Genomic DNA, 115,343 nt, shown 5'->3' on the forward strand with positions numbered 1-115,343 from the left:
CATAGCCGCCCTTGTTGAGCGCCGTGCCCTTGGTTTGGGACTGGGCATTGTTGTCGCCGACGACCCATGTGCCGTTGAGCTGAACGCCACCGCCACCGGCAAGAAAAGCGTTGATCGCGCCGCCGTAATCGAGATCCTTGGTGGTGTAGCCCTTGTCGAAGATCGCCTTGTACATCTCGACGACCTTCTTGGCTTCCGGTGTATTCAGCTTCACGTGCTTCGGATCGGCAAAGAAGTCGGAATTCTGTTGAAAGAGATAGGTGTAGAGATTGCGCGTGTAGAGTGCCGTCTCATTGGCCAGATTCTGAACGAAATAGGGCTTGCCGGTCTTCTGCTTGAACTGTTCGGCCTGGGCGAGCAACTCCTCGGGCGACTTCGGAAGCACCGGCGTGCCGTCGGCATTGACGAGCCCGGCCTGTTTGAAGAGATCCATGTTGATGTGATAGAGCATCGTCCAGCTGTCGATCGGCAGGCCGTAGATCTTGCCGCCTTTGGTGGCACCGTTGCGCGCTGCGTCCGTGAAGGCTTCAGGTGTGACGCCGACGGACTTCAAGAGATCGTCGAGCGGCATCAACAGCCCCTTGGACTGGTAGTCCGACAGCGCGGATTCATGGATGGTGACGATGTCCGGGGCATCGCCCGAAGCGAATTGCGCGGTCAACTGGTCATAGCCCGGCCATTCCACGGTGCTGACGCTGACATGCACATCGGGGTTGTCGGCGTTGAACTTGTTGATCAGCGAGGTGATGATGCCGCATTCACCAACAGCCTTGGTGACATCGGTGTTGGTGCCGAAATCGGCATCGCAGGCACCGAAAAAGCGCTGTACCGTCAGCTCCGTTGCCGCAAAGCCTGGGCTTGCGAGCATCATTACCCCCGCGGAGACCGCGGCAAACAGTATTTTCTTCATTCTCATGTCAGTTCCTCCTACTGAGTTTCCACCACTCCACACTGGATTGGCGTCATGCTTTCCATCGCTGCGGCGCACTCCCCCGCCCTGCAATTCTCATTATCGGACCGCGGCGCCAGAGACGGCGGTGACGATGTATTTCTGGAAAAAGAGGTAGACGATCAGGATCGGCGCGCCGGCGAACACAGCTTGCGCCATCAGGAAGCCGATGCCTTCGGACTGGGCGAAATTCGTCTGTGTCGAAGCCATGCCGACGGTCAGCGTGTACATGTCCTTTCTGGTTGCCGAGATCAGCGGCCACAAATAGTCGTTCCAGGCGCCAAGGAAGGTGAAGATGCCGAGCGTTGCCTGCGCAGGCACGGTGAGCGGCAGCAGCACCTTCCAGAAGGTCCGGAACCGGCTGGCATTGTCCAGCATGGCGGCTTCGTCCAGTTCCTTCGGGATGGCCTTGAAATATTGGGTCATCAGGAAGACGCCGAACGAAGCCGACAGGCCGGGGAGAATGAGCCCGTGATAGGTGTTGTGGAACTTCAATATGCTGAAGATCTGGTGGCGGGCGACGAGCACGGCCTGTTCCGGCACCGCCAGACCGAAGAGCACGATCACGAACAGGATGTTTTTGCCGGGGAAGTTCAGACGTGCAAACCCATAGCCGGCGAGCGACGACAGGACCAGCGTACCGAGTGTCAGCCCGCCCGAGACGATGATGCTGTTGAGCACCCAGAGAAATACCGATGAGGTGCCGATGGTGTTGATGTAGTTCCTGAGTGTGTAGGGTACGCGAAAAACCGAATTCGGATCGGCCATCAACTCGGCATTATCCTTGAGCGACAGACCGATGACCCACAGAACCGGCGCGATCATGGCGATCGAAAGCAGGATGACGAGGGCCAGCAACACGCGGTCGCCAAACGCGCGTCCCTTGATGGAAACGGCTGGGGCGCTCATGCCTGATCCGCCTTGTTGCGTGCGACGAGGTATTGGGCCATGGCCGCGATCAGGATCAGAATGAACAGGACCTCCGATGCCGCGGCACCCATGCCCAGATCCCAACGACGGAACGCGGTGTCATAGATGTAGAGCACGATCGGCTTGGTGAGGTTGTTCGGGCCGCCGCGCGTCATCAGCCAAGCCTGGCCGAACAGCTGAAATTGCAGCACGATCTGGATAATGATCACCAGGATGAAAGTGCGTTTGATCGACGGCAGCGTGATCGAGCGCAGCGTCTGCCAGCGATTGGCATTGTCCAGGGCTGCCGCCTCGTAAACATCCTGCGGGATCTGCTGCAGGGCCGAGAGAAACAGCATCATCGGCAAGCCAATGCACCACCAGACGGTGGCAATGGCGATACCGATCATCGCGAGGCTGGGGTCGGAAATGAAGGCCGGGGCGGTTGCGCCGAACCATCCGTAGATCGTCGACAGAAGGCCGACATTCGGAATGAACACGATGCGCCAGATCAGTGTGACGATCGTGACCGACAGCACCGAGGACGAAAAGAACAAGGTCCGCAGCACTGCGGCAGTGCGCGTGCGCCGGTTGAGGCAAAGCGCGAGGAAAAGGCCGATCAGCGCCAGCGTCGGCACTGTCAGAAGCACGAAGTAGAAGGTGTTCCAGACCGATTGCAGGAAGACCTTGTCGTGAAACAGCCTGACATAGTTGCCGAGACCGACAAAATCTCCGGACGAGAACGTGTCGGCTTTGTGGAAGCTCAGCCACATCCCCCAGAGGAGCGGAAAGATGAGCAGCGTCGTGAAGAAGAACAGGAACGGCGCGACGAAAACGAAGTTCCGCCATTGCGGCGCATAGATGTCGACGCTTGGAGCCCTGACGCTCACGGTTGCCATCGCGGTCTGCGGCATCGTCAGCCGGTCGGCCATATCAAGCCTCCCTCGCGTGCCAGGCGCGGCCGGCCGCGCTGAACAGATGCGACTTCTGGCCGTCGAAGGCGAGCCCTACCTTGTGGCCGACCGCGACGCGGCTGTTGCCGACATCGGAGCCGACGATCTGCTGGCCATCGCCGAGACGAATGTAGATCAAGGTGCGCTCGCCGAGCCGCTCGAGCACATCGACCACGCCATCGGCATTGCCCTGTCCGGGAGGAACGATGCGGACATCTTCCGAACGGATGCCGAAGCTATACTTGTCATCGGCCAACAGGTCGGAAGAAATCGCGGTCCGAACCGAAATACCGTCCGAAAACTTGGCCGTGGCGTTGCCGCTCGATCTGTCGAGTGTCGCATCGATAAAGTTCATCGCTGGGGCACCGACGAAACCGGCGACGAATTTGGTCGCCGGGCGCTCGTAGATTTCCATGGGAGAGCCGATCTGCTCGATCTTACGGTTGTTCATGACGACGATGCGGTCGGCGAGCGTCATGGCCTCGACCTGATCGTGAGTGACGAAGATCATCGTCGATTGCAGGCGCTGGTGAAGCTGGGCAAGTTCGAGGCGAGTGCGGGTTCGCAGCGCCGCATCCAGATTTGAGAGCGGCTCGTCGAACAGGAAAGCCTTCGGCTCTTTCACGATCGCACGACCGATGGCGACACGCTGGCGCTGGCCGCCCGAGAGCTGGCCCGGCTTGCGCTCGAGCAAATGCGGCATTTCGAGGATGCGGGCGGCTTCGTTGATCCGCGCGTCAATAACCTCGCGCGACATGCCGATATTCTCAAGCCCGAAGGCCATGTTGTCGCGTACCGTCATATGCGGATAGAGCGCATAGGACTGGAACACCATGGCAATGCCGCGCTTGCCCGGCGGCAGATGATCGATACGTTCCTTGTTGATGGCGATCTCGCCGCTATCAACAGTTTCGAGGCCTGCGATCATGCGCAAAAGCGTCGATTTCCCGCATCCGGATGGACCGAGAAACACGATGAATTCGCGTGCCTTGATGGAGAGCGACAGATCCTCCAGCACCGACATGGCACCGAAGTGCTTGTTCACATTCCTGATTTCGATATCGGCCGTCACGTCGACGCTCCTCCTCAGCGCATGCACTTTCCGACTACACGCCCGAGGTCAGAGCTTCAGGCGTATCATCTGGTAGGAATAGGCTGGCAGCGACAGGCTCAATCTGCCGTCAGTCATCGAGGCGCCCACTCCCTTCCTGGGGCCGACATTGCCCGGATTCCCGGCTGAATTGACGGCTTTGAGATCGGCGTGCGTCATCATTTGGTGATCAACGATATCAGCCGCGCCGAAACCAGTGATGTCGATCACGGTTTCGATCGACTCGCTCGAATGGCGGTTGACGGCGAAGAAGGTGACATGACCGGTTTTCGTGTCGTGCACGCCGGCCACGTCGACATAGGAAACGTCGCCCGCGACGGCGGATTTGTAGGTCGGGCTGTCCACCTTGAGGTCCAGCGCATTGCCGCGGCCGTAGATCGAAGCATAGAGATAGGGATAGAATATCGTCTGGCGCCATGCCGGGCCGTTGGGAACGGTCATGATCGGTGCGATGACGTTCACCAGTTGCGCCAGGCAGGCGATCTTGACCACATCGGAACGACGGATGAAGGTGTTGAGGATCAAGCCGACCTGCAGCACGTCCTCGAAATTGTAGATGTCCTCGAGCAGCGGCGGCGCAAAGGGCCAGCCGTCATTGCCGCCAAGGATCTTCTTGTCCTGCTCCTTGGAATGGTACCAGACGTTCCATTCGTCGAACGAGATGTAGACCTGCTTGCTTGAGCGCTTCTTGGCCTTGATATAGTCGATGACGCCGGCGACCGAGACGATGTAGTCGTCGAGCTTCTCGCTCATTGCGAGATAGTTCGGCGCGTCATTGGCTTGGTTGTCGAAATACATATGCAGCGAGATGTAGTCGACCTCGTTGTAGGTGTGGTCGAGCACGGTCGCTTCCCATTCGGGATAGGTCGGCATCTTGGCATTAGAAGAGCCGCAGACCACCAGTTCGAGCGACTTGGAGAAGGCGCGCATCGCCTTGGCGGTCTCATGGGCCAAGCGGCCATATTCGTCGGCGGTCTTGTGGCCGATCTGCCAGGGGCCATCCATTTCGTTGCCTAGGCACCACAGCTTGACGTCGAAGGGCTCCTTGCGGCCGTTGGCGATACGCTTGTCGCTCCACTCACTTCCGCCTGGATGATTGGTGTATTCGAGAAAGTTGCGGGCTTCGTCGAGGCCACGCGAACCGAGATTGACGGCAAGCATCATCTCGGTGTTGGCGGATGCGCACCAGTCGGCAAATTCATGCAGGCCGACTTCGTTGCTTTCCGACGTGTGCCAGGCGAGGTCGAGGCGCACCGGGCGCTCTTCCTTGGGGCCGACGCCGTCTTCCCAATTGTAGGCTGAAACGAAATTGCCGCCGGGATAGCGGACGATCGGAACGTTGAGTTCCCTGACCAGATCGATAACGTCTTGACGCATGCCATTGGCATCCGCCGTCGGGTGGTCCGGCTCATAGATGCCGGTGTAAACTGCCCGCCCCAGATGCTCGATAAAGGATCCATACAGCCGCGGATCGATTTCCGAGACAACATAGCGCGGATGCGCCGTTACGGCTGCCTTCATGCATTCCTCCCACGATATCACAAATGATGATTTAAATCACCTTATTCGATATCAAAGGGAAGCAACGCTCATTCGTCAAGTCAAAAACATCCAAATGTCTGACAAAAGAACGGCGGCTTCGATCGTTAATTGAGGCAAGAGGCTGAAATTGCTGCACTATCTTTGAAACCCGATTTGATGATATCAACTGGTTTTGATTCTGAGCAGGATGTCCTGATCGTAATTTCCAAATCCCTTGCCGAAAATATTGATCCCGCCGGGACGCTCGGCGTCGTCCTTGACGCCGATACGGATGCGGATCGAATGATGGCTCTTGAGGTCGAGGACAGCGAGGCTGGTTTCAGAAATCCTGACACCGTCGACATAGGTGCCGTCAGCGGAAATTCGCCAGTTCTTCAGCTTGCCATATTGTGAGCCCTTGAGCTTCCACCAGGAGGGCGTGAAGACGCCGCGCTTGTCGCCGAAATCGCCAGGTGAGGTCCACGTTCCGACATCGATGCCATTGATCGTAAGCGTGATGTCCGAGGGCCAATCGGCGCTGGTGCCAGGCACTTCCGAGGACAGCTCCACCACCACTTCCAGCTCCGTAATCTCGGCATTGGCGAGCTTGGCATTGTTGGGGAACTGGTATTCTACAAAGCCGCGCGTGAACCACAGCAACCCGGCTTTCATGCGGTCCGGATCGAGAAAAGTGTTGGGCACGTCGAGCAGACCGATGATCCCATCCGGCGAACAGAGGCCGCAGGGCGCCGTGACCTCGAAACCGGTGTAAAGCCCAATCGGCATCGACACTTCGATCGCATCGTTCTTGACCGAACGATACTCGCTCTTGAAGACCACGAGCACTTCCTCGGCGGTCGGATAGCAGATTTTCTGGCTGCCCTTCTTCGCCTTCTGGTTCTCCGTGCGGATCAGGCCAGCATCCTCGAGCACCTGGATATTGGTCGAGACCGTCGATTGCGGCAGCGACAGCACGGCGGCGATGTCATTGACATTCATCGGCCCCTTCTCATGCAGCAATTTCAGCATGGAGATGCGTGCCAAAGAGGCCAGCCCCCTGAGGACGGCAATGCCCTCCTCAGGTTCGATCACAAGAAAATTGCGACTCATGGATGTGCCAGCCCTGTGCGAAATCTATATCCGAAATCACCTTGTATATCGGGATAATTGATTTAATCAATGCGTTGCCGGCTCCATGTCACTTCGGGCCGTAGATCCACAGGGCGGAGCCATAGCCGTATCGAGGCGAAAAGGACCCATGTGTCACAGCGAAGCGCGACGCGGCGGAAGTGCTTGATCTTCGAGAAGAACCGCTGGAGGCGGCTGCGTTTGTGGTAGTCCACTTCCGGTTGGATTTGAGCGGAATGTTCGGAGTGTGCACGCCCTAAATATCGATGCGCTGCTCGCTGCCAGGGTCGAACAGGTTGATGCTCGCCGGATCGACGGCAAGGAATATTGGCTCTTTTCGCCGGCCTGCAAACCTCGGTGGCAAGCGTGCGATGATCGACTGCTCGCCAACCTGCACCGTCACCATGGTTTCAGGGCCGGTAGGTTCCACCACATCGATGACCCCCGTGACCGAAGCTTCATCGCGCGCAACTGCCTTTAGTTCTTCAGGCCTTACGCCCAGGATCACCGGGCGGTCGAAATCGACCTGTCGCTTGCCGGCCGGCATTGCGACCGACACGCCGGTCGCTGCGAAACGCACGCCGCTCGGGCTCGAGGCCAGTCGTCCAGGAAGGAAATTCATTGCCGGCGATCCGATGAAACTTGCGACGAAGATGTTGGCGGGCCGTTCATAGATGGTGCGAGGATCGGCCAGTTGCTGGATGTGGCCTCCCTTCATCACCGCCACCTTGGTGCCCAACGTCATTGCCTCGATCTGATCGTGTGTCACATAGACGATGCTCGTGCCGAGACGCTCGTGCAGGCGCTTGATCTCTGTGCGCATTTCCACACGAAGCTTGGCGTCGAGATTGGACAGCGGCTCGTCGAACAGGAACAGCTCGGGGTCGCGCACGATCGCCCGCCCCATTGCAACGCGCTGCCGCTGTCCTCCCGAAAGGTTGGCGGGGCGCCGGTCGAGCAGGTGCGAAATCTGCAGCAGTCGTGCCGCGTCGTCGACGGCACGCTTCCGCTGGGCTGCGTCCACGCCCCGCATTTCCAGTCCGAAGCCGATATTTCTCGCTACCGACATTGTCGGGTAAAGCGCATAGGACTGGAACACCATCGCGATATTGCGGTCCTTGGGTGCAAGGTCGACGACGGAGCGGCCGCCGATCAGGATGTCGCCGCCGGATGTGTCGTCGAGGCCGGCAATCATATTGAGCAAGGTCGACTTGCCACATCCGGACGGCCCGAGCAGAACCAGAAAGCCTCCGTCCTCAAGCTCGATGTCGACCCCGTGAAGGACCTGCACGGAGCCATAGGACTTGCGCACGTCCCTGATGCAAAGTGTCGCCATGCGAATACTCCTAACCCTTGATGGCGCCCGCCGTGAGCCCCTGAACCATGGTTCGCTGGACAATGGTGAAGAGAATGACGACAGGCAGGATGCTGAGAATGCCGCCCGCCGCCAGGACGCCCCATGGAAGCTGGAACTCGCCGACCATCAGCTGCAGGCCCACGGGCCAGGTACGGGACCCCTGCCCTGTCGTCAGCATCAGGGCGAACAGGAACTCGTTCCACGCAGCGATGGCAATGAACACCGAACTTGCGACCAGGCCGTTGCGGGCGAGCGGCATGACGATGCGGACCATGGCACCAAACCTGGTCGAACCATCGATGCGTGCCGCGCTCTCGAGTTCCTTGGGCGCGGAATCGAAGAAACCTTTGAGCATCCACACGAACAGCGGCAGCAGGAAACTCGTATAGGCAAGCGCAAGGCCGAAACGGCTGTCTACAAGACCAACCCCGCGCATGACGACATAAAGGGGAATGATCATCATGACTGCAGGAAACATGCGAACGACAAGATAGCCGAGCATGAGCTGAGTTCGGCCCCGAAACGCGAAGCGGGAAAATGCATAGGCAGCAAGCGTGCCCGTGGCGACGCAGATCGCCACCGTGAGGAAAGTGACGGTGATGCTATTGCCTATCAGGCGCGGGAAACCGGACTGCGTCCAGATCGCCACATAATTGTCGAAGGTAACGCGCCTCGGTATGTACTGCATCGTCTGGGTGACAATGTCGGCCTCATATTTGAGCGATGTCAGCAACATCCAGATCATCGGACCGATGCAGAACATCGACAGGCCCGCGAGGACGAAGTAGGTGGCGATGTTCGCAATCATGCGCCGGCGGCGCTTGCTTTCAATCATCGCCCTCTCCCTTGGTAATCCTGGACAGGCGGATGTATGCCGCCGCGAAGATCATCAGGATCACAAACATCACCACCGACAGCGCCGACGCGTAGCCGAAATTGAAGTCCTTGTAGGCGGTCTGGAAGGCATATAGCGACAGGACCTGCGTGGCATCTCCCGGTCCGCCACCGGTGAGAATGAGGAGCAGATCGGGCGAATTGACCAGACCAATGACGCGCAGGATGACTGCCGCCGCGATGACGGTCTTGAGCATGGGCAAGGTGATCAGCCTGAGCTGCGCCGGGACGCCGGCGCCGTCCACTGCCGCTGCCCTGTAGAGATCTTCGGGAATACTCTTCAGGCCCGCTAGCAGCAGCAAGGCGAAAAACGGAAAACCATGCCAGGCCTCGACGAGGACGGTCGCCGCCAGGGCGGTATTGGGATCCGCGAACCAGGCCTTGTAGGTCTCCAGCACGCCCACGCGGACAAGTAGATCGTTGATGACGCCAAGCCGCGGATCGAGCAGCAAGGCCCACATATGGCCCGCAACGACGTTGGGGAGGAAATAGGGAAGCAGGATAAGCACGGCGAAGATCTTCGTGCCCGGCAAATCCCTGTTGAGGGCTGTCGCGGCGAGAAGGCCAAGCGCCAGTTCCAGCACGATGGCGGCAGTGACCCACACAACTGTATTCTTCAGTGCGATCCAGAAGACCGGGTCGGACCACATTCCCGCATAGTGTTTGAAGCCGACCCAGCCATCCAGCCCGGGACGCGTCAGACGCATATCGCGAAAACTGATGGCCATGCCGTAAAGCGTCGGATAGGCGATCACCAGAAGGATCATGACGAGGCTGGGGAGGAGCAGTAAGTACATCCAATATCGGGTCTCGGACAGTTCGCCGAGGGCCCGCAAAGGCAGATATCTGCTTGAGCTTGACGTCATGTATCTGCGGAGCGAAAGCACCGTCCCGTTGCGTTCAAAGCACGGCTACACGTCGGAGCAGCCGTGCCGGGATATCAGCGAAGGGCCGCATCGAGGCCTTGGATCATCCGGTCCACAGCCTGTTCCGGCGTCGATTGACCCGTGAGCACCGATTGGAAAGCGGGATTGACTACATTCTCGGACCAACCCGCCACTCCAACGAAATTGTTCGGCAGGCGTCCGAACTTCAGCGTTTCGACAGCCGCGTTATAGATTGGATTGCCGGTGATACGCTGATCCTGCAGGGCAGCGGCGGAGGCCGGGAAATATCCCGTGCCCTCGAGCAAGGTCAGCGCAGCATCGGTCTGGCCCCAGAAACTCACCCACTGCCAGGCGGCCTCGATATTGTCTTCCTTCATGATACCGTTGCCGGCGTAGGCGACGCGAGCGACATGCGCCTTCGGACCGGCCGGCATCGGTGCGGTCGAGAACTGCTTGCCCTGCTTCATCGCAGCCGAGATTTCATTCAGCGAACCGGTATGGTGCCACACCATCGCCGTCTGCCCGGTGCGGAAGCCCTCCATGATCTGGCGGTAGCTGTCATTGGGCGCGCTCGGCGGCACAACCTTTTCCTTCAGGAAGAGATCGGAATAGAACGTTATCGCCTCGACCGCCGCCGCCCTGTCGATGGCTGGCTGTCCATCCTTGACAATCGGCGAGCCAAACGCCTCCATGACATCGATGACGTATTTGAAACCGCCGGCGCCGGCGCGCATGCCGAATGCATACCTGCCCTTCGACGGATCGGTGAGCTTGCGGCAGGCACCCAGGAATTCGTCGAATTTCGTGGGTGGCCCGGCCAATCCGGCTTCCTCGAAATAGTCGGCGCGGTAGTACATCCAATCGACGAAGGCAAAGGCGGGAACCGCATAGATAGCGCCGTTGCTGGAAAGCCCGGTCCAGCGATTGTCGGGAAAATTGGCCTTGCCCTGCCATCCATTCACCCGCTCGGTAAGGTCAATCAACCCCTCCATCGCGGTAAGATCGGCGAAGCGCTCGGCGATCACCATGGCGGTATCCGGACGCCCACCGGTCAGCACGGCCGAAGAGACCTTCGCCATGTATTCCGAGTTCGGGATGTTCTCCTGGGTCACCGCCACATCTGCATTCGCCGCCTGAAACGATCCGATAATCTTCATCAGGCTGGCCATTTCCGACTGACTGGTGAAATGGTGCCAGTAACTGATGGCATTCGCGGCACGGGCACCGCCGACGCGCCCTGCCACCGCAAGAGCCGCCGAACCCATGAGAAACTGCCTCTTGTTCAACTGCATGCGCGACCTCCTCGCAGATATCAGATCAGCAATCTGATCGATCAGTTGCAGTTTTTGGGTAGCATCCTTTCCCACGCCGTGCAACCGCGCCGGCGCGCAAACTGGCAAAACGGCTGATGGCTACCGGGCTGTCAGACGAGACCCAGGTTCCGTTGCATCGCAGCCTGGAAATGGGACTGCAGCTTTGCTTCGGCGGCATCCGCATTCCTGGTGCTGCAAGCCTCGAGGATGTCGAGGTGCTCCTTGATCGTCCGGACCATGATAGGCGCGGTGATCTTCCGGTCGAGCCGCAGCAGGCGCAGATAATTGTGCATGCGCCGGTAGGTGCTGTCGATCAGAGGATTGTGCAATGACGCAATGATTGCGCCGTGAAACTCTCCTTCCAGCGCGTCCATCGCCTCCAGTTGTTCCCTTCCGAGGCCATCCCGCTCCACGCTTCTAAGCAGACGGGAATGCCGGATTTCCAAGGCATTCATGACGGTTTCGTCGCCTTGTTCGGCAAAGACGCGGATCGCAGAGCGCTCAATGATGGCGCGAAATTGGTAGGTGGCACGCGTAAGCTCCATGCCGGGCCTGATGAACTGGATGCCGGAGCGCGGGTGGATGATCAGAATCCCTTCCGCCTCCAGAACGCGCAGAGCGTCCCGAAGCGGGGCAACCGGCACGTCGACGATCGCGGACAACTCGTTTTGCGAGACGAAGGCCCCGGCAGGAACGCGTCTGTCGAACAGGCCCTCCAGAATACGCTGATAGGCAATATCGCTCATACGGATGGCTGCCCCCAGACCGGTAGAGACGGTTTTTGCTTTGCCCACCACTTGCGGCACCCCCATTGGTCCGATACTAAGGACGCAATCTGATAGATCAGTTTATCGTTGTAAACGATCAGAAGCCCTTGTGATGAGCCTCTCGCATTTTCGTATAACCCGATTTCAGTTCGCCCGCGACCGGGTAATCGGAGACAGTCAAGTTCGGGTGGACGATGTCAACGTCGCCACGTTGGAACTCGTCTCGGAAAGCGGCGAGGTGGGGCTGGGGTTCATCCAGGCGCTCCTCAATCCTCTACCCGATCAGACGGAGATCGAGACTGTTTTCGAACACGAGGTTTGGCCGACACTCAGGGGACACAAGGCGATCGCGCTGGTTCACCGTGTGAACCGCCCGCGTGGCGGCAACCAGCGGACCTATTCGCTGCCCTTTCACGAGGCGGTTCAGGTGGCGCTTTGGGATCTTGCGGCGAAGGAAGCCGGCCTGCCTCTTCACGTCTTGCTTGGCAGTCGCCGCAGCCGTGTGAAAGCCTACGCCAGCGGCCTCGATTTTCACCTCAACGACGAGGCTTTTGTCTCACTGTTCTCTCACGCGGCATCGCTTGGCTACTCCGCTTTCAAGATCAAAGTCGGCCACCCGGATTTCGACCGCGATCTGCGGCGCCTGGAGCTGTTGAGGACCTGCGTTCCGGCAGGCTCGAAAGTCATGATCGATCCAAACGAGGCGTGGACATCGAAGGAAGCGCTCGTGAAATTGGTCGCGATCCGCGATGCCGGTCACGATCTTCTCTGGGTCGAGGATCCAATCCTGCGTCACGACCACGAAGGATTGAGAACGCTCAGGCATGCCGTGACATGGACCCAGGTCAACAGCGGCGAATATCTGGATCTTCAAGGCAAGCGGCTTCTTCTGGAAGCCCACGCAGCCGACATGCTGAATATCCACGGCCAGGTGACTGACGTCATGCGCATCGGGTGGCTAGCCGCGGAACTTGGAATCCCGGTCAGCATCGGCAACACCTTCCTGGAGGTTGGCGTGCATATGGCGGTCGCGCTTCCCGAGGTCGAATGGCTGGAATATTCGTTCCAGAATTTCGATCATCTGGTGGAGCAGCCCATCGAAATCCGAGACGGCTACGTCTATGCGCCCGATCGACCCGGCCATGGATTGGTGCTTTCCGAAAAAGCACGCGGCGAATGGAGGAGACCGAGGCGACTGGCCCGGTCGGAACTGGGCACAGCGCCCGAAAATCCACGCCTTGTCCCGTGAAGCAGAAGAGAAGCTGAAGGCCAGACTGGGCGGCGGTCAGAAAATCAGAAATCCTGCTGTCGTTCCGTGCAGCCCTCGGAGACTGCGCGGTAGTGGCGACAATCCACCCCAACCGATCGAATTTGCACCCGTCACCATGAGCATTTGATGCCGCACGTCGGTTTATCGACCGGCCAAGGTCAAATCGATCTCGGTAATGTGCCAGCGGCCGAGATTGGAGGTGTAGAGTTTGTTACCCTTGAAGGCGATATTGGTGGGATGCGCCAGCGTGGTTGCCGCCGGATCCTCGATCAGCACTTCGAGCCCCCGATCGTTGCACCAGCAATAGATCCGGCTGGGCTCGTAACATGAAATGAACAGCGATCCGTCCGGAGCGAAGGCTAGGCCATCCGGGACGTTATGTACGCCCTCGATGACGACCTGTTTCGACCCAGCCGCACCGTCGGCAAGGATCGGCACGTAGCTGATACAAGACGCATTGCTTTCCACCACATAAAGCCCGCTCTCCTCCGGCGCCATGGCCATGCCATTGGCGAAGGACATCGCCTCCTGGCACCACAGACGGCCCTCGCCCGTTTTGAGATCGTAGCGGAAGATGCCGGAACGATTGCCCTCGCCGACGCTGTCCGACACGTAGAGCCAGCCCCTCGCCTCGTCGATAATGGGATAATTCGGCACGCGGATGCCGGACGACGCGAAGCGCTCCATGCGCGCTGTCGCGGCATCCCAGCGAAAGATCGCGGCGTGCTTCAGGTCACAGGCGAAGCAGTTCCCCATGCTGTCGAAGGCTATGCCGAGCAGAAAACCGTCCGTGCCGCCCATGCGCTCAACCGAGCCGCCATCGGCGGCCAGCCGCAGGAGGTCGCCGGTTTCGGTGCCGCACCAGATCGACCCGTCACGGTGGACTGCCACGCCCTCCGGGTGCGCGACGCGCGGGCTGGTGAAGATGCCGTCGAAGAAGACGCGCGCGGCGGACATGTCGAGCAATGGTTTTGCCATGGAGCGCTCCTCAGCTTGCGACGTGCGATCTCTGTGCGGCGATGCAGCGCTCGACCATCGCGCGGTCGGCGGCGAGTATCTCGGCGATCAGCGCACCGCGCTCCTTGGCGCTGACAAATTCGAGGCGCCGCAGGCCGAGCGGATCGATGCGATTGCGCAGAACAGCGAGCGCATCGCTGGAAGGCAGCGGGACCTCCCGGCAATCGGCGTCGAAGGTCACCGCAAACCCGGTGGCGTCGCGGATCTGCAGCTGCATGACGCCGGGCATGGTCTCGATGACGATCAATTCCCGGGATATCCGGTCGAGTCGGAAGACGCAGAGATCGGTGAACACCAGCGCCTGGCCGGTGCGATAGCCCATCGGCTCTCGCTCCGCCGGTGTCAGCAGCCCGCGGGCGGAACTGACGATCTCCACCTCGTCCACCAGCGACTGGATCGAATGCCGGGGAATGTAGAGCAAATAGTCGCGGTGCATGTTGGCGACATCGGCCATGCCGCCTTGCCCTGGCAACCGGATCAGGCCACCGCTCGGTTTGCGCAGCGCGATGGTGTTGACGCGGCCACGCCGGTCGACCTGCGCCGCGCCAACGATCTCATGCGTCACGGCACCCGGCTGATAGTAGGTCGAGTAGGTGTCGTCGCCGCCGGCATGCGTCACCGCCGTCTCGCAATCAAGGCTTTCGATCAGCGACAGGATCATCGGGCTCGGCGCTATGTCGAGATGGCCGCAACTCATCGTAGCGATGATCATGTCGGGCGCATGCGTTGCCTTGGCCAACCGGTAGGCGACGTTGGCCAGCGGCGAGACAGCGCCGGCGCTGGCAAAACTCTCATTGTCGAGTTCGGCGGCGATGCGGGCGGCAATGATCTCGCCGATGGATGCTTTCTCCGCATCATGAGCGAGCGCCGGCATTGCGAGGGCCGTTTCGGCGCGAACCTTCGCAGCCCTTTGCAGCGGCTTCGGCACGCCATCGAAAGGTAGTTGGAGACTGTCTGCCAAGGGTGTTTCCCGTGCCGCGAATACCTCCGACAGCGCCTGATAGTCGGTGACATAGAATGGCAGGCAGGACGCCGGCCAGGCGCCGCCCGGTGCCAGCGCTATGGCCGAAACCTGGTTGCGGGTCAGCACACTCTGGCGTCCGTCCTGCCGCAGCGCCCCAACCGGGACGATCTCCTCGACAGTGACCAGCACCTTGCGTGCCGCGCCCGCCATTGCGAAGTCCAGTGCGCGCGGGCCGATGACCTGAACATTGCCGTTTTCATCCGCCCGCTGTGCGTGGACGACGAACGTATCGAGCCTCAGCGGCGGGATGAATCCCATATCTGTTCCGGCGATCGGATCGGGCACGGCTCTCGCGCCCGGCAAACGCGACAGCATGTCCGATCCCTCCGGAAGCTGGAACGGCATGGACGGCAGATTCTGCTGCGCAGCCCGCAGCGCCTGGATCATGGCCAGTGCCGTCCAATCGCGAACCGGTATCGCTCCGCTTTCGGCGGCGGCACGGAACCTCGGCGGCAGGCCGAAAATATCGAGACTGGAGAAGCAAAGGTCGATTTCCGCCACCGCATCCGCTTCGAGCAGCAGCTCGAGCGGCAAGCCGCCCGCCCAGCAAACGTAGTGCAAATCCTTGACGCCCGAGTGGGCTATCGCGCGCAGCAATGCGATCGGCAGCCGAGCGAAATGGTGACCGCCGACGCCAAGCGAGTCACCTCGTCGGACCATCGCGGCCAGCCCTTCGATATCAGTGAAGCGCGGCCGGTTCGACTTGACCAGGGACATTGCGGCACGATCATTCACAGCGCGGACGCCTCGATGCGGTAGCGGGTCACGAACGGCTTTTCGGTTGAGAATTCCAGTGCCGTCGCAACGCCGGATTGGGCGATGGGATTGCCGGCCAGCGCAAGCATCGTGCCTAGCCGCTGGACGGTCAGCGCGCAGGTCTTCACGGTCCAGCCTTCTTTGTCGTGCTCCTGTCGGCGAACTCCTTGACCCGCTGCTGGCCGATCTCGCTGCGATAGAGGTCGCCCAATATGCCGCGCTCCATGGCGAGGCCTGAGGCCAGGTCGCCCGAAACGGCATGCAACGTCAGCGCCTTCAACCCTTCGATCGCGGCGGCTGGCTCGGCGGCAATTATCTCAGCCAATTCCAGCGCGCGCGGCATCAGCCTGTCGACATCGACGACCTCGTTGACTAGGCCGGAACTGACGAATTCGGAGGCCGGCACGATCGCACCGGTCATCAGCAGGAAATTGGCGCGGTTGCGGCCGAGCTTGGCGACGCTGCGTTGCGTGCCGCCACCGCCGGGAACCAGGCCGAGCTTGATCTCCGGCAGACCGAGCTTCGCGAACTGGTTAGCGATCACGATGTCGCAGCACAGCACTAGCTCCATGCCGCCGCCCAAGGCGAAGCCGTTGACCGCCGCGATCACCGGCTTGCGGTTGTTCTCGATCGCCGCGTACATGCGCATGCCGTCAGCCTGGAACGCGTCGAATTCGGCGGCGGTCTGCGCGGCGTATTCCTTGATGTCGGCGCCGGCCATGAAGCCGCGACCTTCGCCGGTCACCACGATCGCTCCCACGCCCGCATCGCTGGACAGCGCCTCGAAGGCGTCGGTGATCTCGCCCTGCATCATCCGGTTCATGGCGTTGAGCTGGTCGGCGCGGCGGAAGGTGACGACCGCGACGCGGCCCAAGGTTTCGACCGTGAGTGTCTGGTAGACGCGCATTGTCAGGCCGCGTCCACGGTCATGTCGCCGGACGCCTCCAATGCTGCGATTTCCTCCTTGGAGAGGCCGAATTCGGCCAGTATCTCGCGGCCATGCTGGCCGACCAACGGCGCCGGCCGCTCGATGGTCGCGGGCGTCTCGCTCATCTTGACCGCGGGCGCCACCACCCGCACCTTGCCGCCGCGCGGATGATCATAGCTGGTGATCATGCCCATGTGCTTGACCTGCGGGTCTTCGGCCGCACGGCGGATATCCTTCACCTCGGCGCACCAGATGTCGGCTGCCAGCAGCCGTGCCAGCAGATCCTGCGTGGCGAATTTCTTCGTCTCCGCATTGACCTTCTCGAACACCTCGTCGCGCTTGTCGAACAGGGTTTTCAGATCGTCATAGACGGCAAGCTGCGGCGCCTCCAGCACCTCGTACAGCGTTTTGAACGGGCTCATGGCGATCGATACGTAGCCGCCGTCCTTCGCCTCGTAGATGCCGAACGGCGCCTGCATACCGGGATGGCCGATGCCGGAATTGGGCCGCACGAAATCCTCGCCGAGATTGAGCACGGCGACATATTCCTGATTGAGATGCGCCAGCAGGCCGGCCAGCAGATTGACCTCGATCTTCTGGCCCTTGCCGGTCTTCTCGCGATAATAAAGCGCCGACAGGATGCCGTAGACCATGTTCATGGCGCCGATCTGGTCGGCGAGCCCGGCGCCGGCCGGAACCGGCGCCTGATCGCCGCGGCCAGTGTTGGCAATCAACCCGGCTAGCCCTTGGATCAGCATGTCCTGGCCGGGGCGCTCGACATAGGGGCCCTCCTCGCCATAGCCCGAACCCGAGCAGTAGATGATGCGCGGATTGATGGCCTTGAAGTCCTCGTAGCCATAGCCGAGCTTGGCCAGCACGCCAGGGCGAAAATTCTGCACCACGACGTCGGCGGTCTTGGCCATCTCCATGAGGATGGCGTGCACCTTGCGGCTCTTCAGGTTGAGCGCGATCGAGCGCTTGTTGCGGTTCCAGGCGAGGAAATTCGGGCTCTCGGAACCGCCCACCCATTTGGCGAAGAAGGTCATGCCACGGAACATGTCGCCGGCGCCGGCACGCTCGACCTTGACGACGTCGGCGCCCATGTCGCCGAGCAGCTGCGTGGCGAACGGCCCCTGCAGCAAATGGCTGAAATCGAGGATGCGGACGCCTTCGAGGGCCTTGTTCATTTCAAATCTCGTTTCGTGTTTTCAAAGCAGTTCGGGAACATAGCGCGGTGCGGCGGTCAGTCCGCCATCCACACGCAAATCGGTGCCGGTGGTGAAGCCCGCGGCATCGGAGGCGAGATAGACGGCGGCTTCGGCCACTTCGGAAGGTTCGCCGATGCGGCCGAGCGGATGCATCTTGACCCAGGCCTTGGCCAAGTTGCCGCCGATCTCCTTGATCAGTCTGTCGTTCATCGGCGTGTTGATGGTGCCCGGCGAGATCGAATTGACGCGGATGTTCACGGGGCCGAACTCGACTGCCATCTGGCGCGTCATCGCCATCACCGCGCCCTTGGCGCCGGCATAGGCGGTCCAGCCATCAAGCCCGATGTGCCCCTGTGCGGAGGCCATGTTGATGATCGAGCCGGACTCCTGCGCGATCATGTGCGGCAGCGCGTATTTGCAGCCGTGAAACACGCTGGTCAGGTTGACCGCGATCAGCCGGTGCCACTGCTCATCGGTCATCTCGTGCACCGGCATGCCGCCAATGGCGATGGCGGCATTGTTGACCAGGATGTCGAGGTGCCCGGTCTTCTTGACGGCGCTGTCGATGAGGCCGGCAATGTCGGCCCCTTGAGAGACGTCGCAATGCACGTAATCGGCCTGACGGCCGGCGGCGCGAAGTGCGGTCGCGAATTCCTCGCCCGCGCCGTCGGCTATGTCGCCGAGGAAAACATGCGCGCCTTCGCGCGCCATCGCTTCAGCGATCGCGTGCCCGATGCCGTCGGCAGCACCGGTGATGACGGCGGTTTTCCCTTCGAGACGGGCCATGTCAGCCTCCATTCGCGCGCCGGCGTTTCGCCTCGTCGAAGGCGACCGCGGCGATGATGATCATGCCGGTGATGACCAGCTGCCATTCGGTCGGCAGGCCGAGCCCGCGCAGGCCGTTGGACAGGAACTGCAGGATCAGCACGCCCAGCGCCATGCCGGTCAGGCTGCCGATGCCGCCGGCAAGGCTGACCCCACCGAGCACTGTCGCGGCAACGACCTGGAATTCGAAATTGAGCCCCGCCGTATGCTGCGCCGAGCCGACGCGCGCGGCGAGAATAATGCCAGCAACCGTTGCCAGCAGTGAGCTGATGATGAAGCAGATGAACTTGACGCGCCGCACATCATAGCCAGCCAGCCGCGCCACTTCCTGATTGCCGCCGACGGCATAGATCTGCCGCCCGAACGGCCGATGCTGCATCATGTAGGCGAAGGCGGCGAGCAGGACGATCGCGATGACAGCCGAATAGGGGATGGTGTTGAACAGGCGCCCATCCGACAGAGCGATGAAGCTGTCGAGGCTGGCATCGTCCGGAATGGCGCGCTGGCCGGTATAGAGATAGACACCGCCGCGCATGATGAACATCGTGCCCAAAGTCACGATCAGCGAGTTGATGCCGGCATAGGCGGTGAGATAGCCGTTCACCACGCCGATGATCAGGCCGAACAGCAGCGCGCCACTGATGCCGAACCACAGCGAGTTGGTGTCGTTCATGATGATGATCAGCGGCAGGGCAATGGTCGCGAGCAGCGAGCCGATCGAGATGTCGACCTCGCCGGAAATGAACACGATGGCACAGCCAATGCCGGCGATCAGCGGCAGCGACGCCTGGCCAAGCACGTTGGTCAAATTGCGCACGGAGAAGAAATTCTCGACCGTGAAAGAAAAGAACGCCAGAACCAGGATGAGGCAGACGAGCAGCGCCAGTTCCTGTCGGGCAATGAGCCGCACCAGCATGGATGGCTGGGCCTTTGCGGAAGCCGTGGCTGCAAAGCTCATCGCATGCTCCCTTCGAGGTGGGGCTGATCGCTTGATGTCATCATCTTACCCGATCGCCGCATTGAGGATCTTCTCCTGTGTAGCTTCCTCGCGCGACATGATCACGGTCAGGCGGCCTTCGCACATCACCGCGATCCGATCCGCAAGACCGAGCAGCTCCGGCATCTCGGACGTCATCATGACCACCGCCAGGCCTTCGCCGGCGAGCCGGTCGATCAGCGCGAAGATTTCCGACTTGGCACCGACATCGATGCCGCGCGTCGGCTCGTCGACGACGATCACTTTCAGGCCCCGCATCAGCCAACGCGCAATGAGCACTTTCTGCTGATTGCCGCCCGACAGGTTCTTCACCTGCTGGAACAGGCTGGGCGTCTTGATGCGGAAACGGTCGACATAGTCCTGCACCGCCTTGTGTTCCTTCGCCTTGTCGACGAACCCCAGGCGGGCGAAAGCACCGAGCGAAGCCAGGCTGGCATTCTGGTAGACAGGCAGTTCGCCCATCAGCCCTTCGCTCTTGCGGTCTTCGGTGAGCAGACCAATGCCGAGCTTGACGCCGGTGCGCGTATCGTGCGGCGCGAGCTGGCTGCCGTCGACGGTGATCGTACCCGCGATGATCGGGTCATAGCCGACGATCGCCTTGGCGAGTTCGGTGCGGCCCGCGCCCATCAAGCCGAAGAAGCCGAGCACCTCGCCGGCTCGCGCCTCGAAGGAGACGTCGGTCAGCTTCTTCGCCGTGCTGAGGTTCTCCACCGACAGCGCGACCTTGCTGCCCGCCGCCCCACGCTGGCGGGGAAACAGATTGTCGATGCGCCGGCCGATCATGTCCTGGATGAGCGTGTCGTTGGTGTGCTCGCCGATCGGCCTGGTCGAGATGTGGCGCCCATCGCGCAGCACGGTCACCGTGTCGGCGATCTCGAAAACCTCGTCGAGCTTGTGGCTGACATAGACCACCGCGATGCCAAGGCTGGCCAGCCGGCGGATGACTGTGAACAGCAGCGAAACCTCGTTCGGCGTCAGCGACGATGTCGGTTCGTCCATCACCACGACGCGGGCTTCATGGGCAAGCGCACGGGCAATCTCGACCATCTGCTGCTGGCTGACCGGCAGCGATCCCGTGCGCGCCGCCGGATCGACATTGAAGCCGATGCGGTTGAATAGCGCGGCGGAATCGGCACGAATCTTCTTCCAGTCGATCGAGCCGGCCCTACCGGTCGGATAGCCTTCCAGGAAGATGTTCTCGGCAACGGTGAATTCGGAGATCAGCGCGATCTCCTGAAACACGACCTTGATGCCTTCCTTCAAGCTGTCGCGCGGCGACTTGATGTCGACCTCGTGCCCGCGCATGCGGATGGTGCCGGCATCTTTGCCGTAGACACCAGCCATGATCTTGATCAGCGTCGACTTGCCGGCGCCGTTCTCGCCCATCAAGGCATGGATTTTGCCGGGCTCCAGGCTGAAGTCGACATTGTCGAGCGCCACGACGCCAGGGAAGCGCTTGTCAATGCCGCGCAGTTCGAGCGCCGGCACGCTGGTGTCGATGGCCGCGCCTTCGCCAGGGTGAAGGAAATCAACGGACATTGGCTTTGTTCCGGATGATGTCGAGATAGGTTGCGAGGATGATAACGATGCCCGGCACCACCATCTGCAGGTCCTGGTTCCAGCCGAGAATGATGATGCCGTTGTCGATCACCTTCAGCACCAGTACGCCGAGCAAGGTGCCGAACAGCGATCCACGGCCGCCGAGCAGGCTGGTGCCCCCGAGGATGACGGCAGCAATGACGGTCAGTTCGAAGCCTCGGCCGGCGGTCGGCTGGCCGGCATTCATCAGCGACGACAGGATCATGCCGGCAACGCCGACGCAGAGCCCGGTGAGAACGAAGGCAAACAGCTTGAGGCGCTCGGACCGAAGGCCGGACAGGCGCACCGCCTTTTCATTGGCGCCAACCGCATAGAGGTAGCGGCCGAGCGTGGTGAAACGCAGCGTCACATAGGCGACCACGAAGATCAGCGCCGCCAGAATGACGGGGACCGGCACCGCGCCGACATAGCCGGCGCCGAGATCGGTGAAGCTCGCTAGATGGTTGTAGTTCTGCACCGCTTCGCGCGTGAACAGATAGACGCCGCCTTGCAGCATCATCATCGTGCCGATGGTGGCGATCAGCGAGTTGACCCGTAGCCTGGTAACGACCAGCCCATTGAACAGGCCGACACCGCCGGCAAAGGCAAGCGCCGCCAGCAAGCCAAGCGTGAGGCTGTGTGTAGAATTGAGCACCGCCATGCCGATGCAGCCGACGAAGGCGAGTGAAGCGCCTACCGACAGATCGACCTCGGCGGTGATGATGAGCATGGTCATGCCCGAGGCTACGATCAGCACCAGCGCGCATTGGCGCAGAATGGCGATGATGTTGGCCTCCGAATAGAATTGCGGCGCCGCAATCGAGATGGCGATGCAGAGCACCGCCAGGATGACACCCAGCACAAGCTGGCTGCTGCCCAGCAGCTGGCCACCGACAAAGCGCTTCGGCGCGGAGGCGTGTGTAAGCTCGCTCATCTCGATCCATTCGGCCGCTATGGTTCAGGCGCCCTTCCCGCATTTCGGGAAGGGCAAAGTCAGCCGGCTTTACTTCTTCAGGTCGGCGGAGGTTTTCATGCACTTTGCCGGCGGCTGCAGTGCGTTGACGGCATCCCATTTGATGGTGCGGGTGGTACCGTCATAATCGTAGAACTTCTTCCAGTCCTCGCCGTTCATCGGCGCGGTCGGGCTGACGATATGCTCCGGCACTTCCTCGTTGTTGAACAGTTTCACCGCGGCATCGATGGCGGTAAAGCCTTCCTTTTCCGGGAACATCGCGGCCTCGATGCGATACGACGGCTCGTTCTGCATCGCGTTGATGAAGGCAAGCCCCTCGCCGCCGGTGCCGACGGTCAACAGGCCATCCTGCGGCTTGCCGGCCGCCTTCCAGGCCTGCAGCCCGCCCAGCGACGACGAGTCGTTGATGCCGTAGATGATGTTGATGTCGGCGTTCTTGGCGAGTGCCGCCGAAGACACTTCGAGAGCGCGGTCGGGATTGCCGCCGCCGTCAAGGTCGTGGACCATGACCGCGTCAGGAATGACGGTCTTCAGCCCGTCCATGAAGCCGTGCGAGCGCAGCACCGTGGCGGAAAGCAGCGGCAGGCCGACATTCATCACCTTGGCAACGCCGCCGAGCTTTTCCTTGGCATATTTGCCGGCCTCGACGCCGGAAAAATAGCCGGTGTCATAGTCGCAGATGGCGACCATCGTGGTCATGCCCTTGACCGGATTGCCCTCGAGCACAACCGGAATGTTGGCGGCTTTGGCCTGGCGCAGCAGCGGTACCACACCTTCTTCGTTCACCGGCGTGATGATCAGCACATCGACGCCCTTGGCGATGAAGTCTTCGGCTGCGGCGACCTGCTTGGATATGTCGAGATTGGCGTCCTGCACCTCGACCTCGATGCCGAGTTCCTTCCCGTGAGCCTTCATGCCTTTGATGACGTTCTGGTACCATTCATGGGTGGCGTAATTGGTGACGTACCCGATGCGCTTGGGCATGTTCTCGGCATCTGCAGCCGATGCGCCAATGGCCAGCACGGCCGCGGATGCAAACAGGATTGACTTGGACCAGTGCATTTTCTTCTCCCAGGTTTATCGCTTTTGTTAATCGCTGAACGGATAGTCCCGCCGTTCCGGGTCGGCACGTAACGAAGAGTTGGATTCCCCCCAGCCGAGCTCCGCCGATATCTTCTCGGCGGCTGCCCGGGTGCGTTCGAAGACGGTCTGCCGGTCGAACCGAGCCGCCTTCTGCGGTAGCAGCGGGACCGTCAGTGCGGCGATGACGGCGCCGGTGTGATCGCGCACCGGCATGGAGATGTTAGTGCAGGCTTCGACGGCCAGCGAGGCACGCATCTCGTAGCCGAGCCTGGCCACCTCGTTCAGCCGTGCCTCGATTTCGGCCCGCGTGCCCTGTCCTTCGCCGGCGGTCACGATGCGATCGACAATGCGGTCGCGCTCGGCCCGGTTCGAATGGGCGAGCAAGACCGCGCCTGAACTGGTTTCAAGGATCGGGAAATGCGACCCCAAGGCGACCGAGTAGCGCATCGGCAGCGGTGAATCGATCTGCAGCACCACCAAGGCGTTCTGCCCTTCCCGCACTACGAGGTGGCAACTCTGATCGGCATTGGCGGTCAGTTCGCGCATCACCGGCAGCGCGCATTCGACCAGCCGGTTTACCGGCGGGTGCATGTGCGCCAGTTCGAACAGCTTCAGCGACAGGCGGAAGCGGTCGGACTGCGTGCGAAAGATATAGCCGCGCTTTTCCAGCAGGAGCAGGATGCGGTAGATTTCGTGAATGGAGCGTCCGAGGCCGGCGGCGATCTCGGTCTGGGTCAGCGTTTCGGCGCTGGCCGCCATGAACTCAAGGACATCGAGCGCCTTGTCTACCGCAGGCACGCGATAGCCGTTGCGGCCGCTTTCGCTGTCGTCGAGCGTCTCGGCAATACTGGCGGCCATCACGCAATGCTCCGTTCCGGTTGCCTGGCTTCGCGGTAGAGGCGATTCACATGGTCGGCTAGTTCGGCCGCCGAAATGTCGCCGGCGATGGCGGCGGCCGCATGCGGCGCGCATTCTCGGAAGAAGCCGATGAAGCCAGGATGCGTCGGACGCAGATAGGACGAGCTGATCGTTGCAAGCGTCGAGTTGAAGAAATTGCCGCAGAGTCGGTTGACCTCGACATCCTTCCAGGCCGCCAGCGATCCCGGCTGTCCGCCCGACTTCACATAGTCGCCGCGCTGGTACTCGGGCGAGCACAGGAACACCGCGTAGTCGATCGCGGCCTGCTTGTGTTTCGACTGGGCACTGACGCCGATACCGGCACCGCCGAGCAAGGCTCCGGCGGAATGCGGCGTCGGCACGTCGGCAAAGCGCAGACATGGCCTGTCGGTCCTGGAGGCATAGTTCACATAGCCGAACGCGAAAGGCACATAGACCACGTCGTCATGCGCGATCATGTGGTCATAGCAGCGTATCGGGTTCCATTTTGCTGAGTTCGGATGCGACAGCGCCGCGAGCTCTCGCAATTGAGTGACGGCCTGCTCGACCATCTCCCTGGCAATGAATTGCTCACCGTTCTCCTGTGGGCGGCCGAGCGTCAGAAGCATGCACATGGTATCCGTCGGGACCGAGGGCAGGCCGAGCCACTTGCCGTTCTTGCGGGCGCGCCGACCAAGCTCGACCACCTCGTCATGTGTGCGCGGCACCAGCCCGTAACGCTCCAGGAGATCCGGGCGATAGGACGCGACCTGACAAGCGGCATCGATGGGCAACGCCCATTGGCGTCCGTTCCTTGCGTAGGAACGCCAGGACGCACCGACCGAATCGCGTTCGAATAAACGAATTTGTTCTGCTGACAGATAGGCGTCGAACGGCACCATCAGCTCATCCTTCGCAATGTCGCCGATGAAGGGGTGGTCGAACACGACCAGATCGTAAGTGCCGAGCACCGGACCGAGAGTACCCTCGCCGAATTCATAGAGGCTGCGGCGGTCCCATTCGATTTCGAGGCCCGGATTGCCTGCGCAATACGGCGCCACGCTGGCGTCAAGCGGACCCCAGCAACGTCGATGATCCCACGCAAGACCGCGCAGTCTTGTCATTTCAGGCAATTCCTCCCTGGAACCGAGCATGCCCGCCCGGCCCGCATTCGTAGCAGCTATTTTCACATAGACAAGTAACTTTTACATATGCAAACTGCGGGTTGTTTCCTGACGGTCAAGCCAGCCCGAACCGCTCGACGGCGCGCATGATGCCACGCAGCTCGGCGAGGCCCTTCAGCCGCCCGATCAGCGAATAGCCGGGATTGATCCTGGTCTTGCCGATATCGTCGGCGAGCAGATGGCCGTGGTCCGGCCGCATCGGAATGCGCCAGTCGGCGCGGCCCTCGTTGCGGCGCCGGGTCTCCTCTTGCATCAGAGCGAGGATGACATGCGCCATGTCGGTGCCGCCCTCGAGATGCTCGGCTTCATAGAACGAGCCGTCATCCTCGATGGTGATGTTGCGCAGATGGACGAAATGGATGCGATCGGCGAATTCCTTGACCATGGCGACGATGTCGTTGTCGGCGCGCGTGCCGTAGGAGCCGGTGCAGAACGTCAGGCCGTTGGCCGGGCTGTCGACGGCGTTGAGGATGAAACGCGCATCCTCGGCGGTCGAAACGATGCGCGGCAGGCCATAGAGCGAGAAGGGCGGGTCGTCGGGATGGATGCACATGCGCACCCCCTCCTCTTCGGCCACCGGAATGATCTCGCGAAGGAACCAGGCAAGGTTGTCGCGCAGCTCTTTCGGTCCGATCGCGTCGTATTCCGCCAGGGCCTCGCGAAAACTGTCCCTGTCGTAGCTGCGCTCCGTCGCCGGCAGGCCGGCGATCAGGTTGCGTTCGATCTGGTCGATCTTCTCCGCGCCCAATTCCTTCAGCCGCGCTTCCGCCTCGGCGATACGGGCCGGCGTATAGCTTGCCGCGCCGTTCCTGCGCTTCAGCACGAACAAATCGTAGGCCGCGAAATCGACCGCGTCGAAACGCAGCGCATAACCCGTCGTCGGAAGCCGATAGGCCAGATCCGTGCGGGTCCAGTCGACCACAGGCATGAAATTGTAGCAGACCGTTGCAATGCCGGCCTTGGCAAGTGCGCGGATGCTGTCGCGATAGAAGCCAGCGTAGCGCTCGCGTTCCGGTGCGCCGATCTTGAAGGAATTGTGCACCGGGATGCTCTCGACAACCGACCAGGTCAGCCCTGCCGCCTCGATGATACGCTTGCGCTCCAGAATGCTCTCGAGCGGCCATGCGCGCCCGTCGTAGATATCATGCAGGGCCGTCACCACGCCTGTCGCGCCTGCCTGCTTGACATGATCGAGTGTTACCGGGTCGTTCGGTCCATACCAACGCCAGCACTGTTCCATGAAGCCTCCTCAATGTCAGGTGGGCGACATTATTGTTGGACCACAGACCTGTCAACACGCTGAATTCTTCTTGAATCAACCCGATGGCGGGATCCTTTTTCGACCTTTCGCCGGGTGCCGATTGATTTCCTATCCGTTTCAGCCTAGCCTTGGTCCAACAAATAAGAAGGAACAACGCCTTGGATCAAGAAGCGGCGGACGATGCCGGGGTTAGCAGTTCGGCCGTCGACCAGACGGTGCGGCAGATCCTCGACCTCATTCGGAACCGCGCCATGTCCGTGGGCGACGTCCTGCCCACGGAACGGGAACTTGGCGAGCTGTTCGGCGCCAGCCGCAACACGATACGCGAGGCGCTGCGCACCATCCGCACGTACGGACTGATCGATCCCAAGCCGCGTGTCGGCGCAGTGCTGGCCGACCGCCAGAATGTCGCTATCCAGAACTTTTTCGCCGCTCAGATGGATATTTCAAGGACCTCTTTTCACGACATACAGGGGTTTCGCCGCATCATCGAGTTGGGCATCGGCGACCATATCGTCCTTAATGCGAGCACCGCCGAACTCGACGCCCTGGACGAAGTCAACGGCCTGATCGAAGCCAGCAAGGATGTCCAGGAAGCCGCGCAGCGCGATTTCGATTTCCACCTGGCGCTGATGAAGCTCGCCGGCAACCGCATGCTGGTGCAGACCTATCAGTTCCTGTCGCCGGTCATCCTGCACATCATGACCGTCGGCAAATCGATCCGGCCGGTGCTGAGCGAAACACGCCAAGCCCATGGCGAGATCATTGCGGCTTTGCGGGCGCGCGACCGCATCGCCTACAGCTACCTGATGAGCCGGCATCTCGATTCCGGCCTGCGCTTCGTCCCCGACGACCTCGAAAACGCCCGCACCTCGCCGGCGCTACCGGACCCTTCCAAGGATTTGCATCATGTCTGACTTTGAGAACAAGGTTGCGCTGATCACCGGCACGACCGGCATCGCGCTCGCCACCGCGAAGCGTCTGGCGCAGGGAGGTGCTGCGATCGTCGCCTGCGGTATCGATGTGGCAGCCAATGCTGCCATGCAGGAAAGCCTCGTCCGAGCCGGAGCGAATGCGCTGGTGCAGACGGTGGACGTTTCCGTTTCCGACCAGGTTCGCGACGCGGTCGCGGCGGGCGTCAAGCGGTTTGGCGGCCTCGACGTCATCGTCAATTCCGCGGCGGTTCATCCCTACGGAACGGCGACGACGACCGACTGGGAGACCTGGAACCGGGCGATGGCGGTCAATGTCGGTTCGATCTATCTGACCGCCCATTTCGGCATCCCGGAAATGATCAAGCGTGGCGGCGGCGCCATCGTCAACGTCGCTTCGGTGCAGGGCTTCGCCTGCCAGCAGGACGTCGCCGCCTATGCCACGACCAAGGGCGCCATCCACACGCTGACGCGATCGCTGGCGCTCGACTACGCGGCGGCAGGCATCCGGGTCAATTCGGTCAGCCCAGGCTCGATCCGTACGCCGATACTCGAGAAGGCCGCACGCGGCGACAATGGCAGCGATGCCGATGTCGAAGAGGCCTACCGGCGCTTTGGCGCGGCCCATCCGCTTGGCCGTATCGGCGAGCCGGAGGAGGTGGCGGAGTTGATCGCCTTCCTGTGCTCGTCGAAGGCCGGCTTCTGCACCGGCGCGGACTACAGAATAGATGGCGGCCTGACCGCCGGCATCGGCGTGAAGTAAGGCCGTGAAGATCGGCCTTGGCCTTTACCGGGAGTCGCTGACCCCTGATAATTTCCGCTTTGCCCGCCAGGCAGGCGCCACCCACATCGTTGCCCACCTCACCAACTATTTTCGCGGCCGCGATCCTTCGCTGTCTGCCGGCAGCGATGCCGAGGGTTGGGGCGATTGCTCAATCGATGAGCTGTGGGATTACGAGGATTTCATCGGTCTGGTGAAGACCGTGCGCGACAACGGTCTCGAGATCGCCGCGATCGAAAATTTCTCGCCGCGTTTCTGGTCGGACGTGCTGCTCGGCGGTCCTGACAGGGCAAAACAGATCGAAGGCTTGAAGCGCCTTGTTCGCGATGCCGGACGTGCCGGTATTCCCTGTATCGGCTACAACTTCTCGATCGCCGGCGTCTGGGGCTGGTCGCGCGGCCCATTCGCTCGGGGCGAGGCGATGTCGGTGGGGCTCGATCTCGCTGCTATCGATCCCGATATGCCCCTCCCCGACGGCGTGGTCTGGAACATGCGCTACCGTGCCGGCCGGCCGAATGCCGAGCCGGTGAAGGTCAGCAGCGACGAGCTTTGGCAGCGGCTCGATGTCTTCCTTCGCGAGATCATACCGGTGGCCGAAGAAGCTGGCATTGTGATGGCGGCGCACCCCGACGATCCGCCGGCCGAAGCGCTGCGTGGCACCGCACGGCTCGTCAACCGGCCGCAGAAATACGACCGGCTGATGGACATCGTGGACTCGCCGTCCAATGGGCTGGAGCTCTGCCTCGGCTCGCTGCAGGAGATGCCCGGCATCGACGATATCTACGGACACGTCAGGCGCTTCGCACGCAGCAAACGCATCGGCTATGTCCACTTCCGCAACGTGCGTGGCAAGGTTCCGAACTATCACGAAACCTTCGTGGACGACGGCGATATCGATATGGCCGAAATCGTCCGTATCCTGCGCGATGAACATTATGACGGCGTGATGATCCCCGACCATACGCCGGAGATGTCCTGCGACGCGCCCTGGCACGCCGGAAAGGCCTTTGCCTTGGGCTACATGCGCGCGCTGATCCAGAACGCTGCGGCGCTGGGGCCTTCTCGGACCGCCCAAGCCAGCATGATCCGGACGAAAGCCTCATGACAAAATCGACGCGCCTCTATGATCCCAACCTGGTGAGATGAACGGCGCGTCCCCACCCTATGTGTTGAGGGCGAACTGATGGCGACCTGAGTGCCCATGGCGCGCTGGTCAACGGCTTCGCTCGCGACCCCGGACGGCGTCCGCCGCTCCGAACCGGAAACGCCGCCAAAAATACCGTCAGCACCCATCCTCAGAATCTCGACACCTATGCGAACGGGCAAGATCAAGCGGCATGAACGCCCTTTGATCGTCCCGCTCGCCGACAGCACGATCTATGAGAAGGAGACCTCCCATAGCCGAGTGAGAGATGAGCACCGGTGCACTGATCTACGGTCCCCGTGCAACTCACCTTGGCCGCTGCGGAATTACACTTGGATCTCACGCAGTTCGCCGAGCCAGCCTTCTGTTCGGCAAAGAGCGCTGGCCGCCATCCGTGAGCTCAAGCGTGCGGTCACGTCGTTCGAATAGCCCCAGGCTTTCCTCAAGCCCGATCACACGCCGCTACAAGGTCGCCGTCGGTCGACCGCTTTTCCGCTTGGCCGAAAAGCACCGACGGATAAGGCGACAATTACGAAATTGGCGACGCTGGAAGGGCCATCCGGGTGTCTCTCCAGCGAGACAGACCGTCTTATTTCGATGACTTATGGCTCGGATTTCGAACGCATACCTTCTGCCAAGAAGGAGAACCTACATGATCCAATCCGCTGATCTCAAGCGCGGGGCTTCCACATCCGAACCGCTTGCCCCCGGCCGAGCCTTACGTCTTCAAGCCTATGGCGGCCGCGAATCCCTGACAGTCGATAGCGTATCCGCGCCCGAGCCGGGTCCGGGCGAGGTCTTGGTGTCGGTCAAGGCCGCCGCGGTAAACGGCATCGACTGGAAAATCCGTGAAGGCTACCTGCGCGAGCGCTTCAAGCTGACCCTGCCCGCGACACTTGGCATCGAAATGGCCGGCGTCGTGCTTCGGACTGGCCCCGGCGTCATGGGCGTGAAGCCCGGGGATCGGGTTATGGCCGCCCTCGGTGGCGTCGGAGCCTACGCCGACCATCTCGTCATCAACGCCGAGAAGCTCGTCCTGACTCCGTCAGCTCTGTCGGACGTTGAGGCAGCGGCCATTCCCGTCGCGGCGATGACAGCCTGGCATGTCATTCAGGCCGCGGATTTCGACCTCTCCGGACGGCGGGTGCTGATCCATGGCGCAGCCGGCGGCGTGGGCGGCTTTGCCGTCCAGTTCGCCAAGGCGGCCGGAGCGACCGTCTTTGCCACGGCCTCGACCAATAGCCTGCCGCATGTCCGGGCCCTCGGCGCGGATGAGGTGATCGACTACCGGCAGCAGAACTTCGAGCTGCTTGCGCGCGACATCGATTTCGTCGTCGACCTCGTCGGCGGTGAGGTCGTGGACCGCTCCTGGGCACTCCTGTCGCCCGACGGCCTTCTCGTAAGCATCGCCGCTACGGACCTCGCCTCGCGTACGCCGCCAGGCCGCCGCGGCGTCTTCTTATCGAACAAGCCCGATACCGCGCGCCTGACCGCGATCGCCCAGCAGGTCGCCGTCGGCGCCCTGCGATCGACGATCGCCGACGTGGTGGGCTTCGATGATTTGGCTTCCGCAATCGAGCGCAATCGCACCGGCCACGCACCCGGCAAGATCGTCGCTGACTTCACCCGCTGATCACCAAGTTTTCAACTTTCAAGGAGTTTATCATGACGACGATCTGGAATCCGGTCCGCGTGGGCCAAATGAACCTGCCCCACCGCCTGGCCTTGGCGCCGATGACCCGCAGCCGAGCCGAGTTCAACGGCGTACCGGGCGAGCACGCCGCTGAATACTACGCCCAGCGCGCCTCGCTGGGCCTGCTGATAACCGAAGGTGTGCAACCCTCGGCCGATGGCCAGGGCTATTTCGCGACGCCGGGGATCCATGCGCCCGAACATGTCGCCGGCTGGCGCAAGGTCACCGATGCGGTTCACGCAAAAGGCGCGAGGATCTTCCTGCAGCTCATGCATGTCGGCCGCATGTCGCACCCGGACAACACGCCGCATCACCGTCAGCCCGTCGCCCCATCGGCCGTCGCGCCGGGTGAGCAGATGTTCACCGCGAGCGGCATGCAGCCCATCCCCAAGCCGCGCGCGCTGACGACCGAGGAAGTCGCCGCCACGGTGCAGGATTTCCGGCGGGCCGCGCGGCTGGCTATCGATGCCGGCGCCGACGGCGTCGAGATTCACGGCGCCAACGGCTATATCGTCCATCAGTTCTTTGCGCCGAACGCCAATCACCGGACCGACGCCTATGGCGGGCCGATCGCTAACCGCATTCGGTTCGCCGTCGAAGTGGCGCAGGCTGTCGCCGATGAGGTCGGCGCCGATCGCACCGCTATCCGCCTTTCGCCAGGCCTGCCATTGGGCGGGCTTGATGAAGGTCCGGAGAGTCATGCGCTCTATCGCGAACTGGTCGCCGCGCTGGCACCGCTGAAGCTGGCCTATCTCCACCTGATGTATGGCGGGGGCGACGAGCTCCTCGCCGACATCCGCCGTGCCTGGCCCACGACCCTGATGGTGCTGCGGCTTGGTCGCACGCGCGAAGCCCTGGACCAGGACATCGTCTCGGGTCAGGCAGACATGACCTCGATCGGCCGTTGGGCTTTGGCCAATCCCGACTTTGTCGAGCGTCTGCGGTTGGGCGCGCCCGTCAACGAGCCCGATCCATCCACCTTCTATGGCGGTGGCGCGGCCGGCTACACGGACTATCCGCGGCTGGCGGGCTGACGCATCGGCTGCTGTGGTTCATCGGACTGCAGCAGCCACCTACTGGCGGTCGTCGCTTGCGTTATCGGATCATGCTGACCATGCGACATGGGTGATGGCGTTGGCCGACAGTAAGGTAATTGTGGCGGCTTCAGATCCGAATGAACGCTGCCAATTCGTCGGGAGTGCCTTTGGGAAACGCTTCCCTCAGATGGTCGAGGAAGGCGGAAACGCGGGCATTCAACAGGCGCCGCGACGGGTAGAGTGTCCACAGGGCCGCATCCGGACCATCTACGTCCCCCCAATGCACCAGCGTGCCGGCGGCCAGATCATGACTCACGAGCGATACCGGCAACCGTGCCGCACCCACGCCCATGACGACCGCATCGCGAACCATGATGAGCGACGACAGGCTGAGCACCGGGGTGAACGCGATCGTCGTCGGCCCCGTGTCCGGTTTGATATTCCACACCGAGAGTCCTCTGTCCGAGCTCCGCACGACAGCCGGAGCGGCGTCTCCGTCTTGCGGTCTCGCCACTTGCGGGCTCGCCACGATCACAAGCCGATCACGCATGAAGACCCGTCCCACCAGGCTTTCATCGGAACGCGGATTGACGCGAATGGCAAGGTCATACCCTTCTTCGACCATGTCGACTGCGCGGTCTTCGGTCGTGACTTCGAGGATAACGTCGGGATATTTGAGCGAGAAGCCTGCCGCCAGCTTACCCATCGCAAGTTGAGAGAAGAGCAACGGTGCACTGATCCGCAAATTTCCACGCGGTTCCCGGTCTCCCGACGCAATCGCTGCGGCCGTCTCCTCCACTTCCGTCAGCAAGCGACTGGTTCGCTCATGCAGGTCCTTTCCCTCCTGCGTGAGCTTAAGGGCACGCGCTCCGCGCTCGAACAAGCGTAGGCCCAGGCTATTCTCCAGTTCCGCGGCGCGCCGCGAGAGCGTCGCCTTGGGGCGCCCTGTGGCGCGCGCGGCTCGCCCGAATCCACCATGACGTGCAACCAGATTGAAGTCAGCTAGGGCGAGCAGGTCCATGTGTTCCACCAGTGAGACAGGGTGTCTACAAATGGCAGCTTCCGGTGCGTTTGTGGACTCCTAAATAAGCGCTAACGATTTGAGACAACCAGGAGTGACGCACATGACTATCCTCGTTACCGGCGCAACCGGAACCGTCGGCCGCAATGTCGTCGAGCAACTCGTCAAGCGCGGCGCTAATGTGCGCGCGCTCGTCCGCGATCCCTCGAAGGCCAATTTGCCAGCCGCCGTTGCCCTCGCCGAAGGCGACCTGCTTGACGTCGATACGCTGCGCACGGCCTTCTCGGGCGTTTCCACCCTGTTCTTGCTCAACGCCGTGGTGCCCGACGAGTTTACCCAGGCGCTGATCGCCCTCAATCTGGCCCGTGAGGCCGGGATCGAGCGGATCGTCTATCTGTCCGTGCTTCACAGCGACATCTACGTGAACGTGCCGCATTTCGCCGGTAAGTTCAGTGTCGAACGCATGCTGGAGCAGCTGGGCTTCAACGCCACCATCCTGCGGCCCGCATACTTCATCAACAACGATTATTCGGTGAAGGACGTGGTGCTCGGTCACGGTGTCTATCCAATGCCGATCGGTGACAAAGGCATCGCGATGGTCGACGCGCGCGATCTCGGCGAGATCGCAGCCATCGAGCTCGTTCGCCGTGCGCAGGCAAGTGAGCCGCTTCCTCTCGAGCGGATCAATGTCGTTGGTCCCGACACGCTGACCGGCACCGATGTCGCCGCCATCTGGTCGGAAGCTCTCGGGCGGACGATCCACTACGGCGGCAAAGACACCGCTGCGTTCGAGCAAAACCTCCGAAATTACGCACCGAGCTGGATGGCGCTCGACATGCGTCTCATGGCCGAGCGCTTCCTTGTGGTTGGTATGGTTCCTGAGGCAGGGGATGTTGATCGCCTGACCGGCATGCTGGGTCGCCCGCTGCGCTCCTATCGCGACTTCGCAGCCGAGATCGCTGCGTCGGCCTGATGAGTGTGCGCCGCGGCGGGCGGCGAGCCGTCCCGCCCCATCGCTCTGCCGCCAGCATGCCGCCCTCGCGCCGGTCACGATACGGCCCGCCATTCGCGGATTGAACGACACCGCATAAAGCGATCGCAGCTCGGCTTCCGACCGGATTACGGCAAGCGTCGCAGGCGACCTGCCTGGCGTCAGTCACGCGATACGGACAGCCCCGAGAGAAGCGGAGCGTGGGCGGCGAGCCTGCGGGATACGAACTCGGTGAAGAGCCGCACGCGCTTCGTCTTGCGTGTCTCCCCCTGCGTGAGAAGCCAGAGCGTCCCATGCATGGGCAGGTCGGTGCCCGGCACCCTCACCAGCAGGGGGTCGGCATCTCCGACGAAGCACGGCAGTTTCGTCATCCCGATCCCTTGCCTTACAGCAACGATCTGCGTCTCGGCGTCCGGGCTCCTGAACGGAACTTCCGTGGTGTGAACTTCTCCCGCGCGCGCCCAGTCCGGAATTCCATGATTGTCTATGACGATCCACCGGATGGGATCAGGCGCACCAGCACGCCACGCGGCCAGTCGATCGCGGGACATGTAGACGCCGCTGAACAGCTCCGGTCCCTTCAGGCCGTGGAGATTGAGCGGCAAGGTCTTGCGGTTGGCGACAATGCGGATCGCGACGTCGGCCTCTCGGTTGGTCAGATTCGCCACCTCGCCGGTCGACGAGATTTCCATCTCGATGTCCGGGTGCAGACGCGCGAAGTCGGCGAGATCCGGCATGAGCAGGTGTGTGGCGAGGAACGGTGGAAGCGTCACCCGCAAAAGCCCGCGCGCGCTCTGGTCGCGACCGAAGACGCGCGTCTCCAGCAAATGCGACGACGCCTCCATCTGGTGCGCGAGATCGAGGACCTCCTCGCCCGCAGCCGTCAGGCGGTAGCCCGAAGGCAGCTTCTCGAACATCTGCGCGCCCAGCCGCTCCTCCAGTTGGGCAATGCGCCGCAGCACGGTCGAGTGATTGACCCCGAGGCGCTCGCCAGCAGCCCGCACCGAGCCTGCGCGCGCGACGGCTAGAAAGTAGCGAACGTCATCCCAGTCGATCATGGTGTAATTCCGCACCGCGCGGTGCGCCTTCCAAAGCCAGTGTCTAACACATCGAACAGCAGTTCGGGCATCCTCATAGCCTATGTCGACGAGTGCGCTCCAATTTTGAACGGCGGACACCGATCGTCGCGGCTGGCGTCAGTCGTCCAGCCGGATCGATTTCGCACCACCGATGTGCGCGCTTCCGCACTCAACAACTGACGCCGGCAGACCCATTTCGAGGTCCTCGGAGGCAGATGCTGTCCCGACACCACGAAAGGAGAAGTCATGGGAAAGCTTGAGGATAAGGTTGCAGTCATCACGGGCGGCGCTACCGGCATCGGACTCGCCGCAGCGAAGCGCTTCATCGAAGAGGGCGCCTTCGTCTTCATCTTCGGTCGCCGGCAGGAAGCGCTCGACGCCGCTGTGGCGGACCTTGGGCCCAATGCCCGGGCGGTGAAGGGCTCGGTCTCCGATGAGGCCGACCTCGACCGGCTCTACGCGGCGGTCAAGGCCGAGCGCGGATCGCTCGACATCGTCTTCGCCAATGCCGGGGCGGGAAGCCCGCTTGCGCTCGGCAAGATCACCTCCGAGCACATTGACGAAACCTTCGACACCAATGTGAAGGGTACGATCTTCACGGTCCAGAAGGCGCTGCCGCTGATGGGCCCGGGCGGTTCGATCATCCTGACCGGATCGAGCGCCGGCACCACGGGCGCCCCGGCATTCACCGCCTACAGTGCGAGCAAGGCGGCAGTGCGCAACCTCGCGCGGACCTGGGCGGAAGACCTGAAGGGCACCGGCATTCGGGTAAACGTGCTGTCGCCCGGGGCGACGGCAACCGAACTCGCTAAGGAAGCGCTAGGCGAGGAGGGCCAGAAGGTCTTCGCCTCGATGACTCCGCTACAGCGCATGGCCGATCCGGCGGAGATCGGAGCGGTGGCCGCCTTTCTCGCGTCGTCGGACAGCAGCTTCATGACCGCCAGCGAAGTCGCCGTCGACGGCGGCCTGGCGCAACTCTGACGCACTGCGCCCGTCCAGGCGCTCCATTCGACCGTTCGGAGCGTCGTACGGCGTGATAAACCCAAGGAGAATAAATATGAGCTACGCAATTATCGGCTTCGGCAATATCGGCCAGGCTCTGGCCAGGGCGTTTGCCCGTAAAAACATAGACGTGACCGTCGCGAGCCGCCGGCCGCCCGAGGCGTTGGCGCCGCAGGTTCGGGCGATTGGACCCACGGTCGTCGCCAAGTCGCTGCGGGAAGCACTTGAGGCCGACACAATCATCTTGGCGGTCCCTTTCGGGGAGCATCGCGAGGTTGCGAAAGCCCTGCCGAACTGGAAAGGCAAGACGGTCATCGACGCAATGAACGCGTTTCCTGTCCCTGAAGAGCTGGACGGCCTCCCGTCCTCCGCATTTGTCGCGAAGGCGTTCACCGGCGCCAAGCTCGTGAAAGGTTTCAATCACCTCGTTGCGGCCACTCTGGCTGCCGATCCGATCGTCGAGGGCGGGCACCGGGTGGTCTTTCTGTCGAGCGACGACGAGGACGCGATCGCTCCCGTAGCGGCCTTGGCCAAACAACTCGGGTTCGCACCCATCAAGCTGGGAAAGCTCAACGAGGGTGGCGCGCTGGTACACGCACGCGGCCGCTCTTGGGGCCAGCTCATCTTCCAGGATTTGTTCAAGAAGGAGCAGTAGTCGATCTAAGACCGTGTGATTTGGCCCGAGAATTGGTCGCGCGCGCGAACTTCTTCGAGCAGCGCGCGACCCAGCTTTACCGGATCCGAGCACACGGAATAAGGACGAAGAGACACGCGATCTATGGGCACGTTGCAGTCAGCCCGGTCGGGTGCCCTCCCTGGCGAACGCCTCGATTAGCGGCGCATACCCGTCGAGATCCGGCTGGCTTTCAAAGCTGTGAACCGCGTTCGTCACTGCCCAGGGTAGCTTCTCGGCGGTGAAAACCTGGACAAACGGCCGATACCAGCCGTGATCGTCGAGCATCGTCGCACGGACGTTGACGAGCCAATCGAGGCCATGCGGGCGCGTGCACACCCAGTTCTTGCAGTGTGGGCAATAGAGCTGCTGGTGGATGCCGTGAAGACCACCACGCGTGAGTTCGCCTTGCGTGATCGTGAAGCCTTCGCTCGGCATTGCAAAACTCAAAGAGTACGCGCTCGCCGTCAGCCTTTGGCAGCCGGTGCAATGACACGCCATGGTCAACAGAGGCGGCTTGGTTATGCGAAAGCGAATCTGACCGCACATGCATCCACCATCCCAGGGTAGCTTCCAGCCTTTCATCGTTGTTCCTTCCAACTCTTGGTCCAAGGCGGCCCGCCGTTTCCCTGTATTTATACGTCACAGAACGACGACCCCATCGCGGTTGTTACGCCGCCCGGCGCCGACCTAAATACGACCGGGAATCCGTTGCGAGAAAAATTCAGTCACCCAGCGCACGCGTGCCGGAACAAGGCGGCGCTTTGGCCAGACAAGATTTATATCCCTGACATCGACTAGAAATTCTTCGAAAAGCGAAATCACGTCCGGATGCTGCAGGTCATCGGCAAGAGAGACTTTGGCGAACATACCGATTCCCATGCCCGCCAGCACAGCAGACCGGATCGTTTCGACACTATTCGATGAAAGATTCCCACGAACCGGCACGCTGAATTCGCCGTCTGGTCCGCAAAACGGCCAATTGGTGGACTCTATAAGCCCATTATAAAGCAAGCAGTTGTGGTTCACGAGTTCGGCAGGGGTCCCGGGCACCCCTCGTTCCTTGAAGTATCGACGGGATCCAACGCACACCAATGGGGTACGAGCTACGCGCGTGACGACCGCGTCTGGTTCGTCGACTGGCCCCACCCTGATCGCCAGATCAATCCGGTCTTCCACCATGTCTCGCATCGAATCCGACAGGATGAGATCCAGCTGAAGGCCGGGGTTGAGCGAGAGAAGGTCGGGGATAAGGGGCAGGATGTGAAGGCGACCAAAGGTGGCGGAAACGGCGATCCTGATTGGGCCGGAAACGTTGAGCGTGCTGCTTGTCAGTTCGCTGTCGGCGTCATCCAACTCCCCGACAAGGAGCTTGGTCCGGTCATAATAGCGTTGCCCTTGGTCCGTGAGGCTCACATTTCGCGTGCTTCTATTGAACAGCAACACCCCCAGCCGCTTCTCCAGCGCGCCGACGGCCTTGCTGACGGCCGGTTGTGAGTCGCCGGTTCTCCGGGCGGCAGCTGTGAACCCGCCTGCTTCAACGACCGCGATAAACGCACTTAATTCCTGAAAGCGGTCCACGTCATTCCTCAGAAGAATGAATATTATGTATTCTTAGCCAATTATGCGGCATCTGAACATTGTCTATATCTCGCACACCACGAGCTAGAGGTGACAAGTCATGAATATCGACTTCCAAGGTCGCAAGGCCATTGTAACGGGCTCCACGGTGGGCATCGGTCGCGCAATTGCCGAGGGACTGGTGCGCGCGGGCGCTTCGGTTGTGATCAACGGCCGCGGCCAGGAGCGCGTCGCCACGGCGGTCCGTGAGATTCGTGAGCTTTTCCCGGGTTGCGATGTGACGGGCGTTGCCGCTGACCTGGAGACTGCCGAGGGGGCCAACGCCTTGTTCGCGCAGGCGCCGGATGCGGATATCCTGGTCAACAATGTGGGTACAGCGCGTCCGAAGACGTTCTTCGAGCTTGCTGACGACGACTGGCTGAGCCTCTTCCAACTCAACGTCATGAGCGGCGTCCGCTCCGCGCGCCACTATGTGCCGAAGATGATAGCGCGTGGCTGGGGACGCGTCGTGTTCATCAGCAGCGAGTCCGCCCTCAACGTCCCAAAAGAGATGATCGACTACGCCATGACCAAAACGGCGCAACTCGCCATCTCCAGGGGGCTCGCGGAAGCGGTTGCCGGGACGGGCGTGACGGTCAACGCGGTCCTCCCTGGTCCAACGAGGTCCGAAATCCTGTCCAATATGATGAACGAGTTGGCGCAGTCGCAAGGCATCACGCAAGATGAGGCGGAGCAGATGTTCTTGAAGACAATGCGTCCGACGACGCTGATCAATCGCCTTGCGACGACCGAAGAAGTCGCAAACATGGTCGTTTATGTCTGCTCAGAGCAGGCGTCAGCGACCAGTGGCGCCGGGTTGAGGGTCGATGGCGGTGTCGTTCGGTCAATCGTCTGAGGGCGCTGTCGGTTACGCCATGGCCAAGGCTAAGCGTGGATGAGTGTCCTCGGATCTTCGTCTAACCTTATCAGTCACAAGTCGCCCGCCGCACACGTAGGATTGATGCTCTACTCGCGAATCTCTGGCCGTCGAGCCGGGCTGCCGGCGGTCACTCCCTCTTCTCCAAGCCATGGGGTTGGCTCACTTCTCGGCGCAGGTGTTCAGTATCGGCGTCATCACCTTCACATGCTCGTCGATCCGCTCGAGCACCTTTGCCGGGATCACGTCGCGCTCAGGTAGACGCAACCAGTGCTCGTTGACGAGTTCGACGGTCTCGACCACTGCCTTCAGGACTGCCGGCTCCGGAAGCCTTGCACGGTTCGCAAATGCCTTCCATCGCGGTGCTGCTAGCGCCTTGAACGAGCGCTCCCCTCCAAGCGAAAGCGCCATGGCGTCGGCGGGAATATATGGCACGGTGGACAGGACGTCGTAGATTGGTGCAAGCGCCGGCTCGTCACCGTTTCTGAGATAGATCAACGACCAGTTCTTCAGGTGCATGTCGCCATTGCCGGTGATGACGGTCAGTGCCAGGCGGCGGACGAATTCGAGAGCCGCCGTAGGCGAGACGGCCGCGCCAAGGGCCGAGGCTATGTCGTGATAAGCGGCGCCCTCATATTTATGCGAGGGATAGACGCCGAAGACCTGAGCGAAATCCTCGATGTGAATCCTCTCGCCCTCAGCGCCGCGATCGAAGCGTTTGACGAGAAGGACCTTGCCCTCTGACAGTGTGTTGAATTCTTCGGGAATATCCTCGAAATCGGACTTCTCGACAAGTTCGCGTTCAGGCACCTCCATGCCGATCGCGGCGGCCAACGCGAGGTTGGCGAATTCATTTTCGGAAATGCCTGGAAACGCCGTCGAAGGGAACTTGGCGATGTATCGGCCTTGCTCGTCGTCCATCGGCAAGGTCAGGCCGCTGCCTTTTCCAGTGTTCTTCATGACCGACAGCTTCATCTGCACGCCGGCAAGTGAGAACCGAGCCTTGGGCTTATCTTTTGAAGCATCCTGCGGGACCGCTATCGAGCCATCACTAGGCAATGCCTGCACGGCCCCTGGCAGATCGGTGCCGAGTGCTGCAAGCAGATCGAAATCATTGCCTGGCCGCACATTGCCTTCGTGGTGCTTTTCCATCGCCTCGCGTAGCTTCTTCTCCGGTAGGAGGTTCGCGAAAAAAGCCGGCAAGGCGCCGGCCAGAGGCTTCGGATTTTTCCGCAATCCTCCCATCGCTGCCCGGAACGACAGGCTGAGAACCGGCAAGCCGCCCGTCGCGCGGTAGGCCTCATCGAAGTTGAACGCATTGAAATCGCCCGGCGTCCTGACGAGTGTGCCGACCTTCAGGGTGTCCAGGAGCACGTCCAGCGACGGGATCGTCTTAGGTGCGTGAAAGACTGGAGCCATGATCGTCATCGTCAGATTGAGGAACAAAGGCGGGCAGGTCGTCATCATCATGCGGGCGCAACAGAGCCTGGACAGCCGGCACCATGACTTGCGGAACCAGCATCATTTCCAGACCGAGCGCGCGAGCGACATTCATGAGCGTCGTCGCACGCGCCGCTGCGGCTCCCTTTTCGATATCGCGATAGCGGGGACGGGATATGCCCGCCAAATCAGCGACCTGCTCCTGTGTCATGGTTGCGGCGAGCCTCGCATGTCTGAGAACCCTCCCGATTTCACGTAGAATTTCCGATTCAGAGGTCATAATTGAAATGATGCCTATACGATCCACAACCATGTGTAATGATCTGCAAAGATATCTCATTCAGTAAACATGTCAACCTTTTATGATCCGTTAACATATCATCTTTAGGAGCTATGGTGCGCAAAGAGATCAATTCCTCACTCGGGACCTGCCTTTGGCTCTCGGTTGATATCGACCTCCGCGCGACCTCACTGGCGACGAGATCGATGCGGCGATCATCGAACGAACCAGTTCATCATCAGCATCGCGGCCTTCAGCACGAAGCTCTCGGCATCACGTGAAACTGCAGCGAAGCGAGTCAGGACCAGTTCGAAGCTCTGGCCGCCTCCCAACAACAACGAGGTCAAATATGATCAAGAAGCTTGATCGAATCGCGTTCTGACGACGTGTCAACAGTCAACGCCGGTCTTGACGAGACGCGAGAACAAAGCGAAAACATCCAGGATGGGTTTGGACAGGTGGCGATCGCCTATGCAAATTGCGAATGACTCGGCGGATCTGTTTCGTCACGTGAGCGCCGAGAAGGCTGCATTCTACCGCTGCATCATGGACGTCTTCGCGGCGGCCAAGCGGCAATACCGCCTGCAGTTGAGGCCCGACGAAGTGCTTGCCGAAGCCCGATGGTCGGCCGGGCCGCCGCGCATCGAGGAAGTGAATACGGCGCTTACCCAGCTTGCAGAATGGGGCAATCTCGAATCACATCCGGATACCGCACGGGTTTCCAGCCTCAGCGACTTTTACCGCGCACGCTTTCTCTACCGGCTCTCGCAGGGCGGCGAGGCGGTGGAATCTGCGTTGGCGGTCTTCGTGCAGACCTTGCAACGTCGCGCCGAACTGCAAACCGTGGCGCTCGAAGATATAGCGAGCCGGCTGCAGGCGCTTCAGGCATTGGCCGGCGCGGTCGAACCCGACGTGGCCAAGATCCACGAAACGCTGCGGGATCTGGTGCGTGTATTCGAAGGCTTGGCCGAGAACGCGCAGGCGTTCATGGCCGGCGTCGCTCGCAGCATCGAGCTGCAGCAAGCCGAGGCGGTGGCGGTTGCAAACTACAAAAAGCGGCTGATCGACTATCTGGAACGTTTCATGGGCGACTTGGTGCGCCGTTCCGACACCATCGCGCGCCTCATCCTGGCTTTGGAACCGGGCGTCGATGCCCTGCTTGGGCAGGTGGCCGAGCGCGAATCGCGCGACGCGGCTCCCGGCGGCGCGCAGGATCAGGCCGAGTCGCGGAACGGCTACCTGCGAGCCTGGCGAGAACGCTGGAAGGGTCTGCGCGGCTGGTTCCTCAGCACCGGCCACGAGCCGCCGCAAGCCGAACTGTTGAGGGCACGGGCGCGGTCCGCCATCCCGCAGCTTCTCGCTGCGATCGCTGCGCTCAACGAGCGGCGCAGCGGCCGCAGCGATCGCTCGGCGGACTTTCGCCTGCTCGCCGGCTGGTTCGCCGCTTGCTCCGACAATAGCGAGGCACACCGGCTTGCGCGAGCCGCCTTCGCTCTTAATCCGGCGCGGCATTTCTCGCTCAACGCCGACGCGGACGCCGAACTGCCGGCCAGCACCTCCTGGGCCGACGCCGCACCGCTCAGGATTCACCCGCGTCTGCGCGAATATGGCGAAGCCACCCCGCGCGGACCGCTGCCGCGCGTGCGCGACCGCGCCGAGGAGCGTGCACTCCTATCGCTCCAGCTCGCAGAGGAATCGCTCCAGGTGGAAGCGGCGCGCAAGCGCCTCGCCACCAGCCGCCCCGCGCGGCTTTCGGATCTAGGAGAGCTCAACATGCATGCCTTCGGCCTGTTCCTGGGCCTGCTCGGGGAGGCGCTGAGTGAACAGGCCGGGCCGGAGACGCCGGTGGAGCGGCGGACGGGCGACGGCTTGTTGCACATCCACCTGAAGCCGCTCGCCCCCGACAGCCGCGCCACGATCGAAACGCCGCGTGGCATCTTTGCCGGGCGCGACCATCTGATCACCATTACACCCTTGCAGGACGGTCGATGAAAGCGGCGAACGGCTCCAACGACAGTCACGGCATCGGCCTGCTGCAGCAGCGCTTCCAGCGCGAGGAGTTTCGCTCCTGCGTGCGCGCCCTTCTGATGACGCCGCTCATGGGTCCGGCGCACGAAGATTTCGCTGGCGTACGCCGCCAGGCCGAAGCATTGCGCGAATGGTTTTCGCGCGAGGCGGGCTGGATACTGCAGGTCGAGCGCGAGGGTGCGCGCCTCTACAAGCGGCCCGGAGATCTCGCCGATGCCATGCGCGGCCTTCCCGGCTACGATCGGCGCCGCTACGTTCTGCTTTGCCTCGCCTGCGCGGTGCTCGAACGCGCCGACCCGCAGATCACCTTGCGCCTGCTGGGAGAGAGGCTGCTGGAACTCGCCGCCGAGCCGGCGCTCGACTTCACCTTCACGCTTGAGGCACAACACGAGCGGCGCGAACTCGTGTCGGTGTGCCGCACCTTGCTGGGCCTCGGGGTGCTGCACCGCGTCGCCGGCGACGAAGAAACATTCGTGCGTGCCGGAGGCGATCAGGCAGATGCGCTCTACGACGTGCAGCGCCGCATGCTCGCCGGCATGCTGGCGGCGGTACGCGGCCCGTCCACCTGGACGCCGGAAGAAGCGCCGGTGACGCTCGAAGCGCGGTTGCGCGCCATGGTCGACGAACATGTCGCGGACAGCGAGGAAGGCCGGCGCACCGCACTGCGCCACCAGCTCGCACGCCGGCTTCTCGACGATCCGGTCGTCTATGTCGAGACATTGGACCCGGAAGCCCGCGCCTACTTCTTCAACCAGCGCGGAGCCATGGCCGCCCGCCTGTGCGATGCAGCCGGCCTGGTGGCGGAGCAGCGCGCCGAAGGTGTGGCGCTGGTCGACGAAGCCGGCCTGCTGACCGATGTGGCGATGCCGGCCGAAGGCACCGACGCCCATGTGACGCTGCTCGTCGCCGAGCATCTGGCCGCGGGCCAAAGGCAGCGGCGAAAGGATGGCGCCTACACGACGCAGGCTCCCGTCCTGCGAGAGCACGACATTGCCGACTTCCTGCATGAGGCTAAAGGCAAGTACGGACGCTACTGGCGCAAATCGGCACGCGAGCCCGGCGCCGAACGCGAGCTTGCGGCAATCGCTATCGATCGGTTGGAAAAGCTGCAACTGGTGGTACGAAAAGGCGGCGCCGTGCACCCGCTGCCGGCGCTCACCCGCTTTGCGCTGGGCGAGGCCGAAATTCGCGAAACCCGCGATGCGCCAGCCCAGGCCACCGGCTCTCTGTTCGGACCGACATGAACGACCGCTTGAACCTGCTCATTTCGCCATTGGGAAAGCCCGCGTTGCCTACACCGACGCGGCAACGCTGGCAGCCTCTGCGGCTGGGTCTGGTCGAGCTCTATCACTATGACAGCGAGGAATTCTGGTTCCGCGACGGCCATCTGCTGCTGCGCGGCAATAACGGCACTGGCAAGTCCAAGGTGCTGTCGCTGACGCTGCCGTTCCTGCTCGACGCGCAGCTCAAACCCTCACGCATCGAGCCCGATGGCGACGCCGGCAAGAGGATGGCCTGGAACCTGCTGATGAACAGCCACGACCGGCGCAACGGCTATGCGTGGATCGAGTTCGGTCGCGTCGCCGAAGACGGCACACCGCATTACCTTTCGCTCGGCGTCGGCCTCTCGGCAACGGCCGCCCGCTCCCAGGTCGACAGTTGGTTCTTCCTGCTGGAAGACGCCGACGGCGCGCCGCGCATTAACCAGGATCTGTGGCTGACGAGCGAGCATCGGATCGTGCTCACCAAGGAGCGCCTGCGCGATGCACTTGAAGGCCGCGGCCAAGTGTTCGACACCGCCGCCAGCTATCGCCGCGCGGTCGACGAGCGCCTGTTCCATCTGGGCGCCAAGCGCTACGACGCGCTGATGGATACGCTGATCCAGCTTCGCCAGCCGCAGCTTTCCAGGAAACCAGACGAAGCCGCGCTGTCGAACGCGCTGACCGAGGCCCTGCCGCCGCTGGCGCCCGAACTGCTCGGCGACGTCGCCGAGGCGCTCGGGCAACTCGAGGAAGACCGCCGTCAGCTCGACGAATATCAGGCGCTGGCCAAGGCGGTCGGCCGCTTCGAGGAGCGTTATCGCGTCTATGCCGGTACGCAGACCCGCAGGCAGGCGCGTCTGCTGCGCCAGGCCCAGACGGAGTTCGACAATGCCAGCCGGGCGCGCGGCGAAGCCCAAGCCCGGTTCGACGAAGCGCAAACGCGGGAGGCGCTCGCCCAGACGGCCCATGACGATTCGGAAATCACCCTGGCGCGCGGGCGGGCGCGGCTCGACGCCTTGCGCTCCGATCCGACGATGCAGGACGCCAATCGTCTCGAAAGCGCCGAGAAGGAGATGGCGGCACGCCGGCAGGCGATGCAGAAAGCCGCGGCGGCGGTCGAGCAGGCAGGCCGGCGGCTGGGACTCAGCGCCGAAGAAACCAGCCGCACCGGTCGGCGCGCCGAACAGGCGGAGCGCGCCTTGGCCGAGCTGCGCCGGCAAAGTGCCGTTCACGCCGACGCGGCAGGCATCGCCGGCCAGCACACCGCAAGCCCGCTTGCCACATTGGAGGCTTCCGCGCTGGTCGAGTTGACGCAGCATGCTTTCGACAGAGCCTGCGACGAGCTTCGCAGCCTTGTTGCCGGCCGGCGTGAGCAGATCGCCCTTCTGCGTCGCCGTCACGGCGAAGTCGCGCAAGCCGAGGCCACCTATATGCGGCGTCGCGAAACCCAGGACGAGCGACAGGTCGAAGCCGAAGAGGCTGCTGAACGTCGCACGCAGGCCGATGCGGAGGTCGAACGTCAAGGCCGGGACCTGATGGAAAGCTGGGATCGCTATTTCATCGGCCTGAAGCAACTGCGAGTCGATCCAGACGCCAAATTCGCGGCCCTGACGACCCTGGCGGAATGGGCCGCGACGCCGCAAGGTGACAATCCCGCCCGGCACCTGCTGCAATCGGCGCATGAAGCGACAAGCTTCGCGCTGACGCAACGTCGCGCGGCGCTCGACGGCCAACGGCAGACGCTGGAGGCGGAACGCGGGAGCCTCGACGACGAACGCCAACGCCTGGAAGCCGGCGACGACATGGCGCCGCCCCTGCCCTATACGCGCGACGCCTCCGTTCGGGGCGCGCGTCAGGGCGCGCCGTTCTGGCAAGTGTTGGATTTTCGCGACACGGTGGCTGCGCCGCAACGCGCCGGCCTCGAAGCCGGCCTCGAAGCCGCCGGCCTGCTCGACGCGTGGATCTCGCCGGACGGCCACCTTCAGTCCGGCGATGATGGCGCGCCGCTATACGACACGCAGGTGCTGGAACGGCGAAAGTCTTCTCCATCGCTTGCCGACTTTCTGGATGTCACCGTGCCGGCCGGCAGTACGGTACCGGCCGATGTCGTCGAGCGCGTGCTGTCCAGCATCGCCTGCGCGGATAACGACCCTGTCGATACCGAGGCCTGGATCGCCGCTGACGGCCGATATCGTCTCGGCGCCCTGACCGGCGCCTGGGGCAAGCCGGCGGCGGTCTATATCGGACACGCAGCCCGCGACGCGGCCCGCACGCGGCGGCTGGCCGAGATTGCCGAGCGCCTGACGCAGCTTTCCGACGAATTGGCAGCGGTGCAGGCCACGGCCGGGCAGATCGTGCTGGACCGCGAGCAGACCGACGAAGAATGGCGCAAGGCGCCCGCCGACGAGGTGCTGCGCAGCGCTCACTTGGCCGCCGCTGCCGGCACCCGCGCCGCGCGCCTCGCCAGTGAAAGGCTTGCCGAAGCGGATATGCGATTCCGCGAGGCCCAACAGGCACTCAAGGCCGTGCGCGAACAGCTCGCGGCGGATGCCGCTGACCTGCGCCTGCCCGGATCGCCCAAGGCGCTGCCCGCCGTCGAAACGGAGGTGGATCATTATCGCGACACGCAGGTCCGGCTCGAGCAAGCCGCCCACGAGCTGCGCCTGGCGCTGCCCGAATGGCAACGGCAATTTGCCCGGGAGAACGAAGCGCGGGACGATCTCCAGCAGCGCGAGCAGGAGTCCGCGGCGGCCCGCGTGGAAGCCGAGGAGGCCCTTGCCCGGCTCGAAGTGCTGCGTGACATGGTCGGCGCCAAGGTCGAGGAGTTGCAGCGGCAGCTCGCCGAAGCACGTGTCGCGGTCGAAGTCGGAGAGGTTGCGCTGAAGCTGGCCGGTGACGCCCTGCGCAAGGCGGGCGAGACGCGGGCGGTGGCGAACCAGCAGGCCGAGACCGCGACCAGCGTCTTGCACGAGCGCGGCGAGGCGCGCGCCCGGGCGATCTCCAAATTGCAGCAGTTTGCCGGCACCGGCCTGCTGTCGGCAGCACTGCCGCGTGTCGAACTGCCGGACATGGGGGCCCAGTGGACGATCGATCCGGCGCTGACCTTGGCCAGGCGGACGGAACAGGAACTGTCGACCCTCAAGGATGACGACGAGGCATGGGCGCGCGTTCAGCGGCAGATCGCCGAGGAATTTACCGAACTGCAGCGCACGCTCGGCGCGCTGGGCCACCAGGCCCGGGCCAACCCCAGCGACTGGGGTTTCAGCGTCGACATCATCTACCAGAATCGGAGCGAACGGCCGGACCGACTCGCCGGCCGACTCGCCGAAGAGATCGCCCAGCGCAGCGAATTGCTGACCGCCAACGAGCGGACCGTTCTTGAGAACCATTTGCAAGCCGAGATCGCCGCTGAAATCCAGCGTCTGCTGCAAGCCGCCGAACGGCAAGTCGATGCCATCAACAGAGAGCTGCACAAGCGCCCCACCTCGACCGGCGTGCGCTATCGCCTGCTGTGGCAGCCGCTGGCCGAGGAGGAAGGTGCGCCGGTGGGCCTCGACGTGGCGCGCAAGCGCCTGCTCAACACCAGCTCGGATCTCTGGTCGGCGGAGGACCGGCGAGTCGTCGGCGCCATGCTGCAGCAGCGCATCTCGGCTGAGCGGGAGCGTGCCGATTCCAGCAGCGGAAAGGACAGCGGCACCCTGCTCGACCAACTTGCCCGCGCGCTGGACTATCGCCACTGGCACCGTTTTCGCGTCGAACGCTGGCAGGAGGGGCATTGGCGCAAGCTTTCCGGACCCGCCTCGAGCGGCGAGCGGGCGCTCGGCCTGACGGTGCCGCTGTTCGCTGCGGTCGCCAGCTTCTACAACCAAGGCAGCTTTGTCCTGGCGCCGCGGCTGATGCTGCTAGACGAAGCCTTTGCCGGCATCGACGACACGGCGCGCGCGCACTGCATGGGGCTGATCCGCGAGTTCGATCTGGACTTCGTCATCACCAGCGAGCGCGAGTGGGCGTGCTATGCCGAACTGCCGGGCGTCGCCATCTGCCAATTGCAGCGGCGCGAAGGCATCGATGCCGTGTTCGTGTCGCGATGGACCTGGGACGGCCGGGAGAAGACATCCGAGGCCGATCCCGATCGCCGATTTGCGCCGACATGAACGACCAGATCGACCCGCGATTGCAACGCCTGCTCGGCGGAGAGCATCTCGCCCCGCTGCGCAAGCGGCTGCGCCAGCGTTTCGAGCGCGCGCCGCTCGACGAGGCCGTAGAATACATTCGCGTCGGCGAGCTCAGCGCGGAGGAACATGCAGCACTGGCCTCGCTGCTCGGGCGCCCGCAGCGCCGTTCCAGGTCCTTGCGGATCGACGTTCGCCGCATCGACGGCGACCTGCGGCGTGCCGGACTCGCCCCTTCCCTGCGCGATGCCCTGGAAAGGCTCGACGGTCCCATCCCTCACCTCGCCAGGGCGCGTCTCCGGCTGCAAACGCTATGGTCGGGCGTCGTCGACGGATGCGGCCACCCCGGTCTGGCCGACCTGCTCAGGGCGCCGGCGGGCATCGGCCTGCTCAAGCGGCTCGCGCGGCAGGAACCGGCAGTGGCGGCGCGGCTCTGCCACCATGCTGAAGAGGTGCTGCGGCATTTGCCGGCAAACGGCGTCACGCGTTCGCAACTCGCCGCCGAGGTGCTAGGCGATGCTCACGCGCTCGACAATGGCCGCGGCACCGCAGCACTCGTGCTGGCAGTCTGGCGCCAGACTGCCGCGCCGGCTCCCGACGAGAATGGCGACATGCCACAGGAGCTAGGGGAGGACGCCGATCTCGAACCGGCCGGCGGCGCGGAGCGGGCGCGCGAGATCTGGGCCAGGGCAGGCGTTCTGGTCAACGAGCTGGCACGCCCAGCCGTGTTCCTGAACCTGCCGACACGCGAAGCCGGAAGTGATCGCAGGCCCTTGGGCGAGCCGGCCTATGCCTCGCTGCGATCGCTGCTTCGTTCGCCGCCCCGATGGGATGCGGCGGGCCGCACCGTTTTCGTATGCGAAAACCCTAACCTTCTCGCCATCGCAGCAGACCAGTGGGGCGCTGGCTGCGCCCCGTTGGTCTGCACCGACGGCATGCCCGCCGCCGCGCAACGATGCCTCCTATCCCAACTTGCGCAGGCGGGGGCACGGCTCCGCTATCACGGCGATTTCGACTGGCCGGGATTGCGTATCGGCAACCACGTCATGCGCGAACATGGCGCGGAGCCGTGGCGCTTTGGCGCCATCGACTATCTTGCCGCCGTCCAGGCTGCGCCGAGCATGGCCCATCCACTCGGAGGGCAGTCGGTCGAAGCGTCATGGGATGCGGCGCTGACGCTCGCCATGCGTGAACACCGCGTGGCCATCGCCGAGGAAGCCGTGGCCACTTCGTTGTTGCAGGATCTCGATGATCGATAAAGCAGGCTTCCTTCACGGAGGCCAAGCGTTGATCAATCGTAGCCTTGCGGGCTGCGAGGTCTGCCTTGTCCGATGGCCGACCACGACGCCGCCTGTCGGGGTCGCCGCCCGGCGGCCACACCTCGCGGGCCCTATCGGGATGCCCGGTCGCAGACCAAAGCAGCGGTTCAAAAGGTGGTGGGCGTTTATGGCGGCCTCGACATTCTCGTCAACAACGCGTTCGACCCTTCCGTCCCTTATTCGTCTGTCCTCGATCTATCCGTGGATCAGCTTCAGCGTAATTTGGACGTCGGCCCGATCGCCTATCTGCGCTTCATGCAAGCGGCATATCCGCATCTTCAGGCAAGTCAGGAAGGCCGCATCATCAACTTCGGCTCGATGGCAGGCGTGATCGGCCTTGTCGGCATGGCGCCCTACAACATGGCGAAGGAAGCCGTGCGCGCTCACCAGAACGGCTGCTCGCGAATGGGCGGGCGACAAGATCACCGTCAACAATGTTCTTCCCGTTGCGGAAACCTGGGGGCCGGAGGCAAACGTCCCCCCGCCGACTAATCCGCTCGGCCGGTATGGCTCGCCGGAGGAGGATATCGCGCCGGTGGTGCTCTTCCTCGCGAGCAAGGATGCGCATTTCCTGACCGGATACACCCTCACGCCCGACGGCGGCTCGATCATCGACAGCGCGCGCTAACCCCGGGAGAACCGGCAAGTCGAAACCAGCGAAATCAGTGGTGCGCGGGTAGACGTTGGGTGGCCTTGCTGGCGCGCTTGCGTAGCTCGCCGATATCCCGTTTCGGCGGCGCGCCGAAGAGGCGGTTATATTCGCGGCTGAATTGCGAAGGGCTTTCGTAGCCTGCCCGCCTGAATGGCGGAAACGATCAAGAGGATAGATCCCATGACCAAACAAATGGATGCCGGAACCACAGTTCCGAGCCTCGCAGTTGATGCCAACCGGCGGCGCCTGCTCAAGGTCACCGCCGCAGGCGTCGCTGCCGTCGGCTTCACATCGCTTCTCAACGTCCCAACAGCAAAGGCGCAAGACATGTCGAACGGTGCTGACAATTTCTTCAAGAGTGATAAGGCGACGCTGGAGAAGGTCACCTTCAAGAGCGCGTACAAGACCGACGTAGTAGGTAATCTTCACGTCGCCAAAGCGCTGAACCGCAACGCCAAGCATCCGGCGATCATCGTCAGCCACCCCATGGGCGCGGTCAAGGAGCAGAGCGCCAATCTCTACGCCGCCAAGATGGCGGAACAGGGCTTCGTCACGATCGCAATCGATCTGCCGTTCTGGGGCGAAAGCCAGGGAGAGCCCCACCAGTCGGTCTCCACGGACTTCTACTCGGAGGCCTACAGCGCCGCCGCCGACTATCTCGGCAAACTCCCCTATGTGGACCGCGAACGGATCGGCGTGATCGGCATCTGCGGCAGCGGCGCGTTCGCGCTGAGCGCCGCCAAGATTGACCCCCGCCTGAAGGCGGTTGCCACGGTCAGCATGTATGACCACGGCACGCTGTATCGGAAGGGTCTGGGCGGCAAGCAGACTCGAGAAGAACTTCAGGCATTCCTTGCGACAGCCGCACGGGAGCGCGTTGCCGAGGCGGATGGCGCGGAAATCGCCTATACGGCGGGCGCGCCAATCGCACTCACCGGCAATGCGATCGGGGACGAGTTCTACGATTTCTACCGCACGCCGCGCGGCGAAGTCACGCCGGCCTATGCGTCGCCCAAGACCAGCACCATGCCGACGGTCGTGACCAACGTGAAGTTCGTCAACTTTTACCCGCTGGAGGACCTCGACACGGTTTCGCCCCGGCCCCTGCTGTTCATCGCCGGCGACCAGGCTCATTCCCGGGAATTCAGCGAGCTGGCGTTCTCCAAGGCCGCCGAGCCGAAGGAGTTGCACTGGGTCAAGGGCGCGGGTCACGTCGATCTTTATGATCGCGTAAACCTCATCCCGTTCGACAAGCTGAAGTCGTTCTTCGATCAGCATCTCGCCGCTTAGTAGAAGCAAACTCTTGCGTGGCCGCAACCGAGACGGCGTTTGGCGTTTGCCACCCAAGAGCTTCGCCGCGACTGTATCGCGCCGATGCTCCGACCAGCTTATCGAAGGTGTCTGAGGGGCGGATCGCCTCATCCTTCGATCGCACGGATACCCTCGGACGGGCAAAAATCATTCCCACTCGATTGTTCAAATAGCTTATAATCTTTTGAAATCATTCAATAATTTATTCTGGCGGCGAGAAAATACCGACGCTGAGGCCGTCAAAAAGTTACGCTTTTGATTTTAAAGGGAAAATCGCCGCGAATTTTTTTTCGAGGTTTCGCCAACTATCCGAGACAATCGGTCGATTTTTTGACCCTCGCGGCATCCGGTTACGCACCCTATCGCCCTCGAAAAGTACCGTCAGTTCGATCGTAACGAGCTTGGAGAGATCCAAGCCGATCGGCAATCATTTTGGTTCACAATCACCCGAGTTTCATAGGCGGAAAGCCAAAAGGCCAAATAGTTTGGCTGATTGGCAGCGTCAATCGGTCCGCTCATGGTGCAGCCGTGACCACTAAGTGCGGTCGCTGGTGACGTCCGCTCCAGGCAACGACACAGCTCACTTTAATGACCGACATGAAGGCGCAAAGCTGCCGTTCAGCAGAAGACAAACGGGATATGGGTTGGGTGGCCGGATCGGCTTCTTGAATCGACTTTGGCGAACTGGCTCGTAACATATTGAAAATAACGATTATGTTAGTCGCTGAGGGTGTGCGACTAGCAAGGAAAATCAACGGTTTAGCGGATGGTTAGCCAACCCATATCCTTCGTATGATCTCGTATGGTCTGGCGACCCCGATAGCAAGGGCACGGATTGAGGATCCGTCACATTCGACGCGTCATCGGCGGCATAAACACGGAAGGTGCGGCATTGCAAATGTGTTGGTCGCGGGGAACCCGCAACCAGCAGAATGGATTGCTGGTTCTACCTCCATTTACACGCCGTTGCTGCCCTTTGCCGCAGTGGGCAGTCCAACCGGTTCCCGACGTTCGATGAGATAGCGTGAGGCCTGTACATGATTTGGCCACCGCAGCGAAGAATCGACCGCAAGCCGATGTGCAGCGAGAAAGCCGTGAAAGCCTACCCGGCGCTCAAAGCCTCCCACTTTTTGGCATCAATCGGGAGCAGGCAGCGGGGGCCGTTGGCGTCAGCCCGACGACGTTCGACCAGATGGTAGCGGACGGGCGTATGAAGCAGCCGCGAATGCCCAGCAAGGAGCGCTATGTCTGGGACGTAGAGGAACTGGCAGAAGCATTCCGGAGTCTGCTCCACCGCAACAGCAAGCTTGACGGGGAGTCCTCCAGCGACAATCCTTGGCATCGCAGATAATGGATGTTGCGAGCGTCGCTGTGAAATTCAATCTCAAAGGCGTCGTTGAAGACCGTGAGCGGCACGGCAACGTCAGGCTCTATTTCCGTGCACCAGCAGAAAAAAGGTGCGTCTGCGCGAGGCACCGGGTTCTCCGGAGTTTCACGAAGAGGTCCGCTTTGCGCAGCAGGGAAGTCCTTATCTCCCGACACATTCCAGCCCCGGCTTTCTTCGCGAAATAGGTGAGGATGAACCCTTGGATTTTGCGCAATCGATGCGCCTCAGCCGCCAGACGGCGAGCACGGTGCAGCTTGAACCGGCTCGGGTTGGTGCAGGCGCGCACGCGCGTGCTGCGCCATCTCGATTTCCTCTCCGAACTGGTACTCGACACGCTGGATTTGGCCGAGGCCAGGCGGGCCTAGAACAGGGGAACCCGGGGACGGCTGCCCGCGATCCAATTGTCAAAGGGCTCAACCATCTCGCCGGGCGCATCTTGGATGAGATGAAGAACCTTGCCAAACCGAAACAGACCAACTTAGAAGGGTAGCTTGCTGGTCAAGGGATTACGGGACAGAAGCAGCGCCCCTATCAGCGCGATCTGAACACTGACGCGCGCGATGCTTCAGCCTGGATGTCTTTTGACGCCGCATTGAAAAGTTGCCAACATGATCGAGTCGACGTCAGCCATCCGATCGGCGCTGCTACCTGATACCGCCGGCAAGGTGGCCCTAGTTCATCTGCGCATTATGCGACCGTGTAATTTTGATCGCGAGATCAGAGAGGACGTTCGAAGGACCTCTTTTCGGCCAATAGGCCGCAATCACCACGCCTTCAAACCAAATCGCGAGCGTTATCAATATGAAACGATCCAAAACTATGTACAAAACGCCCATCAGAAAAATAAACATCGCGACGAACATGAAAACTGGCATCGCGCCTCTTGCAGAGATATCAATAATAACAAAGCACGCAGAAAAAATTGAGACCTGTAACAAAAGATAGACAAGCGCATATTTTACCTGACGGTAAAGAACACTCTTGACAAATACCACGTCTTCACCGGCCGATTCCGCAAACAGGCTAGCAGACCACAGAAAATAGGCAGAGCCGGCATGCCAAGATCGATCGCGAAGCACCATAGCCATGTTGAAATAGGCCTCCAAGAAAGCTCTTTTGTTGCTCGGCTGATTCTTCCCTAGGCTAGATAGATTCCCGTTGAACTCACGGAATGCCTGCTTGTATTCTCCTCTGTCCCTGTGAATCAAGCCAATCTCGTTGCGTACGATAATATTTTGTTGATGAGCGGCGCCTAGCCGATCTTCGCACAGCCGCAAGGCTTCCCTTGTTATTGTCTCGGCTATGGAAAACTGCTCTTGGTCTACTTTCTTGACAGTAAACTCTATCCTATGAAACTGGAGCGTACAAGGAAGAGCCACTTTGCTTTCGGCTGCGTAGCGCAACTGCAGATATTGTCCATACAGGCGGCGCAACATAGCCAACGTAGTCATCGCCTCTATCAACTCCAGAGCACTCGTGGAATTGTCGCGCCTGAGGAAGGTGGTATATCCCTCCAGAAACTCAAAGATAATTTCTATACCATCAACGTTATCGACAATGGATGTCTTACCACGAAGCTCATCTACGTAGCACACTACTAAGCCATAAGTTGATCGGTACTCATCTAGCGCAGCGTTGTTTACAGCCTGTATGCTCTTGTCATGAGTTAGTATTAGCTCCGCAATTTCCTGAGCCGACGCGCCGTTAACGGTGACCCCTGATATGGTTATGTTTTGAGCATTAACATTGTTGAATACAATTCCAGCGACATTGTATGACATCATTCTGACCTTGCGGTTCAGGATTTATCTGCCTTTCGCGCATGGTTCTGAGAGACCCCGGCACGAACATTCTTAATTTCGATGTCGCCGGAGAACGTCCCGCGATTGACCTTAATACCCGTCCCCGAGGCCGCGACGTTCTCCAGGCGCAGGTTAGCGGCCGATATGTCTGCAAGGTCCACGCCAACCGTTGCTCCAGCATCCGGCGCGTGTTGTTGGATCATTTCGATGAGTTTTCGCGCGGCAGCTACCAATTCGATGTCGTTGTCGGCTTTCGCTGCGGCCAACTCTTCCTCAACGCTGGCGCGCCGAGCCTTTGACTCCGGAGCTTTCTCGAGGTGGTCCACCGAAACACTCGGATAGCGAGAGGTAAGGAGGCCTTTCAGTGCCGTATACGCATCTTTGACAAGACCATTGACCACTTCTTTGCCGGCAATCGTGGCTGCGCCCAGCGCCAAACTCAATGCGATTCCCGTAATTGGTTCCAACGTCTGTTCCCCCTTTGGTATCATGAACCGATCCCTGCTGCACAAACTAAAGGACCGTCAGGGTCTGGTGCTGCAGCACGCGATCTGGGCTTCGTCATAGAAGCTGCAAAAGTGCGGCAGCAGTCGCGGCGCGGTTGTCTGGGAGTATATAGACTGCCACCCAAACACCGGAAGAGGTAAGGACGGGTGGCGAGGCGAAAAATTGACCGCAATGACGACGGGCTACTCCAGGAATTTTGGAAATATGAATCTCGGAGATTTCGGGCGAATCCTTGCTACGCGACGAGCCCCGCGAAGGCCTGTCGATCGAGCATTTCCTTCGAGGCGGGGATGTAAAATGGGTCCGACCACGACGAGTCTTCTTTTAAAGCCAAGACGGTGTTGAGTGACTTGCCAGATTTTTTAGCTTCCTCCTCTTTCTGAGCTCGCTGGTAGCGAAACCAGTAGTGTTCGAACATCCGCATAAACTCCGTGGCATAAATGTCCATGATGGCGGTATCGCCACGAACAATCAGACTGTTGGAATCATTGACCCTGGTCGAATTGTTCGAAAAATTGGCGGAGCCAGTAACCAGTATCGGCTCTATCCCAAACGGGTCGGCGGCAATGATCTTGGAATGGATGTGCACGCCAGCATGGTGAAAGCCTTCCGAGTGTTCCAGTAGCCGACCTTGATAGTCGTTCAAGGGTGTGTCCAGCACGGTAGCGACTGCGGCGGCATTGGCGGGATCGCCCTCCATGATTTCAATTTCGCCCTTCGTGCCAAACGACCCTTCTTTGTCGGCCATGAGAAACCGGAGAGTGCCGGGCGCAGCCTGCTTAAGAACCTTGCGAATTTCCGGGTGAAGCGCAAACGGTGCTGACACCAACAAGACTTTGGCCCTCTCGCAGATCTCCGCGTAAAGCTTGATCATGTCGATGCTGCTTTGAGGAGAGAAAATCGGAGTGATCCCGTGCTCGAGCTTGTCGACGCCTGATGGAACCGGCGTAAGCTCCTCCAATGCCGAATGTGATTTCGTCTCCGACAGGTCTTGGGAAAGAAGCTGAAAATAGGCCTCGTATTTCTCGGCGATGGTAGCGTCGTAGATTGCATGTCCAACATTGAGCTGGCCATAGATCCCGCCATCAGTCCAATTTGTCGAGCCGGTCCAAACGGCAATAGGCTGTAGCACACCTCCAGCGTCTTTTCGCAGGAGAACGACGAACTTGTTGTGCATTATTGCTCCCTGGGGATCGGCCTCCCGAGGCCTGGCAAAGGTCATCCTGGAACCTGCGATCGCCGCCTCATTTTTTTCGCGGGTTTTATCCTCGCCCCCTTTGTCGCGGGCATGATAGATCACCTTCACATCAACTCCGCGCTTACTTGCCTGTTCAAGGCCATCCAGAAGGTTTGGCTTCTGAAACTCATATATTGCTGCGTGCATAGCAAACTGTCCGTCGACCGCCTTTGCGAGAAACGCGAGAATTGCCTCCTCCAGCCCTCTGGATAGCCAGACCAGTGCTTCAGGAATTTTGGAGGGATCATTGTCACCGAACTTGCGCACGTAAGCTTCGCTGGCCGCTGCTCCGCGATTAAAAAAAACGGCAGTGTGATCTTCGCGAGAGTTCTCGGCCTTGACTTCGACAATGGCGCCACCAGCGATGATATCGAAAGCACCGGGTTTCTCTGCACCGATGCCCTCATGAAGGATATCTGAAGCTCGCCCATAGCGGGCTACGGCGCGATAACGATACCGTTTGCCTGGCTCGATCGTGTAATCGCCCCATCGAAATTTCTGGAGTGGAGCGCGAGCAGTAGTTATCCACTTCGGGTTCGGATCGGAGGGAAATTGCAGCATGTTTGGGAGCCAGCGGCGATCTCCAGTGCCCAGGTCAGTGCGTTCGATAGAGAAGCCAAGACAATTCTCGCGCTTTGAATCGCTCAGATCCATTGCGAGCAAGGCATTATTGGTACCAGTAATGACGCGTAGGGTTAGACCATCCTTCGACGCTTTTGCACGCATGCCGACCCCCTTTTGCCAATTCAGGATTTGGTGATTAGCGCTTTCCAGAAGATAGCGAATTCACATGAGCGGCGGACCATCGACCCGAAATAAGACCGGGTTATGATCGTGGCTCACCTTGAATATTACAGCTGGATTTTCTGTCATGTGCAAGCATTTTTTGTACCAGTATTTTTCACTCACTTATAATATACACCTCCGTTGATCCGTTGCGCCCTATGGAACCCATTTAATAGTTATTTCTGGCGAAGTTTCCGCACTTTCAGTGGCCGGAACACCAGGCAGCGTAATCTTCTTCAATGCTGTCGCGAGCGGCTCCGACTGCGTCGCGAAGCCAGGCGCCCGACAATAAATCCAGATTGGCGCGAACGGCAGTTGTCTGCGCTGTGCTAGCCGCATGGATCGAGCCCAATTCGAAGCCCATTGCTTCGATAGCCATCAGGTCGAGTTCCTTTCCGGCATTCTCGCCGAGGTCCAGTTTTCGGGAATCCACGGCAATTCGACGAACGATGAATTTCTCCTCTGCTCGCAGAAAAGGGTCTGGCGAACGAAATTCACCCGATGACAGATCGTGGGCCCAAGATTTGTCAGTCGCCAGACCATGAGCCCAATACCAGGCAGACGGCACCGACGCTTTCGCTTCCCGAATGACCTGGCCCCCTTGCCAGTTCGCGATGGCCACGAACCGGGCCTTACCCAGCCCGCCCCCGCCTTTCCTGCGCGACGCAAACCGCTGGATCTGCGCGGTCGCAGGCAAGCTTGATTGAAGAATTCTCCTGGCGTCGGCCGGCGGCTCGACCGTTGGGTACGATTGAACCTCCTCCCAGAATTTCGTGCAGTCCGAATCGGTGCACACCACAAACCGCCGCATCCAAACGGCGCGCTCGTCGACCAGTGTTGGTCGTGGTCCTCGAAGACCGTTGCGATATCCGGTTATGATTGCGTCCGATGTATCGTGGCCGCTGAGCTCGATCCCCGGAGCAAGCTGGACACTCGTTGCCAGTCTCACGAGATCAAACGGATATGGCATGATCGCCGCTTCATCAAAATCATTCACGCCCCAGACCAGACGCGCATCCGCATCACGCCAGGTTCCGAAGTTTTCGGTATGGGTATCGCCAACGCTGAGGACGGACGGCGCATTGGCCAGTTCAGGACAAACCTTCGCGATCTCCCTGGCCCAGCGGAAAAACGTCGCCCTCAAGAACGTGAAAGGATTCTTCCTCATCCGCTCATGCTTGTATTCAAGATCGGTCTCTATGACGTCGCATTGAGTGCGAAGCCATGTTTCGTATGCGCTGTTGCAATCCTGAAAGCTGTTCAACGACCTGACGCCCATGGCTGGCAGTTTTCCTGCCCGCCGGGTTTGCGGGCAGCACTATCTATGTCGATCGGTACCTATACCCAATCTGGTTTCACACCTGGACATCCGGTGCGCCGTATGCAGAACGTGTTCCACAGACCACACCCGGTAGCGGCGGGTTGATAACCGAAAGCCGTTCCGGGCATAGACTTCCGAGGCTGGAAGGGTGACGCCCGAGTTGAAGTGACCGATGATGTATCTGACGGCCTGGAACTTGCTGGCGGCCGAGATGCCCTGCTGCGGATCCGATACGCCGTAACCGATTTCGATCTTGATCTGCTGGCCGTTGATGCCGCCGGCTGCGTTGATGTTGGCGGCCGCCTACTCTGCGCCCTTGTGCAGTTGCGCGCTGAAAGGGGCGTTCGGGCGGTGATGGGGCCGTCGACCCCGTTCAGGATGTCAGCCCACGCACTGCGGCTGAACGTGACAAGCGCGGTCAAGGCGACGTCGGACACGAGTGACCTTCTTTTAGTATTCATCAAGTCTCCTCTCCGCAGAGAACGTTCAACATGCAATTCTTTGGCGCCACGGAGTGCAGATTCAAATCCTCCGGTCCCTGCGAGCTAGATCGAAAAGCCACCATAGTCGGCGACCGCCTCATCGGTATCGTGGTCGAAAGTCAATCGCGAGTCTGCCTTTCCCTGCTTGATATTCCAGCCTTTAAACGTCTTTGACCCGCCCCAGCCGGTAGACATCGCCAGCCATGCATACTGTACTCTCCCGTGACCAGCCAACCACGCACAGGCATTGCCAGAGCCGTACACTCCTATTGAGTAGGCCGGGTGATTTGAACTTATCGCAGAGAATCCATCTTTTACGCCGCGGAAATAATCATTAACGGGTCCAGAAATACCTTCACTGTCACAGTCAAAATCCACGGCAAAATAGATGGGGGTTTCCGATGGCTGCCCGGCTAACATTGCCTGCTTGTAGGCAGAGCTCCCTTCGGCAACACCGGTAGAATGAGAAAAATGCGAAAGATGATCAGAATCGCTTTCCCAAACTGTCACGATTTTTAATCCGGCTCCGGATAGAGCCTGTGCCTCCTTCGCGGTGAGCGGAGCCCACTTGGAGGAAGCTGACCGATAGTACCTCGCAACAAAAGTCTTCCCTGCCGCAGCGATCTGAATCGCCCGCTTGGAACAATCCGTTGCGCAATCGATCCCACTTCCAGCAACCGGTGCGGAAGGGCCCGCGTCACCTTTTCCGTCAGAGGCAGCCACTGCCGCTGCTCTTGGCACCGTCTCCGAAGCATCGAGATGAGCCGCAACTGCTGCCTTGCGTAGCTTTCCAACCGCATTGTTGAGTTTGTCGAGGTAGACAGCCACCGGATCTTGTCCGCTTGCGTTGACAACGGCGAGCAGTGCGGCGGAGGCAGCAGCGACGCGGTCAGCAGCGGCAGCGAGCTCAATTTCATTCACCCGTGCCAGCAGCCCGACAAGGATGTTCGCCGATGCAAGAAGATCAGCTTTTTCTGCATCAGGAGGGCCTGCATCCAATTTCGCCTCTACCACATACATCGCCGAAACGATTGACTGCTGAAGCGCGCTCGGCATGTTGTAATCCTCCTATTGATGATTGAGGGATGCGAAAGCTGCGCGGGCCGCTTTGGCATCGGCAGCAAGATTGCCACTCGCCTCGGCCACAGCTGCCAAGCTGACGGGATTGCTGGGCCGCGAGTAGGCCACGACCATCTGATTAAAATTCGTCTCCAGGCGGTCAACCAGTACGACATAGTTCGCAACCTTGGTTCTTGCTGCGTCCATGTCTGCCTTTCGTTCCGCCCTCGTTCGAGCGCTAACTCCTGGCTGATCCTGGAAAACAAGCGTCTGAAAGATCTGGTCGCTCGCGCTCTTGAGCTCGTCCAGGAGAATGAGCATCGGTTTCCGACCTTCCAATGCCAGCCTTCGAGCTTCTGCATTGCTATGTGCGACCAATAGTTGATTGATGAATGGATCAAGCGCTGTTGCCACAGCAGAAAACTGGGAGAATCGCGCGAGGGCGGCAACGTTTGACGCAATGCTCTGCACCTGCGCCTTCCATTCAGCCACGCTTGAGCCGTCCACAAGAGCAGTCAGCAGCGCTGCATAAGACTGGATGACGCCGAAGGCCAACCGAATTTTTGTCGTATTTGGGCCTTCGCCAATGCTGGCGAAGTAATATGCGTCAACTGGATCAAAATCCGATGCGCCTGATGGGTTTATGGCTGCGTCGCTTTGAAGCTTTATAATTGCCTGTTTTCGTTCGGCGACACTGAGTTCCAATAGAAGCGGGTCAACACCCTTCTCAATTTCGGAAACATTCTGAACAAAGATCTTTGTCTCCTGCTTAGGCACGGATGCACATGCTGTCACCAATATCGACAGCATAAATACCAACAATCCATCCTTTATTCTTGCCCTATTTTTGCGCACCGCGAAAGTCCTTTTTTTTAGAAAATATAAACTTCTAATTCAGCTCGGCGTCGCAAAAGAATTTCTCTTACGTCTTGATCTCCCCTCTTTGGTCTGTCGTTTTGATTTTAACTGTCTGCCTTCGACATCGTTACGACACCGGGCGGCGGCCTGTCGTACGCTGCTCACGGCCCGGTACGAGGATGTCATCAGGCCACCTCCGATCGCTTCTCGGGCTGACGAAGGAATGGAAGCTGGGCTCCGCGCCGGACGAGCAGGGATTTGGTGATGCGAAGTCTCTTGCGGGCGCTCTCAAGTGCCGCCTCATTCACTTCGATATACGCGACGATGTACCACTCGCCGTTTTCTTCCCTTGCCATGCCCATCGGCTCGGCCCGCCATTTGAGGGCGCCATGGTGCGGCATGAAATAGGTTTCCTGGATGCCGCCGACGGCGCTGAGGCCCTCATCGACAGCGTATTCCATCACTGCGCAGCAGAGCTGTGTCAGCGTGCCCCGCAGTCCGGTAGAGCGCCTGTCAGGAACAACGAAAGTGCGTGTCCACTCGGCCCAATCCGGGCGCCTCGGGACCCCTGATTTCTCGCACATGTGGGGAAAGACTTCCGACACCATGTGCGGTTCGCTGGTCGGGATCAGCCGCGCCGACGTTACCACCCGGTCGTCCTCGATACCCAGGAGATACGTCGCAGCATCGGTATCGAACTGGTCCAGTTCGCGACCATCCGGGCTTGGCGGCCGCCACCGCTTCTGGTGGACAAAAAAATCGTGCCGACGGCGCAGAAATTCGTCGAACTCATTTTCATAGAGATGTCTGTTCTGCGCATTGACGACATGAGCCGTAATCATGGCGCGATCCCCCGACCGTTACCGGGGGATAGTTGCAGCCGTCCTAAAGTACGTCACCTGTCCGATCGGACAGTTGACGTACTTTAGGGATGGATCAAACGTCGCCGCACCGCCTCAACAACAGCTTGCGTTGTGGTGCCGACGCCAAACGCTTCCCGAGCCCTTGTGGCGTGCCATTTGACGGTGCGCTCGGCGAGGCCAAGTATCTGGGATGTTTCCGAAGAGGTCTTGCCGGCTGCGGCCCACAAAAGCACCTCCCTTTCCCGATCGGTCAGAAGACCTTCGTCACCTTCACCGTCATTCGACAAAGCCTGGATCGACATGCCAGCGTAAACCGCCATCGTCACCAGTTGCACCTGATGGCGCGGCGAGAGCGTGCAGGACTTCGTGGAAGACGCAAACGACAGCACGGACTGCCAATGGTGAACGCTCAGCATCGGCACGGCGAAACCGCTGCAAATGCCGAACTCCGTCGCTTCGCCCGCAACACGTCGCGAACCTTCCGTGTCGGACCATTTTGCCGGGACATCGGCCCATATAAATGGCTTCAGCGTTTTTGCTGAATAAATGCAAACGCCGTCAACAGCCGCATGCTCGGCTTCGATATAGCGTTCGAACCAGCCCGCCGGCCAGCCATTCAGTTCCACCATCGGCGCAAGCTTCTGCCCGCCAAGAGGAACGCCGCTCAGGATAAGATGTTCAAAGCCAAGGTTTCGTACGGTCTCAAGCAGATCGGCCAGCAGCGGTTCCGGTGCGGTGTGCCTCCTGCAGCGTTCGACAAAGTCGAACACGTCTGAATCGATCATGCCAGAGACCTCCGCCTCTATGCCACGATGGGAGTGCAACCTAATTTAGAAGCGCGGAATATTTTAGTAGAACGTGCGCCGTTTTGCCAGCGGCAAGAAGACTGAATTGCCTCAACTGATGAAATTGTTTTGACCGCAGTGGGCAACGAAAAGCCTGGATGGTTCGCAGATACATTCCCAAGCTTCAGCGCAGGTGCGTGGCAACGACATCGCCTTTGCCCTGGATCTCACCGATGGCCTCGAGGCTGGCGCCGGAATCGCCGGCAATGGCCATGTCTGCGACCATCTGCACGAAGATCACGGAAACGCAGGGTCGTCATCCCGCCGAAGCGAAGCCCGCAAGATCCAGCATCCCTGCGACGCCCACCTCTACACGGAGCGCAACATGATCGAACGCCTCTTCAACAAGCTCAAGCAGTTCCGCTGCGCCAATACACGCCACGACACGCTCCCGGTCAACGAGATGCTGATGTAAGGACCTATCCTTTTGGCAGCACGACTACCTACTCGTGATCTGCTGCCTTCGCCCGCGCCTCTGTCCTGTCGAGTGTGTCAGGTACAAGCCGTTCCGAGAAGCCGGCAAGAAATGACCAGACAAGGAGTTTCGCAAGATCGACAGTCGGGCCCAGGATCGTCAGACCGCTTGGATCCATCAATTTGCTATGCGTGGCAGAAGGGGAAATGGTCGTCTCGGATGCTTGCCAGACGATGTGCTCTCCAACCGAGATGTTCGCTAGATCTGGAAACGCAGATCCACCGATAATGCCACTTCGCAGGAGGAAATAGAAGACGAATGCACCTATCATGCCGTACAGCAGACGAACATATAGCATCCGAGGCTGATACTCGGTCATGACGTCCTCAAACCCGAATGTCTGGATGTTCAACTGGAACCTCATCACTCTGCTGAAATAGGCGCCGAGGATTCCAAACGCAGAAACCATCCCGAGACCGAAAAGCGGGTTGGAGGAGAATAGCTTATAACCTTTTGCAACATCGCCTGGCGCCATGCTGGTTCCGTCAAATTTTAACGAGAAGATGAAGAAGTACAGAAGGAAAGGCAGTATCGAAATCCCCATCACGCACAGCCCGAAACGGAAAAGGCGTGAAGCCGTCTCGCTGCGCAGCCTTCTGTTAAACCGCTGATTGATAAACCATCTCTGTAGATCGTCGAGTAGCGTTGTATACGCGGCACGTTTGCGCCGCATGGCAGCATCGCTTTCGTCCAGTGGATCAAATAATTTGGCGTTGTTCTCGTGCGCCGCCAGGTTCGTCAACTTGCGCGCTCTAGCCAGTTCTATCAGTATGAGGAACTCGGTAGTAAGCTGCGGCTCAAAAAGCACCAGGCCGATCGCCTGCTCGGCGGCGTTTAGCTCGTGCCATTCCTCAGCCCCTGACTTCCAGACCAAAGACTTAGGGAAAAGGCCGTCTATCGCTGCCAAGCTCGCGGGGTCAGTCACATTTGGACGAGTGGCCTCCCAGATCGTCTTAAGCGACAGCCATTCGTGGGCGAGGACCTCGTTCTTCTCGTCGGGCGCTCCGGCCCGAAGCATGCATCCCAGGCTGCGCAAAGATTGAAAGCTCGTTGACATCCGAATACCCCCTGTGATGAGCACCCTTGGGTTGACCCTGCTGGGCACACCCTGCCGTTACCTGTGCTCTGATTTCTTCAGCTGGCGATTGTCGAGACACGGAAAATCAAATCCTGGCGTGCGGCAATCCGTTTTCAGTTGGCTACAATCACGCCGACCCGCTAAACTGAAATGTCAAAATAGAGATCCGTGCACGCGATACCCTCAATTGGCTCTGCTGGTGCTTCGTCGATGCGCACGACACCTACCTTTGCTGTGGCTTTCAGCGCCTCTAGTAGCGCGGGAAGCGGCATGTTGTCCCAGTTTTTGTCTAGCGCCATCTGATGGTCGACCGGGACTGCCGCGACTCGCAGGTTCTTCATCAGGTCGAGGCCTTTCTCACGCAGTGTAGCGTTGTGGCTGCCGTGATGCCCAACCTTGTAAAAAATTGTGCGCGCCAGCAGATCGGGGCCCGCTATCCGTTTCTCGTCCACCGTCCAGAAGAGGTCCTGCCACGAAAGCCAATTGCCCACTTGGGCGTCCGCAACGAACAGAAGCACGTCGCCATCGGCAACAAACTCGATAGCCAGCACCAAGCTTGTGTTGTTCGTGGCGCTGTCGAGTGCCAGCGCTAGTTCCGAGGCGCCATCGAGCCAGGCTGTGTCGATCATGCGCCACGCAGGCGCATCCTCGTTCGGCCCCCAATAGCGCCGGCGAAAGAAGTCCATGCCCGTGGCACTGGCAAATGGGATGGGGCGCAGGCCGTCGAAAGGCGAATTGCAGTCCTCGGCAGAGAGGGCGCTCGCCACGTCAGCGGCCGGCAGATGCGCAGAAACGCCATAGGTCTCGGGGTTTCTCGTCGACGGCAGGGTGCGACGGATCTGCTTTGCATCGGGCGGCGGACCAAGGACATAGAGCCGGACGTCAGGATCGGAAAGATGAACCGGATCGTCAGCTGGGCGGCAATAGCGCACATCGGCCTTCGCCATCGCTATTTTCAGGGCATCCTCGGTCGAATGGCCTCCCGCAGCTCCAAAAAAGCCCACTAGTGCATCGATCTCGGCCGCCCCCTCCGAATTTCCCGCCATGGTCATGGCCGAACCGGCCAGTCTGAGGGCGCTGATGGCCTTCTTGCGCTCATCCTGGAGTTCGTTGGCGAGGCTATCATCCGGATCTTCTGTCCATCCCACCCAGACCTTATCAACCTTGAGCTTGGCAAAAGAGTCAGCGGCCTGGATGAAGCCCGACAGATGGTCCCAGTGCTGGTGTGTCGCCACTAGCAGATCAATGTGCGAATCGGTCTCCTCAAGCACATCGTCCATCACTTGCGTCATGATCTCGCCAGCCTTTTTGGTGCCGAGTATCACCCCGCAATCGATGAGAATCCTGTAGGGGTCGCCATGCTGCCTCGGCAGCGTAACGAGGAAACAGTCTCCGAGACCCTGCCTATACATGCGAATTTTGGCCCGTGCAGCGGTCGGCAATCCGGCCGTGGCGGCACTGAGCTTTGCGGTCGATTTCCCTGCCATGTCGCGCCCCTAGCTCATGCCATGAAGAAAGGCGAACGGCTCCCTTCCCGCCGGTGGCCCACCGAAATAGCAAGCCCGCAGGTTCTCGTTCATGCGGCTGCGATAGTCGCGTTGTGCTGCGATCCGGCCGGCGCCCATTAGTTTCTTGGTAACGACGTAGCGGACCGTAGTGGACTTGAGGTCGATAAGAAGCGTGCAGCCTCCGCGATAGCTGGTGCCATCGGGAATGGCTGGGCGCCAAGTCTGTGTGATCTCGACGACAAGATCGGTCTGGCTTTGTCCGTCTGGTCCGACACGGCGTGCCGGTCGTACCGAATGCACCTCGATGCCACCGATGGTGCCGTCAATTGAGATGCCGTCAGGAAGCGGAATGGTTTTGGGGCCGGTCTCGCGAACGAAACCGAGCGCCGTCAGTTGTTCATCCGAGACGTGCTCGCGGGAAACAAGCCAAGCGTGAAAGATCGCGGCGTTACGTTGCGACGCTTCGTAGGCTGTCTCGCGGTCACCGTCCAAATTCCAGGTGAGTTCCATCTTGCCGAGCACGTTCGCAAGATTGTCAAGGCCCAGCACTGGCGGATCCCATACCAGGTTGGCGGGGGATAAATGGCGAACGCCAGGTGGCAGAATCCCCCGGTCGCGGAAAGCAGCCGCGAACGCCGTGCGGTATCCGCGCGGGTCGTCGGGTACCAGGTCGCGGTCGGCAGTTATGAGCGCCCTCAGGTAGTCTCCGAAGGTGATGTCTACCGGGGGGCAATAATCGAGCGCCCGGATACACATAGCTAAAACCTGCCCGGCAACTTTGCTAGCCTCGTCGGCCATCCGGTCGGCAAGATCGACCGGAATTTCGCCAGGCGGCAGGATACCGGTGCCACTAGTGGCGAGGCGAATCAGGTCGGCTGTGCGTCCCTGATAGATGGAGAGAAAAGCGGCGAAAACCGCCGAAACCAGCACCGAACCGAGCGCGTGCGGCTCCTTGCCTGAATCATAGTCGCTGCGCATGACCTTGGCGGGGTTCCATTTGCCGTGCTTGTCAGTTCTACCGATTGCATCGCGCAACGCCCCATAATTGCCATTCATGGCCTGACCGAACTCTACAGCGAGCTGACTCAGCAGACTTTCCTGCGACAGGTCACCCGCGGTCTTGCGAATCTGATGCTTCAGGGCCTCAGGCAGGTTGAAATGCTGGAACAGCGCGACGATGTCGGCGAACGCCTCATGAAAGGCCAGGACATCCGGATTGGTCGGCTCTCGAAACCGCCGGTGCAGACCATCGAGCAGAGCGTGAGTGGTTTCGTGTGCGATGACATCATGCGACAGCGCTGCGAAGTAGACTCCGTGTGGCAAGCCAAGGCCGGCGCTGTCGCCCGCCGCGGTAAAATAGCCAAGCAGCAGCGCCTTTCGATCTGGACTATAGAATGCGTTCGCGGCGCGGATGGCATGCGGATAAATCCGTAGTCGCTGGATGTAGCTGTCCTTCATACCGTTTGTTTCGCCCGGCTGCGGCGCCCATAGCGCAGAGCGACCCAGCGCCCGCTCGAAACGCTCGATGGTCCGCATGGCGACTGCGTACGTCATCTGCTGGTGAAATTGTGGATCGCCCTCGGAGGGCGTCAGCCCGTCTTGCATCAAAAGGTAAGGATGGTTGAGGTCAATCGGCGCATATGCGCAGCGGCTCGCCGGATCGACATCGACTACTTCGATATATTCGCCCACCGGTCCCGGCAGCAGGTCTTTCTCCCAACGTACATCGATTACTGCGCGATTGATCGCTGCGGTGCCCATATCGGTGGCGAGCGACGGATCGACGGCAAATACCTGCAACCGACGGCGATCTGGCGGCCGGACCACGGGCGCCATTGCCGTATCGAGTCGTTTCCTCGCGATCGCATCGCCGGGCGGCGTTGGATACGTAACTGGAGCAACGAGGGATACCGGTACTGACGTCCTGCCGCCGTTCTTCAGTGCCGTGCAAAGTGCCTTTGAGACACCCGGCTGCGCCATCAACGCGTCGGCAATGTTCAACATGTCCCTCGGCGTCAGCGAACGCGGATCCACGGCGGGATCAGGGAGCAGGACCTCGACCGCGGCGGACTGCGAGAGTTGAAGAGCCTCGAGCTCCAGCATCCGGCGGCCGTGTGGGGGCACGGCGCCGAAGTCACCGCCGGTGAGAACGTCCAGGAACGGGAAATTCGCACTGTCGGACGGCGCCTTGACCAGGTCGGCAGGCCTCGGTGGCGCGATGCCTAATGCCGCAAGGGCCTTGAGTTCGCCGCGTCCTAGCCGAGCGGCATCCGGGCTGCCGGCAGCAGAACGAAACAAGGCCTGCCGCACCGCTTCTGCGCGCATCCAATCTTGGCCATAGGCCGCCAGCCTGGCTGCATTCAACTGTATCCAGAGGGCAGCGGCCGCAGCAATTTGCGGCGTGGCCGATGACGTGCCGTTCCCATCGAAATCGACGATTTCCGGACAGCCACGTCGGGCCCAGGTGGTATTTGGCGTGCAGGCGGCGAGGGCCGTTCCCATCTTGGAGGGCGGTCCGTAATTGCCAGCCATCAGATTTAGCGCGAGGTCGGCGTAGGCCCGGTGGTCCGCCATCACCCCGCAGGCGGCGACGACGCGGCCAAAGCGAGCCGGATAGACGATGTTACGCGTAGGGAAGTTGGCGTAGTTGTTGCCGGCCGCGGTGACGATGAATACGCCTTGCTCATACAGGGCATTGACCGCCTCGGCCCAAGCTTGGGAGGCGAGCCCGCCCATGCTCATAGTGATGATGTGGACGAATGTGGCGGGATTGGCCGACAGGCCGTGCACGTAGTCCAACGCCTGAGCGATGGCGCTGTTGTAGAATAGCAGCACACTGTTGGCAACGCGGATCGGCACCACTTCAACCTCCGGTGCGCCGCCGAGGACAGAGAACGCACCAAACGCCTTGCCCGCGAGCAAGCCAAGTGTGCCGGTGCCGTGGCCTGGATTGGCGAGGCCCCCGCTGGTGCCACGATCGGTAGCGTCATCGGGCAGGTCTGAGTCTACGAAGTTGTGTTGGAGGGCCAGGTTCATATGTGCCGGGAGCGAAAGATGACCAGGGTCGTAGCCTGTATCGAGGTGAGCGACGCGTACCCGGCCGGCAGCTGCCGGGCCCACTTTCGCGAAGGCGTCATCGAACTGCGAAAACGCCCGCTTCCGCAACCAAAAGCTGTCGACATTAGTCGGGTAGGACGTGTCCTGTCTGGTCGCGCTGCTGCAGCCTCCAGCTAGCGCGAGGCCCATGGCCTTTTCGTCCCCGGCTAGCCAACGCTGCTGCAAATCCGGTTCCGCGAACTCAATGCCGCCAGCCAGACCGAACTCATCCGAAAGTAACTGGTGGCAGGCGTCCCACGGATTGTCGCCGCTATCGTCCGAAGACAGAACATGCCATGCGACGCCTGCGGCCATTCCTTGGCCAGTTTGAGATCCAATGTTGCGAAATAGCGGTACGGCCTGGTATTTCCGCTGCGCACGAGTCAGTGTCTGTCCGGCAATCGTGGAGTTCGCCTTAACCAACAGTCGCAGCATTGCCAGCTCCATCCTGTCTGGATACCCTCAATCGCGATCCACAGGTTGGGACGGTCCAGACAGCGGCTGAATCGCAACTGTCAGACTTCGCTCCTAGCTCCACACGACGAAGTCCTTCCCCGCGTAGTTCCGGACCCGCTCCAACGCCTCGAAGCCGTTGGAACTGCCATTGTCATTCGAGTTCCCCTCACAGGTATTGAAGGTTGCATCGCCAGCTTCTGAGACAATGCCCATATGCGACCAGTGCGACGAATTCGCCCGGACGAGAAAGAAACTGCCTGGGCGAATCTTCGCCTTGCCGGCAGTGGTTTTTGCATCCTTTTCGCTCAGAAAGTTTCCTGCAGCCTTGGCACGGTCAACGACTGTATCTACGCCGACGGCACTCTTCATCGGCGCCGCCTGCTTGAGCAGATAACTCGCCTGATACAGCATGAAGAAGCTGAAACCCGCACACCAGAGCCACTCCGGGCCCTCCTCACCATCCATGTACATTCGAACCCAAGGACCACTATTTATGCCGCCGGCTTCGACCGGATGCTGCCGGATATGCTGGTGTGCCACAGCTACCGTTAGCGCTCCGAGCTTGCGATCCACGATATCGACCGGATTTAGTGCCCGGACAAATGGCAGCGTCAGCAAATCGTGCTCTGGTTGCGCGTAACGACCCGTCGTGGTCAAACCGTTTGCCTGCTGGAAGTTCTTCAGCTGCTGTTCAGTTGCCGAACCGAAATTACCGTCGATACGGAGCCCGAAGCCGGCCAAACAGAGGCGCTCCTGAACCCACCTCGCCTGCCTCTTTGGACCGCCAAGCCCGATCGGCGCCGCAAGGTCAAGTTCGACGGCGAGATCGCCCGGCAGATAAGCGCCCGGTGCGAGGCTCTTTGGAGCAGCCATGATTTTCAACCTCTGGTGCGCTATTCGAATTCCCTTGGGCAGTAGAACAAACCGCGGCACTAAGCGCCGCACCGCCGACCGCCGTCACCTAACCGCGGAAGGTATCGCTCAGACCGCGTGTCAGTTTATTCTGTACTCTCGCTGCCGCTTCGCCCTTAGTCACGGCACCATCCCTGTTGCTGTCCAGACCCTTGTTCTGCTGGTACTGGACCGTCGGCACCCTGAACATTACAAAAGCCTCGGCCTTGCCGACCGCTGCCGGCCAGAGGATCGCCATGTACACGTCGGATAACGTCTTGAGCTTGTCTTTTTCCGGCTTAAAATACTGCGCCACGTAGTCGAGTTGACCGACTTCGGTCATCGCTGCAAGTTTGCCGGTAGTTGTGCCCAACCCCTTTGCCGTGCTTGGCATGAACTGGATCAACCCGGTCGCGCCGCTCACTTTGTTGACGGTGTTCGAGCGAAAGCGTTCGCCTGTTTCGAAGGCCATACACGCCATCAAAAAGCTCGCGTCACAGCCCAGCTCATCACAGATCGTGATCACCTTGTCCTTAAATGCGGCGCTGACTTTCTTTCCGAAGGCTATCTCGGTCATGTTCTCTTCTCCCCATTTCGGCCTTTTCAACAAAGGGCAGCTGCGTTCCTCTCCGCACGAGAAGTGAGTGATTGATCCCGAGGATCTTTCGGACACTGGCCAGCGCCGCCTCATTCACTTCGATATACGCGACGATGTACCACTCGCCGTTTTCTTCCCTTGCCATGCCCATCGGCTCGGCCCGCCATTTGAGGGCGCCATGGTGCGGCATGAAATAGGTTTCCTGGATGCCGCCGACGGCGCTGAGGCCCTCATCGACAGCGTATTCCATCACTGCGCAGCAGAGCTGTGTCAGCGTGCCCCGCAGTCCGGTAGAGCGCCTGTCAGGAACAACGAAAGTGCGTGTCCACTCGGCCCAATCCGGGCGCCTCGGGACCCCTGATTTCTCGCACATGTGGGGAAAGACTTCCGACACCATGTGCGGTTCGCTGGTCGGGATCAGCCGCGCCGACGTTACCACCCGGTCGTCCTCGATACCCAGGAGATACGTCGCAGCATCGGTATCGAACTGGTCCAGTTCGCGACCATCCGGGCTTGGCGGCCGCCACCGCTTCTGGTGGACAAAAAAATCGTGCCGACGGCGCAGAAATTCGTCGAACTCATTTTCATAGAGATGTCTGTTCTGCGCATTGACGACATGAGCCGTAATCATGGCGCGATCCCCCGACCGTTACCGGGGGATAGTTGCAGCCGTCCTAAAGTACGTCACCTGTCCGATCGGACAGTTGACGTACTTTAGGGATGGATCAAACGTCGTCGCACCGCCTCAACCACAGCTTGCGTTGTGGTGCCGGCGGCCAGACGTTTTGCCAGCGACAAAGAGGATTTCGCTGAGTTCATTGCCGAAATTTCTTAGCAGCGGTAGGGAATGGCAAAAGGTCTGTCCTTTGTGCTGAACAGCTTTAAACAACAGATGGGTACTTATACCTTCTATATATGGCGATCTTACTCGCATGACTCGGAACATAACTCGAATTCTGGTGACATATGCCTCGCCATGTGGCAATTTGTCCATTATATATATCGGATATTTAGGAGGTATTCGTGGCGGAGCAACCATCAAATGAATCGAGAATGCAGGCCCGGCTGAATGCACTATTGGCAGGCCCTGGGGTGGGGTTGGCCATACTGTATGCAGCCGCAATAGGAGCTTATTTTCTATTTAAAGATCTTCAAACGCGCGACCTGTCTCAGACGAGTTCGCAGATTTTTGCGCTCGGCAGTCTGGCTGTTGTCCTGATTTTGCTTTTTGTGGGCGTTCGCATTGTCAACTCATCTTCAGCCACACAAAAGGACGTCATTCCGGACAAAGACCGAAAGCTCCTAGAAGCGCTTATATCCGATTCAAACGAGAAGGCGATTGATCAATACGTGCGCTTGAGCAGTTTGACAGGTGGAACGGGCCTCGCCACCAAACTGGGACTGACGGGGTTGCCGCTGCTGACAGTCGCGCTGACGCTAATTTTCTGCAGTCTTGAGCTCTACAAGCCCGGCACAGGTTTTATGGACCTAACCAAGCTGACTTTGGGTGCTTTCATTGGGTCGTTTGTCCAAAGAGTTGCGACCTCACAATCGGCCGGTTCGGCAGGTCGAGTGCCGCCCGTTGCGTAAGAAATATTCGGACGCAGCTTCCAGTGATGCGCCTCTTCTTGTCTCCAGCAGCCGCGTCTGTCGCAAAGTTCCTCGTCCTGCAGCGCATGCAGCTTAAGAGGCCTTTGCCCGCGCGCATCCGGGCAGTTCGCCACGACCCTGCTTTCGACCATCGCTCTGCTTGAGAGGCCGGCTTTGCCGGCTATCGAGACATTTTCACTCTTGGGGCTGCCTTTGTTCAAGAATCCGCTTCTCGTAATTCACAACGTATGGATTAGCGGTTGCACACCGATGCCCGAGAGCAGGGCAGGTCCCAACTTTCGCAGAATCCATCCGAAACACGCTAAAATTGCGCGACGCTACAATACCATGGTTCATCAGTTCCGCGCCCGTCGCCTGGCCCGCTCTCGCGCCTCCAAGCGCGAGCAATCTGGAGACCAGAAGCAATTTATCCTTCTGGGATGCCATGAGGACCACGCGGTCCGAGACCCCTAGCGCGCCCGGCAGCAAAGTTCGAAAGACGTCCACGTCTACGTCCGGTGAGGCCAGGATCACTGTCCCCACGCGCCCGACTGGCTTGCCTCGCACCTCGCCTTCCATCTTCAGCCGGTTTAGAGCCTCAAGTACGATCCAATTGCCCATACTGTGCGCCATGAGATCAACAGGGCGTGACAAATGTGAATCCAGAATGCTCTTAAGAAGACTTAAGTAGGCGCCTCGTGCGAATGTAGCACTGTCCTGATCATATGAGTGAGCGAACATACTTCCCTTAGAAGGCCATGAAAAAAGAATGGGAACAATCTTCAAGCATCCGTCCAGATAGAAGTATCCCACCCTAAACGCCGACTCCTGAAAATCCTCATTGAACCCATGCGTGTAGAGAAGAACAGAGCGATTGCGCGCACGTGCCTTAACTTCCTGCAAAAAATCAACCGAATCCTTGTATGTAATGATAGAAGCTATCTTAAAGTCGCTGGTAATGGTACCAAAACTGCGCTTACGTGTCGTCGGAAGATCCAGTCTGACCATCCCATAGGTAAGCCGATCTGACCGCGAGCTATCAAGCAGCACCTCGGGTGCACTCGCCGCGATCCCTCTGTCAGTCACGAAAAACAGATCGACCTGGGCGGTATCAGACTCTGGCAAACACGAAAGATCGGCTACCTTAGGCAGCCCTGCAGCGCATCCAACCGAGCTCAAGACTATCCAGCACAGAAACACAAAGCGCCACATCATGGGCGCACTACCCTGATTGGGCTTGGAGGAGGTGGCCGATTGCATCCAGCACGGGAGTCGCGAGCGCCGGAGCGGCCACAGTCAGAATAGCGGTCACCGAGGCAACTGGGGCGAATACGAGTCCCTGCTTGGCAAGATACTCTTGGCGTTCGGACTGCGTACCCTCAGGTAGGCTGATCTCCGAGAATGCTGATACGTCACGGGTCCAGCTGAAGAAGGGCGGCAAGAAGGCCGCGAGCATGACCCCTGTCGAACTGGCACCCCAATAATTCGCCAGAGAGGTGGCTAGCGGCAGCAGAGCCTTCCGACCATCGCTGGAGAGAAAGTCGAGCTGCCATTGAATCAGCGTTCTTGTAATTACCACTGTCAACACCAGAACCACCGCCACCACAATCATTAGTGCCTTGAAGTCATAGAGTCGCCGACGGAGAACTGGAGCAACCAATTCGTCGGCGGTCGCACGGACGGATAGAACCGACAGCGAAACCAGAACAACTATCGTGGAAAAGATCCCCGCGCCGACGTTCCATTGTATCACTTCGAGAGCAAGTGATCTTACGGACTCCGAAAGAAGGCTCTCCTTTACCAATTCATCGATAATTGGTCTTACGATTATTTCGCGGGTGCCCTCCTCGTGCCTAAGAGCGTACACAATCAGCAATCCAGGAAGCACGCCAAGAAGATATAGGTACACGTTTAACGGAAACTGGGCCCTTCGACTGATGACGATAAACGACAGTATGACCGCGATTATTGCAATGAAGATAAGAAGGGCACTTGGAATCGTAAAATCAAGGCGACCGGAGAGATCCATGGCCCTGGCAGTGAGTTTCATCGCGTCTGCAGAGGCAGTTCCGTCAGGCGGGAAGTAGTCAGGCGACAGCAAAGCATGCGTAATCGTCAAAGGCGGCATGGAAGTTGCAGGCACGAGACTCGTCGCCTGCCCTGTCTCACCTGTTGGAACGTGAGCGAAATCATAGCGCACCAAGGGACGGACGACGGTCTTAAAGATGCCGAAGTAAAAGATTGTCGGCAGGAGGATACAGGCAAAGGCGGGCCAGAAACGAACAATCCAATCCGTTCGGCTTGACACGCGCGTCCGCGCATTGGGCGCGTAGCCAAACAGCTTTGTGGAACTCATGGTCTCCCCCCAGCTGACATTGCCTATGAACAGTGCATCAAAATTGGGCGGTGCGCTAGTAGATTGCCGAACTTCAAGAGTCCTGGTTGAGATTTCCCATGGCCTTGGCGTCGTGCGAGTCTTCGGGATACGTACCGGCATCACCGTCTGCCTCAGTTCGACTGATCGCAAAGCGCCTGCAAGAATCATCGATGACCGAAACAGCCTCCAGAAGCAGGTCTGGCGCGCCCGGATTATGCTGGCGACGGCCGACAAGCCGGCTACCGCAACGATCAACCGTATCGCTGGCGTCAGCAAGACGGCCGTCCGGCACGCCGGCAGGCGAGGTTCATCTCAGGGACATTGCCGGCGCGGATCGCTAGACCAGCAGAAGATGCTCTCGGGCGCGGCGCGGCTGAGCATTGCATAGGCAGTCGTCAAAATACTGGATCAGGGGTTAGCGCGTAAGATCGTCAACTTTCAACCACCCGCTAGGAGCGCACTTGCGAATATGCTAATGTTCGGAGAGCTAGTGGGAGGAACGCATGTCAAGACAATATTTGTCACTCTCTTGCCTGTTTCTCTTAATGTACTCCCTTAGCGCGAGTGCGGAGGACAAGTGTCCGGCTGCAGAGATATTACGACCAGATGTCGTGAAGTATGATACATCTGCCCTGACTTTTCTTGCATATAACCATGCGGTTGATCAGCTGGTTAGGAAGGGGCAATCGACCGGAGTTGGGGTCCGATATGATGGTTTTGATCTTTCTTATAACGATGCACAGAACATCGCCTCCATGTATAGCTCTCGAACCAACACGGTTTTGTCCCAAGACGCTAGTGTTTCTCTCATATCCTCGGAGATTCCGCCGGATAATCGCAAGGCTTTTCTGGATTGCATTAGGGCGGCTTCTAGTGACATTGAAATATTTGTAAAGCCCGGCGCCTTTCAGAAACAGTCTTTCCAAGGAACAATCGAATGGCATCCAACTTATACGGTCGATATCACAGATGCAGAAAAGGATGAGAGGGAGGTAAACATAGTCACCACAAACGGTACAGTCGAGTACGGAGAGCGGCTAAAATTAAGACCAAATCAGAATACTCTCTTTCAAATTGATAGATTGGACCTTGACTTACCTTTCTACATGACCGCCTACATCGATAAGCGGGCGAGCGAACAGTTTGAGTTTCCTGCGCGACCAGAATCAACGATTGCTATAGAATTGAGGACGCTTACTACTGACGTTTTCCGAAGGTCGGGGCACTACGGTCCCGAAGCGGCAGATTGGGGGCCGTTCTGCATTTATCCGCAGAAGGGAGGAATAATGCTGCCATCGACTGCAGTTCCGACGAAGTCTGGTTCAGGATACGATTTTGATCGACGAACTGAAGTTAAGATTTCATCCAGCCGTGCGCTTGAAACGTGCATAATTGTACACTCGGGCGGCGTGCCGGACCGCGTAGAGAAATATGGCCACCAAGTCCAAGGCACTCTCTCAGTTGCCGAGGCCTTTGTTCGGAAACTCAAATATTGACGGAAGCATCGGATTGTCCTGCGCGATCAGCGACAGACCTCCTCAACATCGTGAACGGACTGGAGAAGGACGGCGTTGCCCTTCGGGTCCTCGACCACCAGATCGATACTTCCGATCCAGCAGGCCGCGAGATGCGCAGATGCCGGCCGTGTTTGCTGAGCTCGAGACAGCTATTCGGTCCGAGCAGCAGATGGATTGCTAAGAGACCGTTGTGAAAATCGGCTTGCTGGGGTTTCGTTTGAGGCTGGGTTATGATTCAAGCTTAGATGTGGACAAAGCAGAGCCGTGGCCGGATGGCCCAGATCGCCAAAAAGACCAAGCGCTACCCGTCTGATTTGACGGACGAGGAGTGGGAACAGTTCGCACCGCTGATGCCCAAGCCTGGGCGTGGCGGCCGTCCGCGCGAGGTTGAATCCCGAGAGGTGGTCAACGCCGTGCGCTACCTGGTCCGCTCCGGTTGCGGTTGGCGGATGCTGCCGATCCATTTCGGCGCCTGGCAGACGGTCTACGGCTGGTTCCGCGAGTTGGCTCGGCGCTTTCTGTTCCAGACCATCCACGACGTGGCGCTGATGCTGGATCGCGAGCGAGCCGGGCGCGAGGCCAGTCCCACGGCTGGTGTGATCGACAGCCAGTCGGTCAAGGCTCCGCAAGCTGAAACAAGGGGTTATGACGCCGGCAAGAAGATTGTCGGCCGCAAGCGACACATTGCCGTCGATACGGATGGGCGGCTGTTGATGGTCAATCTCACCACCGCCGACATCTCCGACAGTGCCGGCGCTCAGGCGATCCTGGATGGTATCCGCAAGCGCTGGCCCTGGGTGAAGCATCTGTTCGCCGACGGCGCCTATGACCGGCTGAAGCTCATGGACAAAGCCACCTATCTCGACTTCGTGGTCGAGATCATCCGTCGATCCGACGACCAGAAGGGCTTCCAGGTCCTGCCCCGCCGCTGGGTCGTCGAGCGGACCTTCGGCTGGATGACAAGATGGCGCCGCCTCGTGCGCGACTACGAGCAGCGCATCGACGTCTCGCAAGCCATGATCCTTGTCGCAATGGGCGGCAATCTCATCCGACGAAACGCCCATCCGTGAATTTCAAAACGAACTCTAAGGTCATCGGGCAAGGTTTGGACGCAAGGCAAGGCGACCCGGGAGAGGGTAGCCGAGATCGTCGTCATGCGCGCCGATGGGAAGACCGTGGCCGAGATCATGAGGGTCACCGGGCTGTCCAGGGCGTCGGTCTATCGGGCTCTGGGGCTGGCTGCGGGCCGGATCGGGTGAACAAGTAGGCCTATGAAACCGAATAGGGCTCACACTGGCACTACGAAGCGCCAACGATCCTTCTGGCATGGGCAGCAATCCACTGGGACTACACTAGCACTACCCATTCGAGGTTGCCCAATCCCGCCGGACTAGCGCTGTCCTTCCGGTGCGGGCCGACAATCCCATGGGGACACCACTAGCTCTATCGCAACGTCCCGACACCAAGCTGTCGCTTCGGACGAAACAGGCTCGTACCCTTTCCATGAAGACAGCAGCCGACCGACGTGAGAAGCAGCGCGAGAAAGGCCTCACCATTCATTATGGCCGGTTTGCATGGAAGCGGCCGGGGCAAGCCAAGCGTGACCGGTTCGACCTGGGCCGCAATGCGCTGGCCTGGATTGGACCAAGGTGGGACGCTAACCGTGATTTCGGCTGGTACGATGATGAGAGTGGCGGCCGGCACCTCGACCACCTCTTTTGCTTCGAGCTAATGCGGCTACAAAGACGCCTCGGGTCCAACACTTATCGGGAAGCCTTTAACTGATCGGCTCATACACTTCCGCCGCGACCCCCATTCGGCGAGGAAATCCAGACCCCGTCCCTGTCTTGTATCGGGAACTGATCAAGCGAGGCGTTGCCCCGCAAGAGACCGTGCACGTAGCGCGGGCAGGTCAGCCGGCATGGAGAGCCGACCGGACGATTGCGGCATGGGGTTGTATCGACATCGCGGAACACGACCACGACGGGCTGCGAACGGTGAAGTATCGTCCGTTCCCCAAAGGCATTTAAAGCCGACATAGAGACCACAGGAGGTCTGCTGAGGTTTGGATTGGCATTGTGCAAGCCTGCCTAGCGGCGCTTGGTGGCCTCTATCAAGACTTGATCCCCATCAACGGCACACAGGAAGAGGCGAACGACTTGGACAATTGGTTGCGTGCCTACGGCCCGCTGCGAAAGGTGCGCCGCGCATGTCCCTTGCGTAATCGCCCAACATGCTCGGAGAACCTTGCCCTTCGAAGAGCCGCTTTTGTGTTGTATTGGAATGTGCATGCAGACGGTCGGCCACCATCGCGCAACGTTCGCGAGCAGTAGAATCTCCAACGCCGGCTTTTTAGCGGTCGTTGCAATCTGCGCAGTTTCCCTGCTTACCTTCGCGTTTTTGGTGGCAGAGATGCGCCTCGATCAAATTGCAGAAGTTGACAAGCGTCTCCTGCTCTCGCTGCGGAGCCCGTCTGACCTGTCTAATCCTCTGGGACCGGTTTGGTTCGAGGAGATGGTGCGGGATTTCACGGCGCTCGGCAGTACCGGCGTCCTTGTCTTCGTCACCGCAGCCGGAATTGGTTATATGTCCGTGCAAGGCATGGTAAAGGGTAGTCTTTACCTCCTATTCGTCGCCGCGACAGGCAGAGCATTGGATTTACTTTTGAAATTTTTGGTAGCGCGGCCTCGTCCAAATCTTGTATCACACATGGTTTCCGAGAGCACAACCAGTTTTCCGAGTTCTCATGCGATGATGTCCGCTATTATTTATTTGTCGATCGCAGTAATAGTTTTTTCTGACACCAATGCTAACAGGTTGGCTAAGATGTACTTGTTCGTTGTTGCCACTATACTTACCGGTGTAATTGGCGCGAGCAGGGTGTATCTTGGTGTTCATTGGCCGAGTGATGTGCTGGCGGGATGGGCAGCTGGAGCCTTTTGGGTTACCGTTTGTTGGATTTTGAAGATCCTGGTCCGAGGCTCGGTAAAATGACGGCAGGGACGGTCATGGTCTGGGAGTTCATCCAGTGGCCGGGCTTTCTGAAGGCCGCGCAATCGACGCCTCAGTTCCATTTGAGGTTCGACAGGACGAGATCTCTCATACGGAGGTTGCTTTGATCCCGTACGTCTTAAATACCGGTTCCGCCTAGGGTGTGTCCGCCGCAAGTAGTGGCTCACGCCAACGCAGTTGCCCTGCACTTCATGTACTATAATTTCGTCCGCATTCATGCTTCACTGCGGATGACCCCGGCGATGGCTGCCGGCGTGACCGGCAAGCTTTGGGAAATCGGGGATATCGTCGCGCTGATCGAGGCGAAGGAAGCTGAGAAGCACGCGGTGAGTACAAGAAAGAATAGGCATGCAACCTGAAACCGAATTGCTCAGTCAACTGGGACTATATTTTACCATCATGGTTGTTGTCGTTTCTGTATGCGCGACCATTATTGGAGGAATCGCCTTTTGGAAAACCGAGAAAGGAGGCGCCAAGACGTTTAGCCTACTTGTTCAAAGAGCGTCTGCTATTCAGATGGCGACCGTTGTACTCATCATATTGGGCGCCTGTTCACTTCGCATGTTGAACCTAATTTCATCCGAAGCAGTCGTCTCCATCCTCAGCGGGGTTGCCGGATATGTTCTCGGCGGCGTGTCGCGTTCATCGGCGAAGAATGATGAAGCCGACGAAAATTCAAACTGACCCACTACCAGGGCTTTGCAGTTCTTGTGCTGGCTCACTACCGGTCCTCGTGACGGTTTTCCTTGGTACCTGCTGTACAGGTAGCTGCTGGTCGTCACGACACTCGGGGTGGTCCATTTATGCGATACCCTTGTGGAGGTCCGGTTCTCGAGCTTACGGAATGCGCGCCTGCAACAGTCTGGCCAGGGTTCCCGTGTCAAAGCTTGCCGTTACGGCCATAGTCTCTTCTCCCTCGATCACCAGGGGGCGTCCCAGCGGCACAACACGGAAATGCAGCTGAACCAGCCGCAGCAGCCAGAGCGGATTCATCTCGATGATGCTCGTGTCGATACTACGAGCCAGACCCCATTCCACGATTCCTGAAAGCAGGGCATTGGCGACCGGGCTGAGCATACGGCCGCGCTCACGCCGGCCCGGTTCGACACAGTAACGGGTCCACTCCCAGATGTTGGGACCGGAGGGGCGATCTCCTTCACAAAGCTGCGGAAGCACCTCGGACAGAAGATGCGGCCGCAAAGACGGGAGCATGCGCTGATAGCCGATCACCTGGTCCTGCTCGACGTAAAGCATGTGAACTGCATACGTGTCATCAAAGCGGTCAGTTTCCCTGCCGTCGTCGCTGCGCAGAGCCGACCATCCTTTCTCGTCAACAAAGACCCTGTGGCGAAGCCGGAAAGCCTGTTCCATTTCGAGGCGATAGGCTTGGGCGTTTGCGGATGTGACGATATGGAGCATTGGCCGTCCTCCAGGATTGAGATCGGCCGAATATGGTGGAACTGCCGGCACCCCGGCATCACGTGATCCCGTGAGGCTTTTCAATCTATCAGGGAAAGCCTGAGCGCCTCTGCAACGGCGTGGATGGTGGTGCCCACTCCCAGCCGCTCGCGTACGACGCGCAGGTGGGTATCCACGGTGTTCCTGCTTATTGCCAGACGCTCTGCAATGCCCTCGACCGTAAGGCCCTCTGCCGCCCATCGCAGCACGTCTTTCTGCCTGGTCGACAGGTGGACAGGACGGACTGGCAGTTTGCCGTCGACGAGCGAGATTGCATGGCCCAGCGCAAAGGCAGCTATCAGCTGGAGAACCAGACCATAATCCGCCGGGATGTCGAGGCTCTCCCCGGCTACAGAGAAGCCGACCAGCATCCCTTCTACTGTTCTCAGCGCGACTGTCATCCCGTCCCGGAGCCGAAACTCGGTCGCCTCCGCCATGATCCGGGCACCCGTCGCGCCGGTACCGGAAAGCCTGCAGGCATCTCTCCACAGGAACGGCGGACTGTCACGACAGACAAGTCCTATCGTCGGATCATGGTAGAGATAGCCATTCGAAAAATACCGGACCGACCATTCCTGCGGCCAGGCATCCAGAAGCACATGCGACAGCTGCTCGTTACGGGACGAGCCCGGTTGAGGGATCTGACCGGCCAGCAGGTTTGTTGCTCCGAACCGGCCTGCAAATGCAAGAAGAGACCTGCAGATCTCATCGGGCGAACCGCTCTGGCGGATTCCCTCGAGAACGCTGCAGGTGTCATCGAGCCGTCGCCTCCAGTTGCGGGTGTTTCCGGTGGTCAAAACTGCATTGGGCTGTTCCGGTCTGCGAACCATAGTCCTGTCTGACCTGCGGGCTTCCCCCGGCCAGGCCGCCAGGGTGTTCCGGTCCGGACCGGATCTGTTGCCGCCGATTCGCCCAGGGCCCTTCCCGATGTCGACCTGCTCAGGCCGCTGCAGCGTCCGGCCGGGCGGCGTCGACGGTTTTTCTGTTCCTGACGAGGTCTGAACCCTTTTCGCCAATCATCATGACCGGCCCGTTTGTATTGCCACTGATCAGGACCGGCATGATCGATGAATCAATGACCCGCAGTCCGGCAATCCCCCGCACGCGCAGTTCGGGATCAACGACAGCCATTTCGTCCGTGCCCATCCTGCACGTGCCAACCGGATGATAGTCACAGCAGGCATACTGGCGGACATAGGACATGAGTTCCTCATCCGCCCGGGCAGATGGTCCCGGCAGGCGCTCGGTCTCGATGTGCCTTGCAATCTCGCTCTGGGACAGGACCTCGCGAATGATGCGGATCGACTTCAGTGCCATCTCCCGGTCAAAAGGATCACTGAGGTACCTCGGGTCGACCAGTGGCTCGTCGGAGGGATCGGCCGACTTCAGCCTGACGGACCCGACCGCTCCTCGGGCGCAGGAAAGTCGAATTGACCGTAAAGCCGCGCGCGTCTGGCAGAACTGTCTGCCCGCCTCGAACGACAGTCGCCGGTGCGAGGTGAATCTGCAGATCCGGACGTGAGGCGCCATCTGTCTGGAAGAAACCGCCGCCCTCGACAATTACCGAGGCTGCAGGTCCATTGCGGTAGAGCAGCCAGCGGATGCCATGCAGAAGCGCTCTCGGGTAACGGTCATGGCCGTCATAGCTGACGGGCTGCCTGAGCGTCAGATGCACGTTGGTGCACAGATGGTCCTGAAGGTTGCGGCCAACACCAGGAAGATCGGCAACCGGCCGGATGCCCAGCGCTTCCAGCTCGCCGGCGGGGCCAATGCCCGACAGGAGCAGCAGCCTCGGTGAATTGATGGCGCCGCCAGATACAATGATCTCGCGTTCCGCCTTCAATGTCATGCAGCGCTGGCCATCTGCCAGTTCGACACCCGTTGCCTTTCCATTCTCGACGACGATGCGGGTCACCCTGGCATGGGTCTTCACTGTCAGGTTGGCGCGGTCCGCCACCGGATGAAGGTAGGAGACAGCCGCCGAACGCCTGCGGCCGTCGCGGCAGGTGACCTGATAGAATCCGGCGCCATACATCGTCTCGCCGTTGAAATCGGGATTGTACGGCAGCCCGTACTGCTGGACCGCGCGAACAAACGCCCGGGTCAGCGGATGCGGGCTTATCTGGTCAGAAACCGCAAGAGGTCCACCCAGACCATGATAGCGGTTCGCCAGCCTGTCATTGTCTTCAGACCTGCGGAAATAGGGCAGGACGTCCTCATAGCCCCAGCCTTCGTTCCCGAGGGCCGCCCAGTTGTCATAGTCCTCTTTCTGGCAGCGAATGTAGATCATCGCGTTGATCGAACTGGAGCCGCCAAGCGTCTTGCCCTGCGGATACCAGATCGAACGGTTGTCCAGATGTTCCTGCGGCACGGTGTGGAAGCGCCAGTTGACCCCGGGACCGAACAGTTTGCCTATGCCCCCGGGAATGTGGATCATCGGATTCCAGTCGCGGCTGCCGGCCTCGAGAAGCAGCACCTTTACTTCCGGATCCTCGCTAAGCCTGCTGGCAAGCACACAGCCTGCCGAGCCTGCCCCCACTATGATGTAATCCCACATGCGTTTCCTCCTGCACTACTGCTCCGCCAGTAGCCGCCCGGACCGAGCCTGGCATGCCGCCGGGACCTTCAGCCGGCGTCCCGGGCCAAAGGCCGCTATCGCCCGCGGAAAACGGGCTGCCGCTTCTCGGCAAATGCCCGAAGTCCTTCAGTCCGGTCCTCCATCGCGAAAGCCTCTACCGCGAGTGCGTGTTCGATACGCAGGCCCTCGTCGAGTGGCGTCCGTTCCGCGGCCTGGACCGCACGTTTGGCGAAAGGAGTGATCGCGACCGAGTTGTCGGCAATCGAGCTACCCAGCTGCAGGGCCCGCTCGAGCAGTCCGTCGTCCGGAACCACTTCGCTGACCAGGCCCTTCCGCTCTGCAAGTCCCGCATCGACCATCTCTCCGGTCAGGATCATCTGCATGGCGAAGGACTTGCCCACGACCCTGGGCAGCCGCTGCGTGCCTCCGTCGCCCGGAAATGAACCGATCCTGATTTCGGGGCATGAAAACTTCGCCGTTTCTGCCGCAAGGACGACGTCGCACAGAAGAACAAGCTCCAGCCCGCCGCCCATCGCAAAGCCGTTGACGGCGGCAATCAGCGGCTTCGGGAAACGTTCGACCGCACGCCAGCTGTCCAGACGTTCGGGATCGGCATAGGACGCAAGGCCTCTGGCGAGCATGTCCGATATGTCGGCTCCTGCCGAGAACGCGCGGCCAGCACCCGTGAGGACCACGCAGCCAACGCTGGAATCCTGTTCGGCACCCCGCAGGCAGGCTGCGAGCTCTTTCAGCAGCGCTTTCGACATGACATCCCGTTGAATGGCGCCAGCGTGATCGGTCCGGCGCGATGCCGTCGCCCGGCACGATCATGTGAACATAGGGATGTGGGTCATCGCCGACCCAATGTGTGGAGCACGCGGCGATGCTGATCTTGGCGTCGAGGTGCCTGCGATCGGCCGCGATCGTCAGCATCGCCTCACGGTCAGTTCGTGCCGTTCGATCTGGGAGAGCCCTGATGGGCCGCCATTGGACTTGCCACCCAACAGGCGATCCATCGACCATTGCGAAGTTGGCACATGGATCAATACAGCGCTCAGTTTCGCCGCCGAGAATTGAAGCTGGCCACGCGCGTGTCCTTCGACTGGGATGCGGAGAAACTCACCGATTTTAAAGCGGAAAGAAAATTTCGTTGCGGCTCAGTTGGCGACCATTGCTTGCGTGTCGACACTCCAATGGTGCGTCTTGTCTCCTCAAGCTCGATATCCAGCACCGACAACTGACCCGTGAACTGTTCGAATTCGATTTGATGGGCCGACAACAATGCCAGCATATCTGAGTTCAGCAGGAGGCTGCGGCTCGTGATCTGGCATCCCACTTCCAATATATTTCTTGGCTGCTGTATGCCCCTCGTCTGAAACATCTTTTCGAAGAGATGACGAGCCGGCGATCCATCTCGACTAACAATCCAAGGATATTCAACGGTGTCGCCTATCGAAACGTTTCCGCGCTTACACAGCGGATGGCCGCTACGAGCGACAATGGAAAGCGGAAGCTCGATGAGCCCGACGCAATCAAACTCATCCTCCCGATGCTGATGCCGCAGTGCCCCGACCATGAGATCGATCTCTCCGGTCCGCAACTGTTGTAGCAGATCGTCGTAGGCGCCATCGGCAATGATCACTTCCAAGTTGGGAAAGGATCTCAGCGTCAGCAAAACCGCGTCGGGTATGAGTTGTGCCCGAGCGAAGGGCATCGACCCGATACGGAGCGTCCCGCCACGAGTACCGCACCCAATGGCGATTTCGTCGGTGCCAAGCTCCAGTTCGCGGATCGAAGTCGCGAAACGTGTTCCCGCGTCGGTAAACAGAATTCCTGTGGAAGTCCGATGCATCAGCAGGCACCCGATGGTGAGTTCGAGCGCCCGGATCGTACGCTTGAGCGAAGTTGCGGAAACGCCAAGGGCAGCCGAGCTCGATTCCCACTCCCGGGTTTTTGAAAGAGAGGCGAGCGCAATGAACTGAACAGAGGATATCTGGTAGAAATGATCGGCCGAGAACGAGTCGGGCCTTGCCGACCAATAGCCACGTTCCAGCTCGCCGATTGCTCGATTGACGCGATCGATCAATTTTGACCCGGGCGACGTCGGAAGCATACCTCCTCGATGGCGCACAAAAAGCTCCTCGTCGCACCATTCCTCCACGCATGCGATGGCCTGTGAGACAGCTGGCTGAGTAACGAACAATTCGCATGCCGCCCGGTTGACGCTTTGCAAGCGCGCAACTGCGCTAACGGCCCGCAGATGCCGGATATTGGGCATGCTATTCGCTCTCATCTGCCACCCCATCCTCGGAGGACCGTTCGAACTTCGGTAAGGAGCCCGCTTGGTATCGCCCCGCGTGAGCGCAGGGCGATACCTCGGTGTCGGTGCGCCAAAGCAGGGAGCCGCGGCTGCATGAACGTTGGATCAATCAGGCTTCGCCCGATATGCGTCTGGCAGGATCATGACCTCGTCAGCACGGGTGTAGCCGCCGTCTTTGACTTCCTCGATCAGAACCATCGTGAAAGGGCGTGCCCCTTCGCCGAAATAGCCTACGAAGAGCTCGGTGACGGAATGGGCCAGTTCGGCTTTCTGCTTTCTGTTCAGCGCGGCTTCGGGGAGTTTGATATTTGCAAAGGGCATCGAGAATTCCTTTTGTCATTCGTATATTTGCTTCGACTGATCATTGAAGGATTGCCTGTGACGCCCCCCAAGGTGCGACAGGTTGCGTCAAACCAACGGCTCGTGAGCAAAGCCAGCTGATGTCGCGTGGACGCTGGCTGCCACTTCACTTGTGGCGTCTTGGGTCGGGGCTGTCGACTTCTCCTTCAATGCCTGAATGTGATAGCCGATAAACGCGCGCCGATAATCCAGCCGCCTTTGCATTCACTGTTTAATGGGTGCTAACAATGAGCGCATGGATCACCTTGATAGTATGCGCTTGTTTTTGAGGGTTGTTGATCGTCGTTCGTTCACGATGGCGGCGTCAGACCTCGGAATTCCGCGCTCGACGACAACTGTAGTGATCCGCGAACTTGAGCGGCATCTGAATTGCCGACTCCTCAATCGAACAACGCGCGTCGTTAGTCCGACCGTTGATGGCCAAATATACTATGGACACTGCGTCGCTGTGCTTGCGAGCATAGACGAAGCCGAAGCCAGTTTTCGCAATCCTCAACCGAGCGGTTTGTTACGGATTGACGCCCACGGAATGCTGACCCGCACGTTTCTGCTGCCGAAACTGTCGGAGTTTCTTGCCCGTTATCCGCAGATCGACCTGGACATCGGTCAGGGCGACCGTTTGGTTGACTTGGCGCGTGAGGGAATTGACTGTGCTATTCGTGTCGGCGAGCTAACCGACAGCACGCTGATCAAGCGTCCTCTGGCAAGCATTCCGGAGATCACCTGCGCCAGTCCGGCTTATCTGGCTCGACACGGCACGCCGCAAAGTCCGGATGAGTTGAACTCTCACCAGATGATTGGTTTCATATCCTCACGGACGGGAACCATGATGCCACTCGAGTTTCGGGTCGGCGGCAAGACGATGAAAACAACTCTCCCGAGCCGCGTGACCGTCAATGACTCAGATACATCAGCCGAATTGGCTCGTCTTGGCTTCGGTCTCGTGCAGGCGCCGCTTTATCGCTTCTCAAAAGACCTGGTCAATGGCACGCTGGTGGAGGTGCTAAAGCCGTACAGGCCTACGGAAACCATCGTATCGGCTATCTATCCGCAAGCGCGTCAGACCTCTCCCCGCTTGAGGGTGTTCCTCGATTGGACAAGCAAGGTGTTCAGCAAGATTGGCTAGGCAGATTGCTTGTGAATGCCGCGGCCACACCCTTGCCGGAAATTTCTGAGCCGCAAGCGTCGCTCGCCAGGCCACTGCCCGCCCACAAGCAGGCGAGCGACCGGAGGCGCAGACGAACTGACCAGCAGGGGCGACTTTCGATTCAGGCGTGCATGGCGCCGCACGGGCTCAGAAACACCATTTCATTGTCCATGGCCAAATAGGGCTGCAGGGCAATGAGAAGGGTTCGGATATAGGGCGTCGCGAGATGTGCCAAAAACGCGTCGCGGTTTTTGTAGACTTCGTAGAAGTGGAAGATGCCGGGATTAACAATGTCGCGATTGAGTTGGTAGAACACGCAACCTGGTTCTGCTCGCGTTGGTTCAACGACCGACATCAGCAGCCTTTCAAGGGCGTTCTCCATTCCCTCCACGGCATGCAGCTTGACAATAAGCGCATATCCCTGTGCCCCCCAGGGGGAAGCCTGCGGAAATTGTGAATCAACAACTCTGGTACTCATGCCGTCCTCACTTACTGTGTGTATTTGAGCTAACAATCGTGCTCGTTTCAATCCGTATTTGATCGCTTTGCCGCCCCGGTGAAGGATTTGATAAAAGGTCTCCGAACGAGCCTTTCGCCATGATGCGGACGGTGCAAATGTGTGGTCAATTTCATCTGGAATTGAATTTTCCTCACGCCGGGAAATCAAAGGGCATGGCACATAACAAGTGCCATGCCCTCCAGATCAACGAGCCCACATTTTTTTGTATTGGTCTCTATAGTTATTGCTTGGATCGTAGACTCCCTTGTCACCACCTTCGACGCCAACGTTCTCGGCCGTAACGAGGTGAGGATAGGAAACGAAGCTGCTCGGTTCCTTGCCGTTCAGGGCTCGCACGATTTCGTCCGCGATCTGCCAACCATGGGCCTGCAGCGGTTCGGCCACTGTGGCTATCTGATGTTCGTGGTTGCGGATCCGGTCAAAGGCGGCCGGGCTGCCGTCGCCAGCCGCAATCATGTAGGGTGCAGCATCGGGCTCGACGCCGACGGCGCTGAGTGCTGGAATAGCCGCATCCCAGTACAGATCGTTGATCGAAAGCATGTATGTCAGCTTGCTGCCGAGCTTTTGATAATCGGCGACCGCGACAGCGCCCATACGCTGCTGAATTTCCTCAAACGGGAAATTGTTAATCGCCAGGATCGCGGCCTTGGAGCTTTGCTTGATTACATCTCCCATGGCGTCTTCCTTGATGCGGCACAGCGCGAATTGATCGCCGCAACTAACAAGCGAGACGGCGGCCGCTCCTTTGCTTGCCACAAGGGCGCAGGAGGCTGCGACCTTAGCAATCTCAACCGGATCACTGCTGATATTGGTGAACAGGCCCGGATATTTCGACTGAAAACCGGAGGCCTCGCCCGTATGGTTTCCGACAACGATGATCCCCGCAGCCTTCGCTTCATCAATCAGTTGACCCGCTGATTTCGGCTCATAGCTACTGACGACGATAGCTTTCGGCGAAAGGGCGATGGCTTGGGACAGGGCGTCCAGATTGGTGCTGGGAGAATTTTGACCGTCGATCAGCTTGACGTCCCAGCCGATCGCGGCGGCCGCTTCCTTCAAGCCGTCATACACCCCGATATCGCCGGGATTGTTCGCGTTGGAGGCGCTATAGACGATCTTGACGTCTTTCGGCGCTGTGAAGCTGGACGTTGGTCCATCCCATGTCGAACTGACGCCGGCTGCGTGATTGACGATCTTCTGAGCTTCAGCCAATACGGGATCGGCCGGAAGGCTCTGGTTTACCTCGCAAACGGCGCCTTCCGGCAGCGCTTCGGCCGCGTAGGCCATCGGTGCGAAGGTGGCAGATGGCATGCTGGACAGTGTCGTCAGCAACGATGTGGCTATAAAACACGGGCGGATGAATCGTGAGACCGGCCGTCTTTTGGAATGTGTCATGTTCGCTCCTCTCTCTTTTTCTTTGAGATCATCCGCCGCGGCATGACGGCCGCTGCGGTGAATTTGCTTTGTGTTATCGATTGCCCCCGCGGCCGGACGAGTATGTCGCCAGGCCGACGCCAAGGATCAGGGTGACGCCGTTGAAGAGCGGGACCACGAAAAACTGTGCTCCCAACTGCTGCAAGCCTGAGATGCCTATCCCGAGCAGCATCACGGCAATCACCGTTCCCCAGGGGTTAGGCCTGCCCGGATTGATCGTCGTTGAGCCAAGTATGGCGCCGACAAAAATCGGTAGAAGGTAATCTGGGCCAGTACTGACGGACCCAGTCCGCAGTCTCGATGCCAGGATGATGGCGGCAATAGCAACGATCAGGCCCCCGAAGACATAGGTGCCGAGGACGATCTTTCGCGATGAAATGCCGGTCAGTTCGGCAGCCCGTCTGTTGGCGCCTAAAGCATAAAGCTGTCTGCCGGTCTTGGTGTATTCGAGCACAAACCATGCCAGGGAGGTGATGACAATCACGTAGACAGCCGCGACCGGCAGGCCGAAGAGCTTGGCCGAATAGATATTGGTGAAGCCCTTGGGCAAAGATCCGAATAGCTGCTGGCCGTTGGTGTACCAGTTGGACAAACCGTATGCGATTGTCCCGGTTCCCAATGTCGCGATGAAGGAATTGATCCGGAAGTAGTAGACGAGGATGCCGTTGATCAAGCCAATCACCGTGCCGATGCTGAGCACCAGAACGATCGCAAGGGGCCACGGAATGTTCTGCTTGACGATAAGACCAATCATCAAGATGTGCAGAAGTCCGACGACGAAGCCGATCGACAGATCATATTCGCCAATGATGATGATCAGCATTTCAGCGATGGCCAGTATCGTGACGATAACCATCGCATCAAGAATCGAGCGTGCGGTAGTGACCGTGGGAAAGGTGTCCGGCACCAGCACGGAAAAGGTGACAACCAGGAGCAAGGCCAGCAAAAGCAGCAAGTACTTCGATAAGACCGTGCGGGCCGTAGACACAACAAATTCTTGCATGAGATTTCACTTCTTAGTTTAAGGCGCCACTCGCCGCGTGCGTGATCGTTGCGACGGACAAGTCAGCTGCGGATATTTCTTGTGCGATGGTGCCCCGATCGAAGGCGAGTACCCGTCCGCAAATCATGGCGAGTTCCTCGAAGTCACTTGAGATGACAATGACGCCCAGACCCCGTGCAGCGAGCTCATAGATCAACCCATAGATTTCCGCCCTCGCCCCGACATCGATGCCGATGGTCGGGTCCTCGAGGACAAGGACGCGCAAATCCACATTTAGCCATCGCCCCAGCACCACCTTCTGCTGGTTACCGCCTGAGAAGAATCCAACCATGGTTTCGGGCCGCAGTGGGCGCAGCATCACCTGGCCCGCCAGCTCCGTGGCGCTGAAACGCTCGCGCTTCTTCCCGATCAGCCAGCCGGGATGCCTTTTTGAGATCTTCGGATTGATGAAGAGATTTTCTCGCGCCGTGAGCGTCATCGCCAGCGCCTCCTGTTCACGTCGGCTCGTCGCAAAGCCAATCCCTAAGGCAATGGCGTCGCGGACGGATTTGAGGGAGGTGGCGATGCCGGCGAGCTCAATCTTTCCCGCGGTAAAGGGCGCTATACCGGCGATTGCGCGGCCGACCTCTTCGTGACCTGCGCCGCGAAGACCAGCCAGTCCCAAGATCTCGCCGCGCCTCAGTGCCAAATCGATGGGCTGGATCGCATCGCCGATCAGTCCGCCCTGGATCATGAGAACAGGGCCTCCATCCGGCAGGTCCACCGGGTCGCGCCGCTGTGCGACCTGGCCGGTGCCGACAATCGCCTTGACGACCTCGCTGTCAGAGATGTCGTCGATGGAGCGATCGGCCACCACTTGGCCGTCACACAGGATCGTCACCCGGTCCGCAATTCGCCTGACTTCATCAAGGCGATGGGTAACAAAAATGATGCTGATGCCCTGGGCCTTCAGTCCAGCCAGGATCTCGAAGAGGCGGTTTACGTCTGAATCTGGCAGGCTGGCAGTGGGCTCGTCCAACACCAGAACACTGCATTTGTTTGCAAGCGCTCGCCCGATCGCCACTAAGGACTGCTCGGCACGGCTGAGATCGGCGACCTTTGCGTCGACATCGATCGAACCGGCGACCCCGGACAGGGTTTCGATCGCCTGCTTCCGAACGTCGCGCCAGGAAATGCGGCCCATCCGCTTGGGATAGCCGCGCACCAAGGCAATGTTTTCCGCGACGCTAAGACTATCCACCAGGGCCAGATCCTGATGGATGAACTCGATGGTCGACTCTGCCTGCAAGTCGTGGTTCGGTACCAGCCGGGTCTCGCCACTGTCGCATTTATGGTAACCAGCCAAGATCCGGATCAGCGTGGACTTGCCAGCCCCGTTTGCACCGAGCAACGCATGGATTTCACCAGCATTCACGTTGAAGGTGACGCCGCGTAGCGCCTGGAAATTGCCAAACTGCTTTACGACGTTGTCAATCATCAGACGGGGCGTTGGGCTTGGCTTTTCGGCTTCGGCAGACGCAGCCAACAAAGCGATTGACGGGGAACCGGCTAACGGTAGGTCGCCCGCCTTGCTTGCCTCATCTTGCATTTGCATGAACGGGACCATTTGGCCTTGCTCCTCCCCTGCGGCAACTCGCGTGGCGTACACATCTGCCGCACTTGCCATGCGATCCCGCCTTCGGCGATCCAACACTCCCTTTGGATCGACCGGCGATTTTTCGACATGACCGGCAGGCGCTAAGGCCCCTGGTTGTCCTTGCAAAATTCTTACAGCATCCGGTGTTCCAGGCTGAATAAATAGTCCTAGCAGCGCCATAAGTTTCTTCGCCGGCTTCAGGTGACGCGCGGGACTCTCAAGCAAAAGATCCGCTGTCCTTGCGAACGGCGGATCTCTAAAATTCGGTCTGGCTGTCACTGCTTTCGCACGTCGCTCAGCGCGGTTGTCAACTGTTGATCGTGACCCATTTCAGATCGGACATTACCTCGATGTCGGCCCCAGTGCCCTCCTTGCCGAACCCGCTGTCGCCGGTCCCTCCGAACGGCACATGAGCTTCGTCCTGCAGGGCGCTGGTATTGATGTGGCACATGCCCGCCTCGACATGTTGCGCAAAGTGCAGCGCCTTATCGATGTTGCTGGTGAAGATCGCCGATGAAAGACCATAGTTGGAGTCATTGGCCAACCGCAGCGCCTCTTCATAATTGGACACCGAGTAGACCGACACGACCGGGCCGAACGTTTCGTCGCGGGCGCACAGCATGCCATCCTTGACGCCGGCAAGAACAGTCGGTTCCATGCGGTTGCCATGCCACTTTCCGCCCGTGAGCAGTTGAGCGCCATTGTGGACCGCGTCCAGGATATGCTCCTGAACCCGCTTGCGCTGGCGCTCGGAAATGATGGGTCCGATCACCGTCTCTGGGCTTCGAAGATCGCCAATCCCAAGCCTGGAGACGAATTCGACGAACTTCTTTACGAACTCGTCATAAACGCCTTCCTCCACATAAATGCGGCTGTTGCCCATGCAGACCTGGCCTTGATAGGTAAAGATGCCCATCGACCCGGCTGCCACCGCCTTCGGAATATTGGCGTCGGCCAAGACCACCATCGGACTTTTGCCGCCCAACTCCAGGGTCACGCGCTTATTGTCGCGCGCGCAGATGGACTGGATGTGCTTGCCGACCCGGCTGGAACCGGTGAACGTGACCATCGCCACATCCGGATGCCCGGTCAGTGCATCGCCGATATCGACACCGTAGCCGGTCACGAGGTTGAATGTTCCGGCGGGAAAACCTGCATCCTCGTAGACCTTTGCCAGCATGCCGCTGATGATCGGTGCTTCTTCCGAGCAGAGAAGGACGACGGTGTTCCCCAATGCCAGCGGATTGGCCGTCAGACGCACGCCTTTGATCAGGGGAACATTGAAAGGTGTGATCGCGGCGACGACGCCGAGCGGCGCCCGCATCGACATCGAAATGCGTCCCGGAACATCGGACGGAATGGTTTTGCCGGTCGCCGTCCGGACCATTCCCGCAGCAGCGCGCATGAAGGTGAGCGCGCGGCCGAATTCGTGTTCGGCCTTGCGCAATGGTGAGCCGATTTCATCGACCAGAGCGTCGACGAATTCAGTTTTTCGCGCAAGCAGCAATTCTGAGGCCCGGAACAACAGGGCCTCGCGTTCTGTGACCGTCGTGCTTGCGTATTTCGGGAAAGCGGCCTTAGCGGCGGCAACGGCGCGGGCGACATCGCCTGCCGCCGCAAGTGCGGCACGACCATAAAGAGCACCGGTCTCCGGATTGAGGTCATCGAACCGTCGCCCACTTTCGGCCTCGCTCCAGGCACCGCCGATAAAAAGTCTGGTTTCCTTCAAATTCTCAACCATCACTGCATTCCTCAATCAGTTCGTTATTTGGACTGGATGGTTGCAATGAATAAGCCGAACAACGCAGGACGGGGTTATAAGGAAAACCGTATCGGCGAATAATTTCGTGCGCGGTGACGCTGATCCCGGCAAGCGCGAAATTGGGACGGGCCGGGATGTGCCCGCATCTCTGGTACAGAATACGGCGGAAGCCTTGCCGTGTGGACGCGGTCAGGGCCGTTGTCGGGTCCGTCCCGCCCACAGGTTCCACGCGCGATCGACCTGGCCGGAATTGGTTTCGTCCGCCAACGCGGCCTCACCTTCGGTTAAGGCGGTGTACTCGCCCATGGTGATGGCGGTCATCTGCACCTTGGCGTTTTGCTCGGCGTAGACTGCCCGGAAAACGGCCTGACGCACGTCGCGGCCCACGACTGTTATGCCGTGGCCTCGCATGAGCACCAGCGCCTGCCGGCCCAACGATGCTGCGAGATCCTGTCCCATCTTCAGATTTCTCACCAGCATGTCGCAGTCACAGCCTTCAAAGACCGCCGCGTCGTAAACCGCGGTACAGCGCCCGATAAATCCAGCCATATGGGTGACAGCGGCAAAACGCTGCGATTTGGAAATCGTAAAAGGAAGTACAGCGGGGGAATGGGAATGGACAATCCCGTACACATCGCTCCGTTCCTGATAGATCGCAGCGTGAATGAACCGCTCCAGGTACAGATGACTGCCGCTCCCGTCGATTTCATGGCCCTCAAGGTCCAGCGTGACGAGATCGTCCAGGCTCACCTGGGCCGGCGCCAGACTGCGGGAGATGATAAACTGGCCCGGGGTTGCCGGGTCGCGCCCGCTGACATGACCAAAGCCGTCCAGCACTCCTTCCTGGAACAGGATGTGGTTTGCCATGACCACGTCTTGATGCAGTTCCATTCGCTCTCTCCTGCCAGCGGCGTGCCTACTCTCCCATCCACCTCAGGCCCGTCTATCGCAGCCTGATATGGATGTTCTTCTCCTGGGTGAACGCCAGCAGTTCGCTGAGGCATTCCTCTCGACCGATCCCGGATTGCTTGAACCCGCCGAACGGTGTGCCGAGGAAATGCTTGGAGACTTCGTTGATCCAGATAAAGCCGGATTTGATCCTGGCGGCCGTCAGATGCGCAAGATTGAGGTCGTTGGTCCAGATCGAACCCGTCAACCCGTATTCGACCGAATTGACGTCGAAGATCATGGAGGCCCAGTCACTCCAGCGCAGAACCGATAGGATCGGTCCGAACACTTCTTCTCTCGCAATTCGCATGGACTGCGTCACATCCACGAAGATCGTCGGTTCAATGAAAAACCCGTTCTTCAGCTCTTGCTTGTCTGGCCGCTTGCCGCCGTGGAGAAGCGTTGCGCCTTCACCCTTGGCCACATCGATATAGTCCAGAGTTTTCTTGTATTGCACTTCGCTGACCAGTGCGCCCATCGTGGTCGCCGGATCGGTGGGCACACCGGGCTGGAACCGCGCGACGTGGTCCTTTATCCTGCTTACGACGGCATCGTGGATGGCGTCGTGCAGGAACAATCGGCTGGTCGAGCCGCAGGACTGACCACACCAGGTGAAATTCATCCCGCGGACTGCCGCCTCGGCAACCTCATCGGGATCGGCGTCGGCAAAGGCGACAAGCGCGTTCTTGCCGCCGAGTTCAAGCAGGATCGGCTTGAGGCCCTGCGATGCACCTCGCATGACGGCGCGTCCTGTCGGCACGCTACCGATCAGGGTGACCATTGCAACTTTCTCGTGCGATGTCAGAGCGGCGCCCACGACCGCCCCGCCCGTCAGCACGTTGAAGACCCCGTCGGGAAGTAGATTGCCGATGAGTTCGGCAAGCCGCAAGGCCGAAAGCGGTGCCTGCTCCGGCGGCTTCATGATGACGCTGTTGCCAGCCGCGATCGGGGCGGCCGCCTTAGCGGCCGTAAACATCAAGGGATGGTTAAACGCCACGATGCGGGCCACAACGCCCATCGGCTCGCGGACACTGAAATTGACCGCATTCGGTCCCACCGGGATCGACGCTCCCTTCAGTTCCGTAACCAGTCCGGCGAAGAAGTCCCACTGGTTGGCTGCATTCAACACATCTCGAGTCATTTCCGCGACGGGGTTGCCACCATCGGCTGCGTCCAGAAAGGCCAAATCTGCACAATTTGCCCTTATGACAGTGGCGACCTCACGCATGATTTTGGCGCGATCGAGCGGAGCGACCTGCGACCACTGCTCGAATCCGGACTGAGCTGCTTCGACTGCCCGATCGACATCGGTGGGGCTTCCCCAACTGAATGAGCCCACAGCCGTGCCATCAGCTGGGCTTAGCGATTGTCCAATCTCGCCGCCCTGGGTCTCATACCATCTACCGCCATAGAACTGGTCCTGATGAACAGGCAAAGTGCTGGCAAGTGTTTGTTGGATGCTGGTCATTTCGCAAATCCACCTTCTTCGAAATTGTTTTGCAACATTAGTCGCATGAAGGCCGGTAGACGCATTGCGAATGCGTGCTCTGTGATTAGATCTCTGTCGGCCGGCGGCCGATGAGGGAAGCTCGCTCGCCGGATATCAAACCGCCGTACGCTTGAGGCGATGGTCCAGCGCTTCGGAAACGAGGTCGTTAAGAATTCGGTGCGGCTTGCTTGCCCTTGCTGTGTGGGTGCGCGCATGGACGGTGGCAATCTCGCGTGCCAGATCGCCATTGAGCCCCAAGGCATCCAGTGTTTCCGCGCTCATCATCATTTCCTCCGAGCGCCGCGTTCCGTGCTGCGTCAACCGGTCGAAATGGTACGACGCGATCTTCGGCCAGCCGAGCCCGGGGTAACTCGAAGAGAGTGAGGCGAGGATGATGTCGAAGCATCCTGAGGCTTCGGCAGCGAGAAGTGTCTCAACCGTAATCGCCTCTAAACCCTTTACGAACAGGGATCGGACCATCTTGATGGCGGCGGCGGCGCCCGGCCCTGTGCCAACTATCTGGCCATTGAAACCAATCGCCTCGAGCAGGGGCCAGAGCTTTTCCACTGTAGGTCCGGCGATACACACAGGCGTTCCATGCCCATTGGGATGGACTGGCGCCATGACGGCCATATCGAGGTAAGCGGCACCGCGCCCGGTAATGACCTCCGAGGCTTGGCGCTTAACTGCCGGTGCAACGGAGTTGATGTCGATGATGGTCTGGCCGGGCTTGATGTCTTGCGCGGCGGATTCAGTGGCGGCCAGACACTGCGAAGCTGTGACGGCTGAAAAAATCCAGTCACAGCCGTCATAGCCATGAGGACCCGGCAGGATCGCGATACCACGCCCGTCCATTGCTTCGCGCATGCCCTGCGATCGGTCAGGATCGGTCAGGACAACATCCCATGCAGCGAAGTGCATCCCGGATTGCCTTGCGACGAGTGAATCGGCGAACGCCCTTGCCGCCTCGCCAAATCCGAGAAATCCAATTTTGCTGGGTCGCTCAGGTGAAGACGGTTCCATCCATCAACTTTCTCGCGGTCGAGATGACGGCTGCGCTCTCAAAACCTGCCTCACCGATCCTCACAGACAGATCGAGTATCCCGGATGGGTGGTCGATGGTGACTGCCTTTTTGTCACCGGATGGCACAACGGCGATGTCGCTTCCGACCGCCCCCGGTAACAAGCAAGCCGTCGCCACTGACACAGCCCCGAATACACCAATGGATTTATGGCATCGATGCGGAATGAATGTGCGTGTCGAGACGCTGGCGCCCGACCGCGAGGGGCTGACCAAAGTCATCTTGGGAACCGGCCGGTCCGAGACATCGCCGAGCTTCATGAGTGGCCCCGCCTTCAACCGGATGGCCTCCAAGGCAGTCCGAAGCTTTTTGTCGGCCTCCAGTTCGGCCGGTGCTTCATGTCCGCTGATCCCCAGGTCCGCAGCTCGAATTATGACGCACGGCATTCCATTGTCGATGAGGGTGACGCTGATGCCGTCGATCACATCAGTCACGTTGCCGGTTGGCAGAAGGGCGCCGCAGGTCGAACCCATCGTATCGCGAAACTCGATCGGGACGCCGGCGGCCGTGCCCGGCACACCATCGAGCCGCGTTTCGCCTTCGTACTCGACCGTCCGGCCGGGCGTTGACACCCGGACCACCGCCGTCTGCTGCGTGTTTTCCAGAAAGATCCGGACCTGCGTTTCGCCATCTTGCGGCTTCACCAATCCTCTCTCCAGCGCAAACGGTCCTACACCCGCGAGGATGTTGCCGCAGTTCTGGCCATCCGAGACAATCGGTCGATCTACAAAAACCTGGAGAAACAGATAATCCACATCGATGCCGGGACGCTGCGAGGGCCTGATAACCGCCACCTTTGACGTTAACGGGTCGGCACCGCCCATCCCGTCGATCTGGCGAACATCCGGCGATCCCATGATCCGCAGAAGCAGGCGGTCCCGCTCGCCCCGGTCCGCGGGCAGATCATCAGCCAGGAAATAGCCACCCTTTGAGGTGCCGCCACGCATCCACATCACCGGGATCGCGCTAGACATATTTGATGCCCTTCGCAGCCAGGCTTTCCCGCATGCCATAGATATCAAGGCCAAGCTCACCTGCTGCCAGCCGCCGCCGTTTCTCCGCCTCGTTTACAAGGCGCGTTTTGGCCGATTGCAGCACACCGTCTGCTTCTTCGCGCGCCACAATGCAGACCCCGTCGTCATCGGCAATGACAACATCGCCGGCATTGACCAACTGACCTGCGCAAATGACAGAAACATTGACCGACCCGAGCGTGGCCTTGACCGTACCTTGGGCGTGGACCGTCCGCGACCAGACCGGGAAGTCCATTTTCTTCAGATCACCGATATCCCTGACGCCTGCGTCGATTATCAGGCCCACACCACCCCTCGCCTGCATCGATGTCGCCAAAAGATCGCCGAAAAATCCGTCCTCGCATGCCGACGTCGGCGCCAGCACCAGGATGTCACCCTGCTTGATTTGCTCGATGGCGACATGGATCATCAGATTGTCGCCGGGCGGGCATGAGATCGTCACGGCCGATCCCGCGATCGCGCTGCCGGGAAAGATTGGCCGCAAATGGGGAGCGAGCAATCCTTTGCGGCCTTGCGCTTCGTGGACAGTCGCCACCCCGCATTGCGCCAGTGCCTTTACCGTTTGAGGGTTTGCACGGCTGATATTTTGAACGACGATGCCACTCATCACAGTTCGTCCCTGGTTTCGGGAAATACCGCCTGGAAGCCTTCCGCATATTGGCAGTTCCGTCCGCCGGACTGTCCTCCGGAATTACGCGTGAAATGGTTGGCGCGATTCATGGCCAGCCGAGTATAATATTCCCAGAGATGCTCCTGGCCTTCCATGCACTCGATGGCGCGGCGCTTCTTGTCCCACACAGCGGTGATGTCGAGGAAAACCGAGGGCTTCCAACCCATTTGTTCGGTCTGGTGAGGTTCAAAGAGATAGAGCTGTGGCGAGCCAAGGACCTTCTGCCCGGGATTGTGTCCCCAGGCCTGAGCAATCATGCGCGTTTCAAGAGCGACCTGGGTCGCATACATGTGATCGGTATTGTACGGATCATATTGCGAATGGGAGAGCATGAATGCGGGCTGCACGTCGCGAATGATGTCAACGAGCTGATATTTCTCCTCCTGCGACATCTGCAGCGGATAATCACCAAAGTCCAGGCAGATCAGGCTCTTGACGCCAAGGACCGTCGCAGCTTTCTCGGCCTCCCTACGTCTCGCGCTCTTGACCTTCTGGAGATCCATTCCCGGCTGTTTCCACAGCTTGGCGCTCTCACCTCTTTCGCCAAATGACAGGCACACGACTGTCACGTCATACCCTTTGTTGGCATGGAGGGCGATGGCACCACCACATCGCCAGACAAAGTCTGCGGCGTGCGCTGAAATGATCAGTGCGGTCTTCGTCATTCAGGATTCTCTCTATCGCTGGCAGGCGTTCCGTGCGTGTGGAACGTTTCGATCGTCTTTAGGCCCCAAGCCTGGCCGCGCTTGCGTTCGCTCTCGGTCCAGACCACCGGGGTCCAGTCGGGTGCCAGGATCAGCCTTGCACCGGAATTGGCCAACTCGACCCGGTTTCCAGCCGGCTCCCAGACATAGAGAAAGAAGGTTCCTTGAACGGCATGCTTGTGGGGGCCGGTTTCGATATGAACCCCGTTCTGCAGGAACACGTCGGCGGCTCGCAGGACATCTTCCCGCTGATCGGTCGCGTAAGTGACGTGATGGAGGCGGTTCGAGCCTTTCCCATGCTCTTCTGTGCAGGCGAGATCATAGGTCTTGTTATTGACTGTAAACCAGCTGCCGCCGAGGCGACCATTATCAAGCAGGATTTGCTCGGTGACCCTTGCCCCCAGGCAGGTGATCATGAACTCCTGGAATTCCGCAACATTTTCCGCGAGCAGGTTGACGTGATCGAGGCGGCGGGGGAACGCTCCGGAAAAATGGCTTGCGGTATTTTTCAGTGCCGGCACATCATCGCCTGTTGGCGTGTACCAGCTTGTCTCCCAGTAGATCTCGAACATATGGCCGAACGGGTCGCGAAACCGAAAGGCAGGACCATGTGCCTCGTTTCCTTCCGTCCACCCCAGGCTTTCAAACCGACTGTCCTCGATCGCGGCGACACGGCGGTGAAGCGCCTGTTTTGAGGATGCCCGGTAGGCCACATGGCCAATGCCGGCTGTCTGATGGCGCGTCAGTTTCACAGTATGGAACTCATAGTCGTCCCATGCCCGCAGATAGGCGCCGTCATCGGCCAGGCGGCTAAGCCGGAGCCCATAGATCCTCGTAAAAAAATCAAGGCTTTCGTCGAACCGGTCTGTGTAAATCTCGACATGGCCGAGATGGGCGACATCAAAGCAGGGCTCACCGTCAACACTCATCCCACCCTCCGATGCACCGCTACAGAAGCATTGGCTGACATGCCGGTTCTGCCCTGTTAGCTGGATAATCCGACCGTGCTACCGTGCCCAATTAATTTGCAGCGACATCGATAAGTTTCACGGTCGGCGGACAGCCTCCGGTGTTCGCCTTCTGACCGGTGGGAGGTGGGGAGAGCCTGAAAATCCGCAGTTCCCCGACGGCTCCTACGCCGACGATGATGGCATGTCTCCCACAGACGCGTTCAAACCGGCGGGCGCGAGCCTGTCACCGGCCGATAGAAGATCACCCGCACCGACGGAACAAACTGGTTGAGATAATCGAAATCCTGAACATTGCCGGTCAGGACCGTCGCGCTCAGCAGACCGGCTGGTGAAAGATCAGCCGCAGCGCAGCAAGGCCTGAAGCGCATGCTTGTTCCGACAGCCTGTCCAAGCCGGTCGAAATAGCGGGCGGGCGGGATCGAGCAGTTGGTACGGGAAGCGGAACCCGGAAGGAGACAACGACGATCGCGATAGCGGGATACTGACGGCGCAGCATGCGTAGCCGGTCGATTTGAGTTTTGGGCAGATCGCTCGTGTAAAGCCGTCCAGCTTTTCGGCCCAAGCTTGCCCCACCATCAGGGACGCGAATGCGCGGGCAGTTCTGAGGAAATAGCGACAGGCCATTCGAGTTTAATGGTCTCGCCGACAGCCGGAATGCTGCACGGTACCCTTCCAAAGACCAAACGCGCCCGGCTAATTGACGAAAATTCAAAAAGTCTCGGAACCGGTTAGGCAATTGCCCTCGATGGCTTTTCCCAATCCAGCATAATATGCCAAATCAAAGCCCCCTTTTCGGCAGAGCATGCCATCTGGGTGCATGGATTCTACGGCGATTGGTTGTTGATTCGGCGCAAGATGCCAGCGTTCGAACTGTATACGAGCCCAGATGGGCGCTTCAGCGCCTGAAAGGGTAGACAAGCGCTTCGCCTGAACTCAGCTTGAAATAAATGCACTTTATAGCGCCGTGCCGCACTTCACGATTTGGAAGGCAGTCAATTGCGAGGATCCCGAGCAATGCGTCTCGTTTATGCAGTGAAGGTCAGCGCGTCCACTTAATGCCAGCTTATCTCATCGACACCAAGGACCTACGCCATGAAACTGACAGACTTCAAAGCCCTGACCTTTGACTGCTATGGTACGCTGATCGATTGGGAATCGGGCATGTTCGAGGGCCTCAAGCCCTTGACCCGCCGACTTCCGAGGGCATTATCGAGGAACCAAGTGCTCGAGGCACATGCCCGTCACGAATCGTCCCAGCAATTGCAGACGCCCGCCAAGAACTACCGCGATCTTCTGCCGATCGTCTACAGGCGTTTAGCCGAAGAATGGGGCATTTCGGTTTCATGGGCTGAATGCATAGCATACGGCAAGTCGGTGAAGAATTGGCCGGCGTTCACCGATTCCGCGGGCGCCCTGCAATACCTCAAGCGTCACTACAAGCTGGTCATTCTGTCGAATGTCGACAATGAGAGTTTTGCCGCGAGCAACGAAAAGCTCGAGGTCGAGTTCGACGCGATCTACACCGCGGAAGATGCCGGCTCCTACAAACCTTCAGATCGCAACTTCGAATACATGATCAAGAAGCTGGAGACGCTGGGCATCCAGAAGCACGAGATCCTACACACTGCTGAAAGCATGTTCCACGACCACGGGCCGGCGAACCGTCACGGCCTCGCCTCTTGCTGGATCTATCGTCGCTACAATCAGGAAGGCTTCGGAGCTACCATGCATCCGGGCAACATGCCGAAATACGAGTTCCGGTTCGATAGCATGGCCGATCTCGCCAAGGCTCATCAGGAAGCTCTCCGGGGCTGATTCTATAAAGGTTGCGCGAGAATGGCTGGATTACCGAAACTAGACCGGATCGATATCAATATTCTCGCGCAACTGCAGCAAAATGGGAGGCTCTCGAACGTCGATTTGGCTGAATTGGTGGGATTGTCACCAAGCCCCTGCCTGGCACGAGTAAGGCGCCTGGAAGAAGCTGGTTATATTGTAAGCTACAACGCCCGCCTCCATTTGTCCAAACTCGTCGATCACCTTACAGTATTCACTGAGGTGACGTTGAACGATCACAGACGCGAAGATTTCATTAAATTCGAGGCCGATATTCGCAGATACGAAATGCTCCAGGAGTGCCATCTGGTCAGCGGCGGCTATGACTATCTACTCAAATTCGTCAGCAAGAATGTTTCCAGTTATCAGGAACTTATGGAATCGATTCTCGATCGCAACATCGGCGTTGAAAAATACTTCAGCTATATCGTTATCAAAACCATCTTCGACCGCGGAACCGTTCCGTTGAAGTCACTGATCAACGAGGGTTGATCACATAAGCTATTTTTTTGGGATTGAGGCGTTCACGCCGCAACACCGCGGCAAGGGAAGGACCTGGCTTTAAGCGGCCCGCTTCGGCCAAGTGAATCGGGCGGTCCAGCACAATGTGCGTCCCTGCTGCCTGATACGGCACAAAACTTGGTTCCCGATGCCAGAACCGCAGCGACAATTCGGAGGGGCATTGCCAGCATGATGGATAAACCAATCATGAGGTGACGAAATGCTGTCGAACAGCCTGATAGAAGATGATCGTGCTCATCTCATCCATCCTGTCACCTCCCTTCGCGCGCACGAACAGCGCGGCGTCACCATGTTGCAATCAGCCAAAGGCTGCTTCGTCACCGATGCGTACGGCCACACGTTGCTTGACGGGTTTGCCGGCCTTTGGTGTGTGAACGCGGGTTATGGACAGGAGAGCATCGTCGAGGTCGCGATGGAGCAGATGCGGCGGCTGCCCTACGCAACCGGCTATTTCCATTTTGGCAGCGAGCCTGCAATCCGGCTTGCCACGAGGCTGGCGGAAGTTACGCCTGGCGACCTGAACCACGTGTTCTTTACGCTCGGCGGTTCGGACGCCGTCGACACCGTCGTGCGAATGGTACGCTACTACAATAATGTGCGCGGTCTGACGCGCAAGAAGCACTTCATCAGTCTCGAACGCGGTTATCATGGCTCCAGTTCGAACGGCGCCGGCCTGACGGCGCTTCCGATCTTCCACGACAAGTTCGATCTGCCGCGCTCATGGCAGCACTACATCCCCTCGCCCTACCCCTATCGCAACGTTGTGGGACAAGATCCCGCGGCTATCACCGCAGCATCAGTGCAGGCCCTGAAGGACAAGATTCACGAGATCGGCCACGAGAACGCCGCCGCGTTTATATGTGAGCCGGTCCAGGGTTCCGGAGGCGTAATCGTGCCGCCTACAGGCTATCTAACGGCCATGCAAGCAGCTTGCCGCGAGCTCGGAATTCTCTTCGTCGTTGATGAAGTCATTACCGGTTTCGGCCGCACGGGGCCGATGTTCGCGTGCGAGCATGAAGGTATTGAACCGGATTTCATGACTGTCGCGAAGGGCCTTACCTCCGGCTATGTGCCCATGGGCGCCGCAATCGTTTCCGACCGCGTCTATGAGATCATCGCCGACGGAACGGCCGACGGGTCGGCGTTCGGCCACGGTCTGACCTATTCCGGGCATCCGGTAAGCGCTGCAGTCGGGCTTGAGGTCATGCGGCTCTACCAGGAAGGCGGCCTCCTGGAGAACGGCAGGCGGGTTGGCGAGTATTTTGGACGAAGATTGAGGGAGTTTCGCGATCACCCGCTGGTCGGCGATGTACGCTCTGTCGGCCTGCTGGGCGCCATTGAACTCGTTGCCGACAAAGAAACGAAACGCAAGCCCTCGAGAGACGCGCGAGTCGGTCCACGCCTGTTCGACGCCGGCTACAACAATGGTCTGATCTTCCGCGCTTTTGGCGATGACACGATCGGTTTCGCTCCTCCCCTTTGTATCACCGAAAGTGAGGTGGACCTGTTGATCGAACGGCTCGACAAGACACTCGACTTGGCCCTGGACTTCAAGGACCTATGAGCAGTCCAAATCAAAGATTTAGTCACAACCTTGTCTGGTTGGATGCCAATTCCAATGAATGACCCCACTATGGACCACATCGAAGAGGTGCTTGCCCATCTGCCGCAGGAGATCGTCACGCGCGATCAGGATATCATATCCGCCTACACGACCGACTTTCGCCGGCACTATGTCGGCCGCACGACCGCGGTTTTGAGGCCGCGAAATACGGAGCAGGTGCAGCACATCGTCCGCGCTTGCGCCGAACGCCGTGTCCCGCTCGTCCCGCAGGGCGGCAATACCAGCTATTGCACCGCGGCCACGCCGAGCGACAAGGGCGACGAACTTGTCGTCAGCCTCGAAAGAATGAACACCGTGCGGGACCTCGATCCGGCGAATCTGTCGGTTTCGGCAGATGCCGGCATCATCCTCAGCGACCTTCAACAGGTCGCAGCCGATGCCGACCTCTTGCTGCCGCTGGCGCTCGGCTCGCAGCAGTCATGTCGCATTGGCGGCAATCTTTCGACCAACGCGGGCGGAATCTCCGTCTTGCGGTACGGGATGGCCCGCGATCTCGTCCTCGGTCTCGAAGTCGTGCTTCCCGACGGTAGCCTCTATAGCGAACTCAACCCTTTACGGAAGAACAACTCCGGCTATGACGTCAAGCAGTTGTTCATAGGCGCCGAGGGCACCCTGGGCATCATCACTGCCGTATCGCTGAAGCTCGCGCGAAAACCGCGACAAACGGTGACGGCGTTTCTTGCCATTGACGACGTCGAGAGCCTGGCAAAAATCCTCGCTGCAGCGCAGGTTCGAACCGGCGAGCAAATCACGTCATTTGAGTACATATCTGACTCTTCGTTGCAGCTGCTTCTGGACGCAAAGGCAGACCTTCGTCGTCCCTTGCAAGGGAAGAGCCGGCATTACGTTCTGCTGGAAGCAGCGACGGCCTCGCCTGTGCTCAACCTTGAAGAGACCGTCACCGGACTGCTCGGCGAACTTTTCGAACATGGCCTGATCACGGACGGGACCATGGCCTCGAGCGGCCAGCAGCGTGCGGAGTTCTGGCATCTCCGCGAAAGCATACCGGAGGCGGAGGTTCACCACGGCGGTTCGGTCAAACATGACGTAGCTGTGCGCACGTCGCGGCTGGCGGCCTTCATCGAAGCGGCATCACGACTAGTCGAACAGAATGCTGAAGGCGCCGTTGCTTCAGTCTATGGCCACGTTGGTGACGGGAATGTCCACTTTAACTTGGTCCCCCCCGTTCTATCCGACAAGGGTGAGTTCAAAAGTCGGCTTGCACAGGAAATCTCACCGCTGATCTATCAACTCGCGGCCGAAATGGAGGGTACGTTTAGCGCCGAGTACGGTATAGGTCGCGTGAAGATGGATTTGCTGGAGCGATATGGTGCGCCAGGCAAACTGCGCGTCATGAGGGATATAAAGGCCGCCTTGGATCCGTACGGCATCATGAACCCCGGCAAAGTCATGGCAAAGCTTTAAGGGAACGACATTCCTGTTGTCTGAGTGAGTGTTTGGCCGCGAAATTTTGCCTTACCTACTGGAGCTGCTGGATAGATTCCGCCAGGCCAGCCGGAACCGACAAAACGTCGTTGCGGCCCGATTCACTTACATTTCCGGCGCAGGGACCGGGATCTGCCGGCGACGTCTCCCCAAGAAACCGCACTATCGGAGTGGGCAGTCCAAGCAGCCCCTTTCTTAGACCCTGCACCGACTAAGAATCCTTTCAAGGTTGCCATTAACAGCCGGCACATTTGCAACGATCGACCTGCCTGAACGGCAGGTGCCGCCGTGGTGCCGGACCACATCGGTCAAACATGCCGCCCTGCAGCCGTATCGTTAATACGGCTCATCAAGCGCGGATCTAGCAGCGAGCCAACAACAGCAACCAGACGGGAAGAGCCCAAGGATGGCGGAGCCGGAGCGGCCTGGGAAGAGATGCGGTTCTACGGGCAATTTTGTAGAATTCATCGATATTCAAAAGACCTACGATGGTGAGACTCTCGTCGTCAAAAACCTCAACCTGTCGATACGCCATGGCGAGTTCCTGACGCTGCTGGGGCCATCGGGTTCTGGCAAGACGACGTCTCTCATGATGCTCGCCGGCTTCGAAGTGCCAACCCAGGGACGCATCGAGCTTGACGGACGTCGCATCAACGACCTGGCTCCGCACAAGCGCGATATTGGCATGGTTTTCCAGAACTATGCCCTCTTCCCGCATATGACGGTTGAGGAGAACCTCGCATTTCCGCTCCAGGTGCGTCGGATGCCAAGGGCCGATATTGACAAGAAGCTCGAGCGCGCACTCGAAATGGTGCAGCTCACCCAGATGCGCAGACGCCGGCCATCCCAGCTTTCCGGTGGGCAGCAGCAGCGGGTCGCCCTGGCTCGCGCACTCGTATTCGATCCGAAACTGGTCCTCATGGACGAGCCGCTGGGTGCGCTTGACAAACAACTGCGAGAGCACATGCAGATCGAGATCAAGCACATCCACGAGCAACTTGGCGTCACAGTTGTTTACGTCACACACGATCAGTCCGAAGCTCTCACGATGTCGGATCGGGTGGCTGTGTTCAACGACGGCATCGTCCAGCAACTGGCGCCTCCGGCCGACCTTTATGAAAGACCTGAGAACGCTTTCGTCGCTCAGTTCATCGGCGAAAACAACAAACTGACTGGAGTCGTTTCATCGCTGAACGCCGGCGAATGCGTCGTCGATGTCAATGGAAATGGTGACGTTCGCGCGCTGCCGATCAGAGCCCATGTGCCCGGAAACAAAACGACGCTGTCGCTTCGACCCGAGCGGGTGCGCATCAATCCGACCGCTGGAGCATGTGCCAACCTGTTCGACGCCCGCGTCGAAGAGCTGATCTACTTGGGTGATCACACCCGCGCTCGGGTCTCGGTCCTTGGCTCCAACGATTTCATCATCAAACTGCCCAATGCCGAAGGCGTGCCAGACCTGACACCCGGATCGCGGATCCGGGTCGGCTGGAAACCCGAGGACTGCCGGGCTCTCGACTGTAGCTGACGGCGTCAAAAGGCAACGCCGGCCGCAAGTGTAATCGAGAGGTGGCCACAACGACCGTCGTCACGGCGGAAGAACGCCCGGTAAGAGGCGATGCAGCCGGTTTGTCCGGCCAATTCAACGGGAACCAGAATGAATCAAAGGGGAATCGAAATGAAAAGTGAAATCTCTATCAATCTGATCGCTTCAGCCGTGGCGGCATGCGTACTTGGCTGCCAATCTGCAAAGGCCGCGGAACCTCTGACGATCGTCTCGTGGGGCGGGGCTTATTCGGAGAGCCAACGGAAAGCCTATTATGAGCCCTACACCAAGCAAGCGGGCGTCAAGATCACCGAAGAGGAATACGATGCCGAACTTGGCAAGCTGAAGGCCATGAAGGAGGCTGGGAACGTCACATGGGACGTAATTGACGTCGATTCATCGCATGCGCTCTCTGGCTGTGACGAAGGCCTGTTCGAAAAGCTCGACTATTCGAAGATCGATGACACGTCGAAATTCTTGCCAGGTACGGCATTGGATTGCGCCGTTGGCACGATCGCGTATTCGACGATTTTCGCGTTCAACGCCGATGTCTACAAGGACCATCAGCCGTCTTCCCTGGCGGACCTGTTCGACACGAAGAAATATCCTGGCAAGCGGGCACTGCTGAAGAAGCCTTTCGGTAACTTGGAATGGGCACTGCTGGCAGACGGCGTTCCGGCCGGCGACGTCTACAAGGTCTTGGCCACACCCGAAGGCGTCGATCGCGCCTTCAAGAAGTTGGACACCATCAAAAGCGATGTCGTTTGGTGGGAGGCGGGCGCGCAGCCACCCGAATTGCTGGCCAATGGCCAGGTTGTCATGACGAGCGCCTTCAACGGCCGCATCGGCAATGCCATAAAGGAGGGTAAGAACTTCAAGATCGTCTGGGATCGGCAGGAGTTCGACTGGGATTACTGGGCAATCCCCGCTGGCAGCAAACATGTTGAGGGCGCTTACGACTTCATCAAGTTCGCCAGCGATCCAAAGAACATGTCACAGCAATCGAAGTACATCGCCTACGCGCCTACGCGTGTCGAGGCCATTGCCATGGTCGATCCCAAGATTGCGCCGACCTTGCCGACCTATCCGGACAATATGAAGACGGCAGTCACGACGGACGTTCAGTTTTGGGCCGACAACAATGAGGATCTGACCAAGCGCTTCAACGCTTGGCTGGCACAATAAAGCGATGCCGCGCCGCGCCGGACAGGGCACTGTCCGGCGCCTCATTGTGTTCAACAAGGCGATCCCGACGAATGTCCCTGGCAGAGACTGCGCTGATACAACCCTTCAATGGTGTTGCGCTTAAAACCAAGCTGGCGCGCGCCGAGCGGAAGCAGAAGCTGATGGCTGTGGGCCTGGTGCTTCCACTCTTCCTGTTCATCGTCATAACCTTCCTGTCCCCGCTGCTGGTCATGACCTTCAACAGCGTCGAAAACCAAGAGACGTTCGGTCGCCTGGATCGAACGCGCGAAGCGCTTGCGATGTGGAGCGGTCAGGACCTGCCTGACGAGGCCGGCTTCGCCGCTTTGGCCGCCGACCTCAGGATTGCCGGGGAGCAGCGGCTCGCCGGCGAAATAGCCAAGCGTATCAATTATGAGTTCGCGGGGGCCCAGTCGAAATTCAAGACAATTACGCGCAAAGTTGCGGCAATGAAGACGGGACCTTATCGGGAAGCCTTCCTGTCCACGGATGCAGCTTGGGGCGATCCCAGACTATGGCGCATCATCAAGGGCGCCTCCGGCAGATATACTCCATACTACTGGCTATCCGCAGTCGATCTTCGCCAAGGCGCCAACGGTATCGAGCGGGTGCCTGCAAATCAGGCTGTGTTCCTCGACGTCTACGGCCGCACCTTTTGGATTGCCGGTCTGGTGACCAGCCTTACCCTGGCTCTCGGCTTCCCGGTCGCCTATCTGCTGGCAACGCAGCCGGCGAGCCGCGCCAATGTGCTGATGATCTTCGTTATGCTGCCATTTTGGACTTCTCTTCTGGTGCGCACCACCGCTTGGTTCGTACTGCTCAGGAACGAAGGCCCGCTGAACGATCTCGCCCAGTTGTTGATCGGCAGCCGGTTCGACATGATATTCACGCGCTTTGCCACCATTCTCGCCATGACGCACATCCAGCTGCCTTTTACGCTGCTGCCGATTTACAGCGTGATGAAGACGATCCCACCAAGCCATGTACGGGCGGCCCGCTCGCTCGGCGCGGGGCCATTTCTGGCCTTCTGGCGTGTGTATTTCCCGCAGACCGTGCCCGGCATTGCCGCTGGCTGCCTCCTGACTTTCATTCTGTGCCTGGGCTACTACATCACGCCGGCACTCGTCGGCGGACCACGCGATCAGATGGTCAGCAACTACGTGTCCTACTATATGAATAACATCATCAATTTCGGGCAGGCGTCCGCCTTGGGCGCAACGCTTCTTATCGCCACGCTGGTGCTCTACTGGGCCTATAATCACCTGGTCGGCATCGACAAGATGAAGCTGGGATGATCGCGATGGCGCCTCTTCCGCTGCTCGGACTGCCACCTTATGCCTCGACCCTGGAGCGCGCTTGGCGGCTTTTCTTCTTCGCCTTTTGCGGTCTGGTCCTGCTTTTCCTGATCTCGCCGATCGTGATCGTTCTGCCCATCAGTTTCAACGCTACGCCGTTCCTATCCTTCCCGAAGGGCGATTGGTCATTGCGATGGTATGAGGACTTCTTTTTCAATGACCGCTGGACGACGGCCGTCAAGAACAGCGTCATCATCGCGTTCTTCAGCACCATTCTTTCGACCTCCCTTGGAACGTTGGCAGCGCTGGGATTGTCACGACCCAATTTTCCGGCCCGGGCTGCGGTCATGGCGGTGCTGATCTCGCCGATGATCGTGCCCGTGGTCATCACGGCCGCAGCGCTCTTCTTCTTCTATGCCAATCCGCTAATGGTCACGTCGCAGCCCATCATCATCCTGAACAACACCTATACCGGCGTCATTCTGGCCCACACGCTTCTTGCGACCCCCTTCGTCGTGATCACCGTCACGGCGACCCTGACTGGTTTCGATCAGTCGCTAATCCGAGCCGGCGCGAGCCTCGGTGGATCGCCTGCCCTGGTCTTCCGCAGGGTGATGTTGCCGCTCATCGCGCCTGGCGTCATTTCCGGCGCCCTCTTCGCCTTCGTCACCTCTTGGGACGAAGTAATTTGTGTCCTCTTTATCGGCAGTTCGGACCAGCGCACACTGCCTCGCCAGATGTTCAGCGGAATTCGTGAAATGATCAGCCCCACCATCACTGCGGCAGCCACCGTGCTGATCGCTCTAGCAATTGTCATGCTGGTGACGGTAGAACTGTTGCGCCGCCGTACAGAGCGGCTGAGGGGCATCACGACGTAGGATTCGAATTTCAGGCGACCATCGGTATTTTGAGTAGTCGTCCTCGAATCTCCGCTTCGATGGCAGGATCCGGCGCCGCAGGTGGTTCACAGGCGATCGACGTCTGTAGATACGTCTCGGCGATTGCCGCCGCGTCGCGGCGGAACTTGGCGACCGACACACAGCGCCCCTGTTCCAGCCAACCCGCGCTATGCAGAATGAAGTCCGCTCCGGAGACCACCGATGCCGCCAGGACGCGTGCGCCCTCGCTTCCGGCCTGCGCATCGTCCACCTTCGCAGATGTGACCGCCCCATCACCGCGCGAGGGGATCCCAAGTCGTCGGGCGAGTTCGGATGAATAAAGTTGTACCAGCTGTGAGGCGGGATCTCCGAAATTCGGCTGCATGCTTCTCATATCGAACGGCCAGGCGAGAATTCCCATGACCACGGGGGCGCCCGGCCGCCAAAGCTGCGTCAGCGCCAATCCCGGAAGCACCTCGGCGTAACCCTGAACAAGCGATCCGGCAATCGTTATGGGGCTCGTCGCTCCCATCATCATGTAGGAGGAGATCATCGCAGCCTCGCCGGCCCGGGCGATGATACGGAGGCATTTCAAAGGATTTTCCCAGTAGGTCAGCGGTGGGGTGCAGTTAACCAGATGAAGCAGATTGCAGGCGCCTGTTTGCGGCGGCCGCTGGAACGACGCCGCCGCCAGATCGATATACTCCAACGCAATCTCAGGGGATGCGATACTGCCCATGAATGGTTTGTCAGAGCATGTCAGGTGCGCGAGCAGCATTTCGAGGGGACGGGAAACCTCTGGCACATCATCCATGACGCAGACCATGTGCCCCGTATTAGTGAGCCCGGGGGTTTCATGGGCAATCGCAAGAAGCTGACGATAGATGTCTCTCGAACCTTTGACCCGTTGCCCACTCTCCAAAAGAACATCCGGTGCGCCGTAAATTGGGGCGAAGCCCGTACATGCCGGGCCCCCTATGATCGTATCGCGATCGGGATTCCGGGCCCTCAGCCGAAAACTGGACGGCGCGCTTCTACGAATAATCTGGCGAAGTGCGGATCCGTCGAAACGTACAATTTCGCCATCAACCACACCACCCGCTCGTCTCAATTGCTCGATGGTTTCAGGATCGTTTTGGAATTGAATTCCGACTTCCTCGAGAATCTGGTCTGCCGCCTTTTCAATCGCATCAAAGGCCGCCGCATCTGTTGCCGGCAAAAAGCGTCTCGCCAGATACTCCGAAAGCTCGCGTTGCTGGTCGCCAGTATGACTTTTCATGCCCGAATCCCAAGATATGCCTTCGCGCAAAACCATGAGCAGACTTCGCGCAAGCAGGATGACCTATTTGCGGTGAAAACTAGAATGTGCGCGCCCATGCAATGGGCCCAACCGGGATACCATCTTACCTTCCTCCCGCGAGGCAGTGATGTCCGTTCGCGCTAAGTGACAGCTTTGGCTACCAGTCCTCACTACAGAAAGGTTTCTTCGAGGAGCCTTGGGCTGGCGCGCCGAGCAGGCTGGGCGGTCCGGTCAACCTTCAGGACATCATCAGCAGCCAATCGCCATCGTCTGGCTTCTCCTACCAGCCGAAACGAACCTGCTCACAGATCAGTCCGTGCGACGAGGCAAATTGGTATTTGGACAACTGCTCGCGGGGCGGAAACTCGATGGCGACAAAGACGGCATTCCATATGAAAGCCTAAGCTGAGTACAATCCCTTGACGGACCGGTTCCGATTTGCAGCCGAGCTATGTTCGATAAGTGCTTACGCAGTGCCAATCAGCGTCAAAGCGCCTTTTGCAACTCCGGCAGGATGACGAAGAGGTCGCCCACGAGGCCGTAGTCGGCAACCTGGAAGATCGGCGCTTCCTCGTCCTTGTTGATGGCGACGATGACCTTCGAATCCTTCATGCCGGCAAGGTGCTGGATGGCTCCGGAGATACCGACCGCAATGTAGAGGTCAGGCGCCACGACCTTGCCGGTCTGGCCGACCTGCCAGTCGTTCGGCGCATAGCCGGCGTCGACCGCGGCGCGGGAAGCGCCGACGGCTGCACCGAGCTTGTCGGCCACCGGCAGGATGACCTCCTGGAATTTTTCCGAGGAACCCAGTGCACGACCACCTGAGATGATGATCTTGGCCGACGTCAGTTCCGGACGGTCGGTCTCCGACAGTTTGTTCTCGACGAAGGCGGAGAGGCCGGGATTGCTTGCCGCCTTGACGGTCTCGACCGCCGCCGAGCCGCCCTCGGGCGCTGCCTGGAAGGAGGCGGTGCGCACGGTGATGACCTTCTTGGCGTCGCTCGACTGCACCGTCTGAATGGCGTTGCCGGCATAGATCGGCCGCTTGAAAGTGTCGGGCGAGACCACTTCGATGATCTCGGACACCTGCGCGACGTCGAGCAGGGCAGCCACGCGCGGCGCGACATTCTTGCCCGACGAGGTCGCCGGCGCGATGATGGTGTCGTAGGCGCCTGCCAGCGACACGACGAGTGCCGCTGTCGGTTCGGCGAGACGCTCGGCGAGTTCGTCGGCTTCCGCGAGCAGCACCTTGGTCACGCCCTTCAGCTTGGCGGCAGCATCGGCAGCGCCCTTGGCGCCCTTGCCGGCCACCAGCACATGCACGTCCGAACCGATCTGCAGGGCCGCCGACAGCGCCTTGGCGGTCTGGTCGGAAAGGGTGGCGTTGTCGTGTTCGGCGATGAGGAGAATTGCCATTTTATCTGTTCCTTTCCCGATCGCTCACAAAACGCCGGCTTCGTTCTTCAGCTTGTCGACCAGTTCGGCGACGCTCTTGACCTTGACGCCCGCCTTGCGGCCACCTGGCTCCTCGGTCTTGATGACCCTGAGGCGTGGCTTGACGTCGGCGCCGTAGTCGGCGGGCGATTTCTCGTCGAGCTGCTTCTTCTTGGCCTTCATGATGTTGGGCAGCGAGGCATAGCGCGGCTGGTTGAGGCGAAGGTCGGCGGTCACGATCGCCGGCATCTTCAATTCCACGGTCTGCAGGCCGCCGTCGACCTCGCGCGTCACCTTGGCATGATCGCCGTCGATCACGACCTTGGAAGCGAAGGTGCCCTGCGCCCAGCCCAGAAGCGCCGCCAGCATCTGGCCGGTCTGGTTGGAATCGTCGTCGATCGCTTGCTTGCCGAGGATGACGAGGCCGGGCTGTTCTGCCTCGACGACGCCCTTCAGCACCTTGGCGACGCCGAGCGGCTCGGTCTGCTCGTCGGTCTTGACCAGAATGGCGCGGTCGGCGCCCATGGCGAGCGCGGTGCGCAGGGTTTCCTGCGCCTGCTGCGGGCCGATCGAAACAACGATGATCTCTTCCGCCTTGCCGGCTTCCTTCAGCCGGATTGCTTCTTCCACCGCGATCTCGTCGAACGGGTTCATCGCCATCTTGACGTTGGCGAGTTCAACCGCCGAACCATCGGCCTTCACGCGAACCTTCACATTCGCATCCACAACCCGCTTCACGGGCACAAGGATCTTCATTTGCTATCTCTCGAGTTTAGGTGGATCGTCGGCCGGAGCCGGTCCAATTGGTTTAGAGCCTTTCATAAGCCTTGACCGTTCGGAGCCACAGCTGTTCGTAAGCTGCATCTGTCATGTAGGCCGCATGGGCGGTTAACGTGACATTGTTCAGTGAAACGTAAGGGCTGCCTGCGGGGAGCGGCTCTTCTGGAAACACATCCAGTGCTGCATGCCCAATCTGCCCTTCGGCCAACATCTGCAACAGTGCCGCTTCCTCGATCAGACCGGCGCGCGCCGCATTGACGAGAATAAATCCCCTCTTTGGAAGGAGCAGTCGACGAGCGTACAGAATTCCAGCCGTTTCCGGGTTGAGGGACAGATGCAAGGAAACGACGCTTGCATTGTCTAATGCTTCATCGAGATCCGCAACAAAGCCTGGGTGATCACGGGCAGTTCGGTTCCAGGCTGCCACCTCCATACCAATTCCGCTCGCAAGGTCCGCCATGCAGGCTCCGATCCCACCTAGGCCGAGCACTGCAATCTTCTGTCCCATCAACTGCAATCCGCCCACCGGCGACCA

The 115,343-nt window shown here is 59.7% G+C and carries 101 protein-coding genes and 6 pseudogenes (2 of these 107 running past the window's edge); 35 read left to right on the plus strand and 72 right to left on the minus strand.

The features are described 5' to 3' along the window. From NKJ01_RS03805 to NKJ01_RS03860, 12 genes and pseudogenes are all read right to left on the minus strand, one after another. Positions 1-910 carry the 5' portion of an ABC transporter substrate-binding protein gene (locus NKJ01_RS03805; RefSeq protein ID WP_352726505.1) on the minus strand. 404 nt of this gene lie to the left of the window's left edge, so 910 of the gene's 1,314 nt are visible here — the first part of the coding sequence; its start codon is at positions 908-910; its stop codon lies beyond the left edge, outside the window. A 99-nt stretch (positions 911-1,009) separates the two neighbouring features. Next, positions 1,010-1,858: a carbohydrate ABC transporter permease gene (locus NKJ01_RS03810; protein WP_352726223.1), complete on the minus strand. Its 849-nt coding sequence runs from the start codon at positions 1,856-1,858 to the stop codon at positions 1,010-1,012. Beyond that, entirely contained in the window at positions 1,855-2,757 is a 903-nt protein-coding gene (locus NKJ01_RS03815; protein ID WP_352726507.1) for a carbohydrate ABC transporter permease, read from the minus strand. The genes NKJ01_RS03810 and NKJ01_RS03815 overlap by 4 nt, the downstream gene beginning before the upstream one ends. 34 nt (positions 2,758-2,791) lie before the next feature. After that, the gene (locus NKJ01_RS03820; RefSeq protein ID WP_352726226.1) at positions 2,792-3,883 is read right to left on the minus strand and encodes an ABC transporter ATP-binding protein; all 1,092 of its coding nucleotides are present in this window, start codon (positions 3,881-3,883) and stop codon (positions 2,792-2,794) included. A 48-nt stretch (positions 3,884-3,931) separates the two neighbouring features. Next, positions 3,932-5,443 (minus strand): arabinosylfuranosidase ArfA, encoded by a 1,512-nt coding sequence (arfA, locus tag NKJ01_RS03825; protein ID WP_352726228.1) that lies wholly within the window; start codon positions 5,441-5,443, stop codon positions 3,932-3,934. Positions 5,444-5,626: 183 nt separating this feature from the next. After that, positions 5,627-6,553, minus strand: a complete 927-nt coding sequence (locus NKJ01_RS03830; protein ID WP_352600703.1) for an ArsR/SmtB family transcription factor — start codon at positions 6,551-6,553, stop codon at positions 5,627-5,629. Positions 6,554-6,615: 62 nt separating this feature from the next. Further along, positions 6,616-6,818: pseudogene (locus NKJ01_RS36390) on the minus strand (hypothetical protein); the annotation flags it as partial. Between the two features lie 9 nt (positions 6,819-6,827). Beyond that, positions 6,828-7,907, minus strand: coding sequence for an ABC transporter ATP-binding protein (locus NKJ01_RS03840; RefSeq protein ID WP_352726231.1), 1,080 nt, complete (start codon positions 7,905-7,907; stop codon positions 6,828-6,830). A 10-nt stretch (positions 7,908-7,917) separates the two neighbouring features. After that, the gene (locus NKJ01_RS03845; protein ID WP_352726234.1) at positions 7,918-8,763 is read right to left on the minus strand and encodes a carbohydrate ABC transporter permease; all 846 of its coding nucleotides are present in this window, start codon (positions 8,761-8,763) and stop codon (positions 7,918-7,920) included. Further along, on the minus strand, positions 8,756-9,619 hold the full coding sequence (locus tag NKJ01_RS03850; RefSeq protein ID WP_352726237.1) for a carbohydrate ABC transporter permease: 864 nt from the start codon (positions 9,617-9,619) through the stop codon (positions 8,756-8,758). Before NKJ01_RS03850 ends, NKJ01_RS03845 begins: the two co-directional genes overlap by 8 nt. Before the next feature lie 143 nt (positions 9,620-9,762). Further along, positions 9,763-11,001: an ABC transporter substrate-binding protein gene (locus tag NKJ01_RS03855; RefSeq protein ID WP_352726239.1), complete on the minus strand. Its 1,239-nt coding sequence runs from the start codon at positions 10,999-11,001 to the stop codon at positions 9,763-9,765. Between the two features lie 131 nt (positions 11,002-11,132). Beyond that, positions 11,133-11,819 carry a GntR family transcriptional regulator gene (locus NKJ01_RS03860; protein ID WP_352726241.1) on the minus strand — a complete coding sequence of 229 codons (687 nt, stop codon included), beginning with the start codon at positions 11,817-11,819 and terminating at the stop codon, positions 11,133-11,135. An 82-nt stretch (positions 11,820-11,901) separates the two neighbouring features. Here NKJ01_RS03860 and NKJ01_RS03865 point away from each other — a divergent pair, with 82 nt between their 5' ends. Next, the gene (locus NKJ01_RS03865; protein ID WP_352726509.1) at positions 11,902-13,038 is read left to right on the plus strand and encodes a mandelate racemase/muconate lactonizing enzyme family protein; all 1,137 of its coding nucleotides are present in this window, start codon (positions 11,902-11,904) and stop codon (positions 13,036-13,038) included. Positions 13,039-13,200: 162 nt separating this feature from the next. Here NKJ01_RS03865 and NKJ01_RS03870 read toward each other — a convergent pair whose 3' ends face one another. The 13 genes from NKJ01_RS03870 to uxuA form a co-directional block, all read right to left on the minus strand. Then, the gene (locus NKJ01_RS03870; RefSeq protein ID WP_352726243.1) at positions 13,201-14,037 is read right to left on the minus strand and encodes an SMP-30/gluconolactonase/LRE family protein; all 837 of its coding nucleotides are present in this window, start codon (positions 14,035-14,037) and stop codon (positions 13,201-13,203) included. Between the two features lie 10 nt (positions 14,038-14,047). Next, positions 14,048-15,817, minus strand: a complete 1,770-nt coding sequence (locus tag NKJ01_RS03875; RefSeq protein WP_352726245.1) for a CoA-transferase — start codon at positions 15,815-15,817, stop codon at positions 14,048-14,050. 14 nt (positions 15,818-15,831) lie between these two features. Then, positions 15,832-15,984, minus strand: coding sequence for a hypothetical protein (locus NKJ01_RS03880; RefSeq protein ID WP_352600715.1), 153 nt, complete (start codon positions 15,982-15,984; stop codon positions 15,832-15,834). Further along, positions 15,981-16,763: an enoyl-CoA hydratase/isomerase family protein gene (locus NKJ01_RS03885; protein ID WP_352726248.1), complete on the minus strand. Its 783-nt coding sequence runs from the start codon at positions 16,761-16,763 to the stop codon at positions 15,981-15,983. The genes NKJ01_RS03880 and NKJ01_RS03885 overlap by 4 nt, the downstream gene beginning before the upstream one ends. A 2-nt stretch (positions 16,764-16,765) precedes the next feature. Further along, positions 16,766-17,971 carry a CaiB/BaiF CoA transferase family protein gene (locus NKJ01_RS03890; protein WP_352726250.1) on the minus strand — a complete coding sequence of 402 codons (1,206 nt, stop codon included), beginning with the start codon at positions 17,969-17,971 and terminating at the stop codon, positions 16,766-16,768. Between the two features lie 21 nt (positions 17,972-17,992). Continuing rightward, positions 17,993-18,778: an SDR family NAD(P)-dependent oxidoreductase gene (locus NKJ01_RS03895; RefSeq protein WP_352726253.1), complete on the minus strand. Its 786-nt coding sequence runs from the start codon at positions 18,776-18,778 to the stop codon at positions 17,993-17,995. A 1-nt stretch (position 18,779) separates the two neighbouring features. Next, entirely contained in the window at positions 18,780-19,775 is a 996-nt protein-coding gene (locus NKJ01_RS03900) for an ABC transporter permease (protein WP_352726254.1), read from the minus strand. Between the two features lie 45 nt (positions 19,776-19,820). Next, the gene (locus tag NKJ01_RS03905) at positions 19,821-21,353 is read right to left on the minus strand and encodes a sugar ABC transporter ATP-binding protein (RefSeq protein WP_352726257.1); all 1,533 of its coding nucleotides are present in this window, start codon (positions 21,351-21,353) and stop codon (positions 19,821-19,823) included. Further along, positions 21,343-22,326 carry an ABC transporter permease gene (locus NKJ01_RS03910; protein ID WP_352726259.1) on the minus strand — a complete coding sequence of 328 codons (984 nt, stop codon included), beginning with the start codon at positions 22,324-22,326 and terminating at the stop codon, positions 21,343-21,345. The genes NKJ01_RS03905 and NKJ01_RS03910 overlap by 11 nt, the downstream gene beginning before the upstream one ends. Before the next feature lie 69 nt (positions 22,327-22,395). Further along, positions 22,396-23,427 (minus strand): sugar ABC transporter substrate-binding protein, encoded by a 1,032-nt coding sequence (locus tag NKJ01_RS03915; RefSeq protein WP_352726262.1) that lies wholly within the window; start codon positions 23,425-23,427, stop codon positions 22,396-22,398. 27 nt (positions 23,428-23,454) lie between these two features. Then, positions 23,455-24,306, minus strand: coding sequence for an IclR family transcriptional regulator (locus NKJ01_RS03920; RefSeq protein WP_352726264.1), 852 nt, complete (start codon positions 24,304-24,306; stop codon positions 23,455-23,457). Continuing rightward, a complete protein-coding gene (locus NKJ01_RS03925) occupies positions 24,306-25,448 on the minus strand; it encodes an ABC transporter substrate-binding protein (protein WP_352726267.1) in 1,143 nt (380 codons plus the stop codon). The genes NKJ01_RS03920 and NKJ01_RS03925 overlap by 1 nt, the downstream gene beginning before the upstream one ends. Before the next feature lie 115 nt (positions 25,449-25,563). Then, positions 25,564-26,748, minus strand: a complete 1,185-nt coding sequence (gene uxuA / locus NKJ01_RS03930) for a mannonate dehydratase (protein WP_352726269.1) — start codon at positions 26,746-26,748, stop codon at positions 25,564-25,566. Positions 26,749-26,927: 179 nt separating this feature from the next. Here uxuA and NKJ01_RS03935 point away from each other — a divergent pair, with 179 nt between their 5' ends. The 5 genes from NKJ01_RS03935 (at position 26,928) to NKJ01_RS03955 (ending at position 32,353) form a co-directional block, all read left to right on the plus strand. Then, positions 26,928-27,686: a FadR/GntR family transcriptional regulator gene (locus NKJ01_RS03935; protein WP_352726272.1), complete on the plus strand. Its 759-nt coding sequence runs from the start codon at positions 26,928-26,930 to the stop codon at positions 27,684-27,686. Then, complete coding sequence (locus NKJ01_RS03940) at positions 27,679-28,464, plus strand: SDR family NAD(P)-dependent oxidoreductase (RefSeq protein WP_023756772.1); 786 nt, start codon at positions 27,679-27,681, stop codon at positions 28,462-28,464. Before NKJ01_RS03935 ends, NKJ01_RS03940 begins: the two co-directional genes overlap by 8 nt. 4 nt (positions 28,465-28,468) lie before the next feature. Beyond that, positions 28,469-29,587: a mannonate dehydratase gene (locus tag NKJ01_RS03945; protein WP_352726274.1), complete on the plus strand. Its 1,119-nt coding sequence runs from the start codon at positions 28,469-28,471 to the stop codon at positions 29,585-29,587. 691 nt (positions 29,588-30,278) lie between these two features. Beyond that, positions 30,279-31,259 carry an NADP-dependent oxidoreductase gene (locus tag NKJ01_RS03950; RefSeq protein ID WP_352726276.1) on the plus strand — a complete coding sequence of 327 codons (981 nt, stop codon included), beginning with the start codon at positions 30,279-30,281 and terminating at the stop codon, positions 31,257-31,259. A 32-nt stretch (positions 31,260-31,291) separates the two neighbouring features. Beyond that, a complete protein-coding gene (locus NKJ01_RS03955) occupies positions 31,292-32,353 on the plus strand; it encodes an alkene reductase (protein ID WP_352726278.1) in 1,062 nt (353 codons plus the stop codon). A gap of 130 nt (positions 32,354-32,483) precedes the next feature. Here the strand turns inward: NKJ01_RS03955 and NKJ01_RS03960 are convergent, their stop codons facing one another. Continuing rightward, positions 32,484-33,377 carry a LysR family transcriptional regulator gene (locus NKJ01_RS03960; RefSeq protein ID WP_352726280.1) on the minus strand — a complete coding sequence of 298 codons (894 nt, stop codon included), beginning with the start codon at positions 33,375-33,377 and terminating at the stop codon, positions 32,484-32,486. 103 nt (positions 33,378-33,480) lie between these two features. Here NKJ01_RS03960 and NKJ01_RS03965 point away from each other — a divergent pair, with 103 nt between their 5' ends. Then, a complete protein-coding gene (locus tag NKJ01_RS03965) occupies positions 33,481-34,350 on the plus strand; it encodes an NmrA/HSCARG family protein (RefSeq protein ID WP_352726282.1) in 870 nt (289 codons plus the stop codon). A 179-nt stretch (positions 34,351-34,529) separates the two neighbouring features. Here NKJ01_RS03965 and NKJ01_RS03970 read toward each other — a convergent pair whose 3' ends face one another. Continuing rightward, entirely contained in the window at positions 34,530-35,426 is an 897-nt protein-coding gene (locus tag NKJ01_RS03970) for a LysR family transcriptional regulator (protein ID WP_352726284.1), read from the minus strand. Positions 35,427-35,693: 267 nt separating this feature from the next. Here NKJ01_RS03970 and NKJ01_RS03975 point away from each other — a divergent pair, with 267 nt between their 5' ends. Continuing rightward, complete coding sequence (locus NKJ01_RS03975; protein ID WP_352726286.1) at positions 35,694-36,428, plus strand: SDR family NAD(P)-dependent oxidoreductase; 735 nt, start codon at positions 35,694-35,696, stop codon at positions 36,426-36,428. Positions 36,429-36,504: 76 nt separating this feature from the next. After that, complete coding sequence (locus tag NKJ01_RS03980; RefSeq protein ID WP_352726288.1) at positions 36,505-37,104, plus strand: NADPH-dependent F420 reductase; 600 nt, start codon at positions 36,505-36,507, stop codon at positions 37,102-37,104. A gap of 138 nt (positions 37,105-37,242) precedes the next feature. Here NKJ01_RS03980 and NKJ01_RS03985 read toward each other — a convergent pair whose 3' ends face one another. Further along, positions 37,243-37,707 (minus strand): GFA family protein, encoded by a 465-nt coding sequence (locus tag NKJ01_RS03985; RefSeq protein WP_352726290.1) that lies wholly within the window; start codon positions 37,705-37,707, stop codon positions 37,243-37,245. A 105-nt stretch (positions 37,708-37,812) separates the two neighbouring features. After that, on the minus strand, positions 37,813-38,703 hold the full coding sequence (locus NKJ01_RS03990) for a LysR family transcriptional regulator (RefSeq protein ID WP_352726292.1): 891 nt from the start codon (positions 38,701-38,703) through the stop codon (positions 37,813-37,815). Between the two features lie 100 nt (positions 38,704-38,803). Between NKJ01_RS03990 and NKJ01_RS03995 the strand changes: the two genes are divergently transcribed. Then, a complete protein-coding gene (locus NKJ01_RS03995; RefSeq protein WP_352726294.1) occupies positions 38,804-39,598 on the plus strand; it encodes an SDR family NAD(P)-dependent oxidoreductase in 795 nt (264 codons plus the stop codon). A 183-nt stretch (positions 39,599-39,781) separates the two neighbouring features. Here the strand turns inward: NKJ01_RS03995 and NKJ01_RS04000 are convergent, their stop codons facing one another. Both NKJ01_RS04000 and NKJ01_RS04005 read right to left on the minus strand, forming a co-directional pair. After that, positions 39,782-41,038, minus strand: coding sequence for a type II toxin-antitoxin system HipA family toxin (locus tag NKJ01_RS04000; RefSeq protein ID WP_352726296.1), 1,257 nt, complete (start codon positions 41,036-41,038; stop codon positions 39,782-39,784). Then, a complete protein-coding gene (locus NKJ01_RS04005) occupies positions 41,013-41,339 on the minus strand; it encodes a helix-turn-helix domain-containing protein (protein WP_352600313.1) in 327 nt (108 codons plus the stop codon). Before NKJ01_RS04005 ends, NKJ01_RS04000 begins: the two co-directional genes overlap by 26 nt. A 471-nt stretch (positions 41,340-41,810) precedes the next feature. Between NKJ01_RS04005 and NKJ01_RS04010 the strand changes: the two genes are divergently transcribed. The 6 genes and pseudogenes from NKJ01_RS04010 to NKJ01_RS04035 all read left to right on the plus strand — a co-directional run bounded on the left by NKJ01_RS04010 (position 41,811) and on the right by NKJ01_RS04035 (position 52,062). Further along, positions 41,811-43,331 (plus strand): TIGR02677 family protein, encoded by a 1,521-nt coding sequence (locus tag NKJ01_RS04010; protein WP_352726298.1) that lies wholly within the window; start codon positions 41,811-41,813, stop codon positions 43,329-43,331. After that, a complete protein-coding gene (locus tag NKJ01_RS04015) occupies positions 43,328-44,611 on the plus strand; it encodes a TIGR02678 family protein (RefSeq protein ID WP_352726300.1) in 1,284 nt (427 codons plus the stop codon). Before NKJ01_RS04010 ends, NKJ01_RS04015 begins: the two co-directional genes overlap by 4 nt. Then, complete coding sequence (locus NKJ01_RS04020) at positions 44,608-48,783, plus strand: TIGR02680 family protein (RefSeq protein ID WP_352726302.1); 4,176 nt, start codon at positions 44,608-44,610, stop codon at positions 48,781-48,783. Before NKJ01_RS04015 ends, NKJ01_RS04020 begins: the two co-directional genes overlap by 4 nt. Continuing rightward, positions 48,780-50,060 carry a TIGR02679 family protein gene (locus NKJ01_RS04025; protein ID WP_352726304.1) on the plus strand — a complete coding sequence of 427 codons (1,281 nt, stop codon included), beginning with the start codon at positions 48,780-48,782 and terminating at the stop codon, positions 50,058-50,060. The genes NKJ01_RS04020 and NKJ01_RS04025 overlap by 4 nt, the downstream gene beginning before the upstream one ends. 150 nt (positions 50,061-50,210) lie before the next feature. Next, positions 50,211-50,748: pseudogene (locus NKJ01_RS04030) on the plus strand (SDR family NAD(P)-dependent oxidoreductase); the annotation flags it as partial. 204 nt (positions 50,749-50,952) lie between these two features. Further along, complete coding sequence (locus tag NKJ01_RS04035) at positions 50,953-52,062, plus strand: alpha/beta hydrolase (protein ID WP_352726306.1); 1,110 nt, start codon at positions 50,953-50,955, stop codon at positions 52,060-52,062. A gap of 2,079 nt (positions 52,063-54,141) precedes the next feature. Here the strand turns inward: NKJ01_RS04035 and NKJ01_RS04040 are convergent. The 9 genes and pseudogenes from NKJ01_RS04040 to NKJ01_RS04080 form a co-directional block, all read right to left on the minus strand. Then, on the minus strand, positions 54,142-55,251 hold the full coding sequence (locus NKJ01_RS04040; RefSeq protein ID WP_352726308.1) for a hypothetical protein: 1,110 nt from the start codon (positions 55,249-55,251) through the stop codon (positions 54,142-54,144). 17 nt (positions 55,252-55,268) lie between these two features. Beyond that, positions 55,269-55,739 carry a Het-E N-terminal domain-containing protein gene (locus tag NKJ01_RS04045; RefSeq protein WP_352726310.1) on the minus strand — a complete coding sequence of 157 codons (471 nt, stop codon included), beginning with the start codon at positions 55,737-55,739 and terminating at the stop codon, positions 55,269-55,271. A gap of 275 nt (positions 55,740-56,014) precedes the next feature. Further along, on the minus strand, positions 56,015-57,742 hold the full coding sequence (locus NKJ01_RS04050) for a phospholipase D-like domain-containing protein (RefSeq protein ID WP_352726313.1): 1,728 nt from the start codon (positions 57,740-57,742) through the stop codon (positions 56,015-56,017). A 262-nt stretch (positions 57,743-58,004) separates the two neighbouring features. Beyond that, on the minus strand, positions 58,005-59,066 hold the full coding sequence (locus NKJ01_RS04055) for a DUF2252 family protein (RefSeq protein WP_352726315.1): 1,062 nt from the start codon (positions 59,064-59,066) through the stop codon (positions 58,005-58,007). A gap of 122 nt (positions 59,067-59,188) precedes the next feature. Further along, positions 59,189-59,584 (minus strand): annotated as a pseudogene (locus tag NKJ01_RS04060) (ABC transporter substrate-binding protein); the annotation flags it as partial. 84 nt (positions 59,585-59,668) lie between these two features. Then, on the minus strand, positions 59,669-60,661 hold the full coding sequence (locus NKJ01_RS04065; protein ID WP_352726317.1) for a DUF1906 domain-containing protein: 993 nt from the start codon (positions 60,659-60,661) through the stop codon (positions 59,669-59,671). A gap of 12 nt (positions 60,662-60,673) precedes the next feature. Next, the gene (locus NKJ01_RS04070; RefSeq protein WP_352726319.1) at positions 60,674-61,519 is read right to left on the minus strand and encodes a hypothetical protein; all 846 of its coding nucleotides are present in this window, start codon (positions 61,517-61,519) and stop codon (positions 60,674-60,676) included. A gap of 188 nt (positions 61,520-61,707) precedes the next feature. Further along, positions 61,708-62,364 (minus strand): acyl-homoserine-lactone synthase, encoded by a 657-nt coding sequence (locus tag NKJ01_RS04075; protein ID WP_352726322.1) that lies wholly within the window; start codon positions 62,362-62,364, stop codon positions 61,708-61,710. 83 nt (positions 62,365-62,447) lie between these two features. After that, positions 62,448-63,170 carry a LuxR family transcriptional regulator gene (locus NKJ01_RS04080; RefSeq protein ID WP_352726324.1) on the minus strand — a complete coding sequence of 241 codons (723 nt, stop codon included), beginning with the start codon at positions 63,168-63,170 and terminating at the stop codon, positions 62,448-62,450. 193 nt (positions 63,171-63,363) lie between these two features. Here NKJ01_RS04080 and NKJ01_RS36395 point away from each other — a divergent pair, with 193 nt between their 5' ends. Further along, positions 63,364-63,645 carry a hypothetical protein gene (locus NKJ01_RS36395; RefSeq protein ID WP_502905852.1) on the plus strand — a complete coding sequence of 94 codons (282 nt, stop codon included), beginning with the start codon at positions 63,364-63,366 and terminating at the stop codon, positions 63,643-63,645. 28 nt (positions 63,646-63,673) lie between these two features. Here the strand turns inward: NKJ01_RS36395 and NKJ01_RS04090 are convergent, their stop codons facing one another. From NKJ01_RS04090 to NKJ01_RS04115, 6 genes are all read right to left on the minus strand, one after another. Then, the gene (locus NKJ01_RS04090; protein WP_352726327.1) at positions 63,674-64,762 is read right to left on the minus strand and encodes a hypothetical protein; all 1,089 of its coding nucleotides are present in this window, start codon (positions 64,760-64,762) and stop codon (positions 63,674-63,676) included. A 161-nt stretch (positions 64,763-64,923) separates the two neighbouring features. Next, on the minus strand, positions 64,924-66,270 hold the full coding sequence (locus tag NKJ01_RS04095) for a ComEC/Rec2 family competence protein (RefSeq protein WP_352726330.1): 1,347 nt from the start codon (positions 66,268-66,270) through the stop codon (positions 64,924-64,926). Between the two features lie 9 nt (positions 66,271-66,279). Beyond that, positions 66,280-69,822: a S8 family serine peptidase gene (locus NKJ01_RS04100; protein WP_352726332.1), complete on the minus strand. Its 3,543-nt coding sequence runs from the start codon at positions 69,820-69,822 to the stop codon at positions 66,280-66,282. A 93-nt stretch (positions 69,823-69,915) separates the two neighbouring features. Beyond that, a complete protein-coding gene (locus tag NKJ01_RS04105; RefSeq protein WP_352726335.1) occupies positions 69,916-70,716 on the minus strand; it encodes a peptidoglycan-binding domain-containing protein in 801 nt (266 codons plus the stop codon). 88 nt (positions 70,717-70,804) lie between these two features. After that, positions 70,805-71,311 (minus strand): lysozyme family protein, encoded by a 507-nt coding sequence (locus NKJ01_RS04110; RefSeq protein WP_352726337.1) that lies wholly within the window; start codon positions 71,309-71,311, stop codon positions 70,805-70,807. After that, positions 71,268-71,963: an acyl-homoserine-lactone synthase gene (locus NKJ01_RS04115; RefSeq protein ID WP_352726339.1), complete on the minus strand. Its 696-nt coding sequence runs from the start codon at positions 71,961-71,963 to the stop codon at positions 71,268-71,270. Before NKJ01_RS04115 ends, NKJ01_RS04110 begins: the two co-directional genes overlap by 44 nt. 392 nt (positions 71,964-72,355) lie before the next feature. Here NKJ01_RS04115 and NKJ01_RS04120 point away from each other — a divergent pair, with 392 nt between their 5' ends. Continuing rightward, complete coding sequence (locus tag NKJ01_RS04120) at positions 72,356-72,922, plus strand: hypothetical protein (RefSeq protein ID WP_352549331.1); 567 nt, start codon at positions 72,356-72,358, stop codon at positions 72,920-72,922. A 195-nt stretch (positions 72,923-73,117) separates the two neighbouring features. Here NKJ01_RS04120 and NKJ01_RS04125 read toward each other — a convergent pair whose 3' ends face one another. After that, the gene (locus tag NKJ01_RS04125; protein WP_352726341.1) at positions 73,118-74,182 is read right to left on the minus strand and encodes an alpha/beta hydrolase; all 1,065 of its coding nucleotides are present in this window, start codon (positions 74,180-74,182) and stop codon (positions 73,118-73,120) included. After that, positions 74,145-75,278 (minus strand): hypothetical protein, encoded by a 1,134-nt coding sequence (locus tag NKJ01_RS04130; protein ID WP_352726343.1) that lies wholly within the window; start codon positions 75,276-75,278, stop codon positions 74,145-74,147. Before NKJ01_RS04130 ends, NKJ01_RS04125 begins: the two co-directional genes overlap by 38 nt. A 524-nt stretch (positions 75,279-75,802) precedes the next feature. On the opposite strand from NKJ01_RS04130, the gene NKJ01_RS04135 reads away from it, so the two are divergent. The 8 genes and pseudogenes from NKJ01_RS04135 (at position 75,803) to NKJ01_RS04170 (ending at position 80,512) form a co-directional block, all read left to right on the plus strand. Further along, complete coding sequence (locus tag NKJ01_RS04135) at positions 75,803-76,795, plus strand: hypothetical protein (RefSeq protein ID WP_352726344.1); 993 nt, start codon at positions 75,803-75,805, stop codon at positions 76,793-76,795. Positions 76,796-76,845: 50 nt separating this feature from the next. Continuing rightward, positions 76,846-77,010 carry a recombinase family protein gene (locus NKJ01_RS04140; RefSeq protein WP_352726511.1) on the plus strand — a complete coding sequence of 55 codons (165 nt, stop codon included), beginning with the start codon at positions 76,846-76,848 and terminating at the stop codon, positions 77,008-77,010. Positions 77,011-77,061: 51 nt separating this feature from the next. Then, entirely contained in the window at positions 77,062-77,886 is an 825-nt protein-coding gene (locus NKJ01_RS04145; RefSeq protein WP_352726346.1) for an IS5 family transposase, read from the plus strand. Beyond that, entirely contained in the window at positions 77,887-78,075 is a 189-nt protein-coding gene (locus tag NKJ01_RS36400; protein WP_502905855.1) for a helix-turn-helix domain-containing protein, read from the plus strand. Between the two features lie 244 nt (positions 78,076-78,319). Then, a complete protein-coding gene (locus NKJ01_RS04155) occupies positions 78,320-78,601 on the plus strand; it encodes a hypothetical protein (protein ID WP_352726350.1) in 282 nt (93 codons plus the stop codon). A 504-nt stretch (positions 78,602-79,105) separates the two neighbouring features. After that, complete coding sequence (locus tag NKJ01_RS04160) at positions 79,106-79,810, plus strand: phosphatase PAP2 family protein (protein ID WP_352726352.1); 705 nt, start codon at positions 79,106-79,108, stop codon at positions 79,808-79,810. A 170-nt stretch (positions 79,811-79,980) separates the two neighbouring features. After that, positions 79,981-80,187 (plus strand): annotated as a pseudogene (locus NKJ01_RS04165) (hypothetical protein); the annotation flags it as partial. Further along, a complete protein-coding gene (locus NKJ01_RS04170; RefSeq protein WP_352726353.1) occupies positions 80,177-80,512 on the plus strand; it encodes a hypothetical protein in 336 nt (111 codons plus the stop codon). The pseudogene NKJ01_RS04165 and the gene NKJ01_RS04170, both read left to right, overlap by 11 nt. Before the next feature lie 153 nt (positions 80,513-80,665). Here the strand turns inward: NKJ01_RS04170 and NKJ01_RS04175 are convergent, their stop codons facing one another. The 7 genes and pseudogenes from NKJ01_RS04175 to NKJ01_RS04205 form a co-directional block, all read right to left on the minus strand. Next, positions 80,666-81,247, minus strand: coding sequence for an acyl-homoserine-lactone synthase (locus NKJ01_RS04175; RefSeq protein ID WP_352726355.1), 582 nt, complete (start codon positions 81,245-81,247; stop codon positions 80,666-80,668). An 80-nt stretch (positions 81,248-81,327) separates the two neighbouring features. Then, a complete protein-coding gene (locus NKJ01_RS04180) occupies positions 81,328-82,116 on the minus strand; it encodes a helix-turn-helix transcriptional regulator (RefSeq protein WP_352726357.1) in 789 nt (262 codons plus the stop codon). 109 nt (positions 82,117-82,225) lie between these two features. Further along, positions 82,226-83,843: pseudogene (locus NKJ01_RS04190) on the minus strand (GMC family oxidoreductase). A gap of 95 nt (positions 83,844-83,938) precedes the next feature. Beyond that, complete coding sequence (locus tag NKJ01_RS04195; protein WP_352726361.1) at positions 83,939-84,631, minus strand: enoyl-CoA hydratase/isomerase family protein; 693 nt, start codon at positions 84,629-84,631, stop codon at positions 83,939-83,941. Between the two features lie 19 nt (positions 84,632-84,650). Beyond that, positions 84,651-84,803, minus strand: a pseudogene (locus NKJ01_RS36405) (IS91 family transposase); the annotation flags it as partial. 115 nt (positions 84,804-84,918) lie between these two features. Further along, complete coding sequence (locus tag NKJ01_RS04200) at positions 84,919-86,142, minus strand: LysR substrate-binding domain-containing protein (RefSeq protein WP_352726363.1); 1,224 nt, start codon at positions 86,140-86,142, stop codon at positions 84,919-84,921. A 147-nt stretch (positions 86,143-86,289) separates the two neighbouring features. Next, positions 86,290-86,505 (minus strand): tautomerase family protein, encoded by a 216-nt coding sequence (locus NKJ01_RS04205; RefSeq protein ID WP_352599932.1) that lies wholly within the window; start codon positions 86,503-86,505, stop codon positions 86,290-86,292. A gap of 274 nt (positions 86,506-86,779) precedes the next feature. Here NKJ01_RS04205 and NKJ01_RS04210 point away from each other — a divergent pair, with 274 nt between their 5' ends. Next, positions 86,780-87,670 (plus strand): LysR family transcriptional regulator, encoded by an 891-nt coding sequence (locus NKJ01_RS04210; RefSeq protein ID WP_352726366.1) that lies wholly within the window; start codon positions 86,780-86,782, stop codon positions 87,668-87,670. 142 nt (positions 87,671-87,812) lie between these two features. Here the strand turns inward: NKJ01_RS04210 and NKJ01_RS04215 are convergent, their stop codons facing one another. The 13 genes from NKJ01_RS04215 to NKJ01_RS04275 form a co-directional block, all read right to left on the minus strand. Next, on the minus strand, positions 87,813-88,169 hold the full coding sequence (locus NKJ01_RS04215; RefSeq protein ID WP_352726369.1) for a putative quinol monooxygenase: 357 nt from the start codon (positions 88,167-88,169) through the stop codon (positions 87,813-87,815). Positions 88,170-88,394: 225 nt separating this feature from the next. Further along, on the minus strand, positions 88,395-89,606 hold the full coding sequence (locus tag NKJ01_RS04220; protein ID WP_352726372.1) for a substrate-binding domain-containing protein: 1,212 nt from the start codon (positions 89,604-89,606) through the stop codon (positions 88,395-88,397). Positions 89,607-89,679: 73 nt separating this feature from the next. Continuing rightward, the gene (locus NKJ01_RS04225) at positions 89,680-90,648 is read right to left on the minus strand and encodes an ABC transporter permease (RefSeq protein ID WP_352726374.1); all 969 of its coding nucleotides are present in this window, start codon (positions 90,646-90,648) and stop codon (positions 89,680-89,682) included. Between the two features lie 13 nt (positions 90,649-90,661). Further along, positions 90,662-92,314, minus strand: coding sequence for a sugar ABC transporter ATP-binding protein (locus tag NKJ01_RS04230; protein WP_352726376.1), 1,653 nt, complete (start codon positions 92,312-92,314; stop codon positions 90,662-90,664). Positions 92,315-92,591: 277 nt separating this feature from the next. Next, complete coding sequence (locus NKJ01_RS04235; RefSeq protein ID WP_352726378.1) at positions 92,592-94,025, minus strand: aldehyde dehydrogenase family protein; 1,434 nt, start codon at positions 94,023-94,025, stop codon at positions 92,592-92,594. 210 nt (positions 94,026-94,235) lie between these two features. Then, positions 94,236-94,937 carry a class II aldolase/adducin family protein gene (locus tag NKJ01_RS04240; protein WP_352726381.1) on the minus strand — a complete coding sequence of 234 codons (702 nt, stop codon included), beginning with the start codon at positions 94,935-94,937 and terminating at the stop codon, positions 94,236-94,238. A 52-nt stretch (positions 94,938-94,989) separates the two neighbouring features. Then, positions 94,990-96,462 (minus strand): aldehyde dehydrogenase family protein, encoded by a 1,473-nt coding sequence (locus NKJ01_RS04245; protein WP_352726383.1) that lies wholly within the window; start codon positions 96,460-96,462, stop codon positions 94,990-94,992. 135 nt (positions 96,463-96,597) lie between these two features. Next, positions 96,598-97,506, minus strand: coding sequence for an NAD(P)-dependent oxidoreductase (locus NKJ01_RS04250; protein ID WP_352726386.1), 909 nt, complete (start codon positions 97,504-97,506; stop codon positions 96,598-96,600). Next, positions 97,487-98,539: a 4-oxalomesaconate tautomerase gene (locus tag NKJ01_RS04255; protein WP_352726388.1), complete on the minus strand. Its 1,053-nt coding sequence runs from the start codon at positions 98,537-98,539 to the stop codon at positions 97,487-97,489. The genes NKJ01_RS04250 and NKJ01_RS04255 overlap by 20 nt, the downstream gene beginning before the upstream one ends. Beyond that, the gene (locus NKJ01_RS04260; RefSeq protein WP_352726391.1) at positions 98,532-99,206 is read right to left on the minus strand and encodes a 4-carboxy-4-hydroxy-2-oxoadipate aldolase/oxaloacetate decarboxylase; all 675 of its coding nucleotides are present in this window, start codon (positions 99,204-99,206) and stop codon (positions 98,532-98,534) included. Before NKJ01_RS04260 ends, NKJ01_RS04255 begins: the two co-directional genes overlap by 8 nt. Beyond that, positions 99,206-99,934, minus strand: a complete 729-nt coding sequence (locus tag NKJ01_RS04265) for a PIG-L deacetylase family protein (RefSeq protein WP_352726393.1) — start codon at positions 99,932-99,934, stop codon at positions 99,206-99,208. Before NKJ01_RS04265 ends, NKJ01_RS04260 begins: the two co-directional genes overlap by 1 nt. Continuing rightward, the gene (locus tag NKJ01_RS04270; protein ID WP_352726395.1) at positions 99,931-100,902 is read right to left on the minus strand and encodes a VOC family protein; all 972 of its coding nucleotides are present in this window, start codon (positions 100,900-100,902) and stop codon (positions 99,931-99,933) included. Before NKJ01_RS04270 ends, NKJ01_RS04265 begins: the two co-directional genes overlap by 4 nt. Positions 100,903-101,144: 242 nt before the next feature. Further along, positions 101,145-101,312, minus strand: coding sequence for a hypothetical protein (locus NKJ01_RS04275; RefSeq protein ID WP_352726397.1), 168 nt, complete (start codon positions 101,310-101,312; stop codon positions 101,145-101,147). 724 nt (positions 101,313-102,036) lie between these two features. On the opposite strand from NKJ01_RS04275, the gene NKJ01_RS04280 reads away from it, so the two are divergent. From NKJ01_RS04280 to NKJ01_RS04315, 8 genes are all read left to right on the plus strand, one after another. Beyond that, on the plus strand, positions 102,037-102,759 hold the full coding sequence (locus tag NKJ01_RS04280) for a haloacid dehalogenase type II (RefSeq protein ID WP_352726399.1): 723 nt from the start codon (positions 102,037-102,039) through the stop codon (positions 102,757-102,759). 21 nt (positions 102,760-102,780) lie between these two features. Beyond that, positions 102,781-103,272, plus strand: coding sequence for an Lrp/AsnC family transcriptional regulator (locus tag NKJ01_RS04285; RefSeq protein WP_023704365.1), 492 nt, complete (start codon positions 102,781-102,783; stop codon positions 103,270-103,272). 229 nt (positions 103,273-103,501) lie between these two features. Next, positions 103,502-104,866, plus strand: a complete 1,365-nt coding sequence (locus NKJ01_RS04290; RefSeq protein ID WP_352726401.1) for an aminotransferase class III-fold pyridoxal phosphate-dependent enzyme — start codon at positions 103,502-103,504, stop codon at positions 104,864-104,866. A gap of 69 nt (positions 104,867-104,935) precedes the next feature. Next, positions 104,936-106,351, plus strand: a complete 1,416-nt coding sequence (locus tag NKJ01_RS04295) for an FAD-binding oxidoreductase (protein ID WP_352726403.1) — start codon at positions 104,936-104,938, stop codon at positions 106,349-106,351. A 427-nt stretch (positions 106,352-106,778) separates the two neighbouring features. Next, positions 106,779-107,900 (plus strand): ABC transporter ATP-binding protein, encoded by a 1,122-nt coding sequence (locus tag NKJ01_RS04300; RefSeq protein WP_352726405.1) that lies wholly within the window; start codon positions 106,779-106,781, stop codon positions 107,898-107,900. 150 nt (positions 107,901-108,050) lie between these two features. Then, the gene (locus NKJ01_RS04305; protein WP_352726407.1) at positions 108,051-109,103 is read left to right on the plus strand and encodes a polyamine ABC transporter substrate-binding protein; all 1,053 of its coding nucleotides are present in this window, start codon (positions 108,051-108,053) and stop codon (positions 109,101-109,103) included. A 71-nt stretch (positions 109,104-109,174) separates the two neighbouring features. Beyond that, on the plus strand, positions 109,175-110,416 hold the full coding sequence (locus tag NKJ01_RS04310) for an ABC transporter permease (protein ID WP_352726409.1): 1,242 nt from the start codon (positions 109,175-109,177) through the stop codon (positions 110,414-110,416). Further along, on the plus strand, positions 110,413-111,294 hold the full coding sequence (locus NKJ01_RS04315) for an ABC transporter permease (RefSeq protein ID WP_352726411.1): 882 nt from the start codon (positions 110,413-110,415) through the stop codon (positions 111,292-111,294). Before NKJ01_RS04310 ends, NKJ01_RS04315 begins: the two co-directional genes overlap by 4 nt. A gap of 10 nt (positions 111,295-111,304) precedes the next feature. On the opposite strand, the gene NKJ01_RS04320 is transcribed toward NKJ01_RS04315, so the two are convergent. The 4 genes from NKJ01_RS04320 to NKJ01_RS04335 form a co-directional block, all read right to left on the minus strand. Beyond that, the gene (locus NKJ01_RS04320) at positions 111,305-112,573 is read right to left on the minus strand and encodes a trimethylamine methyltransferase family protein (protein WP_352726413.1); all 1,269 of its coding nucleotides are present in this window, start codon (positions 112,571-112,573) and stop codon (positions 111,305-111,307) included. A 507-nt stretch (positions 112,574-113,080) separates the two neighbouring features. Next, the gene (locus NKJ01_RS04325) at positions 113,081-114,010 is read right to left on the minus strand and encodes an electron transfer flavoprotein subunit alpha/FixB family protein (protein ID WP_352726415.1); all 930 of its coding nucleotides are present in this window, start codon (positions 114,008-114,010) and stop codon (positions 113,081-113,083) included. Between the two features lie 24 nt (positions 114,011-114,034). Next, complete coding sequence (locus tag NKJ01_RS04330) at positions 114,035-114,784, minus strand: electron transfer flavoprotein subunit beta/FixA family protein (protein WP_352726418.1); 750 nt, start codon at positions 114,782-114,784, stop codon at positions 114,035-114,037. Positions 114,785-114,836: 52 nt separating this feature from the next. Next, positions 114,837-115,343: the 3' portion of an NAD(P)-dependent oxidoreductase gene (locus NKJ01_RS04335; RefSeq protein ID WP_352726420.1), read on the minus strand. 390 nt of this gene lie beyond the right edge of the window; 507 of the gene's 897 nt are visible here — the last part of the coding sequence; the start codon falls outside the window, past its right edge; the stop codon is at positions 114,837-114,839.

The organism is Mesorhizobium sp. M0276, from assembly GCF_040321755.1.
In the GTDB taxonomy this organism is placed as follows: domain Bacteria; phylum Pseudomonadota; class Alphaproteobacteria; order Rhizobiales; family Rhizobiaceae; genus Mesorhizobium.

What these genes read in the sequence shown, in the direction of transcription:
- NKJ01_RS03810 (WP_352726223.1), bottom strand. Translation starts at nt 1,858, where the DNA reads ATGAGCGCCCCAGCCGTTTCCATCAAGGGACGCGCGTTTGGCGACCGC.
- NKJ01_RS03815 (WP_352726507.1), bottom strand. Translation starts at nt 2,757, where the DNA reads ATGGCAACCGTGAGCGTCAGGGCTCCAAGCGTCGACATCTATGCGCCG.
- arfA (WP_352726228.1), bottom strand. Translation starts at nt 5,443, where the DNA reads ATGAAGGCAGCCGTAACGGCGCATCCGCGCTATGTTGTCTCGGAAATC.
- NKJ01_RS03830 (WP_352600703.1), bottom strand. Translation starts at nt 6,553, where the DNA reads ATGAGTCGCAATTTTCTTGTGATCGAACCTGAGGAGGGCATTGCCGTC.
- NKJ01_RS03840 (WP_352726231.1), bottom strand. Translation starts at nt 7,907, where the DNA reads ATGGCGACACTTTGCATCAGGGACGTGCGCAAGTCCTATGGCTCCGTG.
- NKJ01_RS03845 (WP_352726234.1), bottom strand. Translation starts at nt 8,763, where the DNA reads ATGATTGAAAGCAAGCGCCGCCGGCGCATGATTGCGAACATCGCCACC.
- NKJ01_RS03850 (WP_352726237.1), bottom strand. Translation starts at nt 9,619, where the DNA reads ATGTACTTACTGCTCCTCCCCAGCCTCGTCATGATCCTTCTGGTGATC.
- NKJ01_RS03855 (WP_352726239.1), bottom strand. Translation starts at nt 11,001, where the DNA reads ATGCAGTTGAACAAGAGGCAGTTTCTCATGGGTTCGGCGGCTCTTGCG.
- NKJ01_RS03865 (WP_352726509.1), top strand. Translation starts at nt 11,902, where the DNA reads ATGAGCCTCTCGCATTTTCGTATAACCCGATTTCAGTTCGCCCGCGAC.
- NKJ01_RS03870 (WP_352726243.1), bottom strand. Translation starts at nt 14,037, where the DNA reads ATGGCAAAACCATTGCTCGACATGTCCGCCGCGCGCGTCTTCTTCGAC.
- NKJ01_RS03875 (WP_352726245.1), bottom strand. Translation starts at nt 15,817, where the DNA reads ATGTCCCTGGTCAAGTCGAACCGGCCGCGCTTCACTGATATCGAAGGG.
- NKJ01_RS03885 (WP_352726248.1), bottom strand. Translation starts at nt 16,763, where the DNA reads ATGCGCGTCTACCAGACACTCACGGTCGAAACCTTGGGCCGCGTCGCG.
- NKJ01_RS03890 (WP_352726250.1), bottom strand. Translation starts at nt 17,971, where the DNA reads ATGAACAAGGCCCTCGAAGGCGTCCGCATCCTCGATTTCAGCCATTTG.
- NKJ01_RS03895 (WP_352726253.1), bottom strand. Translation starts at nt 18,778, where the DNA reads ATGGCCCGTCTCGAAGGGAAAACCGCCGTCATCACCGGTGCTGCCGAC.
- NKJ01_RS03900 (WP_352726254.1), bottom strand. Translation starts at nt 19,775, where the DNA reads ATGAGCTTTGCAGCCACGGCTTCCGCAAAGGCCCAGCCATCCATGCTG.
- NKJ01_RS03905 (WP_352726257.1), bottom strand. Translation starts at nt 21,353, where the DNA reads ATGTCCGTTGATTTCCTTCACCCTGGCGAAGGCGCGGCCATCGACACC.
- NKJ01_RS03910 (WP_352726259.1), bottom strand. Translation starts at nt 22,326, where the DNA reads ATGAGCGAGCTTACACACGCCTCCGCGCCGAAGCGCTTTGTCGGTGGC.
- NKJ01_RS03915 (WP_352726262.1), bottom strand. Translation starts at nt 23,427, where the DNA reads ATGCACTGGTCCAAGTCAATCCTGTTTGCATCCGCGGCCGTGCTGGCC.
- NKJ01_RS03920 (WP_352726264.1), bottom strand. Translation starts at nt 24,306, where the DNA reads ATGGCCGCCAGTATTGCCGAGACGCTCGACGACAGCGAAAGCGGCCGC.
- NKJ01_RS03925 (WP_352726267.1), bottom strand. Translation starts at nt 25,448, where the DNA reads ATGACAAGACTGCGCGGTCTTGCGTGGGATCATCGACGTTGCTGGGGT.
- uxuA (WP_352726269.1), bottom strand. Translation starts at nt 26,748, where the DNA reads ATGGAACAGTGCTGGCGTTGGTATGGACCGAACGACCCGGTAACACTC.
- NKJ01_RS03940 (WP_023756772.1), top strand. Translation starts at nt 27,679, where the DNA reads ATGTCTGACTTTGAGAACAAGGTTGCGCTGATCACCGGCACGACCGGC.
- NKJ01_RS03950 (WP_352726276.1), top strand. Translation starts at nt 30,279, where the DNA reads ATGATCCAATCCGCTGATCTCAAGCGCGGGGCTTCCACATCCGAACCG.
- NKJ01_RS03955 (WP_352726278.1), top strand. Translation starts at nt 31,292, where the DNA reads ATGACGACGATCTGGAATCCGGTCCGCGTGGGCCAAATGAACCTGCCC.
- NKJ01_RS03960 (WP_352726280.1), bottom strand. Translation starts at nt 33,377, where the DNA reads ATGGACCTGCTCGCCCTAGCTGACTTCAATCTGGTTGCACGTCATGGT.
- NKJ01_RS03965 (WP_352726282.1), top strand. Translation starts at nt 33,481, where the DNA reads ATGACTATCCTCGTTACCGGCGCAACCGGAACCGTCGGCCGCAATGTC.
- NKJ01_RS03970 (WP_352726284.1), bottom strand. Translation starts at nt 35,426, where the DNA reads ATGATCGACTGGGATGACGTTCGCTACTTTCTAGCCGTCGCGCGCGCA.
- NKJ01_RS03975 (WP_352726286.1), top strand. Translation starts at nt 35,694, where the DNA reads ATGGGAAAGCTTGAGGATAAGGTTGCAGTCATCACGGGCGGCGCTACC.
- NKJ01_RS03980 (WP_352726288.1), top strand. Translation starts at nt 36,505, where the DNA reads ATGAGCTACGCAATTATCGGCTTCGGCAATATCGGCCAGGCTCTGGCC.
- NKJ01_RS03985 (WP_352726290.1), bottom strand. Translation starts at nt 37,707, where the DNA reads ATGAAAGGCTGGAAGCTACCCTGGGATGGTGGATGCATGTGCGGTCAG.
- NKJ01_RS03995 (WP_352726294.1), top strand. Translation starts at nt 38,804, where the DNA reads ATGAATATCGACTTCCAAGGTCGCAAGGCCATTGTAACGGGCTCCACG.
- NKJ01_RS04000 (WP_352726296.1), bottom strand. Translation starts at nt 41,038, where the DNA reads ATGGCTCCAGTCTTTCACGCACCTAAGACGATCCCGTCGCTGGACGTG.
- NKJ01_RS04005 (WP_352600313.1), bottom strand. Translation starts at nt 41,339, where the DNA reads ATGACCTCTGAATCGGAAATTCTACGTGAAATCGGGAGGGTTCTCAGA.
- NKJ01_RS04010 (WP_352726298.1), top strand. Translation starts at nt 41,811, where the DNA reads ATGCAAATTGCGAATGACTCGGCGGATCTGTTTCGTCACGTGAGCGCC.
- NKJ01_RS04015 (WP_352726300.1), top strand. Translation starts at nt 43,328, where the DNA reads ATGAAAGCGGCGAACGGCTCCAACGACAGTCACGGCATCGGCCTGCTG.
- NKJ01_RS04020 (WP_352726302.1), top strand. Translation starts at nt 44,608, where the DNA reads ATGAACGACCGCTTGAACCTGCTCATTTCGCCATTGGGAAAGCCCGCG.
- NKJ01_RS04025 (WP_352726304.1), top strand. Translation starts at nt 48,780, where the DNA reads ATGAACGACCAGATCGACCCGCGATTGCAACGCCTGCTCGGCGGAGAG.
- NKJ01_RS04035 (WP_352726306.1), top strand. Translation starts at nt 50,953, where the DNA reads ATGACCAAACAAATGGATGCCGGAACCACAGTTCCGAGCCTCGCAGTT.
- NKJ01_RS04040 (WP_352726308.1), bottom strand. Translation starts at nt 55,251, where the DNA reads ATGTCATACAATGTCGCTGGAATTGTATTCAACAATGTTAATGCTCAA.
- NKJ01_RS04050 (WP_352726313.1), bottom strand. Translation starts at nt 57,742, where the DNA reads ATGCGTGCAAAAGCGTCGAAGGATGGTCTAACCCTACGCGTCATTACT.
- NKJ01_RS04065 (WP_352726317.1), bottom strand. Translation starts at nt 60,661, where the DNA reads ATGCCGAGCGCGCTTCAGCAGTCAATCGTTTCGGCGATGTATGTGGTA.
- NKJ01_RS04075 (WP_352726322.1), bottom strand. Translation starts at nt 62,364, where the DNA reads ATGATTACGGCTCATGTCGTCAATGCGCAGAACAGACATCTCTATGAA.
- NKJ01_RS04080 (WP_352726324.1), bottom strand. Translation starts at nt 63,170, where the DNA reads ATGATCGATTCAGACGTGTTCGACTTTGTCGAACGCTGCAGGAGGCAC.
- NKJ01_RS04090 (WP_352726327.1), bottom strand. Translation starts at nt 64,762, where the DNA reads ATGTCAACGAGCTTTCAATCTTTGCGCAGCCTGGGATGCATGCTTCGG.
- NKJ01_RS04095 (WP_352726330.1), bottom strand. Translation starts at nt 66,270, where the DNA reads ATGGCAGGGAAATCGACCGCAAAGCTCAGTGCCGCCACGGCCGGATTG.
- NKJ01_RS04100 (WP_352726332.1), bottom strand. Translation starts at nt 69,822, where the DNA reads ATGCTGCGACTGTTGGTTAAGGCGAACTCCACGATTGCCGGACAGACA.
- NKJ01_RS04105 (WP_352726335.1), bottom strand. Translation starts at nt 70,716, where the DNA reads ATGGCTGCTCCAAAGAGCCTCGCACCGGGCGCTTATCTGCCGGGCGAT.
- NKJ01_RS04110 (WP_352726337.1), bottom strand. Translation starts at nt 71,311, where the DNA reads ATGACCGAGATAGCCTTCGGAAAGAAAGTCAGCGCCGCATTTAAGGAC.
- NKJ01_RS04115 (WP_352726339.1), bottom strand. Translation starts at nt 71,963, where the DNA reads ATGATTACGGCTCATGTCGTCAATGCGCAGAACAGACATCTCTATGAA.
- NKJ01_RS04125 (WP_352726341.1), bottom strand. Translation starts at nt 74,182, where the DNA reads ATGCAATCGGCCACCTCCTCCAAGCCCAATCAGGGTAGTGCGCCCATG.
- NKJ01_RS04130 (WP_352726343.1), bottom strand. Translation starts at nt 75,278, where the DNA reads ATGAGTTCCACAAAGCTGTTTGGCTACGCGCCCAATGCGCGGACGCGC.
- NKJ01_RS04135 (WP_352726344.1), top strand. Translation starts at nt 75,803, where the DNA reads ATGTCAAGACAATATTTGTCACTCTCTTGCCTGTTTCTCTTAATGTAC.
- NKJ01_RS04145 (WP_352726346.1), top strand. Translation starts at nt 77,062, where the DNA reads ATGTGGACAAAGCAGAGCCGTGGCCGGATGGCCCAGATCGCCAAAAAG.
- NKJ01_RS04155 (WP_352726350.1), top strand. Translation starts at nt 78,320, where the DNA reads ATGAAGACAGCAGCCGACCGACGTGAGAAGCAGCGCGAGAAAGGCCTC.
- NKJ01_RS04160 (WP_352726352.1), top strand. Translation starts at nt 79,106, where the DNA reads ATGCAGACGGTCGGCCACCATCGCGCAACGTTCGCGAGCAGTAGAATC.
- NKJ01_RS04170 (WP_352726353.1), top strand. Translation starts at nt 80,177, where the DNA reads ATGCAACCTGAAACCGAATTGCTCAGTCAACTGGGACTATATTTTACC.
- NKJ01_RS04175 (WP_352726355.1), bottom strand. Translation starts at nt 81,247, where the DNA reads ATGCTCCATATCGTCACATCCGCAAACGCCCAAGCCTATCGCCTCGAA.
- NKJ01_RS04180 (WP_352726357.1), bottom strand. Translation starts at nt 82,116, where the DNA reads ATGGTTCGCAGACCGGAACAGCCCAATGCAGTTTTGACCACCGGAAAC.
- NKJ01_RS04195 (WP_352726361.1), bottom strand. Translation starts at nt 84,631, where the DNA reads ATGTCGAAAGCGCTGCTGAAAGAGCTCGCAGCCTGCCTGCGGGGTGCC.
- NKJ01_RS04200 (WP_352726363.1), bottom strand. Translation starts at nt 86,142, where the DNA reads ATGCCCAATATCCGGCATCTGCGGGCCGTTAGCGCAGTTGCGCGCTTG.
- NKJ01_RS04205 (WP_352599932.1), bottom strand. Translation starts at nt 86,505, where the DNA reads ATGCCCTTTGCAAATATCAAACTCCCCGAAGCCGCGCTGAACAGAAAG.
- NKJ01_RS04210 (WP_352726366.1), top strand. Translation starts at nt 86,780, where the DNA reads ATGGATCACCTTGATAGTATGCGCTTGTTTTTGAGGGTTGTTGATCGT.
- NKJ01_RS04215 (WP_352726369.1), bottom strand. Translation starts at nt 88,169, where the DNA reads ATGAGTACCAGAGTTGTTGATTCACAATTTCCGCAGGCTTCCCCCTGG.
- NKJ01_RS04220 (WP_352726372.1), bottom strand. Translation starts at nt 89,606, where the DNA reads ATGACACATTCCAAAAGACGGCCGGTCTCACGATTCATCCGCCCGTGT.
- NKJ01_RS04225 (WP_352726374.1), bottom strand. Translation starts at nt 90,648, where the DNA reads ATGCAAGAATTTGTTGTGTCTACGGCCCGCACGGTCTTATCGAAGTAC.
- NKJ01_RS04230 (WP_352726376.1), bottom strand. Translation starts at nt 92,314, where the DNA reads ATGGCAAGTGCGGCAGATGTGTACGCCACGCGAGTTGCCGCAGGGGAG.
- NKJ01_RS04235 (WP_352726378.1), bottom strand. Translation starts at nt 94,025, where the DNA reads ATGGTTGAGAATTTGAAGGAAACCAGACTTTTTATCGGCGGTGCCTGG.
- NKJ01_RS04240 (WP_352726381.1), bottom strand. Translation starts at nt 94,937, where the DNA reads ATGGAACTGCATCAAGACGTGGTCATGGCAAACCACATCCTGTTCCAG.
- NKJ01_RS04245 (WP_352726383.1), bottom strand. Translation starts at nt 96,462, where the DNA reads ATGACCAGCATCCAACAAACACTTGCCAGCACTTTGCCTGTTCATCAG.
- NKJ01_RS04250 (WP_352726386.1), bottom strand. Translation starts at nt 97,506, where the DNA reads ATGGAACCGTCTTCACCTGAGCGACCCAGCAAAATTGGATTTCTCGGA.
- NKJ01_RS04255 (WP_352726388.1), bottom strand. Translation starts at nt 98,539, where the DNA reads ATGTCTAGCGCGATCCCGGTGATGTGGATGCGTGGCGGCACCTCAAAG.
- NKJ01_RS04260 (WP_352726391.1), bottom strand. Translation starts at nt 99,206, where the DNA reads ATGAGTGGCATCGTCGTTCAAAATATCAGCCGTGCAAACCCTCAAACG.
- NKJ01_RS04265 (WP_352726393.1), bottom strand. Translation starts at nt 99,934, where the DNA reads ATGACGAAGACCGCACTGATCATTTCAGCGCACGCCGCAGACTTTGTC.
- NKJ01_RS04270 (WP_352726395.1), bottom strand. Translation starts at nt 100,902, where the DNA reads ATGAGTGTTGACGGTGAGCCCTGCTTTGATGTCGCCCATCTCGGCCAT.
- NKJ01_RS04275 (WP_352726397.1), bottom strand. Translation starts at nt 101,312, where the DNA reads ATGCGCTTCAGGCCTTGCTGCGCTGCGGCTGATCTTTCACCAGCCGGT.
- NKJ01_RS04280 (WP_352726399.1), top strand. Translation starts at nt 102,037, where the DNA reads ATGAAACTGACAGACTTCAAAGCCCTGACCTTTGACTGCTATGGTACG.
- NKJ01_RS04285 (WP_023704365.1), top strand. Translation starts at nt 102,781, where the DNA reads ATGGCTGGATTACCGAAACTAGACCGGATCGATATCAATATTCTCGCG.
- NKJ01_RS04290 (WP_352726401.1), top strand. Translation starts at nt 103,502, where the DNA reads ATGCTGTCGAACAGCCTGATAGAAGATGATCGTGCTCATCTCATCCAT.
- NKJ01_RS04295 (WP_352726403.1), top strand. Translation starts at nt 104,936, where the DNA reads ATGGACCACATCGAAGAGGTGCTTGCCCATCTGCCGCAGGAGATCGTC.
- NKJ01_RS04300 (WP_352726405.1), top strand. Translation starts at nt 106,779, where the DNA reads ATGGCGGAGCCGGAGCGGCCTGGGAAGAGATGCGGTTCTACGGGCAAT.
- NKJ01_RS04305 (WP_352726407.1), top strand. Translation starts at nt 108,051, where the DNA reads ATGAAAAGTGAAATCTCTATCAATCTGATCGCTTCAGCCGTGGCGGCA.
- NKJ01_RS04310 (WP_352726409.1), top strand. Translation starts at nt 109,175, where the DNA reads ATGTCCCTGGCAGAGACTGCGCTGATACAACCCTTCAATGGTGTTGCG.
- NKJ01_RS04315 (WP_352726411.1), top strand. Translation starts at nt 110,413, where the DNA reads ATGATCGCGATGGCGCCTCTTCCGCTGCTCGGACTGCCACCTTATGCC.
- NKJ01_RS04320 (WP_352726413.1), bottom strand. Translation starts at nt 112,573, where the DNA reads ATGAAAAGTCATACTGGCGACCAGCAACGCGAGCTTTCGGAGTATCTG.
- NKJ01_RS04325 (WP_352726415.1), bottom strand. Translation starts at nt 114,010, where the DNA reads ATGGCAATTCTCCTCATCGCCGAACACGACAACGCCACCCTTTCCGAC.
- NKJ01_RS04330 (WP_352726418.1), bottom strand. Translation starts at nt 114,784, where the DNA reads ATGAAGATCCTTGTGCCCGTGAAGCGGGTTGTGGATGCGAATGTGAAG.